This window comes from Lacrimispora indolis DSM 755, assembly GCF_000526995.1.
Lineage (GTDB): Bacteria > Bacillota > Clostridia > Lachnospirales > Lachnospiraceae > Lacrimispora > Lacrimispora indolis.
Genome location: NZ_AZUI01000001.1, coordinates 3,483,700 through 3,599,042, shown reverse-complemented (window position 1 = coordinate 3,599,042; position 115,343 = coordinate 3,483,700). Strand labels below are relative to the sequence as shown.

Annotated in this window: 112 protein-coding genes and 1 tRNA gene (2 of these 113 only partly in view); 28 read left to right on the top strand and 85 right to left on the bottom strand. The window is 45.1% G+C overall.

What is annotated here, in order from left to right; translation table 11 throughout:
- From K401_RS0117290 to K401_RS0117250, 9 genes are all read right to left on the bottom strand, one after another.
- On the bottom strand, positions 1–830 hold the 5' portion of the coding sequence (locus tag K401_RS0117290; RefSeq protein WP_027352407.1) for a glycosyltransferase family 2 protein. The gene continues 1,042 nt to the left of window position 1, outside the view; 830 of the gene's 1,872 nt are visible here — the first part of the coding sequence; its start codon is at positions 828–830; its stop codon lies beyond the left edge, outside the window.
- Positions 811–5,058 carry a polysaccharide deacetylase family protein gene (locus K401_RS0117285; RefSeq protein WP_024294127.1) on the bottom strand — a complete coding sequence of 1,416 codons (4,248 nt, stop codon included), beginning with the start codon at positions 5,056–5,058 and terminating at the stop codon, positions 811–813. The genes K401_RS0117290 and K401_RS0117285 overlap by 20 nt, the downstream gene beginning before the upstream one ends.
- A gap of 51 nt (positions 5,059–5,109) precedes the next feature.
- Complete coding sequence (locus K401_RS0117280; protein ID WP_024294126.1) at positions 5,110–6,423, bottom strand: nucleotide sugar dehydrogenase; 1,314 nt, start codon at positions 6,421–6,423, stop codon at positions 5,110–5,112.
- A gap of 535 nt (positions 6,424–6,958) precedes the next feature.
- Positions 6,959–8,275, bottom strand: coding sequence for an amidohydrolase (locus K401_RS0117275; RefSeq protein ID WP_024294125.1), 1,317 nt, complete (start codon positions 8,273–8,275; stop codon positions 6,959–6,961).
- Between the two features lie 55 nt (positions 8,276–8,330).
- Entirely contained in the window at positions 8,331–10,040 is a 1,710-nt protein-coding gene (locus tag K401_RS0117270) for an adenine deaminase C-terminal domain-containing protein (RefSeq protein WP_024294124.1), read from the bottom strand.
- Between the two features lie 13 nt (positions 10,041–10,053).
- Positions 10,054–11,124 carry an ABC transporter substrate-binding protein gene (locus K401_RS0117265; RefSeq protein WP_024294123.1) on the bottom strand — a complete coding sequence of 357 codons (1,071 nt, stop codon included), beginning with the start codon at positions 11,122–11,124 and terminating at the stop codon, positions 10,054–10,056.
- A 168-nt stretch (positions 11,125–11,292) separates the two neighbouring features.
- Positions 11,293–12,327: an ABC transporter ATP-binding protein gene (locus tag K401_RS0117260; protein WP_024294122.1), complete on the bottom strand. Its 1,035-nt coding sequence runs from the start codon at positions 12,325–12,327 to the stop codon at positions 11,293–11,295.
- Between the two features lie 11 nt (positions 12,328–12,338).
- Positions 12,339–13,121 carry an ABC transporter permease gene (locus tag K401_RS0117255; protein WP_024294121.1) on the bottom strand — a complete coding sequence of 261 codons (783 nt, stop codon included), beginning with the start codon at positions 13,119–13,121 and terminating at the stop codon, positions 12,339–12,341.
- Entirely contained in the window at positions 13,114–13,947 is an 834-nt protein-coding gene (locus K401_RS0117250; protein ID WP_024294120.1) for an ABC transporter permease, read from the bottom strand. Before K401_RS0117250 ends, K401_RS0117255 begins: the two co-directional genes overlap by 8 nt.
- Before the next feature lie 226 nt (positions 13,948–14,173).
- On the opposite strand from K401_RS0117250, the gene K401_RS0117245 reads away from it, so the two are divergent.
- From K401_RS0117245 to K401_RS0117230, 4 genes are all read left to right on the top strand, one after another.
- Entirely contained in the window at positions 14,174–15,103 is a 930-nt protein-coding gene (locus tag K401_RS0117245; protein ID WP_024294119.1) for a LysR family transcriptional regulator, read from the top strand.
- An 82-nt stretch (positions 15,104–15,185) separates the two neighbouring features.
- A complete protein-coding gene (locus K401_RS0117240; protein ID WP_024294118.1) occupies positions 15,186–15,653 on the top strand; it encodes a hypothetical protein in 468 nt (155 codons plus the stop codon).
- A 26-nt stretch (positions 15,654–15,679) separates the two neighbouring features.
- Positions 15,680–16,597, top strand: coding sequence for a ketopantoate reductase family protein (locus K401_RS0117235; RefSeq protein WP_024294117.1), 918 nt, complete (start codon positions 15,680–15,682; stop codon positions 16,595–16,597).
- A gap of 154 nt (positions 16,598–16,751) precedes the next feature.
- The gene (locus K401_RS0117230) at positions 16,752–18,425 is read left to right on the top strand and encodes a S8 family peptidase (protein WP_024294116.1); all 1,674 of its coding nucleotides are present in this window, start codon (positions 16,752–16,754) and stop codon (positions 18,423–18,425) included.
- 261 nt (positions 18,426–18,686) lie between these two features.
- Here the strand turns inward: K401_RS0117230 and K401_RS0117225 are convergent, their stop codons facing one another.
- From K401_RS0117225 to K401_RS0117120, 21 genes are all read right to left on the bottom strand, one after another.
- Positions 18,687–19,040, bottom strand: coding sequence for a hypothetical protein (locus K401_RS0117225; protein ID WP_024294115.1), 354 nt, complete (start codon positions 19,038–19,040; stop codon positions 18,687–18,689).
- On the bottom strand, positions 19,030–20,949 hold the full coding sequence (locus K401_RS0117220; RefSeq protein ID WP_024294114.1) for an OPT/YSL family transporter: 1,920 nt from the start codon (positions 20,947–20,949) through the stop codon (positions 19,030–19,032). The genes K401_RS0117225 and K401_RS0117220 overlap by 11 nt, the downstream gene beginning before the upstream one ends.
- Before the next feature lie 88 nt (positions 20,950–21,037).
- Complete coding sequence (locus K401_RS0117215; protein WP_024294113.1) at positions 21,038–22,501, bottom strand: aminoacyl-histidine dipeptidase; 1,464 nt, start codon at positions 22,499–22,501, stop codon at positions 21,038–21,040.
- 547 nt (positions 22,502–23,048) lie between these two features.
- A complete protein-coding gene (gene larE, locus K401_RS0117210; protein WP_024294112.1) occupies positions 23,049–23,885 on the bottom strand; it encodes an ATP-dependent sacrificial sulfur transferase LarE in 837 nt (278 codons plus the stop codon).
- Positions 23,885–25,234, bottom strand: coding sequence for a nickel pincer cofactor biosynthesis protein LarC (larC, locus tag K401_RS0117205; RefSeq protein ID WP_024294111.1), 1,350 nt, complete (start codon positions 25,232–25,234; stop codon positions 23,885–23,887). Before larC ends, larE begins: the two co-directional genes overlap by 1 nt.
- A gap of 1 nt (position 25,235) precedes the next feature.
- Entirely contained in the window at positions 25,236–25,979 is a 744-nt protein-coding gene (larB, locus tag K401_RS0117200) for a nickel pincer cofactor biosynthesis protein LarB (RefSeq protein WP_024294110.1), read from the bottom strand.
- Between the two features lie 28 nt (positions 25,980–26,007).
- Positions 26,008–26,616 (bottom strand): ABC transporter ATP-binding protein, encoded by a 609-nt coding sequence (locus K401_RS0117195; protein WP_024294109.1) that lies wholly within the window; start codon positions 26,614–26,616, stop codon positions 26,008–26,010.
- Between the two features lies 1 nt (position 26,617).
- Positions 26,618–27,553 (bottom strand): ABC transporter ATP-binding protein, encoded by a 936-nt coding sequence (locus tag K401_RS0117190; protein ID WP_024294108.1) that lies wholly within the window; start codon positions 27,551–27,553, stop codon positions 26,618–26,620.
- Positions 27,554–27,564: 11 nt separating this feature from the next.
- Positions 27,565–28,389, bottom strand: coding sequence for an ABC transporter permease (locus tag K401_RS0117185; RefSeq protein ID WP_024294107.1), 825 nt, complete (start codon positions 28,387–28,389; stop codon positions 27,565–27,567).
- Positions 28,386–29,396 carry an ABC transporter permease gene (locus K401_RS0117180; RefSeq protein ID WP_051464054.1) on the bottom strand — a complete coding sequence of 337 codons (1,011 nt, stop codon included), beginning with the start codon at positions 29,394–29,396 and terminating at the stop codon, positions 28,386–28,388. The genes K401_RS0117185 and K401_RS0117180 overlap by 4 nt, the downstream gene beginning before the upstream one ends.
- Entirely contained in the window at positions 29,393–31,039 is a 1,647-nt protein-coding gene (locus tag K401_RS0117175) for an ABC transporter substrate-binding protein (protein ID WP_024294105.1), read from the bottom strand. Before K401_RS0117175 ends, K401_RS0117180 begins: the two co-directional genes overlap by 4 nt.
- Before the next feature lie 244 nt (positions 31,040–31,283).
- Positions 31,284–31,802, bottom strand: a complete 519-nt coding sequence (locus K401_RS0117170) for a GNAT family N-acetyltransferase (RefSeq protein WP_024294104.1) — start codon at positions 31,800–31,802, stop codon at positions 31,284–31,286.
- A gap of 16 nt (positions 31,803–31,818) precedes the next feature.
- Positions 31,819–32,013, bottom strand: coding sequence for a hypothetical protein (locus K401_RS31315; RefSeq protein ID WP_024294103.1), 195 nt, complete (start codon positions 32,011–32,013; stop codon positions 31,819–31,821).
- Between the two features lie 77 nt (positions 32,014–32,090).
- Positions 32,091–32,759: a 3'-5' exonuclease gene (locus K401_RS0117160; RefSeq protein ID WP_024294102.1), complete on the bottom strand. Its 669-nt coding sequence runs from the start codon at positions 32,757–32,759 to the stop codon at positions 32,091–32,093.
- Between the two features lie 84 nt (positions 32,760–32,843).
- Positions 32,844–33,560, bottom strand: a complete 717-nt coding sequence (locus K401_RS0117155) for a biosynthetic peptidoglycan transglycosylase (RefSeq protein ID WP_024294101.1) — start codon at positions 33,558–33,560, stop codon at positions 32,844–32,846.
- Positions 33,561–33,885: 325 nt separating this feature from the next.
- Positions 33,886–34,854 carry a glycoside hydrolase family 43 protein gene (locus tag K401_RS0117150; protein WP_024294100.1) on the bottom strand — a complete coding sequence of 323 codons (969 nt, stop codon included), beginning with the start codon at positions 34,852–34,854 and terminating at the stop codon, positions 33,886–33,888.
- A gap of 12 nt (positions 34,855–34,866) precedes the next feature.
- Entirely contained in the window at positions 34,867–35,727 is an 861-nt protein-coding gene (locus tag K401_RS0117145; RefSeq protein WP_024294099.1) for a carbohydrate ABC transporter permease, read from the bottom strand.
- Between the two features lies 1 nt (position 35,728).
- Entirely contained in the window at positions 35,729–36,613 is an 885-nt protein-coding gene (locus K401_RS0117140) for a carbohydrate ABC transporter permease (RefSeq protein WP_024294098.1), read from the bottom strand.
- Between the two features lie 78 nt (positions 36,614–36,691).
- Positions 36,692–38,065: an ABC transporter substrate-binding protein gene (locus K401_RS0117135; protein ID WP_024294097.1), complete on the bottom strand. Its 1,374-nt coding sequence runs from the start codon at positions 38,063–38,065 to the stop codon at positions 36,692–36,694.
- 61 nt (positions 38,066–38,126) lie between these two features.
- Positions 38,127–40,076: a glycoside hydrolase family 127 protein gene (locus K401_RS0117125; protein WP_024294096.1), complete on the bottom strand. Its 1,950-nt coding sequence runs from the start codon at positions 40,074–40,076 to the stop codon at positions 38,127–38,129.
- Between the two features lie 538 nt (positions 40,077–40,614).
- Positions 40,615–41,655: a LacI family DNA-binding transcriptional regulator gene (locus tag K401_RS0117120; RefSeq protein ID WP_024294095.1), complete on the bottom strand. Its 1,041-nt coding sequence runs from the start codon at positions 41,653–41,655 to the stop codon at positions 40,615–40,617.
- 230 nt (positions 41,656–41,885) lie between these two features.
- On the opposite strand from K401_RS0117120, the gene K401_RS0117115 reads away from it, so the two are divergent.
- The gene (locus K401_RS0117115) at positions 41,886–42,773 is read left to right on the top strand and encodes an aldose 1-epimerase family protein (RefSeq protein WP_024294094.1); all 888 of its coding nucleotides are present in this window, start codon (positions 41,886–41,888) and stop codon (positions 42,771–42,773) included.
- Between the two features lie 201 nt (positions 42,774–42,974).
- Here the strand turns inward: K401_RS0117115 and K401_RS0117110 are convergent, their stop codons facing one another.
- Entirely contained in the window at positions 42,975–43,496 is a 522-nt protein-coding gene (locus K401_RS0117110) for a LytR/AlgR family response regulator transcription factor (protein WP_024294093.1), read from the bottom strand.
- 185 nt (positions 43,497–43,681) lie between these two features.
- Between K401_RS0117110 and K401_RS31310 the strand changes: the two genes are divergently transcribed.
- On the top strand, positions 43,682–43,888 hold the full coding sequence (locus K401_RS31310) for a hypothetical protein (RefSeq protein ID WP_024294092.1): 207 nt from the start codon (positions 43,682–43,684) through the stop codon (positions 43,886–43,888).
- A 61-nt stretch (positions 43,889–43,949) separates the two neighbouring features.
- Here the strand turns inward: K401_RS31310 and K401_RS0117100 are convergent, their stop codons facing one another.
- From K401_RS0117100 to uxuA, 3 genes are all read right to left on the bottom strand, one after another.
- Positions 43,950–46,040 carry a methyl-accepting chemotaxis protein gene (locus tag K401_RS0117100; protein ID WP_024294091.1) on the bottom strand — a complete coding sequence of 697 codons (2,091 nt, stop codon included), beginning with the start codon at positions 46,038–46,040 and terminating at the stop codon, positions 43,950–43,952.
- A gap of 291 nt (positions 46,041–46,331) precedes the next feature.
- Positions 46,332–47,180 (bottom strand): SDR family oxidoreductase, encoded by an 849-nt coding sequence (locus tag K401_RS0117095; protein ID WP_024294090.1) that lies wholly within the window; start codon positions 47,178–47,180, stop codon positions 46,332–46,334.
- A 16-nt stretch (positions 47,181–47,196) separates the two neighbouring features.
- A complete protein-coding gene (uxuA, locus tag K401_RS0117090; RefSeq protein WP_024294089.1) occupies positions 47,197–48,252 on the bottom strand; it encodes a mannonate dehydratase in 1,056 nt (351 codons plus the stop codon).
- 363 nt (positions 48,253–48,615) lie between these two features.
- On the opposite strand from uxuA, the gene K401_RS0117085 reads away from it, so the two are divergent.
- Complete coding sequence (locus K401_RS0117085) at positions 48,616–49,494, top strand: helix-turn-helix transcriptional regulator (protein ID WP_024294088.1); 879 nt, start codon at positions 48,616–48,618, stop codon at positions 49,492–49,494.
- Between the two features lie 17 nt (positions 49,495–49,511).
- On the opposite strand, the gene K401_RS0117080 is transcribed toward K401_RS0117085, so the two are convergent.
- Positions 49,512–49,847 (bottom strand): branched-chain amino acid transporter permease, encoded by a 336-nt coding sequence (locus tag K401_RS0117080; RefSeq protein ID WP_024294087.1) that lies wholly within the window; start codon positions 49,845–49,847, stop codon positions 49,512–49,514.
- Complete coding sequence (locus tag K401_RS0117075) at positions 49,844–50,551, bottom strand: AzlC family ABC transporter permease (RefSeq protein ID WP_024294086.1); 708 nt, start codon at positions 50,549–50,551, stop codon at positions 49,844–49,846. Before K401_RS0117075 ends, K401_RS0117080 begins: the two co-directional genes overlap by 4 nt.
- A 111-nt stretch (positions 50,552–50,662) precedes the next feature.
- Here K401_RS0117075 and K401_RS0117070 point away from each other — a divergent pair, with 111 nt between their 5' ends.
- Positions 50,663–51,571 (top strand): radical SAM protein, encoded by a 909-nt coding sequence (locus K401_RS0117070; protein ID WP_024294085.1) that lies wholly within the window; start codon positions 50,663–50,665, stop codon positions 51,569–51,571.
- Between the two features lie 760 nt (positions 51,572–52,331).
- Here K401_RS0117070 and K401_RS0117060 read toward each other — a convergent pair.
- Positions 52,332–52,793, bottom strand: coding sequence for a cyclophilin-like fold protein (locus tag K401_RS0117060; protein ID WP_242842318.1), 462 nt, complete (start codon positions 52,791–52,793; stop codon positions 52,332–52,334).
- A gap of 172 nt (positions 52,794–52,965) precedes the next feature.
- Positions 52,966–53,577, bottom strand: coding sequence for a sugar O-acetyltransferase (locus K401_RS0117055; protein WP_024294083.1), 612 nt, complete (start codon positions 53,575–53,577; stop codon positions 52,966–52,968).
- Positions 53,578–53,744: 167 nt separating this feature from the next.
- On the opposite strand from K401_RS0117055, the gene K401_RS0117050 reads away from it, so the two are divergent.
- On the top strand, positions 53,745–54,632 hold the full coding sequence (locus K401_RS0117050; RefSeq protein ID WP_024294082.1) for a LysR family transcriptional regulator: 888 nt from the start codon (positions 53,745–53,747) through the stop codon (positions 54,630–54,632).
- A 25-nt stretch (positions 54,633–54,657) separates the two neighbouring features.
- Here the strand turns inward: K401_RS0117050 and K401_RS0117045 are convergent, their stop codons facing one another.
- The 10 genes from K401_RS0117045 to K401_RS0116995 form a co-directional block, all read right to left on the bottom strand.
- A complete protein-coding gene (locus tag K401_RS0117045; protein WP_024294081.1) occupies positions 54,658–56,847 on the bottom strand; it encodes a methyl-accepting chemotaxis protein in 2,190 nt (729 codons plus the stop codon).
- Positions 56,848–56,979: 132 nt separating this feature from the next.
- Positions 56,980–58,857, bottom strand: a complete 1,878-nt coding sequence (ftsH, locus tag K401_RS0117040) for an ATP-dependent zinc metalloprotease FtsH (RefSeq protein ID WP_024294080.1) — start codon at positions 58,855–58,857, stop codon at positions 56,980–56,982.
- Positions 58,858–58,881: 24 nt separating this feature from the next.
- Positions 58,882–59,385 (bottom strand): flavodoxin family protein BilS, encoded by a 504-nt coding sequence (gene bilS / locus K401_RS0117035; protein ID WP_024294079.1) that lies wholly within the window; start codon positions 59,383–59,385, stop codon positions 58,882–58,884.
- A 295-nt stretch (positions 59,386–59,680) separates the two neighbouring features.
- A complete protein-coding gene (gene hemL, locus K401_RS0117030; protein WP_024294078.1) occupies positions 59,681–60,958 on the bottom strand; it encodes a glutamate-1-semialdehyde 2,1-aminomutase in 1,278 nt (425 codons plus the stop codon).
- Between the two features lie 59 nt (positions 60,959–61,017).
- Positions 61,018–61,815: a class I SAM-dependent methyltransferase gene (locus tag K401_RS0117025; protein WP_024294077.1), complete on the bottom strand. Its 798-nt coding sequence runs from the start codon at positions 61,813–61,815 to the stop codon at positions 61,018–61,020.
- Between the two features lie 53 nt (positions 61,816–61,868).
- The gene (gene cobA, locus K401_RS0117020; RefSeq protein WP_024294076.1) at positions 61,869–63,374 is read right to left on the bottom strand and encodes a uroporphyrinogen-III C-methyltransferase; all 1,506 of its coding nucleotides are present in this window, start codon (positions 63,372–63,374) and stop codon (positions 61,869–61,871) included.
- A 14-nt stretch (positions 63,375–63,388) separates the two neighbouring features.
- Positions 63,389–64,291: a hydroxymethylbilane synthase gene (hemC, locus tag K401_RS0117015; RefSeq protein ID WP_024294075.1), complete on the bottom strand. Its 903-nt coding sequence runs from the start codon at positions 64,289–64,291 to the stop codon at positions 63,389–63,391.
- A complete protein-coding gene (locus K401_RS0117010) occupies positions 64,281–64,919 on the bottom strand; it encodes a precorrin-2 dehydrogenase/sirohydrochlorin ferrochelatase family protein (protein ID WP_024294074.1) in 639 nt (212 codons plus the stop codon). Before K401_RS0117010 ends, hemC begins: the two co-directional genes overlap by 11 nt.
- A gap of 1 nt (position 64,920) precedes the next feature.
- On the bottom strand, positions 64,921–66,072 hold the full coding sequence (gene hemA / locus K401_RS0117005; RefSeq protein WP_242842317.1) for a glutamyl-tRNA reductase: 1,152 nt from the start codon (positions 66,070–66,072) through the stop codon (positions 64,921–64,923).
- Between the two features lie 275 nt (positions 66,073–66,347).
- The gene (locus tag K401_RS0116995; RefSeq protein WP_024294072.1) at positions 66,348–67,460 is read right to left on the bottom strand and encodes an Ldh family oxidoreductase; all 1,113 of its coding nucleotides are present in this window, start codon (positions 67,458–67,460) and stop codon (positions 66,348–66,350) included.
- 304 nt (positions 67,461–67,764) lie between these two features.
- On the opposite strand from K401_RS0116995, the gene glpK reads away from it, so the two are divergent.
- Positions 67,765–69,261 (top strand): glycerol kinase GlpK, encoded by a 1,497-nt coding sequence (glpK, locus tag K401_RS0116985; RefSeq protein ID WP_024294071.1) that lies wholly within the window; start codon positions 67,765–67,767, stop codon positions 69,259–69,261.
- Between the two features lie 32 nt (positions 69,262–69,293).
- Positions 69,294–70,007, top strand: a complete 714-nt coding sequence (locus tag K401_RS0116980) for an MIP/aquaporin family protein (RefSeq protein WP_024294070.1) — start codon at positions 69,294–69,296, stop codon at positions 70,005–70,007.
- Between the two features lie 82 nt (positions 70,008–70,089).
- Here K401_RS0116980 and K401_RS0116975 read toward each other — a convergent pair whose 3' ends face one another.
- Positions 70,090–70,782, bottom strand: coding sequence for a response regulator (locus K401_RS0116975; protein ID WP_024294069.1), 693 nt, complete (start codon positions 70,780–70,782; stop codon positions 70,090–70,092).
- Between the two features lie 291 nt (positions 70,783–71,073).
- Here K401_RS0116975 and K401_RS0116970 point away from each other — a divergent pair, with 291 nt between their 5' ends.
- Positions 71,074–71,568: a GNAT family N-acetyltransferase gene (locus K401_RS0116970; protein ID WP_024294068.1), complete on the top strand. Its 495-nt coding sequence runs from the start codon at positions 71,074–71,076 to the stop codon at positions 71,566–71,568.
- A 56-nt stretch (positions 71,569–71,624) separates the two neighbouring features.
- Here the strand turns inward: K401_RS0116970 and K401_RS0116965 are convergent, their stop codons facing one another.
- The 3 genes from K401_RS0116965 to K401_RS0116955 are packed head-to-tail and all read right to left on the bottom strand — an operon-like array spanning position 71,625 to position 73,847.
- Complete coding sequence (locus K401_RS0116965) at positions 71,625–72,359, bottom strand: amino acid ABC transporter ATP-binding protein (RefSeq protein ID WP_029694877.1); 735 nt, start codon at positions 72,357–72,359, stop codon at positions 71,625–71,627.
- Between the two features lie 4 nt (positions 72,360–72,363).
- A complete protein-coding gene (locus K401_RS0116960; protein ID WP_024294066.1) occupies positions 72,364–73,056 on the bottom strand; it encodes an amino acid ABC transporter permease in 693 nt (230 codons plus the stop codon).
- 17 nt (positions 73,057–73,073) lie between these two features.
- On the bottom strand, positions 73,074–73,847 hold the full coding sequence (locus K401_RS0116955) for a basic amino acid ABC transporter substrate-binding protein (protein WP_024294065.1): 774 nt from the start codon (positions 73,845–73,847) through the stop codon (positions 73,074–73,076).
- 210 nt (positions 73,848–74,057) lie between these two features.
- Here K401_RS0116955 and K401_RS0116950 point away from each other — a divergent pair, with 210 nt between their 5' ends.
- Both K401_RS0116950 and K401_RS0116945 read left to right on the top strand, forming a co-directional pair.
- Positions 74,058–74,834, top strand: a complete 777-nt coding sequence (locus K401_RS0116950) for a TMEM164 family acyltransferase (protein WP_024294064.1) — start codon at positions 74,058–74,060, stop codon at positions 74,832–74,834.
- Positions 74,835–74,876: 42 nt separating this feature from the next.
- Positions 74,877–75,302 carry a C-GCAxxG-C-C family protein gene (locus K401_RS0116945; RefSeq protein ID WP_024294063.1) on the top strand — a complete coding sequence of 142 codons (426 nt, stop codon included), beginning with the start codon at positions 74,877–74,879 and terminating at the stop codon, positions 75,300–75,302.
- A 58-nt stretch (positions 75,303–75,360) separates the two neighbouring features.
- Here K401_RS0116945 and K401_RS0116940 read toward each other — a convergent pair whose 3' ends face one another.
- From K401_RS0116940 to K401_RS0116930, 3 genes are all read right to left on the bottom strand, one after another.
- Positions 75,361–76,098, bottom strand: a complete 738-nt coding sequence (locus K401_RS0116940) for a peptidoglycan recognition protein family protein (protein ID WP_029694878.1) — start codon at positions 76,096–76,098, stop codon at positions 75,361–75,363.
- 87 nt (positions 76,099–76,185) lie between these two features.
- Positions 76,186–77,769 (bottom strand): ClC family H(+)/Cl(-) exchange transporter, encoded by a 1,584-nt coding sequence (locus K401_RS0116935; protein WP_024294061.1) that lies wholly within the window; start codon positions 77,767–77,769, stop codon positions 76,186–76,188.
- A gap of 189 nt (positions 77,770–77,958) precedes the next feature.
- On the bottom strand, positions 77,959–78,180 hold the full coding sequence (locus tag K401_RS0116930) for an HPr family phosphocarrier protein (protein WP_024294060.1): 222 nt from the start codon (positions 78,178–78,180) through the stop codon (positions 77,959–77,961).
- Positions 78,181–78,476: 296 nt separating this feature from the next.
- On the opposite strand from K401_RS0116930, the gene K401_RS0116925 reads away from it, so the two are divergent.
- Positions 78,477–78,562 (top strand) — tRNA-Ser (locus K401_RS0116925).
- A 165-nt stretch (positions 78,563–78,727) separates the two neighbouring features.
- Here K401_RS0116925 and vanX read toward each other — a convergent pair.
- From vanX to K401_RS0116885, 8 genes are all read right to left on the bottom strand, one after another.
- Positions 78,728–79,336 carry a D-Ala-D-Ala dipeptidase VanX gene (gene vanX / locus K401_RS0116920; RefSeq protein WP_024294059.1) on the bottom strand — a complete coding sequence of 203 codons (609 nt, stop codon included), beginning with the start codon at positions 79,334–79,336 and terminating at the stop codon, positions 78,728–78,730.
- 5 nt (positions 79,337–79,341) lie between these two features.
- A complete protein-coding gene (gene vanA / locus K401_RS0116915; RefSeq protein ID WP_024294058.1) occupies positions 79,342–80,373 on the bottom strand; it encodes a D-alanine--(R)-lactate ligase in 1,032 nt (343 codons plus the stop codon).
- Complete coding sequence (gene vanH / locus K401_RS0116910; RefSeq protein ID WP_024294057.1) at positions 80,366–81,337, bottom strand: D-lactate dehydrogenase VanH; 972 nt, start codon at positions 81,335–81,337, stop codon at positions 80,366–80,368. Before vanH ends, vanA begins: the two co-directional genes overlap by 8 nt.
- Positions 81,334–82,161 carry a glycopeptide resistance accessory protein VanW gene (gene vanW, locus K401_RS0116905; protein ID WP_034620199.1) on the bottom strand — a complete coding sequence of 276 codons (828 nt, stop codon included), beginning with the start codon at positions 82,159–82,161 and terminating at the stop codon, positions 81,334–81,336. Before vanW ends, vanH begins: the two co-directional genes overlap by 4 nt.
- Positions 82,162–82,274: 113 nt before the next feature.
- Positions 82,275–83,072, bottom strand: coding sequence for a M15 family metallopeptidase (locus K401_RS0116900; RefSeq protein ID WP_051464052.1), 798 nt, complete (start codon positions 83,070–83,072; stop codon positions 82,275–82,277).
- Positions 83,073–83,295: 223 nt separating this feature from the next.
- On the bottom strand, positions 83,296–84,630 hold the full coding sequence (locus tag K401_RS0116895) for a sensor histidine kinase (protein ID WP_024294054.1): 1,335 nt from the start codon (positions 84,628–84,630) through the stop codon (positions 83,296–83,298).
- Complete coding sequence (locus K401_RS0116890; protein ID WP_024294053.1) at positions 84,627–85,292, bottom strand: response regulator transcription factor; 666 nt, start codon at positions 85,290–85,292, stop codon at positions 84,627–84,629. The genes K401_RS0116895 and K401_RS0116890 overlap by 4 nt, the downstream gene beginning before the upstream one ends.
- Positions 85,293–85,529: 237 nt before the next feature.
- Complete coding sequence (locus K401_RS0116885) at positions 85,530–86,195, bottom strand: response regulator transcription factor (protein ID WP_024294052.1); 666 nt, start codon at positions 86,193–86,195, stop codon at positions 85,530–85,532.
- Between the two features lie 525 nt (positions 86,196–86,720).
- Between K401_RS0116885 and K401_RS34245 the strand changes: the two genes are divergently transcribed.
- Positions 86,721–87,296, top strand: a complete 576-nt coding sequence (locus K401_RS34245) for an AAA family ATPase (RefSeq protein ID WP_024294051.1) — start codon at positions 86,721–86,723, stop codon at positions 87,294–87,296.
- Entirely contained in the window at positions 87,185–87,793 is a 609-nt protein-coding gene (locus tag K401_RS32950; protein WP_156945289.1) for an AAA family ATPase, read from the top strand. The genes K401_RS34245 and K401_RS32950 overlap by 112 nt, the downstream gene beginning before the upstream one ends.
- A 587-nt stretch (positions 87,794–88,380) precedes the next feature.
- On the opposite strand, the gene K401_RS0116865 is transcribed toward K401_RS32950, so the two are convergent.
- The 12 genes from K401_RS0116865 to K401_RS0116815 form a co-directional block, all read right to left on the bottom strand.
- Entirely contained in the window at positions 88,381–88,893 is a 513-nt protein-coding gene (locus K401_RS0116865) for a hypothetical protein (protein WP_024294049.1), read from the bottom strand.
- A 35-nt stretch (positions 88,894–88,928) separates the two neighbouring features.
- Positions 88,929–90,347 (bottom strand): PQQ-dependent sugar dehydrogenase, encoded by a 1,419-nt coding sequence (locus tag K401_RS0116860; protein ID WP_024294048.1) that lies wholly within the window; start codon positions 90,345–90,347, stop codon positions 88,929–88,931.
- Between the two features lie 465 nt (positions 90,348–90,812).
- Entirely contained in the window at positions 90,813–91,397 is a 585-nt protein-coding gene (locus K401_RS0116855) for a methyltransferase family protein (protein WP_051464050.1), read from the bottom strand.
- Entirely contained in the window at positions 91,397–93,520 is a 2,124-nt protein-coding gene (locus K401_RS0116850) for a heavy metal translocating P-type ATPase (protein WP_024294046.1), read from the bottom strand. Before K401_RS0116850 ends, K401_RS0116855 begins: the two co-directional genes overlap by 1 nt.
- 66 nt (positions 93,521–93,586) lie before the next feature.
- Complete coding sequence (locus K401_RS0116845; RefSeq protein WP_024294045.1) at positions 93,587–93,946, bottom strand: ArsR/SmtB family transcription factor; 360 nt, start codon at positions 93,944–93,946, stop codon at positions 93,587–93,589.
- Between the two features lie 192 nt (positions 93,947–94,138).
- Positions 94,139–94,243 (bottom strand): hypothetical protein, encoded by a 105-nt coding sequence (locus K401_RS33630; RefSeq protein ID WP_242837805.1) that lies wholly within the window; start codon positions 94,241–94,243, stop codon positions 94,139–94,141.
- A gap of 116 nt (positions 94,244–94,359) precedes the next feature.
- Positions 94,360–94,878: a GyrI-like domain-containing protein gene (locus K401_RS0116840; protein WP_051152860.1), complete on the bottom strand. Its 519-nt coding sequence runs from the start codon at positions 94,876–94,878 to the stop codon at positions 94,360–94,362.
- Between the two features lie 52 nt (positions 94,879–94,930).
- On the bottom strand, positions 94,931–95,374 hold the full coding sequence (locus K401_RS0116835; protein ID WP_024294043.1) for a hypothetical protein: 444 nt from the start codon (positions 95,372–95,374) through the stop codon (positions 94,931–94,933).
- Between the two features lie 31 nt (positions 95,375–95,405).
- The gene (locus K401_RS0116830) at positions 95,406–95,909 is read right to left on the bottom strand and encodes a GNAT family N-acetyltransferase (protein ID WP_024294042.1); all 504 of its coding nucleotides are present in this window, start codon (positions 95,907–95,909) and stop codon (positions 95,406–95,408) included.
- A 184-nt stretch (positions 95,910–96,093) separates the two neighbouring features.
- Positions 96,094–97,680, bottom strand: coding sequence for an NAD(P)H-dependent oxidoreductase (locus K401_RS0116825; RefSeq protein ID WP_024294041.1), 1,587 nt, complete (start codon positions 97,678–97,680; stop codon positions 96,094–96,096).
- The gene (locus K401_RS0116820) at positions 97,677–98,237 is read right to left on the bottom strand and encodes a PadR family transcriptional regulator (protein WP_024294040.1); all 561 of its coding nucleotides are present in this window, start codon (positions 98,235–98,237) and stop codon (positions 97,677–97,679) included. The genes K401_RS0116825 and K401_RS0116820 overlap by 4 nt, the downstream gene beginning before the upstream one ends.
- 174 nt (positions 98,238–98,411) lie before the next feature.
- Positions 98,412–98,804: a winged helix-turn-helix transcriptional regulator gene (locus K401_RS0116815; RefSeq protein WP_024294039.1), complete on the bottom strand. Its 393-nt coding sequence runs from the start codon at positions 98,802–98,804 to the stop codon at positions 98,412–98,414.
- Between the two features lie 179 nt (positions 98,805–98,983).
- Here K401_RS0116815 and K401_RS0116810 point away from each other — a divergent pair, with 179 nt between their 5' ends.
- The 5 genes from K401_RS0116810 (at position 98,984) to K401_RS0116790 (ending at position 103,769) form a co-directional block, all read left to right on the top strand.
- Positions 98,984–100,072, top strand: coding sequence for a radical SAM protein (locus K401_RS0116810; protein WP_051464048.1), 1,089 nt, complete (start codon positions 98,984–98,986; stop codon positions 100,070–100,072).
- A 313-nt stretch (positions 100,073–100,385) separates the two neighbouring features.
- Complete coding sequence (locus tag K401_RS0116805; RefSeq protein WP_024294037.1) at positions 100,386–100,805, top strand: flavodoxin family protein; 420 nt, start codon at positions 100,386–100,388, stop codon at positions 100,803–100,805.
- A gap of 34 nt (positions 100,806–100,839) precedes the next feature.
- Positions 100,840–101,112 carry a helix-turn-helix domain-containing protein gene (locus K401_RS0116800; RefSeq protein ID WP_024294036.1) on the top strand — a complete coding sequence of 91 codons (273 nt, stop codon included), beginning with the start codon at positions 100,840–100,842 and terminating at the stop codon, positions 101,110–101,112.
- Positions 101,113–101,372: 260 nt separating this feature from the next.
- Positions 101,373–102,674 (top strand): MFS transporter, encoded by a 1,302-nt coding sequence (locus tag K401_RS0116795; protein ID WP_024294035.1) that lies wholly within the window; start codon positions 101,373–101,375, stop codon positions 102,672–102,674.
- 225 nt (positions 102,675–102,899) lie between these two features.
- Positions 102,900–103,769 (top strand): helix-turn-helix domain-containing protein, encoded by an 870-nt coding sequence (locus K401_RS0116790; RefSeq protein ID WP_024294034.1) that lies wholly within the window; start codon positions 102,900–102,902, stop codon positions 103,767–103,769.
- Between the two features lie 86 nt (positions 103,770–103,855).
- Here K401_RS0116790 and K401_RS0116785 read toward each other — a convergent pair whose 3' ends face one another.
- From K401_RS0116785 to K401_RS0116755, 6 genes are all read right to left on the bottom strand, one after another.
- Positions 103,856–104,704: a prenyltransferase/squalene oxidase repeat-containing protein gene (locus K401_RS0116785; RefSeq protein WP_024294033.1), complete on the bottom strand. Its 849-nt coding sequence runs from the start codon at positions 104,702–104,704 to the stop codon at positions 103,856–103,858.
- Positions 104,705–104,776: 72 nt separating this feature from the next.
- Positions 104,777–105,688, bottom strand: coding sequence for a helix-turn-helix transcriptional regulator (locus tag K401_RS0116780; protein WP_024294032.1), 912 nt, complete (start codon positions 105,686–105,688; stop codon positions 104,777–104,779).
- Positions 105,689–106,119: 431 nt separating this feature from the next.
- On the bottom strand, positions 106,120–107,685 hold the full coding sequence (locus K401_RS0116770; RefSeq protein WP_024294030.1) for an ABC transporter permease/substrate-binding protein: 1,566 nt from the start codon (positions 107,683–107,685) through the stop codon (positions 106,120–106,122).
- The gene (locus tag K401_RS0116765; protein WP_024294029.1) at positions 107,682–108,818 is read right to left on the bottom strand and encodes an ABC transporter ATP-binding protein; all 1,137 of its coding nucleotides are present in this window, start codon (positions 108,816–108,818) and stop codon (positions 107,682–107,684) included. The genes K401_RS0116770 and K401_RS0116765 overlap by 4 nt, the downstream gene beginning before the upstream one ends.
- A gap of 120 nt (positions 108,819–108,938) precedes the next feature.
- Positions 108,939–109,577 (bottom strand): GntR family transcriptional regulator, encoded by a 639-nt coding sequence (locus K401_RS0116760; protein WP_027352412.1) that lies wholly within the window; start codon positions 109,575–109,577, stop codon positions 108,939–108,941.
- A 110-nt stretch (positions 109,578–109,687) separates the two neighbouring features.
- The gene (locus K401_RS0116755) at positions 109,688–109,837 is read right to left on the bottom strand and encodes a cupin domain-containing protein (protein ID WP_330362243.1); all 150 of its coding nucleotides are present in this window, start codon (positions 109,835–109,837) and stop codon (positions 109,688–109,690) included.
- A gap of 230 nt (positions 109,838–110,067) precedes the next feature.
- On the opposite strand from K401_RS0116755, the gene K401_RS0116750 reads away from it, so the two are divergent.
- The 3 genes from K401_RS0116750 (at position 110,068) to K401_RS0116740 (ending at position 111,092) form a co-directional block, all read left to right on the top strand.
- Complete coding sequence (locus K401_RS0116750; RefSeq protein WP_024294027.1) at positions 110,068–110,487, top strand: YjdF family protein; 420 nt, start codon at positions 110,068–110,070, stop codon at positions 110,485–110,487.
- 157 nt (positions 110,488–110,644) lie between these two features.
- A complete protein-coding gene (locus K401_RS33230) occupies positions 110,645–110,800 on the top strand; it encodes a hypothetical protein (protein ID WP_166435279.1) in 156 nt (51 codons plus the stop codon).
- Positions 110,781–111,092 carry a YbjQ family protein gene (locus K401_RS0116740; protein WP_024294026.1) on the top strand — a complete coding sequence of 104 codons (312 nt, stop codon included), beginning with the start codon at positions 110,781–110,783 and terminating at the stop codon, positions 111,090–111,092. Before K401_RS33230 ends, K401_RS0116740 begins: the two co-directional genes overlap by 20 nt.
- An 8-nt stretch (positions 111,093–111,100) precedes the next feature.
- On the opposite strand, the gene K401_RS0116735 is transcribed toward K401_RS0116740, so the two are convergent.
- The 3 genes from K401_RS0116735 to K401_RS0116725 form a co-directional block, all read right to left on the bottom strand.
- Positions 111,101–111,688, bottom strand: a complete 588-nt coding sequence (locus K401_RS0116735) for a helix-turn-helix domain-containing protein (RefSeq protein WP_024294025.1) — start codon at positions 111,686–111,688, stop codon at positions 111,101–111,103.
- 62 nt (positions 111,689–111,750) lie between these two features.
- A complete protein-coding gene (locus K401_RS0116730) occupies positions 111,751–112,089 on the bottom strand; it encodes a GIY-YIG nuclease family protein (RefSeq protein WP_024294024.1) in 339 nt (112 codons plus the stop codon).
- A gap of 208 nt (positions 112,090–112,297) precedes the next feature.
- A complete protein-coding gene (locus K401_RS0116725) occupies positions 112,298–112,747 on the bottom strand; it encodes a GNAT family N-acetyltransferase (protein WP_024294023.1) in 450 nt (149 codons plus the stop codon).
- A 593-nt stretch (positions 112,748–113,340) separates the two neighbouring features.
- Between K401_RS0116725 and K401_RS0116720 the strand changes: the two genes are divergently transcribed.
- Positions 113,341–114,183 carry a class I SAM-dependent methyltransferase gene (locus K401_RS0116720; RefSeq protein WP_027352413.1) on the top strand — a complete coding sequence of 281 codons (843 nt, stop codon included), beginning with the start codon at positions 113,341–113,343 and terminating at the stop codon, positions 114,181–114,183.
- A 309-nt stretch (positions 114,184–114,492) separates the two neighbouring features.
- The gene (locus tag K401_RS32945; RefSeq protein ID WP_156882224.1) at positions 114,493–114,645 is read left to right on the top strand and encodes a hypothetical protein; all 153 of its coding nucleotides are present in this window, start codon (positions 114,493–114,495) and stop codon (positions 114,643–114,645) included.
- Between the two features lie 119 nt (positions 114,646–114,764).
- Here the strand turns inward: K401_RS32945 and K401_RS32940 are convergent, their stop codons facing one another.
- Positions 114,765–115,235 (bottom strand): hypothetical protein, encoded by a 471-nt coding sequence (locus K401_RS32940; protein WP_029701122.1) that lies wholly within the window; start codon positions 115,233–115,235, stop codon positions 114,765–114,767.
- Between the two features lie 76 nt (positions 115,236–115,311).
- Between K401_RS32940 and K401_RS33625 the strand changes: the two genes are divergently transcribed.
- Positions 115,312–115,343, top strand: the 5' portion of a protein-coding gene (locus K401_RS33625; protein WP_166435246.1) for a hypothetical protein. Its footprint extends 274 nt past the window's final position; only the first 32 of its 306 coding nucleotides appear in the window; its start codon is at positions 115,312–115,314; its stop codon lies beyond the right edge, outside the window.

Below are 115,343 nucleotides of genomic sequence, written 5' to 3'. Positions count from 1 at the left end.
TCATCAATGATAATAACTTCCAGCTTATCCACAGGATAATCCTGGTTGATACAACTAAGAATGGTTCTTTGAATCCACTCCTCCTCATTAAAACAGGGAATCAGCACCGTCACTCCCGGCGTAAAATCAACATCAAGGGGCACCTCCCTGTACAATGCCCCAAACAGATAACGGCTGAGTAAAAATACAGCAGCCATAATGCTGTACAAATACAGTATTTTATTAAATCTGAAATAAATTACGCTTTCCGCACGCATCAGGATCACAAAAATACTGATAAAAAACAACAGCATGCTGGATATCATCAGCATATACCTGCCCTTTTTCTTTGCGGAATAAAGGGACAGGGGAATGCAAAAGAGAAATCCACAGTGGTAAGAGGAATCCTCCATCAGCTGGGTCCTGGCAATGGAAGCCTGGATTTTAACCTTCATTTCCAGTCCTTCCGGCAAGGTTCCTGGGAGGATTTCAAATTTCAGCAGGATTTTATCCGCTTTCTTCAATACCTCCAGAGTTTCCTCAGAAGATATATTCAATAAAATCCCTGTCATGGAAATGTCCACGCCTTTGCACACCATGCTTTTCTTCTTTTTCCCGGAAACGCAGATCACTTCCACATCATAATCAACCTTGTACCTTAATCCTGACTGTTTCTGTGCAATATACTCATTAATATTGCTGCTGTCGTAAGTTTTTCCCCTCCTGTCTGCATTGGTCCTGACATTGGTCTTATCCGGAACATTGGACAGCAGCCTTCTGTCCTCTTTTAACTTCAGAAGAACATCCTCTGAAATCTGTCCTTTTCCTTTTTTATTGCGGCGAAGATTCATCTTGTTTTTCATCCCTATTCAATTCACTGGCAGTTGCTTTCCTGGTTTCTCCTACAGCGGCCTCAGCAGGTGTAGCCCTTTTCTCCAATGGTTTCGTTAAATAATTACTTATTTTGTCAAACCGGTAACCCTGATTTATCAATTCAGGGATAACAAGGTCCAACGCCTTGGCTGTAATATCCGGATCAGAGGAAGGCTCATTGGAATCATCAGACATATGCAGAACCATTACACTTCCATTTTGCAGAGGGTATCTGGATCCGTCACCTTTCCGTATTCCCTTTAACAGCTCATCGGCCAGCTCTCTGGACGTCTTCGCTTCATAATCATGACTGCTGAAGTCGCCGCTTACTATGTATTCGAATCCCATATCAAATATAGATTCCATGCCGTTTTTACTCATAGCCAGGGTCGGCGGCCGGAATATTTTTGTCAGTGCAGGCCTGCCGTCTGCTGCCATGTCTCCCACAACGGAGCAAAGCTTTCTATAGGACAGGGCTAAATCCGCCATCCTTTCTGCCTCAACCTGGCTGGTTAAAGAGTTATAAAACGGCCTCTTTTCCCGCCTGGATTTGATCTCATCGTAAACAGCATAAGGAAGATGGCCATCTGTATGGGTTCCGATATCGTGGCCTTCTGCAGCAATGGCCCTTAAGAGATTGGGGTTTTCCTCTATACGGTTGGTCCTTATGTGGAAGCTTGCCTTGACCCCATATTTTCTCAGCACATATAAAATCTGGTTGACCGGCTTATCAGACCCCCAGTCATCAATGGTCAAAAACAGCACCTTTTCGTTTGTAAACCTTCCGGTTATATCAATCAGCTTCAGTTCCCCCTGGGAAAATCCGGGAAGTACGTTCTCGTCGCTGTAATCAGGATTTCCCACATACCGCTCCTTCATGATCCCAAACTTTTCCCCTTCCGAGAACCAGGCCAAATGCCCCGGAGCAATATCCCCCACCCCGGCCGTATAATCAGCTTCTTTTACAGGGTACTGATAAAGCCCAGGGCTGTTCCTTAATTGCCCTGCACTGACAATGCGGTACTGGGATCCGTTGTTTTCTATTCCATCTTCATAGGAGTTGGTCAGAACACGGTTCTTATAAACATCCAAAAGCAGATTCCCAATGAGATCTTTGTCTTTGTAATAATCCATCCGAAAATATACTATATATCCTCTTCTTGCAGATATATTCCCGGCATTAAAGGAATTTGCCAAGACAGTTTCCAAGGTCCCATCTGGTCCTGCTTTGGAATTTGCCATAGAAAGATCCTGCCATACCAGAGTGCAGCCTGCACTTGCAATCGCTTCTGACATCTCACCGGTAATCTCTGCGTCATAAGGATATCTGGCTAAAACAGGCTGTACTCCAAATTCCTTGTTCAATTTTTCCTGCATTCCAGTAAGACTCTGGTATACAGACTTAAAGTCATTTCCGCTTCTTCCCGTAAGGCAGAGTCCGATTTCGTGCCCCCGGCCCAATATCTGTCTGATCTCTTCCTTATTTTGATCAATCTCCTCACCGGTCACAAAAAATGTACCTTTTCCCTGAATCTGGTCCATCTTGTCAAGGACATCATACAGAACCTCTGTCCGGCTGATCCCGGAAAAAGTAAAAGAAAGCTCCTGGCTGGTGCTATGTACAGTATAGACAGATTCCGCCTGTCTGCCCTGATTGTCCCGCCGGATCTTATCAAAATCAATGGAGACGGCTGCTTCCCCGGAAGGTGCCGGTGCAGGAGTATTGGATGTATATTGTGTTTTATCTATCATTTCCTGCAGAAAAGAAACCCTGTAATTCTTTTTGTCCAGATATGCCAGCACGTATTCTGCTGCTTCCTCCACATCATCACTGACATCCAGCCTTAAGTGGACAATTTCCCCCTTACTGATTCCTTTCTTGAAATATGTTTTTATCTCCTCTGCCGATCTTCCTTCTGTCATTGGGTTTTTGGAATAAGTAACCAGATCATAAGAAAGGGCTGAGGCGGCTTCCCGCACCAAATCGTTATACTTTGCGTAAACAGGCATAAAGAGCTTTGTATCAACCCCGTATTTCTCCTTTAACAGCTTGTCAGTTTTGTATATTTCAAAACATATACTGGAAAAATCCATATCAGATAAATCTTTTCCGGTCAGACCTCCGTTTCCAATCTCATGGCCCTGGGCAATGATTTCTTTTACCCTGTCTTCACATTCTTCCAGTTCCTTTCCTGTAATAAAGAACGTAGCCTTTCTATTGTTTTCTTTTAAAAGCAGCAAAATCTTTTCTAAATTTTCCTGGCTGCCTATTCCCCTGAAAGTAAGGCCTACATCGCCGTCCCGGCCGCCCATGGAATAAATCTCAGAAAGCTTCCCCCCGTTTTTCTCCCTTAACTGAGAAAAATCCATGGCAAAGTCCTCATCCTGATATTGGGGAATCTCCTGTGCAAACGCAGTTTGATACCCGGTTTCTTTCAAAGCCTTTGTAAACCAGTCTATCACCTGAATCAGGCGTTCTTTCTCTGATTTATTGTCTTTCTCTCTTTCTTCACTCTCGTTGAAAGAATGATCCCCGTCTTCCTGTGTGGAGATTTCCTCCACTTTCTTACCGTACTCCGCCTCATTGAGAATCCCTGACATCTTAATGGTAACTATGCTCCCCCACTTTAGGCCCTTCACGTAATCCAAAGCCTGCTCATAGCTGGAAAAACTCTGATAATTAAGAAATTTCCTGCTCTCAACCACATATTCATATCCACAGGCAGAGGCCGCCTCTAAAAACTCCTTTGAGCTATTAGGAAGGGTCCCCTGCAGGACCTTTGGTCTCTCTCCCGTAATCTGGTGCAGGATGTGGTTTGCTTTTGCAAGGTTTTCAATTAGTTTCTCCTGGGGCAGTTTTTCCAGTTCTTTCTCTCCTTTTAATCCGCTGCTGCCGATTTCGTTCCCTTTTTCTTTTATTTTAAGGATAAAGTCCGTATCCTCGGCAGCCGTTATTCCTGATATCATAAAAGTGGCCTTCTGACCGTTTTCAGACAGCAATTTTAAAGCTTTATCATTGGTTTTACTATCGCTTGTACCTAAAAAGTTAATGGCAACCACCTTTTTCATGGTATCCACATCCGTCGCTATTCTGGCTTCCTGATCTTCATTCTTCAATTGGTCCAAAGCACCTTTTATATCCTGGGAAGCGTCATATAAAGCCTGTCCTGTAGAAAAGCTGCCTGCCTCCATTGGCTTTAACTTTGCCCCGGCAATGGCTACGACAGAAGTAAAAGAGAGCAAAAGCGCGGTTATTTTCAAATATCCTCCATACCGGCCCAAACCGCTTATCTTCCTGGGTGTTTTTATAGAGTCCACTGGTGGAACCAGTGCTTCTTCTTCGACAGATAAAATCTCCATTAATTCTTTTGTTATGGCACTGACCTTATCCTCTTTGATCACCTCTGGAATTCCACCATGTTCCCTTGTTTTTGGAGAAACAGGTGCTTCTTCACCCTGAACGGCTTCTTCCAGAAGAACACGAATCAGCAATTGATATTCACTCACCATATCGTAATCGCCGCTGTCGCAGAGAATGGACAATTTCTCTGCATCTGAGAGCACTTCCTGCATTCTCACGTTAATATCTTCACTATGAGTATGGTAAATAAATTCATTATAATCGGCACAATCAAAATAACGCTCAAAACCGGCAAGGAGCACTTCTCCTCCATGTCTGCGGATCCATGCTACAAGATTTGAAACACAAGTATAAAGAAATTCCAGCCTGCTGAGATTTTTTATATTGGAAGCGACCATCGGTGCATCCAAAGGAATCATGCGGGAATACTTTTTTGTCAGGTTTTCCATTTCCTGAGAAAGTTCCATGACGCATTCCCTGATCAAGTCTTTCCCAGTCATAATTTCATGGGTGTGACAGCGTAAACGGAAACTGGACAATTCCTTTTCGTTCAGCAGATATTCCTCAATATCTGCTGCATGAAGAGCATAGGAAAAGCGAAGATCAAGCATGGCAGACTCAAGCAGTTCCGCATCCGCCATTCCAAGGAGTTCTTTCAAAACCAAAGCACCAACCATAACTTTTACAGATTCATTTGGGCCGGATGCCTTTCTGCCGTAAAGTGGTGAGAATATACGTTCATCAATGATGGGAAACAAGCGCTCCGCAAAATCCTTGGCCCATGACTTTTCCAATATTTCCTTTTTGCGTTCTGTCATCTTGAACTGAACATCATCAACATTCATCCTTCGCTCACCTCTTTTCATTTAATCCGATATCACAGACTGATTCTTTTTCTAAAGACTCCAATAATAATAACCTGATTCTCGCAGCTGTTTTCCATTAAAAATGCTTTTCACATCAATGACAACTTTTCCCGAATCAGGAAAATCCCCAAACAGACTTCCTAATTGTTCTGAATTGATTTCTAAAAACTCCTTATGAGAAACAGCAAATACAACCCCATCTGCTCCCTTTACTTCCTCCATCTTTACAACATGTATCCCATAATCTTTTTCTTCCTGCTCCCCAAGATAAGGATCCACCACTTTTACTGAGATCTCATAGGATTTCAACCTTTCCACAATATCCAGAACTTTCGAATTCCTGATATCCGGGCAGTTTTCCTTAAAGGTAAAACCAAAGATATATACAGAAGCATTCCTTACCAGCTTATTGGCTTTGATCAGCTGTTTTACGGTCATATCCGCTATATATTCTCCCATGCTGTCGTTGATCTTTCTTCCGGACAAAATGATCTGAGAATGATATCCAAGACTCTCAGCCTGATAAATAAAATAATAAGGGTCTATCCCGATGCAGTGACCGCCAACCAATCCCGGCGTAAATCCCAAAGCATTCCACTTCGTGTTCATGGCCTCCAGCACTTCCTTGGTGCTGATCTCCATTTTATCAAAAACAACGGCCAATTCATTCATAAAAGCAATATTGATATCTCTCTGTGCATTCTCCACTAATTTGGCAGCTTCCGCAACCTTTATGCTTCCCGCACGGTAAACACCCGCTTCAATGATCAGTTCGTAGATCCGGGCAATCTCTTCCAGGGTTTCTTCATCTATCCCTGATACAATTTTAACAATATTACTTAAAACATGCACTTTATCCCCAGGGTTAATCCGTTCCGGAGAGTATCCAACCTTAAAATCCTTGCCGCAGGTCAGCCCTGACACCTCTTCCAGTATGGGAACACAAATATCCTCTGTAACTCCTGGATAAACAGTGGATTCAAATACTACAATGCTTCCCTTTGTTAAATTTCTCCCGACAATCCGGCAAGCGCTTGATACAGGTTCTAAATCAGGCGTTTTATCCTTATGGATGGGAGTGGGAACTGCCACCACAAGAAATTTAGCTTCCTTAAGCCTTTTCTCATCTACTGTAAATTCTATATCCAGATTCTTAATGTCTTCCCCTACTTCATTTGTGACATCGATTCCCCGCAAATAGGCCTCTATCTTTTTTGAGTTGGTATCAAAGCCAATGGTTTTAACCTTTTTGGAAAATGCTGCAGCAATAGGAAGTCCCACATACCCCAGCCCAATGACTGCTATGGTTTCTTTCTTATTGATGATTCTATCGTATAGCGTCATACTGCCTCCCCTACTTAATAAAGCACCTTGCAGTAAGCTGCACAAAAGCAGATCTCAAGGGATCAAATTACTGTTCATAACAACACTCTGATAGATGTACTATATCACCCTATACCCCTTTGCGCAATAAATATTTCCCTGCTTATCCAGGCCAGGATAAACCCAAATATTCCACTTATTTCCATTATTACTTTTATTCAAGTTATTCCTATGTTTGAAGAATTCAACTTTAACAATTGGGGATAGTTACGATTACACCAGGCTATCATAATATTCATGTTCGCCTGCAAATTAAGGAAGCGTTATAGATTAATTAGAAATATTAAAAATACTTTACAAGATCAATACGATATAGAAGAAGAGAAAAATCATAAAACCATATATACCGGGCTCTTTGAAGGAAGAACGCTGGGTAATTATATTTGTGAGACTGCAATTTTATCGGCAGATCATATCAGCAGTACAGTGCAGGCCAGTCTGAATGGATGGACACCATTTAAACTGGCCTGGCTGCGAAATTCACTTATCAGGGTTTTTACATATAAATTCCAAAATCCGTTTTTTTCATCTTTTGGGAAAGATCCTTCCTGATTTCCCCCATATCCGCCTTTACAAGCGTCTTTTCTTTCACCACACATTCTCCTGCCACGTACACCTCTTCCACATTGGAAGAATTGGCGCTGTAAACAAGGGCTGAATAGGGATTATAGACAGGGAACATATTGACGGAGCGTGTTTCAACCAAAACCAGGTCCGCCTGTTTTCCCGGCTCTAAGGAGCCTGTTAAGTCATAAAGCCCAAGGGCTTTTGCTCCCTGTGCCGTGGCCATTGCCACAATGGTTTCCGCCGGAAATGCGCTCCGGTCTTTTGTCTCATTTTTATGAAAATCAGCGCAAAGCTTCATTTGTGTAAAAATATCCAGGGTGTTCCCGCTGGCAGGTCCATCCGTCCCAAGGCCAACAGGAATTCCCATGAGAAGCATAGAACTTACGGGAGCAACTCCCTTTGCTGCCTTTGTATTGGAGCCGATGCAGTGAGCCACTCTTGCCCCTCTTTCCTTAAAAAGCAGAAGGTCTTCCCCCGTCATATGGATGCAGTGAGCTGCCAGGGTCTCTTTTCCCAATACCTTAATTCTGTCTAAATACTGAACCGGAGACATATTATATTTCTTCCGGAAAAAGTCCATTTCATAATCCATCTCAGCCGTATGAAGGGTAAAGGGAACCTTTAAAGTTGAATCAAGACGGTAAGCCTCCGAAAGCAGTTCTCCCCCGCAGGTATTGGTCCCGTGGGGTGCAATGCAGGCCGATATCCGGGGATGGGATTGATATTTTTTTATCAATCCCTCTCCATAAGCCAGCGCTTCATAAGGATCGGCAAAATCACAGGCCCCCTCTTCCATCACCGTCTGTCCTGCGAATCCTCTCATCCCCATCTCATCCATGGCCTTTGCGGCTTCTGCCTCAAAGTAATACATATCAAGGGCCGTGGTCACGCCTCCAAGAAGCATCTCCCCTGCCCCATAGCGGGTAGACAGATAAACAAGCTCCTCATCCATGGCCTTTTGCTCCATGGGAAGCAGGAATACCCGGAGCCTGTCCTTACAATCATCCCCAAGCCCCCTGAAAGGGATCATCCCCATATGGGTATGGAGATTCACCATTCCAGGCATCAGAATGCCGTTCCTTCCATCCACGGTTTTTGTGTCAGAAAGCCCTGCCTCTTCCGGCAAATCCTTCATATCTCCCACTGCAGTGATGCGGTCGTTTTCAAACATCACAAAACCGGGATCATGGATTTCCCGGTGTTCATTCATTGTTAACACAGTTACATTTATGATTATCGTTTTCACACTGATCAACCTTTATCTTGTTATTGCCCATGATTTGAGGACATAAGGAATATCCCTAAGGCTCCTGCTTTTCCACCAAAGGAACCTTTTCCTTTGTCTTCACATCAAACAGGCCCTTATCACTTATCTTTAACTCCGGTGATACCAGGAGCGTCAAAGTGGAAATGGACATGATGACATTGCTGTTCACATATCCCATTGCTTCGATTTCCGCTCTCACCTCTGCCAGTTCCTCTGAAAGCTTTAAAAGGCTTCCGTCAGAGATAATCCCGCCTACGGGAAGTGCAGCAGAGGCCGTGATTTTGCCTTCCCTGGCTGTTACATATCCGCCCTGCATATGGACCACCCGGTTTTGGGCAAGCACCATGTCCTTTGCAGAATTTCCAAGGACCAGCAGATTATGGCTGTCGTGGCTCCATGTAGTTGCTATCGCTCCGGGAGACTTTAAGGCATGTTCCACAAGCCCATAGGATACATCTCCTGTCTTTCCATAACGCTCAAATACCACCGCCAGGCAAAGACCTGCCTCCTGCCAGCATATGCTTTTGTTGCGAATGGGAATTTCCCGCTTCACATGTCTGACCCTCGTTCCAAACTCCTGAATCTGCATGACATTTACAGTCGCTGTCCCTTCCCGTATCTCGCAACGGTTTAAATTAAAGTCAGAGGCCAGGGCCAGTCGGCATTTTATTGACTGGTAAAAATGATCCGGAAAAACCGCCTTTGGAAAATCCGGGCTTTTTTCGTGCTTTTTTCCGCTTTTATATACAGCAGAAGGGCAAAAGCTCACCAGATCGTCGAGTACAACGAAATCAGCCAGCTTTCCGGGGGCGATCATCCCCCTGTCATCAAGGTCCATTCTCCTGGCAGGTGTCAGAGTGGCACAGTAAATGGCCTTTTCTGCCGGCATTCCCTGCTCCACGGCCAACTTAAGGATCTGGTTTAAATGCCCCTTAACCAGATGGTCCGGCATGGTGTCATCCGTCACAAGAGCCACATTTTCATATAGAGCGTGGGACACCACCGTTTCCACCACATCAGGTGTCAGGGATTTTGCCTGCAGCTCCAGAAACATGCCCATGTCCGTCTTTTCCAGAACTGACTCCGGCGTCTGCTGGGTATGGTCCGCATCCACGCCGCCTCTGATAAAGCCTGCCAGGGCTTCTCCCGACAGGGCAGGACAATGCCCTTCAATCTTTAACCGGCGTTCTCCGCTTTGGCACAGACTGACGATCCGCTTGATCAGGGTATCATCACTTGACATTAAGTCCAGGTCATTCATCACCTCACCAAGGCAGATAACTTTTTTCTCCTTTAAAAGCTCTTTAACTTCCTCTTCCCCCATCTGTCCGCCTGAGGTTTCCAGATCAGTTCCCGTGGAAGGAACACTGGACGGGATCCCGTAATAGATGTCCAGTTCCGTTTCCTGTTCCATAAAGCTTTTTATTCCTTCCAACCCGTATACATTGGCGATCTCATGGGGATCAGCCACCACGCAGGTGACTCCCCAGGGCAGGACTGCCCTGGAAAACTCCTCCGGATACGTCATGGAGCTTTCGATATGCATATGAATATCGATCAGTCCCGGTATGATATATTTGCCTGCAGCATCTACCACACATTCCGCCTCATATTTGTCCCTATGATATGAGGAAGGGGAAATGTCGTAAAACCTTTCCCCCACAACCGCAATGTCCATTTTTTCAAAACATTGCCTGTATGTCCGGTAGACCCATCCATTTTGAATCAGTAAGTCAACCTTCATGTTTCCTCTGTCCTTAATTATTGATAATACGGTTCCACTGGTCAATCCAGTCGCTTAAATTCGGATTTACAAAAGAATAATCCAGAACTTTAGCACGTTCTGCTGTTTCTCCGTAAGTCATGTTTGCAGCATCTTCCCCGGAAACCTCCACCTGGCTGTTGGTAGGCGCTTCGTTTAATGCCTTGGTAGTCTTGCTCTGCAGCTCCTTGCTTAAGCGGTAATTGATGTATGCGTAAGCCAGTTCCTTATCCTTGCAGTTCTTGGTAATGCTGATGGTATTGAAGTTTGCATAGGTCACATCAGGTGTCACGTATACCAGATCAGGGCTTGCTTCCTTAATGGTCGGAACGCCGAAGTCGCCTACAATGGCTGCCTTGATTTCTCCTGAGGTGAACATATTGATTAAGTCGGAAGACTTTGCATAGGTCTTTACAAGGTTTGGCTTTAATTCCTCCAATGCCTCAAAAGCTGCCGCTCCTTTATCGCTTTTCACGTCAACGCCCTTGTAATCGCTTGCCATGTAAACCATGGCAGGACCAAAGGTGGTGGTGATATCCGGAATGGCAACGCTTCCTTCCAGCTCCGCTTTCCATAAATCATCAAAGCTCTTGATCTCAAATCCCACTGCCTCCGGATCATACATGATACCGATGCTGTTGATGGTATAGGCAACGCCCTGCCCGGCGTCTGCCATGGTCTTTGCCGCTTTGATCAGATATTGGCTGTTCTCGATCTTGCTTAAATCCAGAGTCTCAAACAGACCTTCTTCTATTCCTTTGGCAGTCATTGCCTGTGAAAGCTCGATCACATCAATGGAGCTTTCGGAGTTTGCAGAAAGCTTTGTGTAACGTTCATTGGTGCTTCCCGTCTCTGTTACGATCTTGCAGTTGTACTGATCCTCAAAAGGCTTGTACACCTCTTCTTCCGAGATGTCCTCGCTTAAGCCGTAGGTGGATAATACCAGTTTCTTTTCTTCTGTGCCGCTGGTTTTCTCTCCTGCAGCTGTTGTTCCTGCAGTTCCGGCACCGCCGCAGCCTGTTAATAAAATAGCCGCACACAGGGATAATGCAAATACTTTCTTCATAATCTTGATCCTCTCCTTTTTATAATTGTCCGGCTTTATCAGCCGTTGTTACCCTTTAATTTCTTTGATTCTCGCCATGCTTTTTGGCATACAGGGATACCCCTGGGTGTTTCCTTAATACTTCCCACCCTTACCGGGCACATAAGTGCACCCCCAGGCTATCCCGCATTAAGAAACAAGAATCAGCTTTGACTCCGGCAGATAAAGGCGGATCCTACTGCCCTCTTCGTAAGTCTCTTCTGCCGGCCTGTTTACCAGAAACTTTCCTGCTGCCGTAAGTACCTCATACTGATAGCCTTTTCCAAGAAATGTCCGGACGCCCACAGTTCCTTCCAGGATGTTATTGTCCTGTCCCTGATCTGCCACCCGGATATCCTCCGGCCGTATGGTACCCATGCAGGCACCTTCCCTTTGGGCAGTCTCTACGTTAAATACTGCGCCGGTCCCGGTTTTATATACGTCTCCCTCCTTCTTTAAGGGAAGAAAGTTTTCAAATCCGATAAATCTTGCAACAAATTCCGTGTTGGGTTTTTGATAAATGTTTTCCGGCGTGTCAAACTGTTCGATCACGCCCCGGTTCATGACAGCCACCTTATCGGAAATGGAAAAGCACTCCTCCTGGTCATGGGTGACGAACAAGGTGGTAATGCCCAGTTTTTTCTGGATCCTCTTGATCTCCATGCGCATGTTGATGCGCAGCTTTGCATCTAAGTTACTTAACGGCTCATCAAGGAGAAGAAGCTTTGGCTCGATCACCAGCGCTCTGGCAAGGGCCACCCTCTGTCTCTGGCCGCCTGACATCTGCTGGGGAAACCGCCCCCGGAACTCCGTAAGGCCGCAGACCTCCAGGATCTGATCCACCTTTTTATCAATGTCCGCTTTATCAAGCTTTCTCATCTTAAGCCCAAAGGCCACATTGTCATAAACACTTAAATGAGGGAACAGGGCATAGCTTTGAAATACGATCCCAAAATTCCTCTTATGGACCGGAACCTTCGTCAAGTCTGCTCCATCTAAAGTAAAAACTCCGTTCTGAGGCTCAAGAAATCCTGCCACCACCCGGAGAGTTGTGGTCTTTCCGCAGCCGCTTGGCCCTAATAAGGAAACCAGTTCCCCTTCCTGTACCTCTAAATCAAGTCCCTTTAAAATCTGCTTCTTCTTGTCATAACAGACATCAATGTTCTGCAGCGTCATATATGCCATGGTTTTTCCTCCTATTTCGCCAAAGCGGCTATTCCCAGGGTCTTGTCAACAATTACCATAATAAGGACCGTTATGGCCATTAAAAGCACGGAAACCGCTGACACAGTAGGGTCGTAATTATATTCGATGTAATTCATGAGGGTCGCAGGGAATGTGGATACCCCGGGACCTGAGAGAAACATGGAAACCGGAATGTTATTAAAGGAGTTAATAAAGGCCAGCATAAAGGCTGCGGAAATTCCTGATGTAATGTTAGGAAGCACCACCCGGAAAAATGCCCCTGTTTTTGTGCACCCTAAGCTCCAGGCCGCCTCTTCCACCGAAAAATCGAACTGGTCTAAGCTGGAGCCCACCACCCGGATCACATAGGGCAGGGTTACCATGAAATGTCCGGCCAAAAGTCCGGCAAATACCGGAATTCTTAAGGTCAGCACCAGAAACTGATAAAGAACAAAACCGATTACGATTCCAGGCACAATGGTTGGGGAAAGGAAGATGGATTTTAAAACCCCCTTTCCTTTCATGCCTGACCTTGCCAGGGCATAGGCAGCCGGGATCCCCGCAATAAGGGCGGCCACAGTGGCAAGGAGCGCAATTTCCAGACTGGTCAAAAAGGAAACCCGGAAGGATTTTAAGGCAAATACATTGATAAACCAACGGAAAGAAAAAGATTCAATGGGAAAGGTGATGGCACTGCCCTCCCCAAAAGCAGTCACAGTGATGATCACAAGAGGCAGGATCAAAAACAGGAATACCAGCACGGCAAAAGCGGTGAGCATTTTATTTTTACGCATTGTTTCCTCCTCTTCTGTCCAGCCTGGCCGCCAGGGTATTTAAGCCCTTGATGACAACCAGGGTCGTGACGATCATGATCAGGGAAATGACCGCAGCCCCATTCCAGTCTCCAACGCTCATGGCTCTCTGGTAGATGAAAGTGGCAAGGACCATATGTTTATTGCCTCCCAGAAGCTGAGGCGTTGTATAGGCGGTCAGGGTACCGGTAAACACCAGGATGCCCCCCACAATGATTCCTGGAAGGCTCATGGGAAAAACCACCTTCATAAAAGCCTTGAACTTGTCCGCGCCCAGGCTGATAGCAGCCTCCATCATGTCATCTTCTATATTTTCCATGATACCGGCCACCGTAACGATCATAAGGGGAAGAAATAAGTAAACGGAACCAATGATGATGGAGAAATCCGTGTATAACAGCTTGGCAGGCTTTTCCACAAGACCGGCTGCCAGAAGAAACCGGTTGATGATGCCGTTGCTCCCTAATATATTAATCCAGGCAAAGCTTCTGATTACAGAATTGGTCATCAGGGGAAAAATAGAAACAGACAGAAGGATCCCCCTCCATTTTTTCCTGCACCGGCTTATAAAATACGCGGTGGGAACTCCCGCAGCCATACAGACAATCGTCGTTATAAATGCGACCTTGACCGTCCTCATAAAAATCTTAAGATAATACTCATCCTGAAAAAATTCCACATAGGCGCTCAAAGGATAGTCCCCGGTAGAAAAAGACGGGACAAGTACCCTTAAGAGCGGAAGAAACAGACACACTGCCAATATTACAAGCCCTGGCACGACCATTATAAATGCACTACTTTTCTTCATCCTGACCTCCCCGCGGGTTTTACACATCATTCATTGTCAAAACTTATTATTACTTATAAGTACAGTTAATTTATATCTATACTTTTATTATAATTTATGATATACTGTACGTCAAATACATATAATCTATATTTTTTATGCAGTAAAGCTATAATAGGAGTATATGATCGGAATGAAAAACATTCTGGTAAGCCACCTCATCACCTGCACAAAAGGGGGAACACCTATGGAACTGAAAGAAGCAAGATACATTCTGGCAATTGCCAGGCAGAAAAACATCAGCAAAGCGGCAGAAAGTCTTTTCATCTCCCAGCCATCCTTAAGTAAATATTTAAAAAACTTAGAGCATCAGCTTGGAGTCAGCCTTTTTGACCGGGTTGGAAGCGGTTATTTTCCAACTTACATCGGAGAACGCTACATTCATTATGCAGAAAAAATCGTAGAATACGGCATGGAATGGGATATGGAATTTGATGACATCATGCATCAGAACCATGGACGCCTAAATATCGCCATCCCCATCATGCTTGGAAACAGCCTGATCGGCCCCACCCTGTCCAAATTTCACCGGCTGTATCCCCACGTCACGGTCAACATGATGGAGGAGGTCAATTTTGTAGCCGAACATACCCTGACCGACCACACTGTGGACTTAACCTTTTACAATGTCCATGAATTCCCCACCGGCCTGGATTACCAGGTTATAGGAAAAGAAGAAATGGTTCTGATATTATCAGGCTCAAATCCTTTGATACAGAAGGCAGAAAAAAAAGAAGGTTTCCAATATCCCTGGATCGATCTAAGCCTTCTTGCAGACGCCCCCTTTATCCTTCTCTACCCGGACCAGAATACCGGGGGCCTTGCCCTAAAGCTCTTTAAGGATTACGGGCTGCAACCAAAGGTCCTGCTTCATACCAGAAGCAGTGAAATGTCCATCCGCCTTGCCATGGAAGGCTTAGGGGCTGCCTTTGCCCCGGAAAGCTACTACCATTTTCTAAAAGACAGGGAGCCCAGCTCTTCCGTCTGCCTTTCCATTGGAAAGGAAAAGATCCAAAATACTCTTATAGCTGCTTACCAGAAAAACCGGTATTTGCCGAAATACGCCAAGGCCTATCTTGATATCCTGGCCGGCTATTATCAGACAAAACATCTATAGGGTTTAGTCCCGGCGATTCTTCCCCTATTTCTTTGCTTTTTTTTAAACTTGTGGTAATATAGATTTAAAAACGAGGTTTCCTATGGTTAGAAGAATACAAAAAACTATTTTCCTTTTTATCCTGATTTTATTATCCCTTACCTCCTGCCAGATCCAGAAAAAGGAGACAGCAAGGGACCTTACCGGAATTCCCGTTGACACAGAAAAAACTGAATCCGTTTCCATTTACTATGGTTCCATTTGTTATTCTTTTTATGATGAAAATAAAGAAACCATAGCCACAGTGGCTGATCTCTTTCACGGCTTCTCTTTAAAAGAAGTTCCAGACGGGGCCCTTGATATAGCCACCACTTATCAGATTTATTTTTCCAGCTCCGACGGTCAGACCGGTGCGGTAAATGTGGACGAAAACGGCATGTTCTATCTGCCGGATACGAAAAAATATTACCAGGTAGCTGACGGAGCCTTTCACCTGGAAGAATTGGAAAAAATATATCAGGACAGCATGAATGCAGGCGGCTTAGACAAAAGCCAATGCCTGATCCAGTAAGAAAGGCTTTATTGAAAGGAGACTTTATGAGTGATCATGAAAAAACAACTGCAATTGTAGGGATGGGCGCATTAGGTATGCTCTATGCCAGCCAGATTTCCGCCTCCCTTGGCCCTGATGCCGTTTTCTTTCTCGGGGACCGTGAGCGAATAGACCGTTACAGCCGGACGCCCTTCTCCATAAACGGCCGGCCCTTTTCCTTTAGAATTCAGGATTGTGCAAAGGCTCTGCCTGTGGATTTTCTCATTGTGGCCGTCAAGTACGGCGCTCTTCCCTCTGCTTTGGATACCATGGCGGCCAGCATCGGCCCTGATACCACCATCATATCAGTCATGAATGGAATCGACAGCGAGGAGATCATTGCAGAACGGTTCGGCCAGGAAAAAGTGCTTTATTGCATTGCACAGGGAATGGATGCCATGAGGTTCGGTTCCAAGCTCACTTTTACCCGTCCCGGAACACTTTATCTTGGAACCAGAACCAATGGACAGGAGTCCCGGCTAAAGGACTTAACCGGATACTTTGACAGAGCCGGTGTATCTTATAAGGTAGAAGACAACATTGTGAAACGCCTTTGGGGAAAATTCATGCTGAATGTAGGGATCAACCAGACCTGTATGGCCTTTGAAACCGATTACAGCGGAGTGCTTGCTCCCGGAAAAGCTTACGACGCCCTGATCGGGGCCATGGAAGAAGTGATCGCCCTTTCTCAAAAAGAAGGAGTCGGCTTATCGGAAGAAGATATGGCTTTCTACATAAATCTGATCAAAACCCTTTCACCGGAAAGCGTTCCCTCCATGCGTCAGGATGGAATCGCCCGCCGGTATTCGGAAGTGGAAATGTTTTCCGGAGTTGTCCGGCGTCTGGCGGCAAAACACGGGTTAATGGTTCCGGTCAATGATATGCTTTATGAGAAGATCAAAGAAATAGAAGCAGCTTATTAAGGAAAATCCCGATCTATCAAACTCATCTAAAAGACCAGAATGATTTTATTCAATTATTACCATTAATTGCTTTGATATGATCCATAAATTTCATAATTCCAATCTTTTTGCATAAATATAGGTGAGACACCAGAATGTAAAAAGGGGCTTGAGTTTGGAAAGAATACTTGATAATAATTATTACGATCTGTTTATTAATAATGCTCTCATTCCATTACATGAAATTAACTATGATTTGACTTACCTCAATGAAGATTTTTCTTTGGAACATGTTCCCGTAGAATCTATGAACCTTTGTGACTTAGGCCTGTATCCTTACAACAGTTTTTCATCAATCTTTACGCTGAATTCAATAGCAAGTATAGACAGATCAGGAATTACAGCAGTTCAGAGCAATCCTGATTTAAGCTTGTTTGGAAAAGACGTTTTAATAGGAATTATAGATACAGGCATTGATTACCGGCACCAGGCTTTTAGAAACAGATACGGAACCACCCGCATTCAGTCCATATGGGATCAGACCATACAAAACGGTGAACGGCCGGAAAGCTTTGCATTTGGCTCCGAATACGGCAGAGATTTAATAAACCAAGCGTTGCAGTCTGATGATCCTTTATCTATCGTTCCTTCGATTGATACCAATGGCCATGGCACGGCAATTTCCAGCATAGTGGCCGGCAGCCCAACCAATGACCAAAGGTTACGCGGTGTTGCTTCGGAAGCTGATCTGGTGGTCGTAAAACTGAAAAATGCAAAAAAAAATTTAAAAGATATCTTTTTAATACCGGACAGTGCCCTGTGTTTTCAGGAATCTGATATTATGCTTGCCGCACGTTATCTCTTTCTTGTTTCCCTGCAATTAAATAAGCCAATGGTGATCTGTATTGCCCTTGGAACAAGTCAGGGAGGACATGACGGGAACGGTCCTTTAAGCAGCTATCTGGATTACCTGGCACTGCTTCCCGGAGTTGGAGTTGCAGTCTCAGCAGGAAATGAAGGAAACAAACAAAGGCATTATTTCGGCGCCCCTGTATCCGGATTCTCTTACCATGATTTTGAATTAAATGCGGGAAATGATGACAGTATGTTCTCCTTGGAAATCTGGTCATATTCTCCGGCACAGCTCTCCATCAGCATCACTTCACCCAACAATGAATCTACCAGATTAATTCCTCCGGCTCTAAATAGCTGCTTAAATTATAATTTCAATTTAAGCGAAACAAACATCTGGATAAATAATATTATTTTTGAACAAAACACCGGAGACCAGCTTATCCTGCTGCGTTTCCAAAATACCTTTCCAGGAATCTGGCATATTCATGTAGAGAATATGAATAATGATTCCTTCTCCTTTCATGCATGGCTCCCGACAGGTGACTTGATCTCAAACGAAACATACTTTATAAACTCAGATCCAAACGTTACGATTACTTCTCCGGGAAATGCAAAAAGCCTGTTGACGGTTACCGCCTATAATCAGGACAATAACAGCATTCTGGAAGAATCAGGCAGAGGCTACACGAGAATAGGATTAATTAAACCTGATATTGCAGCTCCAGGCTATCGTATCCCATGTGCACTTCCGGAAAACACATATGGCTATGCCACAGGAACAGGAGCGGCGGCGGCTCACACAGCAGGCATTATGGCTATGGTTTTTGAATGGGCAATTGTCAAAAAGAATTATATCCAGATGACCGGCAACATTATTAACCGGCAGTTAAGTTGGAATGCAATGCGGGATGATTACAATACTTATCCAAATAACATATGGGGTTATGGCCTGGTGGATATCAATCGTTTTTTTACAACAGTTAAAAATGCTTAAACTCCAGTGTCAATCTGTTCTTCTTTCAGTGATCCGTTAATAAGGACATCTAAAAGGACTGGAATCTGTACGCCATATACGTCCGCAGTCAGTTAGTCATTCCCTTGAAATTCAAGGCATGTTCACGCTGATGCGAAAAAAAGACCGGTGCCAGGACGTAATTCCCGGCACCGGTCTACATGTATTGTGATTCCTCCGTGCTAAAGTATGTCTGCTGAAATACTCCATAGTGGCTGGAGAGTCTGCAAAGCAGACTCTTTATTACATCCTGCCGGTATTTTCGATATAGTGAAATTGCTGCTCCAGGTGACTGATGTATAACAGCAATCTTTCATACAGCGGCAAAACCTTATGGCCGTACTTTTCTTCAAGGCCTTTGCCAATTTCCCAAACAGTTCTGCTGCCGTCAATTTGAAGAAAAACCCAGCTTCCATACTCATCCATGGCAGTCTTTTTATATTCCGGAATTCTGAAACCAAGTTTTCTAAAAAAACGCTGGACCTTGTGATCCTGTTTTTCAAGTATGGTCACAATGCCGTTTTTGTCAACTTCATATTCCAGTTCATCCGAAATTTTATATATGATATTTAAAACCTCATCATTATTATTTAACATTCTTCACTTCACTCTTAAAAATCGGTATTGCGGTCGCTGCTACAAGAATAATCAGTAAGATAAATGCCATTCCATTTGTGTTCGCAAATCCGTTTGGACCGGTGCCTTTGATAATGCCCGCAACCTGCAGTATGATTCCGATCAGTCCGATGATTGATCCGCCGGCAACAAGCCCTGACGACAGGCTTACTCCGTTAGAAACCCTCACTTCACTTTCCCTCTCATTTTGGGAGTATTTCTCCGCAAAGAAACGAACCAGGGCTCCTATCAAAATGATAGAGGTTGTGGATATGGGTAAATAAAACCCTATTGCCACTGTCATTACAGGGAGTCCCAGTAAAAACAATACAATTCCCATCACAATACCGCAGATGATCATGACCCAGGGTAATTGACCCGACATGATTCCGGCGGTCAAGGTTGCCATTAAATTCGCCTGAGGCAGTGCAAACGGAACATTGTCACCGGTCATGGAAAGCTGGTTTGAAAGCAATAATATGACGCAGGTAACTACCACAACGCCTACCACTGAAGCAATGGCAAAATATTTCTGCATTTCAGTCTTATCTCCGCCAATGATAAAAGAAACTTTTTGCGATTGGCAGTAACCTCCCGCCGCAGCGATTGCAGTGACGATAAAGGAGCCGAACAGCAGCAAGGCCTTGTTATCAGCCACGCTCTTCCAACCCAATCCCACAAACAGCAGTGTGACAATAACAATAGAAGCAATTGTCATTCCGGATACCGGAAGGTTTGAAGTTCCGATGGTACCGGTTAAACGGCCGGAAACAATGACAAACATCAAGGACAGCACCATGGACAAAACAGCGCCAAGCAAAGCCATGGCAAGGTTGCCGCCTGACACCAGGAAACCGCCGATAAAGCCTATGATAATACCTGCCAGTAATATAACAGTTTCAACAGAAGACCCGGCGCCGGCGCCTTTTCCTCTGGCATTCATGGTTTCCTTTATGGAAGCGATAACCGTCGGAATCAGCTTTACCGCACCGATCAGGCCGCCGGAAAGCATCATGCCAGCACCGATATATTTTACGTAGCTCCCTGCTATATCGCTGACCCCCATGCCGTTTACACTGACAGCGGGATTATTCCATACGGCCGGGCCGCCACTGCCTAAAGAAGCAAAATAGCCAATGAGAGGAGTAACGGCAAAGTTGGATAATATGGAACCGGCAAACATGGTCACGGACACCTGCATTCCAACAATAAAGCCGATCCCCAGCAGCAGGGGATTTACTTCCAGCTGAAACTTCCATTTGTAAAAAGGCTCATTTACAAAGCTGATCACATTGTTGGTGATATTTAAGAATGAGCTGGTCAACATGGTTATCAAACCGCCTATTCCAAATCCGATCCCCATAAACTTAAGTGAATCTTTAGCGCCTTCCGAAGCAACCAGGGTTTCAGAAATAGCCATTGATTCCGGATACATTAATTTCCCATGCTCTTCCACGATCAAATAATTGTAAACAAGAGAAGCTGCCCCAATACCAAACAATGCACCGCCGACTCCGATCACAAAGCCTTCCAGAAATGTCACTTTGGAACCAATCAAAAGAATTGCCGGCAAAACAAATATCATGCCGCTGGCAATGGATTCACCGCCGCTTGCCATCCCCTGCATGAGTGTCTTTCCAAGAATCCCCTTTTCCCTGGCAAAAACAGCAATAAATACAGAACCCAATATGGAACCCGGTATCCCGGCGGCAACTGTAAGACCAGCTTTCATCCCCGAGTAAGCAGTCGATGCGGCGAACAATGCTGACAGAAGAATACCAATGATTAATACTGTAATATTTCCGCCCAATCCTGAGCTTTTGGAAACGTATGGGACGTAGTCTTTTCCGGACACACCGCCATATGCTCCTTTAGATAATTTTTGATTCATACACAGTACTCCCTTATATTATATAGTCATTGCTTGATTCAATAATTGCCATAAATTGAAACCCAATAAATGGTCCACCTCTATGCCGCTATTTGAGAGCTTTCAGCGCTTCTGTCAAATACTTCCATGTCCTCTGGGTAGACGGAATGCTTAGATGCTCCTCTGCAGTATGTACTCCAGACATGGTAGGTCCAATGGAAATCATATCCAGGTTTCCATTAAACTTTTTATCAAAAATCGCACATTCAAGTCCGGCATGAATTGCACTTATCAGAGGTTTTTCACCAAATAAATTCTCATATAAGTCTATAAAAAGCTGTCTTACTTTTGAATCGGGATTATATTTCCATTCCGGGTAATCCGATTCAGCAGACACCTTTCCATTGGTAAGGCCGGCAATGGCGGCAACGGTATTATAAATATTATCCTTTATACTTCCAACAGAGCTTCTTATAGAACTGATGATCTCAACGCTGTCCTCCTTTATCTGAACTACTCCCAGATTCAATGAACTTTCTACCAACCCCTCAATATCCATGCTTACACTTTGTATTCCGTTTGGAATCAGATACATAAAATTAATGATGTTTTCCTTTGTATCCTTTGACATGATTCGTTCCGGCATATTTTCAGCAGGTTTTAGCTCAATTTTTATATCCGGATCTGCTGTTTTGAATTCATCCTTAAATATTTCCTCCAAACGGGAAACCTGCTCTTTCAGTTCTGAGACATTGTCAATATTAACACACACCACAGCCTGTGCATCGCGGGCAATGGCGTTATGCTTTGAACCTCCACTTACGGAGCATAAATTTAAATCCATCTCCGAGCTCAAGCTTTTCAAAAGGCGGGCCATCAATTTATTGGCATTTGCTCTGCCCTTATGTATTTCCACTCCGGAATGACCGCCCTGCAGACCTGAAATATCAATTGCATAAGCCGCCCGGCTGGGATCCGGGCTTTCCCATATTATGGGAATACTGATCCTGGAGGTACAGCCGCCTGCACAGCTTACCGTCAGGATTCCCTCTTCCTCTGAGTCAATATTAATAAGCGTTTTACCCGATACATTTTTGGGATCCAGCACATGGGCGCCATCCATTCCAGTCTCTTCAGAAGTGGTAACCACCAATTCCACGGGCGGGTGCTCCAGCGTATCCGATGCCAAAACCGCTAATCCCATAGCAACGGCAATACCGTCGTCTCCTCCGAGAGTTGTTCCGTCTGCGTAAAGCATATCTCCAACGATTTTCAATTGAATCGGATCTGTCATAAAATCATGGGTTACATCAGGTCTCTTTTCACATACCATGTCCATATGTCCCTGGATCACAACGCCGGGGCTTTCTTCATACCCCCTGGTCCCTGGCTTCTTGATGATTACATTCAGTGCTTTATCCTGTATGACCTCCAGCTTGTGTTCTTTGGCAAAAGAAACTAAATAATCGCTGATTCTTCTTTCATCTCCCGAACCTCTCGGAATACTGCTGATTTCCTCAAAATACTGAAACACTTCAACCGGTTCCACGTTTACCAATGCTTTGTTACCCACGGTATATGATCTCCTTTACTAAAAAATTAGCCCTCTATGTGTTTAAAAACAGGTTTATGGGCAAAAAACCCAATAACATATTAACACAATTAAGTCCAAAATACAATAGACTTATTTGTGCATTTTAACATAAACTTTATTCAACACTTTCTCTTGTAATGTTCAAAAATACCATTATATTTTCAATTATAACCTAATATTTAGGTAATAATTAATAAATATACATTTTATAAACCTTTCATCCCTGCCCGTGATTCGTATATCCCTTGATATAAGCAGGTATTGATTAAAATTCACAATGAATAATGTACACAATTTTATATTATAATTAGTAATCATCCTCTTACGGATCCTATCATTAATATCAATGTCAATGGAACAGCTTCCCGAAATTGGGGCTGAAATCACAGCTGGAAGTGATCCAGCCGGATAAGTAAATACGAAAAATACGAAAAAAGTGCATTTCCCCATGGAAACGCACTCTTTCCGTATCAGCCTGAAATGAAAAACTAACATAGCAATCTCTGTAACTGCACAAGAAACACAATCAATTCTGCACGATGGGTTCTATCCCCACATCCATGCTTCCGGACCGGAATCCCTCCAAATCCATGGTGATATATGTAAATCCCAATTCCTTTAAGTAAGAGATGATTTCCCCGCTCTTTTCCATCAGCTCTCCCATTGCTTCCCGGTCCACCTCCATCCGGACGATGTCTTTATGAAGCCTTAAGCGCACATTTCCTTTCACAAGAGAGCTTACAAACTCTTCGCCCCTTCCGACAAGGCTCAGGACATCGTAATTGATTTCCGTATTGTAAGGAAGCCGGGTCGCCATACATGGAGCAGAAGGCCTGGATGCTACGGAGATTCCGTACCACGCGGCCAGCTCCTTTACCTGGGCCTTGGTGATGTGAAGCTCTGCCAGAAGGCTGATGATTCCTAATTCCCTTAAGGCCGTGATCCCGGGACGGTAAACATGAAGGTCATCCTCATTGGTCCCATCCATGATATAAGGAATGTTCTGTTCCTGGGCAAAATCCTTTAAAGACTGGAACAGTTTCTTTTTACACAGATAGCACCGGTTTACAGGATTAAAGCGTATTTCCTCCTGCTCCAGTTCATTGACGGAGACTACCTTATGGATTCCTCCCAGCTCCTTTGCCACTCTGGCGGCGATCTCCAGATCACAGGAAGGGTGAAGGCGGCTGTCAAAGGTTACCGCATAAACGTTTTTCCCCGTCTTTCCTGCCGCATCTGCGGCCACCTTCAGCAGCAGGCTGGAATCCACTCCCCCGGAAAAAGCCAGACAAATGTCTTCTTTGGCATACTCCGCCATCGTCTGTTCCAGACGTTTTTTTATTTCTGATATATTCTGCTCCATTATTTTTCCGCCTCCTTGCGTATGATACCGTATACGGTCTGGTAATCCAGTCCGCTTTGCCTGCAAATACTTCTTACACTTTCAAATTCCGGATAACAGAACGTCCTGTCCTTGTAGGTACAGATTTTTACCTCAGCTCCTCCCCATTCGGTCATAACTGTTCTTTTCTTCCTGTCCAGAATGGTCCTGGAAACCGGATATCTCCTGACTCCAATGGTGGTGGTCTGAATGAACAGAATATCCTCCATTCTGCTGATCTCCCCTTCCCGGCAGATCAGGCTGAGCATATAGGCAGGACGATTCTTCTTCATAAAGACAGGCGTATACCAGACATCCGCCGCTCCCGCTTCTAATAAAGATTCCATGGCAAAACCAAAGGCTTCCCCGGTGCAGTCATCAATATTGGCTTCCAAAACCCACATGGTTTCTCCTGCCTCTTTTTCCTCTTCCTGCAGAATCATGGCCCTCAGGATATTTGCCTGCTTAAAGTCCTTTTTCCCTGCTCCGATTCCTGTTTTTAAGATCCGGAAGGAGGATGGCAGGCCCTTTCTTGTCCTAAGGGCTGCTGCAATAGCTGCTCCGGTGGGAGTCACCATTTCTCCTTCATTGTCAGTAAGCCGAAGCGTCAGCCCATGAGCCGATGCAATTGTTACTGTTGCCGGAACAGGAACCGGGATGACCCCATGCTGGCAGCGGACGCTGCCATATCCCTCCGACAGAGGAGACACCACGATTTCATCCACTCCCAGGCTGTCCACACAGACTGCCACACCGATAATATCCACAATGGAATCAATGGCTCCCACCTCATGAAAATGGACTTCTTCCACAGGGATGCCGTGGGCCTTTGACTCCGCCTCTGCCACGATTTCAAACATCCGCCTTGCCATTGCCTTTACCCTGCTGTTGGAGTCCAGGCGGTCAATGATGGCGTAAATATCCTGGAGATTCCGGTGGACATGGAGCTGATCATGACCGCTGATATGGTTGTGGTCACGGTTGTGATCATTTTCATGGTCATGGCAGTGACTATGGCCGTGATCATTCTCGTGGTCATGACCGTGACTATGGTTGTAATCATTTTCGTGGCTGCCGTCATGCTCATGGCTATGCCTGTGAGCAGTCCCGTGTCCATGATCATGCTCTTTATCCTCCAGGATAACATCAAAATCATAAGCATCCAGCCCGCATTTCCTGGTCCTGCCAAAATGAAGATGATAGCCATCCACTCCCAGGCTCTGCAAGGCCTTAGTGAGTGCCTCCCTGTCCGCTCCCAGGTCCAAAAGAGCGCCTACGGTCATATCACCGCTGATCCCTGAATTGCATTCCAAGTACAGTATTTTTCCCATTTTATCTCACCGCCAGTCGATTGATTTGTGTTGCTATATATCCGGCTCCATATCCATTATCAATGTTTACAACGGAAATTCCATTTGCGCAGGAATTCAGCATTGTAAGAAGAGCTGACAGCCCATGGAAGCTGGCTCCGTAACCTACGGAGGTTGGAACTGCAATGACCGGGCATTCCGCCAGCCCGGCAATCACCGTCCCAAGAGCCCCTTCCATTCCTGCCACAGCAATAATACAGCTGGCATTCCTGATCCTGTCCCTTTGGGAAAGAAGGCGGTGGATTCCTGCCACCCCCACATCAAAGATCCGGTCCACCTGGCAGCCGAAATATTCTGCGGTCTGCGCCGCCTCCTCTGCTACCGGAATATCAGCCGTACCGCCGGTACAGACTGCCACACAGCCTTTCCTTTCCTTTCCCGGGCGCTCCACCTTCAGGATCCTGGATATGGGGTCATAACAGACTTCAGGCACAACGGCCTTAACCAGATCAAACTGTTCCACTGACGCCCTGGTTCCCAGCACCTCACCATCCCTTTCATAGAATTTCCTGTAAATCTCCACCAGATATGGATCCGGCTTTCCCTGACAAAAGACTGTCTCTCCAAAGCCGGAACGAAGCGCTCTGTGGTGGTCCAGCTTTGCATAGCCCAGATCTTCATAAGGAAGATCCTTTAACAGCTGCTCTGCTTCCCTGATTTCCATTTCTCCTGATTTCACCAGGTTAAGCATATCTCTAATCTCCATGATCCCGACTCCCTCCTCTTACGTTGTCTTATTGTTCGTGCAAATCAAGCCTTCTTGTGCATATGCGCTTTAAAAGGCCCTCGGAATGGCTGACCACCAAAAGGCCGATTCCCCGTTTCTTCACTTCCGATATGAGAAAATTCCAGATCTGACTCTGGGTGATCAAATCCAGCATGGTACTGATCTCATCCGCAAGGAGAAACTTAGTTCCCCCGCCCAGCGCCCGGGCTATGCAGAAACGCTGGAGCTCACCTCCCGAAACCTCGGCAGGATACCGGTTTAACCATTCCGCTTCAATGCCAAGTCCTTCTATGATCCGTTTTTCCACCCCATCCCCCTCTTTTAAAACCTCCCTAAGCTTAAGCCTTGGGTTTACAGAGCTTTCCGGATGCTGCCAGATCATCTGGACAGGGCAATAGCCCTTATAAGAAGAAAGGGGCTTTCCGTCTAAAATCACCTCTCCCTTGTCCGGTCTTTCATACCCTGCAAGAATCTTGCAGCAGGTGGTCTTTCCAAAGCCGCTGGGAGCAATCAGCCCCAAACGGTCCCCGCTGTCCATGTGCATGGTCAAATCGTTTAATATCTGTCTATTCCCATTATCATACCGGAATGATATGTTTTTAGCTTCCAGTCTCACCTTATCCCTCCTTTACCTTTACACACCGGACCATTCCTCCCCGCAGGCCAACGTATTCCACTTCCCCGGAACACCTTGCTTCCCGATGCTCACATCTGGGACTATAAGGGCAGCCTTTAGGACGGTCCTTTAAGTAAGGCTGGGTTCCCGGCGCAGCCCAAAATCCATGGTCAGGCATGGCCCTGTAAAGGGCCTTTGAATATGGATGGCGCAGGCATTTTTCCTCCCTGAAATCAGAGGCAGATGCTTCCTCAACGCTGGTTCCGGCATAGAATACCACAATGCGGTCCGCAATTTCAAGCGCCAGTTCCAGATCATGGGTGATGAGAAGCACCCCCGCCCCTTCATCGGCCATTTCCCGAAAATGGGACAACACCCTCCTTGCGGCCTCCGCATGGAGTCCCGGCGTAGGCTCATCTGCAATGACCAGTCTTGGTTTTTCCATGACAGCAGTGGAAATCAGGATTCTTCTGGTCATTCCCCCTGACAATTCATAGGGATACAATCGTTCCACGCTCTCATCAAGTCCGTACCGTTTCAGCGTTTTTAAGCTCTCCCCCCTGCTTTCCTTATCCTTCCTCCCTTTCCTGATCTGAGGTCCGGCTTTCATTAAGGGATCTAAATAGGAAACACTTTGGGGAACCAGAACGATCTCCTTTCCCCGCAGCTTTTTTCTCCGCTCTTCCGTCAGCTTCTCTCCATAATAGGAGATATCTCCGGTCCAGGCCGCATTATAAGGCAGAATCCCCAGAACACCATGTGCCAGCAGGCTTTTGCCTGATCCGCTGGAGCCGACCACTGCCACCAGCTCCCCTTCTTTCACAGTCAGGCTCACGTCCTTGACAGCCAAAAGAGTGGTCCTTTGTATCCAACGCTCATATTGGGTGAATGACACCGATAAGTGCTCTACCGACAGAACTGTTTTCTTCTCTTCCAATCCATTCCCTCCTACTGATGTACAAAGCCGGGATCCATAAGCCTGCTCATCATTTCCCCTGTTAAATGAAACAGCAGAACTACAACCACCAGAAACGCTCCCGGAAACAGGGCAAGCCACCATTTCCCCATTGCCAGGTACTTCATGCTCTCCGACAAAATCACGCCAATGGCCGGCTGCTCCGGAGAAAGCCCGAAGCCCAGAAACGTGATGCTGGCCTCATGAAGGATTGCATGAGGAAATAACAGCACAAGCCCCACAAAAAGCTGCGGAAGCAAATGAGGGGTCATATGCTTAAGGGCTGTTTCAAATCCGCCATGACCAAGCTTACGGGAAATCTTTATGTACTGGCTCTCCTTAAGCTGAAGAACCTCTCCCCGGATCAGCCTTGCAAGGGAGGTCCAGTGAGTCAGGGATATGCCTATCACCACTCCCTTAAAGCCCTTTCCCATGGCAAAGGAGATCAGAACCAGCAAAAGGATGTGAGGGATCCCCATGACAAGGTCAATGAGTCCGATCACAAGCCCATCAGCCACCTTTCCCATGGATGCCGCAAAAAGCCCCAGAAAAAATGCCATAACCGTGCTGACAGCCGCAGTGAGAAGACCGATCCGGATGCTCATGGAAAGGCCTGTCACGGTCCGGGCGAACATGTCCCGGCCCAGCCAGTCCGTACCAAAGGGATAAGAAAGACAGGGCGGCATATTTTTCCTGGAAAAATCAGTGACCAAAGCCTCTGTCCTGTAAAACTGCCCGGCAACGGCCACAGCCGTCAAAAGTGCAATAAAAACTATGAGGAGACAGACCATGGTTTTCCGGCCGTTCCATTGTTTCATGCGCCTTCCCTCCCTTTTCTCATTCTCGGATCCACTGTGCCGTAAAGCACGTTTGCCGTAAAATTCCCTGTAAATACAATGGCTGCGCTGATGACAGTGATCCCCAGAAGCAGAGGCACATCACCTCCAAGTCCGGCTGTCACAGCCGCCTGGCCAAGGCCTGGATAAGAGAATACCTGCTCCACCAGGACCGAGCCTCCGAAGATTTCGCTGACAGAAGCAAGCTGGAGGGTCATGGCGGGCAGAAGGACGTTCCTGATCCCGTGGCGAAAAACGATCTGGCTTTTGGATTCTCCCCTGGCCCTTGCAAAAAGAACGTAATCGCTTTCCAGGACCTGAATCATTTTCCCTCTTGTATGAAGGAGGATGGCAGACATCCCGGAAACAGAAAGGGTCAGGCAGGGAAGAATCCCATGGATCACCCGGTCCTTTAACGTGACCTCCGCCGCTTCCATGCCAATGGGAACGCTGAGCCCGATGGGAAGAATGTGGAGCCGTACGGCAAACACCATCAAAAACACCAGGGCCAGCCAAAAAGCCGGGGTGCTGGCAGTCACCAGGGCATAAGCGGAAATCACTTTATCCACCGTCTTTCCTCTGTTTGCACCTGCCAGGACCCCCAGGGCAAAACCGGCTCCTCCGGAAACCACCCAGGAAACAGTCATAAGCCACAGGGAATTTGACAGCTTCACGCCGATTACATGAGAAACAGGCTGCCGGTACAAAAGTGAAGTTCCCATATCCCCTTTTATAAAATCGCCGGCCCAGGAAAGGAAGCGTTCCACAGGCGGCAGCCCGGTCCCCCAATACAGGGAAAGCTTTGCGATCTGCTCCTGGCTCATGGAGCCAAGGGCTGCCTGGCCCACATTGACCTTTAAAGGATCAATGGGCGAAATCGATACCAGAAAAAAAGCCGCTGCATTTACCAGAAAAAGAAGGACTGCCATCCGCCCAAACTGTTTAAATAAAAACCAAATGATCTTCCTTCCTTTCCAGCTGTTTTTCATGATCCCCATCTCCACTGATCTACATTATTTACGATGGACCAGCCATGTCCATGGGGATGAAGCTTCTGGTCCGCAACCTTTAATCCATCCCTTACCCAGTATAAATGATCGATATTTACAAGCCAGATCCAAGGAATATCCCCATTCTGGGTAATGCCGGTTTCCCCATCCCACTGGGCCTTTTTCCACAGCTCATAGGATTTTTCCAGATCATTTTGTGCCAGGGCTTCATCCATGTACTGATCCACCTTTTCATTGGCATAAGGGGAATAGGCCGCAAGCCCTGTTTCCTCCATGGTATGGTAAATATTATAAAGCTCCATGGGCGTGTGGGCTCCCCAGCCCCAGATCAAAGGCTGTGACTGGGCTCTGTCGTAGGCCGTGTCCCAGCCAACTCCTTCCATCTGCCCGTCAATTCCAATCTTTTTCAGCTGATTGACAGTGTCCGCGGCAAGGGCCTGCCTTACGGAATCGCTGGCAGGATAGAGGAAATGAAGCTCTGCCCGTTTCCCATCCTTTTCACGAATCCCGTCCCCGCCCTTTTTCCAGCCTGCCGCTTCAAGCAGAGCCTCTGCCCCTTCCGGGTCATACTCTGTTTTTGCTGAAGGCTCATACCACGGCATTTTGTCACAGACGCTGTAGGCAGGACTGCCGTATCCGTTCAGCACGTGATCGATCATTTCCTCCCGGTTGATTCCCATATTGACGGCCCTTCTGACCATTACATCACTGGTAAAATCATTTCCCATGGGCACCCCTTCTTCCGATACGCTTCCGGAAGGAATGACAGGAAGGTTAAAGCCCCGGTTATCCACTGTTTTGCAGTCCAAAAGCCCAAACCCCGGTACTGTTAAATCCGAATAGGACGCTGCCGTATAGGCAACATCAGCCTGCCCGGACTGGACTGCCGCCAAAGCCGCATCTTCCTCCATAAAAAGGACCGTGACCCGTTTCATCTTTGGAGCCTCTCCATAATAATCGGGATTGGCTTCCAGGATCACCTGCTGCCCCCTGTCCCACTGCTTTAATATGTACCGGCCGGACCCGATGGGATGTTCCCCGTAATCCGCACCATATGCATGTTCCGGCACGATCCCGACGATTGCCATGGTATAAGGCCAGATGGAATACGGATGCTTCATATAAAATACCACCGTCGTATCATCCAGGGCTTCGGCCCGGTCCAGCATGGTAAAATCATTGACCGAGCTGGTATCCCTCAGGGTATTATAAGTAAAGGCCACATCCTGTGCGGTCAGCTTCTCCCCATCAGTAAAGGAAACGTCATTCCGGATCTTAACGGTCCAGGTCATACCATCGCTGCCTGCCTCCATATCCGTTGCCAGATCGTAACCAATGTTCAAATCCTTATCCGTAACCGTGAGTGTGCTCTGAATCAAAGGCTCATGGACATGTTCCCCGGCTCCCCAGCCATAAGCCGGATCAAATCCTGCTTCAGGCTCCGAGGTGACTCCCATTACCACTACAACTCCGTCTTTTTCCCCGGCGGCCTCTGTTTCAGAAGCTTCCGTAACCGTCTGGGCCTGCCCTGCAGCCTGGGTCCCGCCTGTCTTTCCACATCCGCTCATGACCACGGCAGACATCATAAAAGCCGCGGCAATCCCCCATTTACACTTTATCATCGTTTTTCCTCCTCCATAAACGGCCATACCAGCTCCGGTATTTTCCGCAACAAAAACAGATACCAGAAACAGTCATACGTATTCCTTGGGAATACCCATACCTTCCTGGTATCTGTTTTTGTTTATTGTTATATTTTATACATTCTGTCAGTGGTGACTTCTGTCAGCCGTTATAAAAAAGTATACGTAAAAACAATTCATACGTCAACGGCTTTTTATGCAAACGTTTGCAAACCCCGGCGTCTTAAGATATTTCTTTTAGTAAAATATCCCTTAAATATCCGCCGTATTTTTCCTTAGTCAGGACAACCCGGTACCCCTGCTTTATCATATTGTTCCTGCTGTATTTATTTTCCGGATGGACCGTGCACATCAGATGCCGGAAGCCCTGTTTCCTGAGTTCTTCCTCTGCAGTCTTCATCAGAATATACTGAAGGCCGTTTCCCCGGTATTCCGGAAGAATAGCCACTGACTCCATATGGGCCACCTTTCCCAGCTCTTCCTGGGAGAGGCCAATGTCCCGGCCAAGGTTTTCTTCCCTGTCTCCCGGCAGTGCAGCAATAAATACACCGGCCAGGGTCCCGGATTCCGCTTCAAAGGCCTTGTAACCGATTCCGTTTCCCTCTGTCAGGGTATGGCGGGTGTATTCTGAATCATCGGCAACAAACCAGTCCTTCTGCTCAATCTGCTGCCACACCGACTGGATCACATCAGCCATGATCAGATAATCCGAGGGATCTGCCCTTTCAATCAAAAATTCCATGCTTCGGTCCTTCCTCCTAGATTACAGACTCCGAAAGCCCCGCTGGCTCCCAAAACTCCTGTTGAAGGACCTGGACCTTTTCCCGGGGTACTTCCAGATCCGGAACTGCATTCCCGCCATGAAACCAGCTGTACATACCGGCGCAAAGCAAAATCATGATCAGGCAAAACGCGATCAGCATGATCTTATTATATAAGTTCTTATCCTCCACACCGTTTCCCCTTTCTTTCATTATGTAATCAGTCTATGCTTCCGGTACAGTACAAAATAACACCGGTAAGCTGTTTCTTAAACATTCCTTGTAAAACGGCACTGGGGAAAATTGGAACAGCCGTAAAATTGTCCAAATTTTCCGCTGCGAAGCTTAAGCACCCCGCCGCATTGAGGGCAAACTTCAGCTTCCACTTTATTGTCCAGTTTTCCCATCTCCTCATAGCACTTCTGGTTCATGATACAATCAGAAAGTGCCCGGTGAGCTCCATCCGTATCAATATGGAAATACGCAGATATATCCGTCAAACGGTGGCGTCCAAGCTGGGGAAGGCAGGCCTTTGCCATAAAAAGAGTATCCACATAATCATTGGGCACCCCTATTCCAAGAAGCTCTTCTGCAGCCCGGTAAAGGAAAAGCAAGTCAAAGGACTGGATATTGTGTCCTACCAGGATCTCCCCTTCGATAAAGGTAAGGAAATCCGGCAGGGCTTCTCTTAATCCGGGAGCTTCCCTTACCATGTCATCTGTGATTCCATTTACGTTGGTAGCCCCGGCCGGAATATGAGTCCCAGGATTGATCAGTGTATCAAATTCGGCTACAGGTTCATGTCCCTTCACCTTGATCGCGGATATCTCAATAATGGAATCCTCTTCAGGACTGATGCCTGTTGTCTCCAAGTCAAATACTACGTAATTTTCTGCGTATTGGTTCAAACGTCTGCCTGCAAACTGTCTGACAGCCATAGGTTCCTCCATTCTTTTGTATGTAAACAGGATACTTGTAACACCTCCATTATACCCCCTATCCTTTCATACATCAAGTAAAAGTCAATGAAGGGCAACCATCTGTTCCGCCACTGTCTCCGCTTCTTCCGCTGAAAAGTATCCGCATGCCTCCATTCTCTGAAGAACTTTCATCTGCCGTTTCTCTGCAAGAACCGGGTTTTTGGTCGGAGCATATTTGGATGGGGCATTAGGAACACCGGCTAAAAGAGTGCTTTCATACTCCGTCATTTCCTCCGGCGTTTTCTTAAAGTAGCCCTCACTGGCATCACCTACGCTGTAATATCCGTCCCCAAAATAAATGCAGTTCACATACAGCTCAAAAATTTCCTCCTTGGAATAATTTTTCTCAATATCAAAGGCCATGAACACCTCGGCCGCTTTCCTGGCAATGTCCTTATCCTGGTCAAAATATAAGTTCTTTGCAAGCTGCTGGGTTATGGTGCTGCCGCCTTCCACAAGCTTTCCGGCCCTGATATCGTTTGTCACTGCCCTGGCAATGGCAATTAAGTCGATCCCATTATGGCGGTAAAAACGGTGATCCTCCACCGATATGACTGCGTTCACATAAATCTGGGGCAGGTTATCATATTCCGTATAGCCTTCTTTATCCCGAACAGACTCCACACGTTCCTGGAGTCCGGTTCCATTAAGAGCCTCCCGGTACATCTCATACCCCTTATATGCCACAGTGAATCCGGCTAAAAGACACACTGTCATCAGCAAAAATACCATTCTTCTTATAAATGTTCCAATTCTCATAGATCCACTGTCTCCTTTCCTCTTTTTCGCCCATGTTTTTTGGGCATATAAGTATACCCGAAGGGTATTTCCTCTTAAATCCTCCCACGGTCTTTGAACATATAGATATCCCTGGAAGGGCATTTGTTATATGATATGCTATGGTTATGACTAAATTGTACCATAGAGTTCCTCTGAAAACAGGAATAATTCCTTATATTTCCCTAAAGTTTTCGGACAAGTTCTGACAAAACTCTTACCAGTTCTTACAAATTATTGAAAGGATGGAAAAAATCAGCATTTCACAGGCAACAAACCGCCTGTAACACGCTGATTTCCTTTTTTGTTATCTTATATAATTCTTCCAGTCAAATACCGGGCCATGCTCTCCCCAGCCAACCTTTATCGCATAAGCATGCCGGTTGGGATCGTAGAGAGGATCTCCGGAGATCTCATCGTACTGCCTTGCATGATATACCATAATATCCTGAAGCCCGTCTTCGCTTTTTACAAAACAATTATGTCCCGGACCAAAAATTCCTGCTTCCGCTACTGTCTTAAATACAGGCTCCCGCTCCTTTTTCCATGCATTCCGATCCAGCAAATCTCCATCTCCATCAATGCTTAAAAGTCCCATGCAGTAACACGCCCCTGTGGCGCTGGCAGAATAAGTGACATAAATCTTATTCCCATGCTTTAAAACCGCCGGTCCTTCATTGACCCAAAAACCTACCCGTTCCCAATCATAATCAGGAGCAGAAAGAGTCACCTGCTCCGATGAAAGCTTCCAGGGTGTCTCCATTCTGGCTATGTATAAATTGGAAATCTTCTTTCCTACGCTGACCTTTTCTGCCCAGATACAATACCGGCTCCCGCCATGGTCAAAAACTGTCATGTCCAGGGAAAAATCCTGAAACGTATAATCATCAAAGGGCTGTACCATGCCCAGCTCTCTCCAGGTACCTGTCATCGGGTCTTGTTCCCTGCATTCCAGCACATAAGGGCGGATAGCCCAGACGTCCTCCACATCCCCTGCTGCAAAATAAATGTACCACCTGCCGTCCATATAATGAAGCTCCGGAGCCCAGATATGTGCGCTCATGATCCCTTTCCGGTGTTTATCCCAGATAGTCACTTCCTTTTCATCCTTTAATCCCTGGATTGTTTCGGAACGCCGAAGAATGATCCTGTCGTATTCCGGCACCGATGCGGTAAAATAATAGCTTCCATCTTCATGGCGGTATAGATAGGGGTCTGCCCTTTGAGGGATAAAGGGTTCATTATAAGGGGTTTTCTTAAAATTACGGCTGTCCATCCTCTGCCACCTCTATCCTTTCACAGCCCCTGCCATCATTCCTTCAATGAAGTATTTCTGGAATGCCACAAACAGGAGGAATATGGGGATCACTGAGAAAACAGAGCCTACGATCAGAAGGCTGTAATTATCCCCATATGGGTTGATGAGGGTATTTAAGCCCAGGGTCAGGGGATATTTTTCAGAAGACCGGATCACCAAAAGAGGCCATAAATAATTGTTCCACGCATTCATTCCATTGAGAATGGCCATGGCGGAAAACGCAGGCTTCATCAGAGGAACGATCAGCCTGTAAAAAATCCCGTACTCGGTGGCGCCGTCAATTCTTCCGGCTTCTAAAAGAGATCCTGGAATGCTCATCAGGTACTGCCTGAAGAAAAAGATCGTGGAAGCATGGGCAACAAAGGGGAGAATGACTGCTGCATAGCTGTCCATCATCTTCCAGCCGGACATCTGCTTATACAGGGGAAGCATAACCACCTCCAAAGGTATGGAAAGGATCAGAAGAACGATGACAAACAGCACCTTTTTTCCCTTAAATTCATAAGCTGCAAATCCATATCCCACAAAGGAGCTTACAAACAGGGTGCTTACCACCGTAACAACGGTAAGGGAGATGCTGTTAAAGAACCATTTCCAGTATTCATGCTGCCCTGCAAACAGCAGAACATAGTTGTCCAGACTCATCCTGGAAACACGAATGTCCAGGTTAAGGCCGTATTGCAGCAAATCACTGCCAGGCTTAAAGCTGGCCACAAACAACACCCAAATGGGAAGGATGATCAATATGGCAAGAATGGAAAACAAAACGATCAGTGCTGCCGCTGCCGCCGTTCGTTTGACCTGCAGATTTGATGTATTTCTTTCCTTCATTTCATTCCCTCCCTTCTTCAAAGGTACCTGTGATTTTCAGCTGAAGGAGGTTTACCAACATGACAACCAGCAGAAGGATCAGGCCAACAGCACACGCATAACCCAGGGCCCTCTTTTCAACTCCCTGCCGGTAAAGGTATCCCACAATGGTAAGGCCGATGTTATTGGGAGAATTATTTCCCTTAAACAGCATATTGCTTTCAAGAAACATGGACAGGCCTGCATAAATGCTGATCGTAAGGACATAAACCGTGGTAGGCTTGACCAGGGGTACGGATATTTTGGAAAACTGCTGCCACTTGGAAGCTCCGTCAATGGCCGCCGCCTCATAAAGGTCGGAAGGAATGCTCTGAAGTCCTGAAAGAAAGTACAGAATATTCACTCCAGTCCATCTCCAGCAGGCCAGAAGCAAAAGGGCAAAATAACTGGTTCCTGCACCTTTCAGCCATTTTATGGGGGCTGCTCCGAAAAACCCCAGAACCTGATTAAAAAGAGAGGTAGATGACTCCCCGAACATAAGGCGGAAAATAGTGCCTGCCACCACAACAGAAGTCAGCGCCGGTATGAAATAGACGGATTTAAAAAAATCTGCCTTTTTCATCAGCCTGCTGTTTAACAGGGTCGCAAACAGCATTGGAAAAGGAATCAGAAGAATCAGCGTTCCTGCCATATATTTAAAGCTGTTCCACAATGCCTTCATAAATATTTTATCAGACAGCAGCCGCGTATAGTTGTCAAATCCCACCCATTGCTCTTTCAATACATCCTGAAAGCTTAACAGAACCCCGTTGCAGATGGGTACAAGCCAGAATAACAGTACCGTGATCACAAACGGGCAGATAAATACATAAGGAGCTATCTTTTTCGAGTAAAAGAATTTCTTCATTTTGTTTACCCCTTTTCCCATAGGAACTTAACTTTGGGCTGCAGGAGACAACCGGCCTCCTGCAGCCAACAGCCTTTCCTATTCTTTAAATTCATTATTCAGGGTTTCCTGGGAGGACTGAAGGGCCTCTGCCACATCCACCCCGTCTTCAAAAATACTGTTTAAGGTCACATTGCAGAATTCATTGTTAATGGAGGGATATTTTTCATCGGTATAAGCCCGCAAGGAGCCGATACCATCCTTTGATTTAAGCAGAGTATCAAAGGGGTAATTGGTAAAATACTGAACAAACTGGTTATCCGGGTTTTGTGTCAGGGAGGAGTCTGTCCATACTGCAGTATTGACCGGATCAAAGCCCAATACATTCCATACTTCCTTGTTGGCATCCTCGGAAAGCTTGATATAGGCCATGACTTCCGCGGCAAGCTGTGCGTGTTCACTGGATTTAACAATGGCAGTGCCAGTACCGCCTCCGCCGATGGTGGCTGCTTCTTTGTCATTTTCATTCCATACCGGTACCGGGGCAATGGCTACCTGCTTTTTTAAATCCTTCATATAATTCACATATCTGGAGGTCTGCCAGAACGGCATGATCTGCACGGCATAATCTCCTGAGTTATAGAATGGGTAGGCTTCCTCATTATCCGGCTGCCCGCCTGGGACCGTTGCAAATGCGCCGGTTTCCTGCATTCCCTTTATGTATTCCAGAACCTCCGCCATTTCCTTGCTGGTCAGGTTGAGCTTCCCGTTTTCATCAATATAATCCCCGCCCTTTTGAGCCAGCATTAAGTTGACCATCCACTGGGCAGAGGTCTCCACGCAGGCGAAATATTTCCCGGTGGCTTCATGGTACTTCACGCCTGCTTCCTTAAACTGATCCCAGGTCTTAATATCTGCATAGTTAATTCCTGCATCACTTAACAGCTTTTCATTATAAAATGCCACCGTTGTTCCTACATGGGTGGGAAGCCCGTACTCCTTCCCGTCCTTTGTGTAAATATCCAGTCTGGATTTTACAATGTTCTCCCTGTATGGTTCGATCGCATCGTTAAGCTCCATCAGACCGATCTTTCCCGTCATAAATGCAGGAAACTTGCCAAGCTCAATATCCACAACATCCGGCGCTCCCTCCCCTGATTCCAGCGCCAGGGACAGCTTGTTGTGCATGTCGTCATAGGGCATATTGCTCAGCACCAGCTTCACTTTTTTATCCGGATGGGCTTCGTTCCATTTCTCTGCCATTGCCACATAAAAATTCTGGTGCAGTTCAATAAAAGTCCAAACATTTAATGTGGTCACGTCACTTCCCCCCACATCCATTTCCTTTTTCCCAGCAGAAGCCGCGCCTTTGGTGGTTTCCTGGGAATCTCCCTTGGTACTGCTGCTGCATCCAGTGATCATGGATGCTGCCAATGCTGCACACAGCAGCCCTGCTAATACCCGTTTTTTCATGATAAATCCTCCTTTTTATATTCCTGCTTTATCAAATCAGATGATATCATCTGTATGATTCCTACCGGATAAGTTCCTTTATCCATACCGTCATCTCTCCTGTTTTCCTGTTCCCCCAGCTGCTGTATGGCACTGCTTTCAGATCAATATTTAAAAGCCCGATCTTCCTTTCTCCGTACAGCTGGTTTTCCTCCCACTGATCCTCACAGATCTTTTTCCCCTTAAGCCGGACAGTCAATGTCCCTCCCATGAGATCAGGCTCAAAGATTTCTTCCAGCTCCTGGTCTGCCTCCACGTAAACAGCGGCCAGATTATCCCCATTATCAGCCTCTTCCAGGCAATAAACCACCGGTCCCTTTACAATGGCCACTTTTCCTGCATCAGCCCTTACCTTTGGATTGGCCCGGATCAACAGGGCCGGCTGCCTGAAGGTGACAGTCAGTGAGGTCTTTGAAAAATGGCCGGAAAAACAGGCGTATCCCTTTCTGATCTCTGTCTGGATCAGCCTTCCTTCTCCGTCATGGATCTTAAAATCCTGGGCATAAGAGGGAATCCGGAATGCTATAGTTTTTTCAGCAATTCCCTCACTTTGTATTTCAATGAGGATTTTCCCAGCTCCGGGAGTCTCCGTTATCATGCGAAAATATGTCTTTTCTCCGGAAAGCTCTGTTTCCACCTGGCTGCCCACATATAAATTCACATACAGGGTATGGTCGTCTTTAAAATAAATATATTGTCCAAAGGATGCAAGGGTCCTGGCAATGTTAGGCGGGCAGCAGGCAACACCAAACCATTTCTGCCTCTTAGGTCTTACGTGTTCCTTTGATGTGCGGGGAATGCAGCTATCCGGCCATACCTCCAGGGGATTTACATAAAAGAAGCTCTTTCCGTCAAGGGCGATCCCTGATAATACTGTGTTATACAGGGAACGCTCCACCCCATCCATGTATGAAGCATCCTTTGTTATCTCTGCCATCCGCCTTCCAAACAATGCCAGCCCAATGGAGGCACAGGTTTCCGAATAATTGCAGTCATTGGGCAGGTCATAATCCGCCGTAAAGCGTTCCAGAACTCCGGAGGAGCCTATCCCTCCGGTTATGTACATCCGTTTTGTCACAATATTCTGCCAAAGCTCTTCGCACACATGAAGCAGTTCTTCATCCTCATATTCATGTGCAAGATCAGCCATGGCGCAGTACATATATACTGCCCTGACCGCATGTCCCTCCGCCGTTTTTTGCTGCCTGACCGGGATATGGGACTGGGAATACTTTGGATCATATCCTCTGAATTCCGGAAAAATATACCGGTCTTCCCTGCGTCTGGCCTCGGCTAGAAAATAATTCTCTCCCACTCCCCGCTGATCAATAAAATACTTTGCCAGATCCAGATATCTCTTTTCCCCTGTAACACGGTATAATTTCACAAGAGCCAGCTCTATTTCCTGATGACCGGGATAGCCATGGCACTGCCCCTCCCCTGGTCCGAAAACCTTACAGATTAAATCCGCCAGCCTTGAAACGATCGTCAGGAACTTCCCCTTTCCCGTTGCTTTAAAATAGGCCACTGCCCCTTCGATCATATGGCCTGCAGTATAAAGCTCGTGGCCCTCCATAAGGTTTGTCCACTTATTTTCAGGCTCCCTAATAATAAAATATGTATCAAGGTAGCCATCTTCCTGCTGCGCCCTTCCGATCAGTTGGATGGTCTCGTCGGCAATCCTCTCCAGCTCTTCATCCGGATGGCATTCCAGGGTATAGGCCACTGCTTCCAGCCACTTCGCCACATCCGTATCCTGAAATACCGCTCCCTTAAATTCTCCTTCTTCCTCACCGGCGGCAATTTTAAAATTGTGAATGCAATGGCTTGGTTCTCCATCATCTGTTAAATCGTTTAATATACTCCATTGATAAGGTATAATCACTTCCTTCACAAGTCCAATGTACCTGTCCCATGATCTATCATTGATTTGAATCATTTTCAGTGGAATATTCGTCGATTTTTTATCCATTATGGTCACCTCATCCTCTGCTTTTTATATTAAACGTTTAATATGAGAAATAATATTAAAGGTGATTTTATCAGTTGATAATCACCTTTAATTTCTATAATTGCATACTACCACATGGAATTTATTCTGTAAAGTATTTTTGCACAATTTAATAAATTTATTAATCGTTTAACCATGTAATTTTTACTTAATTTTTGTTGTAAATTGTAGAACTACATTACTTGTCCTGGTTTTGGATCACAATTATCAAAAAAACTCCTTACTCTTCTGTTTATTTTTATTGTTCGTTTTTTCTGCTATTTTATAACTTCTCACTCTTTACCACTCATTCTTTGCCCTACAGCTTCCTTAAACCACTACAAAAAGACAGAAATAGTTGGAAGCCTTAATGATTTTGTACCGCTTTTAGCGGCATTCTCAGCGAAAAAAAGAACGTTTTACATGGCTGATCCCATGTAAAACGTTCTTTTTTGTAAGTCAATCCCGGATATTTGCAATCCGCTTCGCTGCTTGATGAGGTTAAACCATGAAGCAGCCTCTATACAATGCACTTTACCGATTTCCGGACCAGCAGCTTGCAGCCCACGGAACAGACATTCTCGGAGTCGGTTTCCAGCTCCTGCCCGTTTAAAAGTCCGATGACCAGCTCACTGGCCTTGTGTCCGATATCGTGAAGAGGAAGCCTTATAGTGGTAAGGGGCGGCCGGTAATACCCTGATAATTCCCGGTCATCGTATCCTGCCACTGATAAGTCCGCACCCACGTTCATGTCCAATTCCTCCAGGCGGTCATACACTCCCCCTGCCATTAAGTCGTTCATGCAGAAAATGGCTGTCACTTCCTTTTCAAGGAGCAGGCCTGCACACCGGTAGCCGGACTCCCTGGTCCAGTCCCCTTCCACCACAAGGCTTGGATCATATAATATCCCATTTTGAAAAAGGACCTGCTGATAGCCTACCAGCCTGGCCTGTGCATGAAGGCTGTCAGGCTTTCCTGTAATCACCCCAACTCTCTTATGACCGTGTTCCAGTAAATGCTGCATGATTTCAGCAGCACCATGGACATCGTCCACCACAACAGAAGGCACTTTCATGCTTTTGGAGTACCCGTAGGCCATTACGGCAGGTATTGGCAGCGTATCGGGAATACAGCGGATGACCCTCTCATGGGCAGCCACATAGATGATCCCCTCCACCTGTTTTTCCATCAGTTTCTTTATCTCAAGCCTTACCAGCCCATAATAATCATCCCGGTTATAATAGGTGTCATCGTATTTTTTAAACAGCCTTAAATTCGTTAAAAGTATCTGATAATCCAGCTCCTGGCAATAGTCCGTAATGCCGTCAATGATGTCAGGGATGCTGAATATGGTCATGTCCTCCGCAATGACCCCGATACTTCTCGTCTTTTGCAGCTTTAAATTCTTTGCAACAACATTGGGAGTATAATTCAGTTTTTCAGCCATCTCTAAAACAAGTTTCCTGGTTTTTTCACTTGCGCCTGGTTTGTTGTTTAAGATATTTGATACCGTGGCCACTGATACACCACAGCATTTTGCCAATTCCTTTATGGTTGCCATCTCCTGCCTCCAGAACCTTTTGCTTTAATTAACTCAGATTTTCATGGAATTGTCAATAGGACAGGAAAAAATATTAAACGTTTTAGTTACTGATTTTTTGCCAATCCCCATGGAATTTTCCTTTTTAATTTAGTATACTTATCATAGAACAAGCCTGAACGCTTCCATGCACTGACTGGAAGGACCATTCAAAGGGCAAAAAATCGTACAAAGAAACGAGGTAAATTAAAATGCTGGTTACACTTCACGATTCCAAAGCAACGGCTGTCATCGATTCCATCGGTGCCCAGCTCATTTCATTCAAGGATTCTGCCGGCACAGAATACATATGGCAGAGAGATCCTCAATTCTGGGGCAAATGCTCTCCTCTGCTTTTCCCCATTGTAGGAAACTGCCGAAACGACAGGACCCGCATAGAAGGCCAGGTATGGGAAATCCCCAAGCATGGTTTTTGCCGGGAAATGGATTTTACTGTAACTCATCAGTCAGAAACTTCCGCTTCCTTTGAGATCCGGGATACCGATGAAACGAAAAAGATTTATCCCTACTCTTTCCTCTTAAGCCTTTCCTATACCCTTACGGATGGAAGCCTGTTCATGGAATACCGGGTCGTAAATACCGATGACAGAACCATATATTACTGTCTGGGCGCACATCCGGGCTTTAACTGCCCCATGGAGTCTGAGGCCGCATTTGAAGATTATGATCTGGTATTTGAAAAAGAAGAAACCACATCCAGCATGGTATACGACTGTAAGAACCTGGAATTTAATCCGGCTAACAGGATCAGCCGTCTGAAGGAAAGCCGCACACTCTCTTTGAACAGGGAATTATTTAAGGACGATGCCGTTTATTTTGACGACCTCCAGTCCAGAGCGGTTTCAATTATAAACAGGAATACTGGCCGGGGCGTGGAGGTTTCCTTTCCGGGCTTTGAAACCGTAGCCTTCTGGACTCCTTATCCCGGAGATGCGCCTTTTGTCTGCGTGGAGCCCTGGAATGGTTCCGGAATCTACGCAACGGAGGATGACGAATTCATCCATAAGAATCATGTACAGTCCTTAAATCCTGGAAACGCAAAAAGCTACGGCCTTTCCATAAGGGTTCTTAACCAATAAGAAAACAGGCAGCGAAATCGGCTGAAGTTTCGCTGCCTGTCCTGATTTATTAAAATATGAAGAATTTTTCAGATGTGATCTGCCGACTTTTGAAATAGAATTTTTATCTCGTTTGATAGGGATAACAATACCATGGTCTCCTTCTCAAAACAAGCAGGTTTGCGTTTTTTAATTGAATTGCTGCGCTTTTTTAAAATATTACTACAATATCATACAATTCCTTTTTAAAAAATCCATGTATCTTTTTTCAAATTTCTTTTTTCTCCCTTCATTTACATACAAAACCTCACCATTGTGCATCTCCACTTTCTCTCCCTTTACGCTCCTTACATACAGCATGTTAATGATATTATGCCTGTTGATTCTCACAAACCGGTCTTTTGGAAGCCTTTTTTCCTCTTCATCTAGCTTTGCCCTGATCCGCATCCGGTCATTTATTGTTACCACGCTGGTTTTTCTGTAATAGGATTCCAAATAAAGAATATCCCAGATATCCAGAATGCAGGACTGGCCGTTAAAGAATACAGAATATTTTGTTTGATGCAGGTTTATGTTCCCTTTTGGATAAATTACAATTATATCATACGCGGAACACTCCAACGTCAGAAAACATCCCTCCTTTATGGTGAAATAATCAGCCTTTGGCAGGCTGTTCCAGGCGCCGGAACAGACTTTTTCCGGCACCGGCGTCTGTTTTTCATTTGTAAAAAAGGCAATCCTCATTTCCAGTTCCCCCATATCCACTCATTCACTCATGGACCATAATGTCCCGCACCTTATAGAACGATTTCCAATAAAGCTTATAACGCAAAAACAAAAGAGATCGTATGGACAGCGAATAATTACGCTGTTTTTCCTCAAACTAAAAGAAGAGATTGCTAAAAAGACTGCCGGAAGGAGAATGTGAAATGAAATCAGAAAAAAAGGAAAGCAAAAAGAAGGCGGAATCAACCACCTCAAAGAACAATTATGACATCGACATTCAGGCCTGCTCTACCATGGACTGCACAGGACTTATTCCCTCGGCTCCCCAGTCAGAGGCCGAACTGGAATCATATGAAGATCTTTATCCCTACATGCCCCATGCAAAGAGCAAGAACGCAGATAAGGGCTGAGAAAATGAAATGAAAATAAGAAGGCCCTTCAAATGAGGCCTTCTTATTTACTGTTCTTACCTTAACGAAGCCGGAATTTACTCATTAATTCCCGCAGGCTTTCCGACTGGCTGGAAAGTTCCTCGCTGGCCGCAGCGCTCTGCTCTGCGGTAGCGGAGTTGTTCTGAACTACGGAAGATATCTGCTCGATTCCAAAAGTCACCTGGGTAACCTTGTCGCTTTGCTCCTTTAATTCCTCAGCGGACTCTCTGATTGCGGAAACCATTCCCTTGGTTTCAGAAAGAACTCCATTCAAGGTTTCCCCTGTGGACGCCGCAATGCCGGTTCCCTTATTAACTGCTGCAATGGTGTCTGCAACCAGGCTGGAGGTATCCTTTGCCGCATTGGCGCTCTTGCCTGCAAGATTGCGGACCTCATCTGCAACAACTGCAAAGCCTTTTCCCGCTTCACCTGCCCTGGCCGCTTCTACGGCAGCATTCAGAGCAAGAATATTGGTCTGGAAGGCAATGTCTTCAATGAGCTTATTGACCTTTTCGATCTCCTTGGACTTTTTATTGATCTGATCCATGGACTGCATCATTTCGTGCATTTGGGCATTGCCGCTCTCCATGGCCTGTCCGACACGTCCTGCCTGCTTATTCACATCTTCCACGGCCTTTGCAGTGCTCATAAGGCTGTTTGATATCTCATTTACTGAGGAAGATAATTCCTCTACAGAAGCCGCCTGTTCCACAGCGCCCTGGCTTAAGTTCTGTGCTCCCTGGGATACCTGTGCACTGCCCTTTGCCACTTCATCTGCAGAGATACTTATGGTTTCCATAGTCTTAGAAAGTAAATCTTCCGCTCTGTCAATGGAATCCTGGATCACCTTAAAATCTCCCTGGAATTCCATTCCAACGGACCGGCTGAAATCTCCTGCTGCGATATTTCCCAATACGGAGGCAATCTCAGTGATATAGGACTTCACACTGTGCACGGAGCTGGTGATCTCATCAGCAAGCTGGCCGATCTCATCCCTCCGTTTTACCACAGGTACCTCACTGGACAAATCTCCTTCTGTAAACAATTTCATTCTTGCTGCAATGGCTGATACCGGCCCTGCAATGGATCCTGCAAACCAAAATGCCAGGAAGCAGCCCACAACCACTGACACAAGAGCAAACACGCTCATGGCAAAAACTACAAGATAGATGGAAGAGGTGGTTTCCTTTACTGGGGCTACCACTCCCAGAGCCCAGCCGTCGCTGCCTGTTACCGGACTGTAATAGCAAAAACGGTCATCTCCCATGTATTCATATTTGCCGATCCCCGCTTTCCCATTCAGCATGGTCTGATACATGCCACCGACAGAAGCATAGGATTTATCGGTCTTTGCAAGCTCAATATAGTTCTGGCGGTCAAGAACCTGTTCCGGTGTTCTGCTGGCGATTTTGGTTCCTGTATTGTCGATGATAAAGGCATTGCCGCTTTCTGCAATCCGCAGGTCACCGATGAGGCCGCTTAAAATTAAACCGTCATAAGTTCCCAGAAGAACCCCATATTCATAAGGAGCTGCAACGCGGATCACCAGTTCATTGTTGGCATCATATTCCGTGGTGGAAATGGTGGTCTCGCCATTCATGGCTCTTGTTAAGTAATCAGAATCCGGATATTTCTCTCCGATGTTCTCTCCGCTTGCGCTGCGGGTGATGGTACCGTCTTTGTTGATTACTTCAAGATCTTTGTACCCGTAAAGCTTACACTGATTGGAAAGGTATTCCGTCACAACTCGGGAATTGATGGATTTTAAGCTTCCACCCTGAGAGCTGGCTTCAATGCTCAGCTTCATCTGATTCAAATTCTGCACGACCAGACTGTTTACAAGCTTACCCGTTGATTCAAGATCACTTTTCACAACATCTGTAATTCCTTTGTAACTGACTGAAATACTGATCACCATATTGGTCACAGCCAATCCCAAAATAATTGCGATGATGAATACCAGCATTTTCATCTTCAGTGATTTCAGAAATGTACTTTTACTTCCTTTTTTCTCCAGCTTTACTTTTTTCGTCGTCAGTAACGCCTTCAGGTTTCGTTTCTTTTCCCCCGATGTCTTCATTGCCTTATGCTCCTCGTCTTTGGTAAATGTAAACCATAACACTTTGCTCATGGTTTTTCTCATTATACAATATTTTGTAACCATTTGTCAACGCATCCAGAAAATGACAGAGATTTTTGTCGAATTTTCGTAAAAAAGAAATTGTAATTCGGTATATTTTCTTTTTTCTTCTATCAGAAATTCACAAACAAAAAGAAAAACAGCCTCTTCCTGATCTGCAGCTGCCCACTGCAAGCCGAAGGAAGGGGCTGATATTTTTTAAGCTCTGTGTCTCTTTATTGTTTTATTTTATTTTAAACCTGTTTTTATTATATGATGAACCTGCGGTTCATCATATCCTGATTACACGCCGGAATAAGCAGAGAATCCGCCGTCAATGGGCAGTACCACGCCGGTAATAAAGCCAGCTGCTTCATTATTTAAGAAAAATAATAAGGCACCGTTTAATTCCTCCGCTTCCCCAAAACGTCCCATTGGAGTTGCAGACAAGATTTTGTTGGTTCTTGGCGTAGGGGTACCGTCTTCATCAAACAAAAGCTTCTCATTCTGCTTGGTTACAAAAAAGCCCGGTGCGATTGCATTTACGCGGATGCCCACCTTGGAAAAATGAACAGCCAGCCACTGAGTGAAGTTGCTGATGGCAGCCTTTGCTCCGCTGTATGCCGGAATCTTGGTAAGAGGAGTAAATGCATTCATGGAAGAAATATTCAAAATGCTGCAGCCTTCTCTTCCAATCATATCCTTTGCAAAGATCTGGCATGGAAGCAAAGTTCCGAGGAAGTTCAAGTTGAAAACGAATTCAACGCCGGACTGATCTAAGTCAAAAAAGGATTTTGTATCCGCCTCAATGTCTCCCATTTCAAAGTATTCCTTATCCGTATTAGCTCTTGCGTTGTTGCCGCCTGCTCCGTTGATCAGGATATCACAGGGGCCAAGCTCAGCCAAAACCTTTGCATGGACTTCCTCAAGGCTTGTGCGCTCCAGAACATTAACCTTATAAGCCTTTGCCTTGCCGCCTGCTTCATTAATAGATACAGCAACTTCTTCTGCCGCGCTTTCGTTCAAATCCAGAACAGCCACCTTTGCGCCTGCTTGTGCGAGAGTTTTTGCGAACATGCCGCACAATACTCCGCCTGCTCCTGTTACAACTGCTACCTTGCCGCTTAAATCCGTTCCAAATGATAATGCCATATGATTTCCCTCTTTCCTATTTGCTCATTTTTTCAATGGCTTCCCAAAGACCATTTAAATAGGTTGCTCCAAGAGCCCTGTCATAAAGCCCGTAACCGGCCCGGCCTGTTTCTCCCCAGATCATTCGGCCGTGGTCCGGACGCATATAGCCATCAAAGCCATTGTCATGAAGAGCCTTTAAAATAGCAAACATATCAAGAGAACCGCATGATGACAAATGAGCCCTCTCTTCAAAGCCCTGATTGTCCTCCAAAACGGCCACGTTTCTTGCATGGACAAAATGAATGCGTCCCATAGCCGCATATTTGGCAGCCATTTTCACCACGTCGTTTTGATTGGAGCAGCCTAAGGAACCGGTACAAAGGGTGATTCCATTGTGCTTATCATCCACCAGCTTTAAGAAACGGTCTAAGTTCTCTTCGCAGGTAATAATTCTTGGAAGACCGAAAATGCTCCAGCAGGGATCATCCTCATGAATCGCCATATATACGCCGCATTCTGATGCCACAGGAATAATTGCTTCTAAGAAATATTTTAAATTATCCCAAAGGTCATCCTCTGACATGGCATTGTACTGGCTGACCACCTGCTTTAACTCATCCCTTGTGTAGCTGGAATCCCAGCCCGGAAGGGTCAAGTCGCTTTCGCTTTCCAGAGGATTTACCTTGTCCACCTGATCCTGGTAATAAACCAAAGAAGTAGAACCATCCTCCAATACATGATCCAGCTGGGTCCTGGTCCAGTCAAACACCGGCATAAAGTTATAGCAGATGCACTTGATCCCTGCTTCCGCCACCCGCCTGATGTTCTCGCAATAATTTTCAATGTATTTGTCCCTGGATGGCTTTCCTAATTTAATATCCTCATGAACCGGAATGCTTTCAATCACTTCAAACGCCAGCCCGGCTGCTTCTGTTTCCTCTTTCAAGTGGGCAATGCTTTCCCGGCTCCACACCTCTCCGACTGGAACATCGTAAACAGCCGTTACGATGGAATACATGCCTGGAATCTGGCGGATGTTCTGTAAGGTTACCTTGTCATCGTCTCCATACCATCTGAATGATAATTTCATAAAATGCCTCCTTTGCAATTCAATAATAGGGGTTTTCTTTTCCTGACTTATGATTCCAGTATATACAAAACAAAGGAGTATTACCATGGATTTATTTGCCGTTCACATTGCAAAACTTGCGGTTATATTCTATAATGTAACTTATCTGAACTTGCTACGCAAGTGAGGATAAAAGGGGCGTTCTTTGCCCCGTCCATCCGATTATGAAAACAGCCTTTTGTTTTCATAATATAGTTATCTGATCTTGCTACGCAAGTGAGGATAAAAGGGGCGTTCTTTGCCCCGTCCATCCGATTATGAAAACAGCCTTTTGTTTTCATAATATCATTGAGGCATTAGAATAACGGGAAAGAGGATTTTCAAATGAAAAAGGAATTGTCTACCGGCTTTAATGAGCGGCAGTATATGAATTCAGGAGAATTTGAAGTGTTTTTTTACAAGGATCTGGACCTGGATCATGTGGTCGACCACAGCCATTCTTATTATGAAGTGTATTTTTTCTTAAACGGGGACGTGTCCTATGAGGTAGAAGGGACCCAGTACCTTTTGCAGTACGGGGATTATCTGCTGATTCCACCTGAGGTGAAGCACCATCCCATTTTTCATTCCACTGGGAAAACCTATCAGCGAATTGTTCTATGGATCAGCCGGTACTATTATGAAACCATGTGTTCCTGGTCAGAAGATTTCTCTTACAGCTTCCGCTATGTGTCGGAAAGTAAGCACTACCACTTCCGCACAGATTTTGTCACATTCCAGAACATCCAGGGGCGCCTTCTGGATTTGCTGGAGGAGATCCACGGAAATAAGGCATTCCATCAGCTGAATGCACAGCTGCAGATTCATTCCTTTATGCTGCTGTTAAACCGGATCACTTACGACATGCTCCATCAGGTCCCCGCTGCCTATGAAAATGTGCTTTATCTGAATATTTGTGATTATATTAACAACCATTTGGAGGAAAATCTCTCTCTTGACCATCTGGCATCCTTTTTCTATGCCAGCAAATATCACATTTCCCACGTGTTTAAGGACAATATGGGAATTTCCCTTCACCAGTACATCTTAAAAAAACGGCTTCAGGCAAGTAAAAACGGGATCCTCTCCGGCCTCCCCTTTGGGGAATTGTACCATCAATACGGTTTTTCGGATTATACCAGCTTTTACAGGGCCTTTAAAAAAGAATTCGGCCTTTCTCCCAAAGAATTCCGGGAGCAGGCCGTACTTCCAAAAGGATACTGATTCCGCCTCTTTTTGTTTTAGCGGAAGACTCCCTGAATGAGAACCATGTAGAGAGCCGTTCCCACGCCAATACTTAACAGGGAATTTCCCTTCCACAAATGAAGGGCAGCAATAGCCACGATGGCAAGAAGCTCCGGAAGTCCATGAGGATAGGAAAGAAATTGAAGCCCTCTTAAGCAGTAAACCACCAAAAGACCAATGGTGGCATATGGAAGGGTTTTTCCCAGATAAAGGATGTATTTCGGTGTCTTTTTCCCTGCCGGAAACAATAAGAAGGGAAGAAAACGGGTGATCACGGTAGCCAGCACCATGACCGCTGCAAGAAGGCCGTTGGCTGCTATATTCTGGTTCAAGACTGTTCCTCCTTTTTCTTTTCCATAAAATATCCGGCTGTAATGATTGTCAGAATGAGGATCATGGCCGGAACGATGAAAACACTCTGTCCAAGGACCGCCACACAAAGGGCTGAGGCACATACGCCCACACAGGCGGACGGGCGCCCCTTTCCTGATTTCCACTGGTCAATAAAGATCACCACAAAAAGAGCTGTCAGGGCAAAGTCCATTCCTGCCGTATTAAAGCTTATCATGGTCCCTGCAAAAGCGCCTGCCACTGCTCCTGTCACCCAGTACAGCTGATCCAGGATGGATACGAAAAAATAAACCCAGTATTTTGAAATGCCCTCAGGCACCTCCTCATTACACAGGACGGAAAACGTTTCATCCGTTAAAGCAAATATGAGATATGGCTTCAGTTTTCCCGCATCCTTATATTTGTCCAGCATGGAAAGCCCATAAAATAAATGCCTGGCATTGAGCATTAAGGACATAAAAAAAGCGTACCACGGATTCACTGCCGCCACAAAAAATGTGATTCCAAGATACTGCAGGCTTCCCGCATAGACAAACACGCTGATAACCAGCGCCCACCAGATCCCATATCCGTTGACATTCATTAGTATTCCATATGCTGCCCCTAAAACCAGATAACCGGCCAGCACAGGCATTGTTTTGGGAAATGCATATCGAAGGGCAGCCAGTTTTTTTGTTTCACTCATCCTAATCGTTCCTTTGTACGTCATCTTTGTCTTGCATTTTTTAAGTATATTGTTTACTATATTAATGCACAAAAGTGACTTTGTCAACGATGAGAAACAGGAGTTAAGCACATGAATCTTGATCATATATATGAATCCTGCTGCCTCTGCCCCAGAAACTGCAGGGTAAACCGCCATATAAACACCGGCTTTTGCGGATGCGGTGCTACCATAAAGGCGGCCCGTGCCGCACTCCATCACTGGGAGGAGCCCTGTATCAGCGGAAGCAGGGGAAGCGGCACCGTATTTTTTTCCGGCTGTACTCTTGGCTGCTGTTTTTGCCAGAATTATTCCATCAGTCAGGAGAATTTCGGAAAAGAAATTACAAACGAAGAGCTTTCCCATATCTTTTTACGGCTTCAGGAGGAAGGCGCCCACAATATTAACCTGGTCACTGCCACCCAGTATCTTCCCTCCATTTTAAAAGCCCTGGATCTTGTAAAGTCCAAACTTACCATACCGGTGGTCTATAACTGCGGCGGCTATGAGTCGGAAGAGATCGTAAAAGAACTGGCTTCCTATGTGGATGTTTGGCTTCCTGATTTAAAATATTTCAGCTCTGAGCTTTCCTCCCGCTACAGCAAGGCTCCCGATTATTTTGCTGCGGCTTCAAAGGCTGTAAAGCAGATGATCCGACAGACTGGAGCTCCCCGTTTTGATACCCACGGAAACATTATGAAAAAGGGAGTCATCATACGCCATATGGTGCTTCCAGGCGCAAAGGATGATTCCATCCGCCTTCTTCAATGGATGAAGGAGGAACTGCCGGAGGGAATGTATTACATCAGTCTTATGAGCCAATATACCCCATTCTATCAAAGTGGAAGCTTTCCGGAAATCAACCGGAGAATCACTTCTTATGAATACGGAAAAGTGGTGGATGAAGCCATCAGACTTGGACTGGATCAGGGATTTATGCAGGAAAAAAGCAGCGCAAAAGAAGAATACACGCCGCCATTTGATTTAGAAGGAATTCATTAATAAAAACACAGATAGAAACGGATACCGATTTTCATTTACCTGCCATCGATACCCGTTTCTATATTATCTCATCCATTGGTCTTGATACCTCATTTCTCTCTCATGTCTGTTCCTTGTACATGGTACACGTCTTTAACATGATCTATATTAATTTTTCCGCTCTCCGTTGCTATACACCAGATCCATGGACTACTTTCCATCTCTTAACTGTTATCTCTCTTGCCGTGTCCCAAAATTTACTTTGTTCGACCTCTGGAATCTCATACAGTTTTTCCTTGCCATGAATTCAATCTTTTTCGTTAATCATTCTTTATGATCATGCTTTATAGATTGGCTTTTAACATCGGCAGATTGGTTTTCCTTTTGCTTCATCTATTATTTATATAAATGAAGCGAAACTGCTCTTTCTGGTGGAGTGTACCTCCTTTCGTTAAATTTTGTTACCTTTTGTATTTCTCTTTGTTATGGCTTCATTATAGCGTACAAGCTTTGTTTTGTCAATACTATTTTTCATTATTTTACATATTAATTGTTAATTTTCAAATTGTATATAATTAATTAGAATATATATTTATTTTTCCAGCGTTGTTTTAAAATATTTTTTTGCTTTTATTCGAAAATTATATACTTTTGATGTGTTTTTGTAAAAAAAAACAGAACCATTTTTATAAGACCCATTGTAAATTCCGGCATAAAATGCCATGGAATTTAACTACATGGTATCTGATTCAAGGCCAGCTCCATAAGCAGATTGCCCTCATCAGTCCGGCCGAAAGACCACCTGCACGCTGCCGCTTCCAAGTGCATCAACCAAGCCTGTTATATCTTCAGTACAGCCAATCCTTGTATAGCTATAGGAAGTAGGGAAACTTTCATAGAACAGAACCAGGCAGTCAGGACCGTACAGCATGATATCACCTGCTTTGATATCTTCCACACGCTCTTCCGAAACAGGGAATTCTTCCGAAAAATAATAGTATTTTTCATTTCCATTCAGTTCATCCATGGTTAAGGAAAGGGGCAGCCTTTCCAGCAATGCATGAGCTGAGGCATTGTCATAAAGATCAGCTGTAAAACTTTTATCTCCAATTTGAATGGTTATCTCCGGCCCTTCCCGGAAATCTTTACTTTGCAGGGAAGGACCTTCCGGAAGGGTGTAAAAACCTCCGGCAAAAATGATCATGCAGACTGCCGACAGCAATACAAAAATTGTTTTTTGCATTTTGTTCTCCCTTTCATCTCTGAATTTAAAGGGCCTTTCCCATCTCATAGGCTTCCCCAAGTGCAGGATTATCCTGTATGTCCCCGGTATAAGTCACGTTTAAGCCACGCACCACGCCCTTTAGTTTTGCTTTATCAAAGCAGTTGATCCAGCCCTCAAGACCCCTGTCCGCTCATTTCGTAAAAATAAATCGGCGTTGCAAACGCGACTCCTCCTTTATGTCAATATTCCTGAGAACCTTTGCAGGAACACCTCCCACAATGGTATTTGCAGGAACATCCTTTGTCACTACCGCTCCGGCGGCAATGACCGCTCCGTCTCCGATCGTCACTCCGGGAAGGACCGTTGCGTTGGAGCCGATCCACACATTTTCTCCAATTACAATGGGCGCCGGATGCAGGGTGCTCCGCTTCTTGGGCGCAAGATCGTGATTAAGGGTTGCCATCACCACATTATGCCCGATCAGTGCACCGTCTCCAATGGAAATGCCTCCCTGATCCTGAAACCTGCAGCCAGAATTGATAAAGACATTTTTTCCTATGGTGATGTTCTTCCCGCAATCAGAGGTAAAGGGAGGGAACATGGTAAAAGATTCGTCCACCGGCTTTCCGGTCAGTCTTGATATTAAGCTGCGGATTTCCTCCGGCGTGCGGTAGGCGCTGTTTAGCTCCGCCGTAATTTTCATCGCTTCATTGCTCACATGATGCATATAAAGATGGGCCTCCGATCCGCCGGCAACGGGACGTCCGCAATTCATATGTTCTAAAAATTCATGTAATTCCATTTGATATCTCCCTTCTCCTCTCAAGTCTGCTTTGGGTTTTATTATAAAATGAAATATATGGAATAGCAAATACTTATAAAGAATACGCTTCCATAGTTTACAGGAATACTTAAAAGGATTATACTATTACCATACTATTATTAAAATGCACTGGGAGGAAGGAATTGATGGAGCTACGGGTTTTACGTTATTTTCTGACAGTAGTAAGAGAAAAAAACATTACAGGAGCGGCGAAAGCCCTGAATGTCACACAGCCCACCCTTTCAAAACAACTGATGGAATTGGAAGAGAGCCTGGGTAAGAAACTGTTCGTCCGGGGTAATCGTACGATCACATTAACAGAAGAAGGAATGCTGCTTTACAGACGGGCACAGGAGATCATTGATTTAGCAGATAAAACAGAATCAGAATTCAGGGGAAGTGATGAAGTCATCAGCGGGGATATCTGCATCGGCGGCGCTGAAACAGATGCCATGCGTCTCACAGCCAAAACAATAAAAAAACTGCAGAACGAATATCCCCATATCCAGTATCATCTGTTCAGTGGAAATGCCGATGATGTAACGGAACGCCTTGATAAAGGCTTACTGGACTTCGGCATTCTCATCGAACCGGCTGATATTAAAAAATATGATTATCTCCGGCTCCCGGCAACGGACACATGGGGCTTGCTGATGAAAAAGGACAGTCCTCTGGCTGCCTTAGAAATGATCAGGCCTGAAAATCTGCGGAACATCCCACTGCTCTGCTCCAAACAGACCCTTGTGAAAAATGAAATATCAGGATGGCTTCGGGATGATTATGATAAGCTGAATATTGTTGCGACCTATAATCTGATTTACAATGCCTCACTCATGGTAGAGGAAGGGGTGGGATATGCCCTGTGCCTGGACAAGCTGGTAAACACAACCGGCTCCAGCAGCCTTTGTTTCAGGCCATTGGAGCCGGGATTGGAAGCCAATCTGGACATCGTATGGAAAAAATATCAGGTATTTTCAAAAGCTGCTGAAAAATTCTTAGAAAAACTCCAAGAGGAAATTAACGCCGTCTCTTAGTATGTACACTTTATTTACGCGTCTTTCAGTCCTCTCTCAAACGGAAGCCTTGTACCAGTTCACGCAAAAGCTGCGCCTGCTGGGATAATTCCTCACTGGAAGCCGCACTCTCTTCTGCGGCGGCAGCATTGTTCTGGACTACGGATGAAATCCTTCCAAGCTCCATTGTCACCTCTTCTACGGATTTTGCTTCCTGAGATGCGATGGAGGAGATGGAGTCCACCGAATCCACTGCCAGAGCAGAATCCTCCAAAACCTTCATCATGGACTGAACAGTTTCATCTAATATCTCATTGCCCTTTTCCACGGCATTTATGGAGTCCCTGATCAGTGCCGTGGTATTCTTTGCTGCCTCTGAGCTTTTCGCAGCCAGATTCCGGACTTCACCGGCAACCACTGCGAATCCTCTTCCGGACTCTCCTGCCCTTGCAGCCTCAATTGCCGCATTTAAAGCCAGGATATTGGTCTGGAATGCAATATCTTCAATTACCTTAATGATTTTTCCGATCTCCCCGGAGGAAGCATGAATCTCATTCATGGCACTGGAAAGATTCTGCATGGACATGTCGCAGCTTACCACCTCAGTTCCGGTTTGCTGGACCTGTAAGGAAACTTCTCCCGCCTTTTCAGCCAGACGCCTGACCTTTTCCGCAACCTGGCTGATGGAGCCGGCCAGCATTTCAACGGTCTTTTCCTGCTCCTCCGCACCGTTTGCCAGCAGCTGGGAGCCGCTTGCAACCTGTCCGGAGCTTACCGCCACCTGGGCGGCAGCCTGATTGACTTCATTCATTACGGAATTCAAATTCATGACAATCTGCTTTACTGCTGTTTCAAGCTGGGAAAAGTCTCCCTTAAGGCCCAGCTCCACATTAAAGTCCAGATGGTTGTCCGCAACCTCCCTAAGAGCAAAGGATATGCGGTCGATTACCTCTTTTAAGTTTACTGTCATCCGTTCAAAGGAAGCGGCCACAAGACCGATTTCATCGTTGGATTCCACGTCAACTAAAACACCTAAATCTCCTTCTGCGATCTTGCCGGCAGCTGCCACGATCTTATGGATGGGTTTTAACTGCCTGCTTATGACAAATGTTATAATGAAAAGAATAATGATCATGGCAATGATGGAAATAACGGTCATTAAGGTGGACATCCGGTCTGCTTCATGGTTCATATCACCGGCTTCCACCGCTGTAACGGAATACCAGCTGGAACCGTTCAGATGAATGGGCTCAAAGAAATAATATGTATCCCCTTTCCTGGCTGAATCAACGGTATAAAAATCGGAACCGGAAGCAATTCCCTCCTCTATCCCCTCCTTGCACGCTCCGCTTTCCACAAAATCAGAAACATTGGTGCCCACAAGCCCGCTGCCTGTGCTTTCAGAAATAATGGTTCCCGATTCATTTAAAATAAAGGTCTGCATGCTTGGATAAGAGGAACCTGCCGTCTTCATCTGGCTGAAACGGTCCAGACTTACATCAACTGCCACCACGCACAAAACCCTGTCATTAACAATCACGGGCATTGCCATGGTAATGATCTTCATTCCATTGGATTCGTAGGGCAGCGTAATGACCTGGGCCTTTTGCTCCATCACCTTTACAAAATAATCCGTGGCAGAATAATCCTCATACAGTCCGCAGTCCTTGACCGCCCCATCCTTGCCTGCATACAGGCCATAGCTCCGGGCCGCAGAGCTCATGGCATACTGTTCGAACAGGATGCCCACTCCTACAATATCTTCGGAGTAGAGAACAGAGGACTTGATGGTCGTCAGCATATAGTCCTCCATCTTCATACCGTAGCTGTCCATTGTAACATTATCAAATACCTGGCTCTTATAAAGCGGCTCGGCCGAAGGGCCTGACTTGATCCGCAGCCCCTGGAGAACCTTTCTGTTTGCTGCTGAATTCTCAAGATAATACGTAATATTGTCCGATACCTGACTTGCTTCGTCCAGCGTCTGCTGGATCACCTTTCCGTTCTCCGATGCCAGGGTCTTTAACTCCCTGAAAGCGGACTGTTTCATTGCATTCCTTGTCATCCTTGAGGTCGTCCCGATCAAAGCAGCGAAAACCACCACCAGCATAACTCCTGCAATACATGCGATCTTAGTTGAAAGATGATGTTTTCCTATCCCCTTCTTCTTTAACCAAGATTTTCCTTTGTCCCCTGAACCACGAATCCTCCATTTTCTGAAAAACTGTTCCTTCATAGCATAATCCCCCTCCGTAAGTTACAAGCTTTATGGGAATTATACCATATTTTACCAAAATGTAAAACATCATTTGTATTTTTTTTGGAACATATTTACAATTTTTAAATCTGTAACCAACAAACCTCCAATTTAGCCTTTCTGGACCGCAGCAGAATCAAATCCTGCGATCTTCATGAACTCTTCTCCCGTTATAGTTTCCCGTTCCAGAAGATATTCGGCGATCTCATGAAGCCGCTTCTCATGATCCTTAAGAATCTTTAAGGCCTTCTGATGCTGCTCTTTTACGATTGTAATTACGGCCTCATCGATCCGTTTCGCGGTTTCAGGGGAACAGGCAAGAGCGGTGTCTCCGCCCAGATACTGATTGGTTACAGTTTCAAGGGCAACCATATCAAATTCATCGCTCATGCCGTAACGTGTAACCATGGCTCTGGCTATCCTGGTGGCCTGCTCAATGTCATTGGCAGCCCCGCTGGTGACTGTGTTAAATACCAGTTCTTCAGCCGCCCTTCCACCGGTAAAGGTGGCGATCTTACTTAAGGCAGCCTCTTTTGTTAAAAGGTAACGTTCTTCCTCATCTACCTGCATGGTATATCCGAGAGCGCCTGAGGTCCTTGGAATAATGGTGATCTTGTGGACCGGTGCGGAATTATTCTGACAGGCAGCGACCAGCGCATGCCCCACCTCATGATAAGCAATGATCTTTCTTTCCCTGCCGCTTACAGAAGAGTCCTTTTTCTGGTATCCGGCGATCACCACCTCTACGCTTTCCTCTAAATCTCTCTGGGTCACGGTCTTTCTGCCCAGACGGACTGCCCGAAGGGCTGCTTCATTGACGATATTGGCAAGCTCTGCACCGCTGGACCCGGCAGTAGCAAGGGCCACCCCGCGAAAATCCACATCATCAGAGAGTTTTACATTTTTTCCGTGTACCTTTAATATGGCCTCCCGTCCGTTTAAGTCGGGAAGCTCCACAGGAATCCTGCGGTCAAAACGACCCGGTCTTAACAGAGCCTTATCCAGGGAATCCGGACGGTTGGTGGCTGCCAATATAACGACGCCTTTTCTTCCGTCAAATCCATCCATTTCAGCCAAAAGCTGATTTAAGGTCTGTTCCCGCTCGTCGTTTCCTGTAAAGCCGCCTCCGTCACGTTTCTTGCCTATGGTATCAATTTCATCGATGAATACGATACAGGGCGCTTTTTCACTGGCCTGCTTAAATAAATCCCTGACCTTTGCAGCTCCCATGCCCACAAACATTTCCACAAATTCCGAACCTGATATGGAAAAGAACGGTACATGAGCTTCTCCTGCCACTGCCCTGGCGAGCAGTGTCTTACCGGTTCCGGGAGGGCCTACCAACAAGGCTCCCTTTGGAAGGGAGGCCCCGATATCCGCATATTTCTGAGGATTATGAAGAAAATCCACGATCTCCTTTAAAGCTTCTTTTGCTTCCTCCTGTCCGGCCACATCCCGGAAGGTCTTTCCTGTTTCAGATTCCGCATAGATTTTGGGGCTGGATTTTCCAAAGGTCATGGCATTGCCGCCGCCCATCCTCTTTTGCATCTGTCCTGATAAAAAATTTCCCAGGAACACAAAGATCAAAATGGGAATGATCCAGGTGAGCAAAAAGGAAAACACAGGGGACATTTGTTCCACAATGGTCTTTTCAAAAGAAACGTCATGGGCAATGAGCCTTTCAGTCAATGTATCATCGGGCCATAAACCGGTCTTATACACATCGTATACAGGCTTGCCTTCCCAATCCTTTTTTCCGGTATCAGATTTAAACTGAATCTCTGTTTCCGTCTTTGCCACTGCCTGGACCTTCCCCTGGTCCACCATTTCCAGAAACGTGCTGTAAGGGACCTCTGTCACGGTTTTTGACTGAAGCCAGGGAACCGTCATAGCATTAAATATTATCATGACCAACAGGACAATGACATAATAATAAATAAATGATTTTTTTGGATTCTTTTGCGAATTACTGTCATCTTTCAAACCCATATTACTCCTCCTTTTATTCTTCCGTTACTCCCTGAGAATTGATTTTACAAATTCCTCTGCGTCCTTAAAATCCTGCTCGTTGGGATGCAGCATCCCATCTTCATATGCGGCTATTAAGGTCCTGATCTGGGGAGTATCATGAATCGCCTGCATCTGCCTGTACTTTTCAAGAATCTGGGGAGCCATCTTTCCTCCGCACATAAAGCAGCCAAGATACTCATTATCATCTGGCAGAAAAACAGCCACCTGTTTTTCCACTTGTTTATAATATTCTTTATTTCCGGAAAGCCCGCAGGTTCCAAACAGAGCCACCCGTTTGCCATGTAAATCGGAAAGAAAGTCCAGCACTTCTGTCTTGCAGGTTCCACGATTGTTCCAGAACCCTACAAAATACGTATCCGCTTCCTCTCCATGAAGCTCCTCCAGGCTGACAATATCCTTGGATTTTCCGGGAAGTGTTTCAAAAATTTTCATAGCTACCTTCTGGGTATTTCCAGTTTTGCTTGTATACACAACTAAATAGTCCATACATTCAGCCTCCTATGAGATTAAAATATACCAAACTCGGTTATTTATCAATAGATTCCGTAAAATGTTAATACAATTTATGTAACTTTTAGAATCTATATGGCAAAGTTTATGAACATCAGGCATAAATTTGAGATGGAATTATTTTTCAATTTTAGTTTGTAAACACCGCGCTCCGCTTCATGGAACACCAATTAGATGTGCAGGCATATCCGCTTGCTTTGCCTGTATACGAAAATGAAAAAGCTTTGGAACCACTGTTTTTCAGTCATTCCAAAGCCTTATTTTTGTTGTTTTAAAAAAGAATCCCAGCCCCTTCTTTTATGATGCCGCAGGTTTTTTCAATATCTTCATCTTTATGAGCCGCAGACAGAAACAGGATTTCAAACTGGGATGGAGCCGTATAAATGCCATGCTCTAACAGATAATGAAAAAATTTGCCATATTTGACCGTATCAGAAGCCAGGGCAGTATCATAATCAACTACCGGATTTTTTGTAAAAAATACGCTGAAAAGAGAGCCTGCCTGATTCACCCAGGTTTCCGGAAGGGCTTCCCTCAAGGCTTTTACAAGTCTTCCCGCCTTTTCTTCCAGGGAAGGATAAATTTCCGGCCGCTCCATCAGGGTCCTGATGGTGGCAATTCCGGCAGCTGTTGCAATGGGATTGCCGGAAAGAGTACCGGCCTGGTAAACCTTTCCCAAAGGAGAAACCACTTCCATGATCTCCTTTTTCCCTCCGTACACTCCCATGGGCATACCGCCTCCTGCAATCTTTCCCAAAGTTGTCAAGTCGGGAACAACGCCATAATATCCTTGTGCTCCTCCCAGCCCCAATCGAAAACCGGTAATGACCTCGTCAAAAATGAGAAGCGCTCCGTATTTTAATGTGATTTCCCTTAAAAATTCCAGGAAACCTGGTTTTGGCGGTACAAGTCCCATATTGGCTGCAACCGGCTCCACCACCAGTGCCCCAATGTCATCTGGAAATTCCGCAAACAGTTTTTTTACGGAATCTTCATCATTATATTGGGCAAGCAGGGTGTGTTCTGTATAGGAGGCCGGTACTCCGGCACTGTCCGGTGCGGAACCTGTCAAAGCCCCGGAACCGGCCTTTACCAAAAGGCCGTCGGAATGGCCATGGTAGCAGCCCTTGAATTTGATGATCTTATCCTTTCCCGTATATCCTCTTGCCGCACGGATTGCACTCATAACAGCCTCTGTTCCTGAGCTGACCATCCGCATCATTTCCATCGAAGGGATACACTCCCTGATAAGGGTTCCAAGCAACAGCTCTTTTCTGGTAGGCGCTCCAAAGGATAAGCCGTCAAGGCAGGCCTCTCTCACCGCTTCCACTACTGGCCCGCAGCCATGTCCAAGAATGCAGGGCCCCCAGGAATTCACATAATCAATGTATTCGTTTCCATCCTCATCATAAATACGGGAGCCTGACGCCCGCTTTACAAAGACCGGGGTTCCTCCAACGGAACCAAACCCACGTACCGGACTGTTGACTCCGCCCGGAAAATACTCCCTTGATTTTACAAATAATGCCTTGGATTCTTCTATTTTCATTTTGACTGACTCCTTTTCTCTTTCCAATCCACTTCGCTGCCTGATTCGGTTAAATATAATTATTTAATGCCCAGACGCATACGGTAACAAAAGTCCGCCTCCATCACCTCACCGGCAAACAAACATTGTATTGTCTCAACATATTCATCCAGGGCACTCTCAATCAGATATGGTTTATGCTGGATGATACTCTGGAGTCCGCTTTGGCTTAATGTCATATTAATAAATCGTTTTGCATCACACAGCTCCCTGTTTGCAAAAACAATTTCTCTTTGATGCCGAAAGTAACCGCTGTCTTTTATATGGGAAAGATGTTTATTTTTATCCCATCTTATAAAACGATCTTTCAAATCCACATATTCTTCCTCCAGGCAGCTGACTTTATAAAACAACTGCTTGTGGGCAACCTCTGCTTCCCATTTGCAGACCGGCGGCCAGTCGTAATCGACAGCAGCAAATATGCCGCCGGTCTTTAAAATTCGGTTTACTTCTGAAAGAGTTAATTCAGGATTCATCCAATGAAAAGACTGGGAACATATAACAACATCGGCGCAATTTCCGCTCAGTCCTGTCTCATGGGCAAAAGCCTTTTTAAACGAAATTCCACTATCCGCTTTTTTACTGGCAGCCAGGAACATCTCATCGCCTGGTTCAATACCGATAACAGCGTTGCAATGGTTTTTCCATACAATAGTTGACAGGCCCGAACCGCAGCCTAAATCAACTACAACATCTGCTCTTTTATTTAAATATTTTGTTATGATTTCGATCGGATATTCTGGCATTCCCGGTCTTGCCTGATCATAGACATCCACAAATCCTAAAAAGCGATTTTTATTCTTTATTGATGCATCCAATCGATCACCTCCTTTTTATATAAACAATTACCACTTCAATCAGCCATAATTTCCTATTTCCAATCCCGGCAGATGGCTTCCGCTATTCCCTGGATGCTGCAGACCCCGGCAATGATATCCGCCTTCCTCCCATGATCCATAAGAGCTTTTGCTGTAATGTCCCCGATACAGACCACTTTGAGGCCTGCCAGGGCTTCCCTTGTTTCCTCATCTGCCTCCCGGAAAAAAGCTTCCACACCGGAAGCGCTTGAAAAGGTCAGATAGTCCAAATTCTTTAAGGCTTCGGTCCTGTTTTCCGCCTTTAAGCCTGCCAGGGCCACATCATAGAGCACGATGTCATCATAAGAGCCCCCGGTTTCATCAAGAATCTCATTCAATTCCTTAGAGCCTCTAAAGGATCTGGGGATGAGAAGCCTGTCCTCCCCGGAAATTAAGCCTTTTAAACCAACGGCCAGATCCTGCACCTGATATTTCTCCGGTATGTAATCCGCAGAAAAACCGTACCGCAGCAATTCATCGGCTGTTCCCTTTCCAACCGCGGCAAATTTCACATGCCCAACCGCCCGGAAATCATACCCCCATTCCAGAAGCCCCCGGAAAAATTCCCGCACTCCATTGGCACTGGTAAATACGATCCAGGTATAGGATTGCAGCTTTTCATATGCTTCCTTCATTTTCTCTCCCTTCCGGCGGGACTGGATCAAAAGGCCGAGAATACATTCCGATACCCCTCCAAGGGATTCCAGCTGTTTTCTCAGCCTGACCGTAAAGGAACCTGTTCCTGTCACTCCGATCCGGCACCCCTCCAGGGGCTGTTTTAACGTAGAAGAAAAATCAAGGGAAGCCACCTCTCCCACCACAATAATCGCAGGACTTTCTATTCCGGCCGCCAGCGCCCTTTCCTCAATATTCTTTAAAGTCCCGCGAAGGACCCTTTGTCCGGGAAGGGTTCCGCTTTCAATGACTGCAGCCGGGGTTTCCGACCCTTTCCCCTGCTTTAAAAGTCCTTTGACGATGAGAGACAGATTTCCAAGGCCCATGAGAAAAACCAAGGTACCGGAAAGCCTGGCAAACTCAGCAAAATCAGCAGGAAGCTCCCCTTCTTCTGAAAGGGTGTGTCCGGTCATAACATGAAAGCTCCTGCTGACCGCCCGGTGGGTCACCGGGATCCCGGCGCTTGCAAGGGCCGCCACCGCAGAGGTGACTCCCGATACCACCTCATAGGGGATCCCGGCTTTAGAAAGGGCTATAATCTCCTCTCCACCCCGTCCAAACACAAAGGGATCACCGCCCTTTAGCCTTACAACAGAAAGGCCCTCCCTTGCCAGCTCCACCAGAAGCCGGTTGATCTCCTCCTGCTTCATGGAATGATGTCCGGCGCGTTTTCCTACATGGATTTTCCGGCATTGATCCGGCACCTCATCAAGAAGGCGGGGAGAAGCAAGGGAATCATAAACCACTGCATCGCATATCCGCAGCCTTGACAATCCCTTTTCCGTAATAAACCCCGGATCTCCGGGACCGGCCCCTACCAGATAGACGGCTCCTGTTTTCTTCATAGCATCCTCCTTTTTTACGAAAGGCCTTCGGCTGCCAGCCGCGCCAGCTCATCCAGTTCCCCTGATCCTCCCCGCAGATGGATCCGCTTTATCTCTTCCCCTCTCCTGCTGATTCCTAAGACTTCCACTTCTTTGCCTTTGACCCTGGAATACACGCCGATAGGCTCATGGCATCCGGCATTCAGCAGCTTTAAGATCTTCCGTTCCAAGGCAAGGCACATCCTGGCTTCCTCATCTTCAAGAGGCTTTACCACTGCCTCAAGGCCCGATTCCAGCCGTCCTTCCACAGCAAGTATTCCCTGGCCCCCGGCCGGAATAAAGGACTCACAGTCAAAGCAGTGGTAATCGTAACGGCTGTCCTCCCAAAGCCCCAGCCGTTTTAATCCGGCAGCAGCCAGAATGATGCCGTCAAAAGAGCCTTCCATGAGCTTTGAAAGCCTGGTGGTCACATTACCCCTTAAATTTTCGCAGCGCACCAAAGCTTCCGGCCACATGGTCTTTCCCATTTCCTCTATCTGGAGCTTTCTTCTTAAGCTGGAAGTGCCGATGACGATTTCCTTTTTCCCAGAAAGGCCGCTGGAAGCAGGTGTCACCAGTACATCTCTGGGATCTCCTCTTTCCAATACAGCCACAATCCCCAGGCCCTCCTCCAGCTCCATGGGAAGATCCTTGGCGCTGTGGACCGCAAAATCGATTTCTCCCTGCAGAAGGGCCTGCTCAAATTCCGCCACAAACACGCCTTTTCCTCCAAATTCCAGAAGGGGCTTATCAAGGATCCTGTCCCCTTCCGTCTGCTTTAGCACCAGTTCTGCCGGAAGGCCGGTACCTGCTTTTGCAAGGGCCTCCACCACCAGGTTTGCCTGGGCCACAGCTAAAGCGCTTCTTCTTGTTCCGATGCGAATAATCTTATTTTTCATGCTCCGCCAGCTTCCTTTCTATCAGTTCTTCTGCCTGTTCTCTGGTAAAGCCTCCCTGACGGATTCCTTCTTCTGCCATGGCTTTGAATATTGACCTTCTGACAGGCTGGGAATCGACCCTTTCCCTGACCATGTCCCGGTATGAGCCAAGCTGCTTTGCCAGGCAGCCAGATCCTTTGGGAATGACGTTTTTAAACTTATTTTTTAAATACCGGGCAAGGACCGGAGAATTTCCTCCCGTGGATATTCCCACCGTGATATCCTCATCCTTAATGAGTGCCGGGAAAATAAAACTGCATTCTTCCTGCACATCCGCCACATTGACCGGAATCTTCCGCTCCCTGCACCAGATGGATATCTGCCTGTTTAACTCTGCATCTGAGGTTCCGGCTATCACAAAATCCGAATCATCCAAATCTGATTCTTCAAATTTCCGGCATTTCCATGTGAGCCTTCCCCCGCTTTTCTTTGCAAGCTCCTCCATCTTAAGACTTACCCGGGGAGCCACGACCACTATATCCGGGCCATACTCCATCAATGCCGCGGCCTTCCGGAAAGCGACCGCTCCTCCCCCTGCTATGAGGCATTTTTTTCCTTCAATATCAACAAAAAACGGGAAATAGGCCACGTCATCCCTCCTTAATCCAGTGTTCCAGGCCATCCAGAGTTTTAAGCACCACCTTCAGCTCCTCGCTGGAAACGTGGTCCCTGACCTCATACAAAAGCGTGTCCAGAGGTTTTCCGGAAAATACTTCCCGAAGCTCTTTCATTCTCCGGATATATGGATGGAATAACACTTCTTTAATGGCCCCATCCAGTTCCTCTTCCATGATCACCTTTGCCCTGTCCAGTTCCTTTAGCTTTATTTCCGTGTTATTCTTTGAAAGTGTTTCAAAATAATCAATATCGTAAAGGGTCAGCCCTTCCATTTCCCCGATCTCCGGGTCCATATCCACAGGAACTGCCACATCTATGAACAGCCGTTTTTTTCCCGGATTCACCTGTTCCGACAATTCTTTACATGTTACGGTATAATGAGGCCCCAGGGTGGCACTGATGACAATATCCATTTCATCCATGTACTGATAGCGGTCCTTGTAATCCACGACCCGCACCCGGTCCTCTTTCACCTCCAGCATCAAACCGGAATTATGGCTTCTGACCGTGCCGGTGACCTGGATGCCAGGCTTGCTTAAAATATTTTTTGTTATGGTATTGCCCATCTTGCCGGTCATACCGATCACCATCACATGCTTATCCCCGTCTTCTTTTTCAAAGCGGAATACCTCATTGGCCACAAGGGTCGCAACGGAAAGAGGTGTTCTGGATAAATTGGTATCCGTCTTGATCCGTTTGGCACAGGTCACCGCCCTTTGGAACAGCACATTCATTTCATAATCCGCCGATCCCTGATCCTTAGAAGCCTGATAAGCCTCCTTTACCTGCCCTAAAATCTCATCCTCTCCCAAAACCATGGAATCAAATCCGCAGGCTACCTTAAACAGATGTCCGATGGCGCTTTCCCCGCTGTAAATATTTAAGTATTTCAGCAGCTCCTCCAGGCGGATCCCCTTAAAATCAGCCGCCTCCCGCTGCAGTTCTCCCATGGCCTGCTTTGTTCCTGAAACGTAAATCTCACTGCGGTTGCAGGTACAAAGTACGACCACACCGGTCACCGCTTCCTTCTTCATCAGCCGTTTCATAAATTCTGTCTTTTCTTTTTCACTGAAGGCAAACCGTTCCCGGATATTCACAGAGGCCTTTTTATGGCTTACACTCATACAATACATCTTTATTCCAGCTTTCTTATGGTAAAATCAGTTATTAAAAACTCCTACTTATTCTAACATTCCATAAAGAAAAGAGCAACCAGTCATTCCAGGATATATGAGATTAAACACTTACCATTTCCAAAACTTTTCTTAAATCACATGTTAAAGCCCGTTGAATTTATGGCATGGAAAATGCTCCCTCCCAGGCAAACAAGCTTTATTATTTCACTTGTCAGCCTGGAAAGGAGCATATCAGAATCCGGCAATAACATCATTTCTGCTTCTTATTCAAAAGGGAAACGATACTGGGTGAGTCCCAATTCATCCCTGATTTTAATAAGCTCTTTCTGTACTGCCTCATTGATCGGCACTCCGCTGTTTTTACGCTCCAGCCATACCAGGTATTCCTTCTCACCTGCCGTATAAATGCGGTCTTCTCCAGGTGCTTTGACAGAGCCGCGAAGATCCCGGAGAATATCGCCGCAGGTCTTTTTAAAGGAATCCAGGCCCATAAAGGCTTCCGTATCAATGGCAATAAAGAAGTGGCCTAAGTGGAAGGGAACCTTTTCTCCTTCTTCTCCAATGCCGGTTAAGGCTCTTAAGAAATTTCCCTGCTGCAAAGCAGCGGAAAGAATTTCAACCACAGTGGCATAGCCGTATCCCTTGTAGCCTGCCAGTTCTTCACCGATTCCGCCCAGAGGTGCAAGGGCCGCTTTACCTGTATTCAAGTCAGCGAGGATCTGGTCTGAATCCGTCTGGGGCTGCCCGTCCCGCCCGATTACCATACCGGAAGGAGTGGATTTGCCGATACGGGAATAGTATTCGATTTTGCCTCTTTGGGTAATGGAAGTAGCACAGTCCAGCACAAAGGGGAATTCCTCATCAGTAGGCATTCCAAAGGTAAGAGGATTGGTTCCCAGCATGTTTTCCACACCAAAGGTAGGAGCAATGGAAGGCCTTGCGTTGGTTCCTGTAATACCGATACACCCTGCCTGGGAAGCCATGGTCGCATAGTAGCCTGCAATGCCGTAGTGGGTGGAATTGCGGGCAACCACCATGCCCATGCCGTATTCTTTGGCCTTCTCAATGGCCATATTCATGGATTTTACACCGATTACCTGACCCATGCCGTCGTGTCCGTCCACAACCGCCGTAGTTTTTGTTTCCTTTACTACTTCAAAATTTGTGACCGGATTCTGGATTCCCGCTTTGATGCGGTCCAGATATATGGGCTTAAAACGATTGACTCCATGAGATTCAATTCCCCGCTTGTCAGACTCCAGCAATACATCTGCACAGATTTTCGCGTCTTCTTCCGGAATCCCATACCCCTTGAACGCCTCCACCACAAAATCTGTAATTGTCTTCCAATCCACAATGTTTGTTTTGCTTCCCATAAAATACCTCCTGTATTTTTAATATTTATTTAAAGCATTGGCTCCCGTAAGACAAAAACCTCTGCCCCCGACCTTTTATATTTATAATTTATCATAAAACAGAGAAGAGTGGAATCATTGACAAATATTAAACACATTTTGTAAGTAAAAAAAACGGACCGGTATTTCTTACTTTCATAATTCATTCTTTACTTTCCTATTCTTCTTTTTTCGATTGGATTTTCCTATAATGAGTCAAGCGGATATTGGCAATCCGCTTGACACTTGATTTGGCTAAAAAATAAAAAGGAGAAGGAGATTTTTTATGGCAAACTATGTAATGGCATTGGATGCGGGCACAACAAGTAACCGGTGTATTCTGTTCAATGAAAAAGGGGAAATCTGCAGTGTTGCTCAAAAGGAATTCACCCAGTATTTTCCAAAACCAGGCTGGGTAGAGCACGATGCAAATGAGATTTGGTCCACGCAATTGGGGGTTGCAGTGGAAGCCATGTCCAAAATAGGAGCTTCTGCAGAAGATATTTCTGCAATCGGCATTACCAACCAGAGGGAAACCACGATTGTATGGGATAAAGAAACAGGTGATCCCGTCTATCACGCAATCGTATGGCAATGCCGCAGAACTTCTGAATACTGTGACTCCTTAAAAGAAAAGGGGTTGGTCGGCACCTTCCGTTCCAAAACCGGCCTGGTCATTGACGCTTATTTTTCCGCTACAAAATTAAAATGGATCCTGGACAACGTAGAGGGAGTAAGAGAACGGGCCGAAAGAGGAGAACTCCTATTCGGAACCGTAGAAACATGGCTGATCTGGAAGCTGACAAAAGGACGGGTTCACGTAACCGATTACTCCAACGCTTCCCGGACCATGATGTTTAATATCAATACCTTAGAGTGGGACAATGACATCCTTTCAGAACTTGACATTCCAGGTTCCCTGCTTCCCCAGGTAAAGCCTTCAAGCTGTATATACGGAGAATCGGAATCTCAATTCTTTGGCGGCCCTATTCCGGTCAGCGGCGCTGCTGGGGACCAGCAGGCAGCACTTTTCGGGCAGACCTGCTTTACCCCCGGTGAAGCTAAAAATACATATGGAACCGGATGCTTCTTGCTGATGAATACAGGAGAAAAGCCTGTTTTCTCCAGCAACGGCCTGGTGACTACCATTGCCTGGGGGCTGGATGGAAAAGTTGAATATGCCCTGGAGGGCTCCATCTTTGTAGCAGGAGCCGCAGTCCAGTGGCTTCGGGATGAACTGAAATTCATTGATTCCGCTCAGGATTCCGAATATATGGCCCGCAAGGTAAAGGACACCAACGGATGTTACGTCGTTCCTGCTTTTACAGGACTGGGAGCTCCCCACTGGGATCAGTACGCCAGAGGCACTGTGGTGGGAATTACCCGGGGAGTAAACAAGTACCACATCATCCGAGCCACCTTAGATTCCCTGGCCTATCAGGTAAATGACGTGCTCCAGGCAATGAGGTCGGATTCCGGAATCAAGCTGGCATCACTTAAGGTTGACGGAGGCGCCAGTGCCAACAATTATCTCATGCAGACACAGGCAGATATCATAAACGCACCTGTAAACCGTCCTCAATGCGTGGAGACTACTGCTATGGGAGCTGCCTATCTGGCAGGTCTGGCAGTGGGATATTGGGCAAATAAGGAAGAGGTCATAAAGAACTGGGCCATTGACAGAACCTTTGAACCTGGTATCAGCGGGGAAGAACGGGCAAAAAGAATCAGCGGCTGGAACAGGGCTGTGAAATATTCCTTTGATTGGGCAAAAGAAAATTAAAAAATGAATTAAAAGATTTGGGGAGGAAATGTATGTTAATATATTTAGCAGAATTCTTAGGAACTATGATTATGATTTTGCTTGGAGAAGGCGTGGTCGCCAATGTTAACCTGGATAAGACCGGTATGAAGGGAGCTGGCCCCGTCCAGATCACCATTGCATGGGGGCTGGCTGTTATGATTCCCGCATTTATCTTTGGAGCAGCTTCCGGTTCTCATTTTAATCCGGCTATTACCATTGCCCTGGCTGCAGACGGAAGCCTTCCATGGGACCTTGTTCCGGGATATGTGACCGCACAGTTTGCGGGAGCATTTGCCGGTGCTGTCCTGGTTTATTTACTGTTTAAAGATCAGTTTGACGCAACGGAAAACCAGGCCACTAAATTGGGAGTGTTCTGCACTTCGCCTGCGATTCCCAACAAAGCCCGCAACCTTTTAAGCGAAACCATCGGGACCTTTGTCCTGGTATTTGCCATTAAAGGCATCGGACAGGCAGGAGATGTTCCTGCGGGAGTCAATAACCTTCTGGTGTTTGGAATCATCGTTTCCATCGGTATGTCCCTTGGAGGCTTAACCGGATACGCCATCAATCCTGCCAGAGACTTAGGCCCCCGCCTTGCTCACGCAGTTCTTCCCATCAAGGATAAAGGCAGTTCCAACTGGAGCTATGCTCCTATTGTGATTTTCGGCCCCCTGGCCGGCGCCCTTGCTGCAGTTCTTCTCTACAGCGCAATCCCCTGGGCATAACTTTTCCTTACAATCCTGCAAAAGTGACCATTAAAAAACAGGAAAGCGCCGGAACACTTACACAGTGTTTCCGGCGCTTTTCTCACTCTGCCAGGCTGTCTTCTTCCATTATGTAGTGATAGACAACACCAGGCCTTCCTCCTGTATTATAATCAATGTCACTGACTACCCTCTGTTTTTCCAGCAGATAGTTCATGTACCTTCTGACCGTCACACTGGACAGCTGGACAGCTTTGGCGATTTTTTCGCTTGTCATTGGATTTGGCTGGTGCATTTTCATATAATCCAATATGCTGTTTAAAGTAGCTTCCTGGATTCCCTTGCTGCCTTCTTCTGCCTGGAGCAGAGAAGAAAAGTGAAAAAGCTTATCCAGCTGGGACTGGGAGAAATTGCGGGGCTTCAGCAGTTCCTGGTTTTTTGTGAACTTTTCCAAAGCATGGTTAAATCTGGTATATTCAAATGGTTTTATCAGATAATCAATAATTCCAAGAGAAAGAAACTTCTTCACATGCTTCACATCATTGACGGAACTTACTACTATGACATCCAGATCCTTCTCCTGTCTCCGAATCTCCCGTAAAAGTTCCATTCCATCCATTTTCGGCATATACAGTTCCGTAATGGCCAAATCCACGGAATGCCCCTCCAGATAGTTAAGAGCATCCTGTCCGTTGGAAAAACAACCACACACTTCCATATCTTTGTTTAATTCCACATAGTGGCGATTAATAGAAGCAACGATAGGGTCATCTTCTATGATGATTGTTTGATACATGATTTTTAACCCCCCTGTAAAATAATGGTATCAAATAAGATCCCTTTTTTCTGCCCACAAAAAAAAGCGCACCCAAAAGACAACCTTTTAGTTGTCCCACTGTGCTCTCTCTTTCTCTCCGGACCGATATAAAACTATTATAACATACCATTTCCGCTATTTCAATAACCAATCCGGCCGAAGATCATATCCTGCAATCCCTTTGGTATTTACTCCCGGCTGTATTTGCATATCCTTCATTCATCCTATATAATGGAATGCACTGGCAAAACATAAACAGGAGGCCAAACAATGACTATAAGACCGGTAAGAACAGACGATTCCCGAAATTTTTTAGATATGCTGAAACAACTTGATAAGGAAACAAGCTTTATGATGCTTGAGCCAGGTGAACGGACCACCACGGTTGAGGACATGGAAGCAAATATCAGAAGCACAGTCACTTCCGGCTCCCTGACATTGATCCTTGAGGATGAGGAACGCATTGCAGGCTTTTTATCCGCCTCAAGAGGTTCTGCGGCCAGAATCAGGCACAGGGCTTATATTGTGATCGGGATATTAAAGGATTACAGAGGAATGGGATTGGGAGAAAAGCTTTTTGAAGAGCTGGAAAAATGGGCGCAGGAACATCATGTCACAAGACTGGAATTAACGGTAATGACCCATAATGAAGCAGCAATACACTTATATGAGAAAATGGGATTTCAGATCGAAGGGACAAAGAAAAAATCCCTGCTGGTAAACGGGATCTATGTTGATGAATACTATATGGGCAGAATCCTTTAAATGCCCATAAATATACAGCGCCCTGGTCACTATAAAGTCACCGGGGCGCTGTAGTGTTAAAGCACCTTGCTTAAAAACAGCTTCAGTCTGTCATTTTGAGGGTTGGTAAAGAATTCATTCGGTTCGTTTTCCTCCAGGAAATAACCGCCGTCCATAAACATGACCCGGGTCGCCACTTCTTTGGCAAAGCCCATTTCATGAGTGACCACCACCATGGTCATCCGTTCCTCGGCCAGTCCCCGCATAACATTCAACACCTCTCCTACCATCTCAGGATCAAGAGCTGAAGTTGGTTCGTCAAACAGCATCACATCCGGATTCATGCACAGGGCACGGACAATGGCAATTCGCTGCTTCTGACCTCCGGAAAGCTGATTTGGATAGGATTCCGCCCGGTCGGCAAGACCTACTTTATGAAGCAGTTCCAAGGCCTGGGTCTCCGCCTCCTGCTTACTGCGCCCCTGAAGCTTCATGGGAGCAAGGGTTAAATTCTTCAAAATGGTCATGTGGGGAAATAAATTAAACTGCTGGAATACCATACCCATTTTCTGACGGTGCTTATCAATGTCTGTCTTCCTGTCCACAATGTCCACGCCTTCAAACAGGATATGTCCCCCTGTAGGCTCCTCCAGACGGTTTAAGCAGCGGAGAAACGTACTTTTTCCGGAACCGGAAGGCCCGATGACACATACCACATCTCCTTTATAAATATCAACGGATATGTCCTTAAGCACTTCTGTGTCGCCAAATTTCTTACCCAGATTCTGTACCTGAATCAGGGGATCTTCCATTCTATTAATGCTCACTTCTGTGCAGCCTCCTCTCCAGCAATTTTACGAGATATGAAAATACCATAACCATAACCAGATAAATAACGGCCACTGCAATCAGAGGCATGAACGCAGAATAGGTACGGCTTTTGATGATATCGCCGCCCTTTGTCAAATCCTGCAGCCCTATGTATCCTGCCACAGAGGTCTCTTTTAACAGAACAATGAACTCATTGGCAAGAGTAGGAACTACATTTTTAAAGGCCTGAGGCATGATGATGAACCACATGGTCTGGGCGTAATTAAAGCCCAGGCTGCGGCCCGCCTCAAACTGCCCTTTTTCTATGGAACTGATTCCGCTCCGGAAGATTTCCGCCACATAGGCGCCAGAGTTGATTCCAAATGCCAGGATGGCCGTAGGCACCTGACCCGGATCAGTGGATGCAAAAATGACAAAATACATGATCATAAGCTGCACCACCACCGGCGTACCGCGGATCACCGTCAGGTAAACGCTGCAAACCCCATTTAATATTTTCAGCTTGCCGGTATTTTCATAGGTTGAACGTATGATCGCAACCAGAAATCCCAGTAAAATACCGATCAAAACTGCAAAAAATGTGATCTTCAACGTGTTTTGCAAACCGCCGGTAATGTATTTCCAACGGTCATCCACGATAAAATTCTGATAAAAATCATCTCTTAGCTTTTCCAACATGGCACTCATCCTTTTTCTTATTCCGCGGTGATGTATTTATCTACGATCTTCTTTAATTCACCGGATTCCTTTAATTCCTTGATGGCTCCGTTCATCTTCTCTAACAGCTCTGCGTTGCCTTTTTTAATAGCAATGGCATACTCTTCTTCAGTAAATGCCTCATCAAGGATCACTAAGCCTGTATTTTCCTTAACAAACACCTTTGCAGGCTCACGGTCAATGATAACCGCATCAATCTTACCCTGGGTAAGCGCCATAACTGCTTCCATTCCTTTATTAAAACGCTGGATGTCCGCACTCTCAATATCCTCCGCATAAATATCTCCGGTAGTACCGGTCTGTACGCCGATCTTCTTTCCGGTCAAATCATCCGGTGTCTTGATCTCGCTGCCTTCTTTTACAATGATGACCTGGGCTGCTTCTGCATAGGTATCGGTAAAATCAACGTTTTTCTTACGGTCTTCATTGACGGTCATACCGGCTGCAGCAAAGTCTGCTTTACCGGACTGAACAGCCGGGATCAGGGAATCAAAGGCCATGTCCTGAATTTCCAGCTCCACACCCATCTTGTCAGCGATTGCCTTTGCAATATCCGCATCAATTCCAACGATCTGGTTATTATCATGATATTCATAGGGCGGAAATTCCGCGTTGGTCACCATGACCAGCTTTCCGGCAGCTTCATCCTGGCCTGCTGCAGTTGTCTCTGTCTTTGTTCCGGAACCGGCACAGGCAGTTAATAACGCTGCCATACATACAACCCCCGCGATTGCGATTACATTCTTTTTCATAATGATTCCTCCTCTTATATACACAAACATGCATAATTATTGAATAAAGTATCAGTTATACATTATATAGCATTTTCGGAATTAATCAAGTACTTAATAAGAAGAAGATTCTTATTTTTCCCAAGTATTTTCATTTATCTTGCATGTTTTCAGGCAATCCTATATAATATGGCTTAATTGGAAGCATGAAAGAAAGGTCAGTATTGATTTATGAAGGATTTCATTGTAAAAACAGCGTGGCCCATGAATCCGCCGGCCCCTTATTCTCTGTTCCACATCATATTTATTGCCATAGGACTTGCCGCTGTGGTTTTTCTGGCTTATTACACCACCAGAAAAATAAACAGTTCCAGGCTTCCCCGGCTGCTTTTCTTCTGCGGCCTCCTTCTTGCTGCCACCGAATGCTGGAAACAGCTTTTTTTATATTATGTGGTAAACGAACAGACCTACAACTGGTGGTATTTTCCATTTCAGCTGTGCAGCCTTCCCATGTATTTCTGCCTAATCCTGCCTCTGGTCCCTTCTAGGGACGGCCAAAGAGTTCTCTGCACCTTTATGCAGGATTTTAACCTTTTAGGAGGCGTCATGGCGCTGGCAGAACCTTCAGGACTGTTTCATCCTTACTGGTTTTTAACCCTTCACGGCCTGGTCTGGCACCTGCTTTTGATTTATATAGGGCTGGCGATTGCATTCTCCCGGCTTTCCGATACTTCGCTTTTTGGATTTGTGCGGACGCTTCCCCTGTTTTTCGTCTGCTGTATCATTGCTTCTATTATTAACCGGACAGCAAAGCCTTTGGGTCAGGCGGATATGTTCTATATTTCGCCTTATTACCCGTCGGCCCAGATCGTTTTTCATGAAATTGCGTTAAAGTACGGAATATCCGCAGGAAATGCAGTCTATCTGTTTGCAACCTGTCTGGGAGGATTCCTGTTTCACATAATATTCAGTAAATTTCGCTTACTCTCCGCCAGGACCGAAGCTTAGGCAGCAATTCAATCAATACCATGATTTCAGGAGGAACATAGCATGTCAGATACAACATCGAAAAGAGTGGAAGAAGCATTTAACAAACATGCAAAAGGATATAATTGTGCACAGGCTGTCTCCTGTGTTTTCTGTGATAAAACAGGAATTGACGAAGAAACCATGTTTCGCTTTACGGAGGGCATGGGCCTTGGTATGGGCGGCATGGAAGGTACCTGCGGTGCCATCGGGGCTGCTGCCGTGCTTTCCGGGCTAAAGAACAGCTCTGCCCGCCTTCATAAGCCGGATTCCAAACGGACCTCCTATGAATCGTCTAAAAAATGCCTGTCAGATTTTAAGGAACAGAACGGAAGCGTGATCTGCAAGGATTTAAAGGGTGTGGAAACCGGAAATATCCTCCGCTCCTGCGATGACTGCATCGCAGATGCCGTAAGGATCATTGAACGGGAATTATTTAATGAAGAATAAGCTGACCATGGAGAAATCTCCAATAAGCTTAACAGAGCCTATTGGAGATTTTTATTTTTTATTTTTCTTCTTCAATTGGCTGCTTTCTGGCAGTCTTTACATCTGAAAGGAATGTCTTCCATGCATCCTCGTGAGCCACAAAATACCTTGGACAGTCCTTTCCCGTGGCATCGTAATGCCTGATCACATCTTTTTCCGTCAGGCCCAGGTTCCTGCACAGCCAGGCAGTCAGGTTTACCAGAGAATCATAGGTAGCATCGTTAAATTTTCCTGTCTCATCGGGATGGCAGCATTCAATGGAAACCGTATCCACATTTTTTTCCTTTGATGTGGAATAGGCCATTTCATAAATGGGTATCCCCTGAAGAACCTCCCCCTCCAGCCCTATGATAAAATGGCTGCTGGCGGAGATTTTCTTAATCCCTTTCTGATCCTGGAGGCTGTTGAAATAATTCATGTTCTGTTTGGCTGTGGTCCCTGGATTGGCCACATAATGAATCACTATTTCATTGACCCGGTTCATTTCCGTTGTTGGTCTTGAAAAAGGATTGGGGTCAAGAAAATCCTGTTGGACCCATTCCGGCATGGAAATCTTCTTTAAATCCACATAATTTCTTGCAAACAACAGGCTCATGATCCATATGATCCCCGCTAAAACAACGGACAGCGCAAGAACCCAGGCCCCTATGTAAAGCATCCGCTTTCTTTTCTGCTTCTTTTTCAGCTTCCTCCGCCGGTCTCTGGCACGGCGGCGGCGTTCCAGTTCGTCACGGCTTTCCATTCCCTGATTTTTCATGTCTTAACTCCTGATTTTCCATTTCCTTAAGTTTACGTCTTTTTTTATGGAAAAGTCAACCTAAAACATGGTATTTATCTCATGCGTTTAAGCCTTATGACCCATTTTCACAGTCTCACACACATCCCGGAGCACCCGGTGAAGCTCCCCCTGTACCGTTTCATCGCACAGGACTACGATTTTATCTCCTGCAGTAAACTTTGTCTCCCCTCTTGGAACAAACTCAGCCTCTCCCCGCATTAACGATATCAGCAGGCAGGTCCTGGGCCACCTGATTTCAGAAACCTTACGGCCCTCAGCCTCGCTTCCATGAAAAATCATGCCTTCCACCAGAACCTTTTCTCCTGTAAGGGATGACTCTTTCCCCGGGTTCAGCCTTGAAAGAAGGCGGTGAAGAAGCTGGTCGTATACCGGTGCACAATGAACCAGATCCGGAACCACATAGGCTGCCAGGGACACCATGGACAAGGTCAGCAAATGGGAAAAGGAGCCGGTCATCTCACTGATCAGAATAATGCCGGTAATAGGCGCCCGGACTATAGCAGAAAAATATCCGGCCATTCCTAAAATAATAAAGTTATCCAAAAGCCCGTCTAACGAATGGGACACCATTCCGACCGCAGTGAAATAAATGCTTCCGATCACAGCTCCAAGCACCAAAAGCGGAAGAAAGATTCCTCCCGGAGCGCCCGAACCAAAGCTTATCATGGAAAAACCGAATTTCAAAACCAGGAGCAGGCATAGAGACCCAAACATCATCTCCCCTGAAGTCAAAACCTCCACCAGGGAATGACCGCCGCCCAATACATAGGGATAGATAAGACCGAACACTCCGGCTGATAAAAACGGAATCATAAGCCTTGTGTTCTGACTGGGGATCTTCCGGTATAAATCCTGTGTCCCTGAAAGGCAGGTGTTATATACCACGCCCATCCCTCCCATGATCAGGCCTAAAAGGATGACATGGCCATAAGTATGCAATGGCATCATCCGTGTGATCTGGAAGTCAAAAACAGGCTGCATTCCAAAGACATTTTTGGATACAAAATCGGCAGTGATGGAGGAAGCCATGGTGGACAGCAGCACCTCTGGTGAGAAATGTTTATGAACCTCTTCCAGGGAAAAGAGAACTCCTGCAATAGGGGCATTAAAAGCAGCCGAAAGCCCTGCGCTGGCTCCGCAGGTGATAAGCAGCTTTTCCTCTGTCTTGGCCCTTTTTGTCAGCCGTGAGAATCCCTTGGCAGCCATGGAGCCCAGCTGAATGCTTGGGCCTTCCCTTCCCAGGGAAAGGCCGCACCCCAATGACAGCAAACCGCCGCCCAGCTTGGCTGCAAGAACCTTCCACCAGCAGGGATCCAGTTCCCCGATCATCTCCCCTTCCACCTGGGGAATTCCGCTTCCTGATATAAAAGCCTCCCATTTAAGCAAAAGGGCCACAGCAAATGCCGCGGCTGCCAAAAAAATAAACCATACCGGTATAAACCAGATATGATCCTTTCCGTAATCCAAAACAGAGTTCAGAATTTTATCCGCATAGCTTAACAGATACCGGAAAAGCACAACAACCGCTCCTGATATGGCCCCTATGACAATGCCTTCCAGTATTAATGCATAGCGAAAACTGCGGTAACGGTTTATGGTTTTCTTTACCGTGTGGCCTTCAGTCTCCATAATATTACCTCCTTTAAGTCAAATACCATGTTATTCATTTACAAGTAATCCCTTGCAAACAATATAAGATTATATTCCCTTAAAATCCTGTTTGCAAGGAAAAACCGCATTTTTTATAAAATAAACCGGTCCCCGCTTTCTATTTTAAGAAGCTGGGACCGGTTTATTGATTTTATTTGTATCTGGTTTTCAAGCTGCATGGCCCACTAGTTCTTCAGGAGAAACAGCCGTATTATAGCAAATAATTTCTACCTGTTTTCCAATGCCGATAATCATAATACCCATCAGTGACTTTCCGTCAATAACCAGTTGATTATAAACAACTTTAACATCACAGTTACACTTTTCTGCCCTTACCACAAATGCAACCAATTCTTCTACTGTAGAAAACGTGTGTTTTAAGTGTCTCACCTTAAGCACCCCTTTGCCATGATCCTAATTATTTTATCTCTTTTTTTAACAAAAAACAAACGAGCATTCCAGAAAAAATAAGTACTTTTTCATATACATTCCTATTATTTCCATAGTACAAAAGCTTATACGGGAAAAAACAAAAATTTTACTAAAAGTACTACCCAAAACTGTACTTTTCGTGTATAATTGTATCGTTCGTCTTTTCTTAAGAGCGAAGTATCAGATAAATTGGTGCAAAGGCTGGATTTCTGTGGTTTTTATGCGTTTGCTCCGAAACTGAATAATTATTAAATGGAAGCGTATCGAAGTGGTCATAACGAGCCGCACTCGAAATGCGGTTGTCCGCAAGGGCACGTGGGTTCGAATCCCACCGCTTCCGCTATGAGCCTGTTTGCGGTCAATGTTCGCAGCAGGCTCTTTTCTTTTTCTGCGCCCCTTTGGGGCATTTTTAGTATGCCTGTAAAAACGCCTGGCCCTGAGTCTTAGCCTCTTGTTCTTTAATTACTAATAGGTTCAGCCGTACTATATCAATCAGAACTTTTCTCTACGCAACATGAAAATCAAAATAGGTATTCGGGTACGGTTCGTTAATCAGTACATAATGCCACCATTCAAAGCGATATGCTTTAAACCCGCTGCTTTCCATGATGCAGCGCAGGCGCTCACGGTTCCGGGCCTCCATATCCCCAATTCCTTTTGCCGCATGGTGGGAACGCTCGTCCATAAAGTCGAAGCTGCTTCCCATGGGAACAAGGGTATCCGTATCCAGGTGGTAAAGGGTAAGATCCACCGCACTTCCGCGGCTATGGCTGGAATGTGATGCCACATATCCCTTTGCAATCATCTCGCCTCGCTTAATATTCGGATAATATCTTTCTTTTGTGAGGTGATCCTCCGGCTGTGCGGCCCAGTGAAGAAAACAGTCCACCGCACATTTTGGCCGGTACCCATCCCATAACAGCAAACCGTACCCAAGCGCCGCCGCCCGGCTTTTGGCTTCCCGCAGCGCCTGTCCTACGGCCTGAGTTACTACGATGCGGTTTACTTCATATCCGTCTACCGGTTTTCCTGTGAAATTATCCCATGTGGCATACTTGGCATCCCAGCGGACGCCCTGCAGAATTTCATCCAAAAAAACAAATCCCTTTTCCATGGTAGTCACCTCTTTTGCGCCAATTCGATCAGGCGGTCAATCAATTGGGGAAGCGTGATGCCTGCGGCAGCCATCATACGGGGATAGCGGCTGTAGGATGTGAATCCTGGCAGGGTATTGACCTCGTTCAGCACAATGCGGCCATCCTCCTGTAAAAACAGATCAACACGGGCAAGACCTCTGCAGCCCAGTGCCCCATATATTTTTTTCGCAGTTTCCCGTATCCGTTCCCGAACCTCTGGCGGAAGGTCTGCGGGTACGGTGAGCATCGCGTTTTCAGAACCTTTTTCCGGCTGAGCTTCCTGATGAATGCGAAAAATACCGTGCCGCAGCCTGATTTGATCCACCTCGCCGACAATCAGCCGGGAACCCTCTCCCAATACGGCACAGCCGGCCTCACAGCCCAAAACAGCCTGCTCAACTAAGATTTTTGTGTCATATTGTCCCGCCGCTTCAATTGCAGCATCCAATTCCTCTGCATTATTAACTTTATTCACGCCAAATGATGACCCTGACCGCGCGGGCTTCACAAAAACCGGATAGGAAAACTTATCTGCTGCCGGCCTGTCGTTTTTACGAATCATCTGGAATTCAGGAACAGGGATTCCCGCGTTTTTCACAAGGATGTACGCCAGTGATTTGTCCATACAAACCGCGGAGCTTTGAATATCACAGCCCACATAGGGGAGGCCGGATAATTCAAACAGGCCCTGTATTGACCCATCCTCCCCCCACTTGCCGTGCAAAACCGGAAATACCACATCAACAGGTTGAATTTCATATTTATGGTTTCTGTTCACTATCAGCCCATGCATTTCTTTATCCGGTGAGAGTATGGCACTGCAGCAGCTGAGTTCTTCCCATTCTGTGCACGGTTTTTCGCACAGCTTCCATGCACCGGATTTTGTAATTCCAATGTATATGGGCTGGTATTTTTCAGTGTCAATGTTTGCGGCAATCTCCATTGCGGATTTTACCGACACATCATGTTCCTCGGAGCAGCCACCAAACAGGATTGCAACTTTTATTTTATTCATCTTTCAGGCTCCTTTCAAAACTTAAACAGTTCTTCATTGTATTGTCAACCGTTTCACGCAGCATCCCTTGGGTATAGTAAGCCGTGTGAGGTGTGATTATTACATTTGGCATCCTTTGCAGCTGCTGCAAAAATGGATGATTGATTGGTTTTAGTGAGCAATCGGAGTAAAAGATTTCCTCCTCTCCCTCCAATACATCCAAGGCCGCCCCTCCCAGCATTCCGCTTTTCAATGCCTCCACCAGCGCACCGGTATCTATAAGCGCGCCACGCCCCGTGTTGATCAGAACCGCGCCCCGCTTCATTTTCCTAATTTGATCACGACCGATAATATGGCGCGTATCCTCGCCCAGCGGTACATGAAGTGTGACAATATCGCTGCTGCTCAGCAGCTCATAAAGTGAAACATAGTTTCCCTCTGTTCTTTGGTTGGAATCATAAGCCAGCACATAACAGCCAAAGCCCTGCAGCCGTTCCATCACCGCTTTCCCAATACGGCCCGTCCCAAGAACACCTACGGTCATGTCCCGCAGCTCCTTTCCCCGAATGCTGTTCAGGCTGAAATCCTGTTTTTCCACAGAATGTATGGTGGATTTTGCGTTCCGTGCTGCCATCAGCATCAGCATCAAGGTATAATCCGCAACGCTGTCCGGCGAATACGCCACGGTGCCCACAGAGATGCCCATTCTCCCGGCGGCCTTTATGTCAATATGATTGCAGCCGATGCTTCGGGTTGAAATATACTTCACTCCTGCGTCTCTCAGCGCAAGAATAACGGATTCGGAAACCTCGGACTTGTGTCCCACGCTGACGCATTGATTGCCGGCAGCTAATCTTGCGTTGGTTTCTGATACCGCATCACTTACCATGGTGGGGGTGATACAGAGAGCAGGCGACAGCCGGCGGAACATCTCCGCTTCATCCGGCTCGCAGCCATAAACAGTTATGCCAAAATTTTCAGTCATCTTTTTGCCTCCTGAATTTCCACGTTTTCCGGAAGGGGGTAGCAGATTTTACATTTGTTTGTATAAAGCAGCTTTTGGCCTGTTACTTTCCCGGTATCCGCGTCAATTTCTGCTCTTTCAACTTTTGCGTATTCATAAATCCCTCCGCTTTCACGGCAATACTGGGTGCTGCCGTTTACAACTCGGTACAGCACTTGGGGCCGCTTATCAACAAGCACCATGCCGACGATATTTTCATCATCAAACGTCACTGAAATTTGATAGGTGCATTTGGTATCATTCCTTGCCTTAAGATCAAGCCATCCCTCAGAGATCGTTGCGTCCACCCCTTTGATTTCGTCACTGTTGGGTTCCGGAAACTCCTTGACCTTATGTCCGCTCCGCTCAACGACCGTCAGAGGCGTGTGAAGAAACATCCAAAACAACAAATTGCTCATTTGACACATTCCACCGCCCGGCCTGGTGGTGAGCTTGCCGTTTATCACCGTAAGTCCGTCTTTATAGGGAATATGCTTGTCCCCATTGCGTACAAGCCTCCAAAAAGAAAAAGTGTCACCCGGCCGGATCAAAATGCCGTTTAATGTATTTGCCGCCAGCTTTAGGTTAAATACCTTGTTTTCTTGAAATACCATATCAAATCCGGTATTGCTGTTGTATAATGCACAACCTGCTTTAAAGAGTACATAAGGAAGCTGATTGTTATCAATGATTTCCGTATAATGACAGTTGTCATATTGCATTCTGGCATAAAAGCACATCTTTCGCTGCATCTCCCTGACAGGCAACAGGAAAGGAAATATTTGCGTCACTCTTTTTCTGCTCACAAGAGCACCTCCTTGCTTAATTCATAAATCCCACCGCTCTCATAGGATCACTCAACACTGCTGTTTGTAACTCTGTGCAGCACTCAGGCCTTTTGTCCATGGCAAATCGCCTTTCAGTCTTGGGTATTCAAGTATTCTTCAAGGCAAAGGTTTTGCTCATACATTTCTGTGGCGGCCGCAATACCAACATAACGGTAATGCCACGGCTCGTTGCTGACTCCAGTGAGTTCCGTTTTATCGGGCGGATAGCGGCGGATAAAGCCGAAACGATAGGCGTTTTCGTTCAGCCACCCGTAAACTTCATTTCCAGAAGAATGAATACCGTCTGCATTAATGTCCACCGCAATTCCGAGCTGATGTTCGCTCGTCCCAGGAACAGCCACCCAGGCCTCCGCCTCCTTTTGGGCCTTTGCAGGGGAATAACCCTCCGCCTCATAAACGGCGATTTTTTCATTCATGATTTTTTGCTGTTTTTCCGTTGTTCTGTATCCGGATGCGACAATGGGATAAACTCCATCTGCCCTTGCGGCATCAAACATTTTTTGGAGTGCAGGGTAAATCCGGATATCAACGGATTCCCCATTCCACAGCCGCTTTAGTTCTACGTCGTATCCGGCGGGGATGGGATTCCACTTGTTTACCAGAATAAGGCTCCACTCCGCTTCATCTAAAACTTCTTTTGCTGTACCGCCGGACATTTCATCCGGCTTCACATTCGCACTGCTCTCGATTAACAGAGGGGGGTCAAGCAAGGAATTTGTATCACGTGCAGGAAGTTGTCTGTTCCATAGCAAACCAGCGGCAGCTGCCAGAACGATAAGGAACCCACATGAGACAAACGGCCTTTTATGATACCGCTTCGCCCGACGTTTATGACGACTCAGCTTACGTTCATCTGCTTTTTTTCCCATTTGCAAAAAAGCCTCCTTTCAAAGATACAAATACCTATGTGTGCCACGATTGCTATTATGGCAAACCCATCTGTATTTCCCCTGTAGCCAGCCTGTAATTTGTCTGTAGCGGTGAGAAAAAAGACCGGCAGGGATAACCCTGCCGGTCTAAGCGATGGATTGTTTTATTTGGTAAGAGTGTCTTGCTTTTCTGTCCTCAAATTCATTTTCTCCTTATGGCAGCTCATGCTTTTGGCAAGTCCATCCAAAACAGAACTCCATCCGGGGTATTTTCTAAAGCAAAATTGATGTTCATGGCTTCCAGTGTTTTCCGCACAATGGTCAGTCCCAGGCCGCTCCGTCCAATTTCCCGGCTCCGCGCCTTATCCACGCGGTAGAACGGGTCAAACAGCTTCGGCAGAACCCCATCGTCAATCCTCGCTCCAGTATTCATTACGCAAAGGCGGAATTGCTCTGCTGCCTGTTCGCCCCATATCCGAACCTCGCCCCCTTTGGGCGTATTCTGCACCGCATTCAATATGATATTGGAAATTGCCTTTTGAAACATTTTAGGATCTATAAGGCAGTTAATTCCGGCAGGAATATCCGTAATGATACGCAAGTCGTTTGCTTCCGATATAAGCTGATAGTCAGGCAGCATACCCAAAACCGTATCTCCGATATTCAGTTTTTCAGGAACAGGCGCAATTTTCCCATTGTTCAGACTTACGATTTCAAGTATTTCTGAAATCGTTTTGCCCTGTACGTCCATCATTCTCACACACTCGCGAAGATATTTGGGGCGGTCTTTGTAATCGCCTATATTTTCAAGCATCCCCTCTAACAAGACACTTGTAGCCGCGATAGGCGTTTTCAGCTCATGAGAAGCTGCCGAAAAGAAATACCGCTGCGTTTCTTCCAACTCACGTACACGCAAGATTTCATTTTCCAATTGGGATATGGTCTCTTTCAGTTTTTCGTACATGAAATAAATGTCATGAGCCAATACACCAAGTTCGTCTTTACGCTCTACCGGCGGCGGGACTTCTTCAAGATTTGCCATTCTCCCGGCGCTGTTTACAAGCTGCCTGATTGGTTTGGTAATTTGCTTCGCAAAAACGTATGCGCAAAAAAGGCTGAGCGCAAGCATCACAGCAAATACAGCAAATACTCTAATAGCTAAATCACGATAAAGAGATTCTAATCCCGTCCTGTTTTGTGCAATAACGGAGAAGTCCGTATCCTTATGCACAACAAAGAAAAAGTCGCCGCGAAAATTGTCTGATGTATTAGCGTTTGGTGTGGCATATATGGGATCGCCTTTATTATCCACAACGAGGAATACAAACGACTGGTTGTTTTCATGAAAGCGTTGTCCCATTGAAGCAATGTCATTGGTATTGCCTGTCTGAATCCGTTTTACCAAAGGTTGATATGAAGCTACTATTTGACGGTTCTGCAATGTTCTGTAGAACAACATAAATTGCCCCGAAAACAGTACTGCCATCACGCTGACAAGCAGCAATACGGCAATTACCGTGTAGGTAAATACTTTAATGAAAATCCCATGCTTTATCATTCAGACTTCCCCTCCAACCGGTACCCCACGCCACGAACTGTTTTGATAATATTCTCCGGCAGCTTTGCCCGCAGATTTTTGATATGAGTGTGCACGGTACTGCCGTCACCATCAAAGTCATATCCCCACACGCGGGATAATATGATTTCGTGAGACAGAGTTCGGCCCTTGTTCTGAATCAGCAGCAAAAGAAGTTCAAATTCTTTGCGTGTCAATGGCAGTTCCTGACCATCATAGCTTGCCCCAAAATTCTCCGGAAGGAGAATCAGATTACCATAGCGGACTTCTTTTTCCAGCGCACCGCTGCGCCGGAGCAGAGACTCCACCCGTTTGAGCAAAAGCTGAATTTTGAACGGTTTCGTCACATAGTCATCCGCTTCTGCGTCAAAAGCCATAATTTGATTTTCGTCATCAGAAAGCGCAGTCATCATCAGAACGGGCGTATTACTTAGCTTGCGCAGCTCCCGCAAAAGCTCATGCCCATCCATACCGGGCAGCATAATGTCGAGAATAACAAGCTGATATATATTGTCATAGAATTTCCCATACGCTTCGTTCCCATCTGAGCAGGCGTCTACTTTATATCCGGCTTCGGATAAAAAGGTTTTGACGGTATTGCATATATGCTCGTCATCCTCGACAAGCAGGATTCGTATAGACATAAATACATTCCTCCGCAAAAAGGATAACACAGCAATCTGTATTTTTCCTGTAGTTTTAAGATTTTGTCCGTTCAGATTTCATTCGTCCGTCAGAAGCACTCCCGGCAATTTGGGGAACAGCCCATATGGACATCTCCATTGCTGACATTATTATATACGCTCAAACAAATAATATCAAATCGTCAAAGCTATTATTAATAACCTGTTATCATCGTGGAGAATGGGTGGCTGCATCTTTCATTCCGTTTTGTCCTTCACCCTATACCCCACCTTGCGAACTGTTTTGATAATATTCTCAGGCAGCTTTGACCGCAGGTTTCTGATGTGGGAATGCAAAGTGCTTCTGTCACCGTTAAAATCATAGCCCCACACTCGGGACAGGATAATTTCATGAGATACGGTCCTGCCTCTGTTCTGTACCAAAAGCAAAAGAATTTCAAATTCTTTGTAAGTGAAGATCAGCTCTTGGTTATCGTAGAATGCTTTAAAGTCCTCCGGCAGAAGCGTCAGTCTGCCGCAGCGAACTTCTTTTGCCAATGTGCCGCTTCGCCGGAGCAAGGCTTCCACACGTTTCAGCAGAAGCTGAATCTTAAACGGTTTTGTCACATAATCATCCGCCTCCCCGTCAAACGCCTTGATTTGATTCTCATCATCAGAAAGCCCAGTCATCATCAGAATAGGGGTATTGTTAATCTTGCGAAACTCTCTTAAAAGCACATGCCCGTTTATTCCCGGCAGCATGATATCGAGAATGACAAGCTGATAGGTGTTGTCATAAAACCTGGCGTACGCTTCGTCACCGTCCAGGCAGGCGTCCACTTGATATCCCGCTTCATATAAAAAAGCTTTGACAATGCTGCAGATATGCTCATCGTCCTCGACAAGCAGAATTCGTATCGACATAAATGTATCCTCCCCTAACAAGATAACACAGCAATCTGTAGTTCCTCTGTAGTTTCTAAATTATTTCCATTCATATTTTAACCGAATCAAGCAAATAGAGGAGCGGATTGCGAATATCCGCTTGACTTTTTTGTCCCGGACTTTCGGCCGCAGTCCTTGGACGGGGATCTCAAATAAAAACCATTATATTATCTATTTTCATATCCGTTAAAACTGCTCGTCCCTTCATTAATCCTGCTGATTTAAGCTCACTTTAATCATACTCAAACGATTTATTAACAATATATAAATAATAAAAAATTAAGATTTCCTTACGGTAAAATTATATGAATTTATCAGTATGATTCATATATCAATATATTCCCCAAAAATATATCTGACCGATAGTATTGGCAGTAAAAATCAATGCTGTCTGGAATAAGCATTTGAAATATTGTTCTGGTATATATGGTAATGGATCTTTTTCAATGTGTCATAATTTGAATTTATTTCTTATTATCAGTTGCATAATGGAGGTACAATATAATGATTATTTCTTTTCGCTTTAAAAACTTCCGTTCCTTTTATGACGAGACATTTATTGATATGAAGACGGATTGCTGTAAAGACTTTACAAATCATTTAGCCCCTTTTGAAAACAAATATTTACTCAAAACCTTAGCTGTCTACGGGAATGATGCAAGCGGAAAAACGAATTTGCTTCTTGCATTTTCCGGTTTCCAGGCTCTTATCTTCAAACAGCTTTTTCCCCTGAAAACAATTCCGGGCATTTATCTTGTTCCGCATTTAAGGTCAAACAGCAGGACTAAGATTATTCCATATCAAATAACTGAGACTGATCCACAGCCTACAGAAATGGAACTTTCCTTTCTTAGCAACCGGCATATTTATGAATATGGATTCACTATCAAGGACCAGAATATTCTCGCAGAACATCTAATTGTGGATCATCATATGGTATATACAAGAACTGACAGAGAGATTTTCATATGGTTTATTATTTTAATACTTTTGAATCATTCCAATCTCTTAGGGATATGGAAACAGAAAGAAATATATACCAAATTTTTGAGAATTCTGATGCGCTCAATTACAGTCTGAACCAACTTCAAAAACTTGGATTTCCAATAGAAGATTTTATCATTGAACATGGTGTTCCCAAACTTGGATTTCGTATTAAATCCCGGGATACAGGCAAGTTTATAATATACCATACGGACTATACAAGCGTATCTATGAATACAATAAAATATCTATGTTTTTTTATAAAAGTATATGAGTTATCTCAAACAGGGGGGATATTAATAATTGACAATATCACCAATGAGTTTCAATCAACTGTTATTAAATTTATAGTAGATTCCTTCTATCAGGAAGACAACAAGAATATTCAGCTTATTTTCACAACCAATGATAGCTTTATATTAAATAATAAACAGTTACAGTACGATAAGGTCGCTGTCGTTGATATGAATGAATATCAAGAATCCCGGTTCTACACTTTGACTGATATATTGGTTCAGCCTGATTCAAGCCTTTTAAAGGAATATCTTTTGAAAAAATATGGAACGATGACTCTATTAAAAGATCCTATATGAATCCCTACCAGGCCTAAGAGATGCATATCAGACTATGAACCGCGGTTTCATAAAATAGAAAAAGCAGCAGAAGCCTGTTTGTGAGGCGGTTCTGCTGCTTTTTAATATTCATAAATAACTACCGTTTCCGGTAACCCTCTTACCTCGGTAAGAAAGTGGTTTATTGTTTTTTCTGTAATTTAATTTCTTAGAGTGAGAGGTTGTTGCAGGTATTGCTCCCATTATATCAAGAACCCGCATTATACAAACAAGCACCATCTGATGCCATATTTATCAATAAACTCCGCCATCAGAGGACTAAATTCACATGAAGCAAGCGACGTAAGGATTTTAGCATCTGTTTTCAATACTTCATATGCCCTTCTTATCATTCCTTCCTCTTCGACATGTTTATTCCTGAAACAATTCTATTTTACCATTAAGTATATGCAGTATCCAGACTTTTTAAGGAATTCTCCTATGAAGTCAATCGGATATTCTCAATCCGCTCCGCTACTTGCCCACAGGTGTCTCGCTCCACGGTGCATAACTTCTTAGCTGCTATCGCAGCTAGTTAAAAGGGGCTTGAGCCGGAAGACGGATCCATGCTAAGTAATTGGCTTTATTTTAATCAGATAACCCATAAATTTTTTAAAGCAAATATTCCAGATGGTTGCGTAAACAAGCGAAAATATATAAAAAATCAAAAAAGTCAACGGGATTGATAAAGAACCTGTTAAGTCCGTGAAGGCTGAAATATGTATTATGTAAGTTAAGCACATCATCCCTAGAGATAAGGCTATGCTTGAAATGAATATAGAAATAAATATTCCTTTCCTGTAAAGCAATGTTCCTATTACCATGCCTAATGCCCCTGTTGTAAAGAAAAGAATGACAGCTTCTTGTATATTGAATACAACAAGAATCAGTGAAGATGAAAAAAGTACGGCAAAACCAAGAGAAACGTGAAATACTGCGGCTATTGCAACAGGCAGTGTACTAAATGGACTCAAAGCTAATCCAATGGCAGGTAAAAATACAGGTGCTGATTGGAACAGCACCGTTATTGTTGTTAATAAGCCTCCAATACAAATAAGCCAGACCATATTTATTTTTTTCACTTTAAATACTCCATTTATATGAAATTGGTCTCAAATCAAGGAAGAATTTCAAAAACAGTGCCTTGATTGAAATCTGTTACATTGGAAGAACCATAAGCCCCCAAATATAATTTGGTCTGATCCAGGTTCGTTCCCAGACTGACATAAAAGGAGGACTGAGATCCAAAGTCATAATTGGTTTGAATCACACTAAAATCGTTTGGTCTGAAATCTGTCCTTATTCTGGTATAGGCCAGCGTGCCTCTGGCCGGAAAACGGGGCTCTTCATTTCGGGCAAAGTCAGTAAACAAGAGGCTTCCCCTTAAGTCAGGGATTTCACTCCCCATATACGGCTGGACCCCTGTAAGTGCTGTTCCTCTAAACTTGTCAGGACGTGGGTCTTCATGAAAATAACTGGTTATCGGGTGAATACGAAATACTGCAGTTTTTATTGCTTCATCGTAATAAGCTATGGTTTTCTCATCTAATGCAGGGTTTGCAGAACAGTTATTGATCATCGAAGTAGGAAAAGATCCTTCCCACCCCCGCCAGCCTAGGTTAATATATGCTTTTTCCTGGCTGGAACCGGATCCCGTTAAAGCTGATTGAACAAGCTGTGTGACCGGCATTGGTCTATAGAAAATAAAAGAAAAAATGGATTCTTCCAGGTCCTGTCCCACATTTCCTACATATTTAATGTATTGACCATTGGATCGCTGATAGGAAATTCCTGTAGGATTGCGAACCCCTTTGGCAATTACCGTAAGCGTATCCTGAACAGGCACTGGGATCTCGTCAAAGCGTGTGACTGGGGAAGGATTATCGATGGATGGATTCTTACTTACATCAATTTCAATTATTTTGCCGGCTATTTCCATATCATTCTGACTTAAATTAAACGGATCATATCCTGAGCCGCCATCTCCGGTTGTTAAAACGAGTTTTCCTGTTTCAGGTGAAAAATTCAAACTATTAACGCCATTATGATTCATAAACGGCCTTCTCAAATTAAGTAATGTCCGTTGTTTTTGAGATTGACCATTAGCTTGTAACCCCCACTCTTCAACAGTATCGATATGGTCAAATTCCGTTTCTCTGTTTATCCACTGTAGATTTAAAGTTTCAGGATCACAGGGATCAGGCTGAAATGATCCAGGAAGGGCACCCGGTCCTTGTGTCCCTGCTACTGAATAATGCAGATAAAACAAGCCATTATAATAAAACTCTGGATGAAACGCCAGTCCCAGCAGCCCCCGTTCATCATATCCGCCGCTGGAAACGCCCAGATTTATTATTTGCGGACGAATATCTAAAAAAGTCCTTATATTTTCGTTTGTTACATATAAGATTTCTCCTACCTGAGTTGCTATAAATAAACTCTCTGTGAGATCGCCCGGAAGTATTGCTGTTTTCAAAACAGTGGGTAAATTAATATTACTGGTAATGGGACGTAAATTGACATTAACCTTTATCAAATTTTTATCTCCTTTTTTTATTAGAATATGATTAATTCTGTTCTATTAGTACTGTTTGCCAAAAGGGGAGTTCACTGACAATGCTGCTTCATAAGTTTGGTTCTTTATAAGTACACCCCCGGATAACCTGCCGGAAAATACAGGAAATCACACTCCTTTGTCTAGATGAATTTCATGCCAGACTAACGATTTTCACTGCTTACCTGTTCGTACGCTTTATCAGACAAGTGGCGGGTTTTATCCAATCGGCCATCTGGCTTTCTGGCCTGAGTAAAAACTTCTCCGGAATTTTTTCCTGTCACTGCAATCTCGTTGTGCAGTGTTTTTATTGAACCAACTGCTTTTACCTGAATGTTTTATCGCTTGTTCAAACACAATAGGAGGGTGCCTCAAAGCCATACGAAACGGCTTTTAAGACACCCTCCTGAAGCATAAGCGGTCGCTGTCAAACCACGGCATATATTTCTACAGGTACCGCCTGACCTTTGTCCGGTAACGTAGATACTCCTCTCCAAAAGCACCTGCCAGATATCTTTCTTCACCAATAATCTGAACGTGGAATAAGACAACCGCCAAAACAGATGCTAAGATATTGATCCAGTTGGGGCAGGCCAGAACACAGCCGATATAGATCAGATCAAACCCTACAAAAGCCGGATTGCGGCTAAAACGATAGATGCCCCATGTCACAAGGCTTGTGTTCTGATTGCTGCTGAATCCGGCACGCCAGTTATTCTTCATCACAGTGATTGCCGGCAAAAAGAAAGTGCAGCCTAAAGCCATAATAATCAATCCCATAATGGAAAGAGGCGGCCCTGCCGGCAAAGCAGGTAAGTGTCTGGGGAAAAGCACACTGGCAAACTGCACCACAGCACCGGTCCCTGTTGCTGCTCTTAAAAGCAGTTCAATCACTCTCGCCTTTGCCGGCTTATCTCCTTTGCCAAGGAGGTTCCCGGAGATACCGTGACGCCGGAGCAGCATCATTTTAATCAAATAAACAGCGTAAAACAGGCAGAGCAGTGATAATGCAATCCGCTGAATCATACTCATCACTTCCTCCTTATCACCCGCGTGGCATTTAAGACAGCTAACAGTGTAACACCTACGTCAGCAAACACAGCCTCCCACATGCCTGCAACACCAGCTGCTCCAAGGAGAAGAAAAATTCCCTTGATTCCAAGGGCAAAAACAATGTTCTGCCACACAATGCGCTTTGTAAACCTTGCAATATCAATCGCATCGGCAAGTTTGGAAGGTTCATCCGTCATGAGCACAACATCTGCGGCTTCAATCGCTGCATCAGAACCGAGCCCGCCCATTGCAATACCCACATCTGCCCGGGCCAGTACCGGGGCATCATTGATCCCATCGCCCACAAAAGCCAGCTTGCCTTTTCCTTGTTTGCGGCTTTCCAGCATTTCCACCTTTTCCACCTTGCCCTCAGGCAGCAATCCGCCGTAAACCTCATCCAAAGCAAGTTCTTTTGAGATTGCCTCAGCAATTTGGGGATCATCGCCTGTGAGCATAATTGTTTTGCGGATGCCACGGGATTTTAACGCGGCAATGGCAGCCCTGCTGTCCTCTTTTATTTCGTCGGAAATCACCACACACCCGGCGTACACATTATCAACTGCAACATAGACCTTTGTTCCTATTTCAGCCGATTCTTCAAAGGAAATACCATTTGAGTTCATCAGCCTGTGATTGCCCGCAAGAATAACTCTTTCATCCATACAAACACGGATGCCGTGCCCGGATATTTCATTATAGTCTGTAAGGCGCTTTTTATCGATCTGCTTCCCGTATTCCTTCGTAATGGAAAGGCCAATGGGGTGATTGGAAAATGCCTCAGCGTTTGCGGCAAGCTCTAAAAGCTGTTGGCCTGTAAACCCGTCTGCAGGAAGCAGTTTTGTGACCTTGAACACACCTTTGGTCAATGTTCCTGTTTTATCAAACACAACGATTTCCAAATTCCCCAATACTTCTAAATAGTTGCTGCCCTTGACCAGAACGCCGCGTTTGGATGCGCCCCCGATGCCTCCGAAGAAACCAAGAGGAATAGAGACAACCAGAGCACAGGGGCAGGATATGACGAGGAAAATCAGCCCGCGATGAACCCAGTCACCCCAGGCACCGTAAAAGAACAGAGGCGGAATAACCGCAATGAGTGCCGCCAAAGCGACCACCACCGGTGTATAGTAACGTGAAAATGTGGTCATAAAATTCTCAGTGGGTGCTTTGTTGCTGGATGCATTCTCCACGAGATCAATGATCCTTGCCACTGTAGACTGTCCAAATGTTTTTGTTACCTGAATGGTCAGCACGCCATTTTGATTGATACAGCCGGACAGCACTTCGTCAGATACCTTTGCCTTGCGGGGAACCGATTCCCCTGTAAGCGCCTTTGTATCCAGCATGGCTTCGCCTTCGACGACAATGCCGTCAAGGGGAATCTTCTCGCCAGGCTTTACAACGATAATGTCCCCGGATAAAACTGTTTCAGGCGATACCTTGATCACATCGCCGTTCCGTCTGACATTGGCGAAATCCGGGCGGATATCCATCAGATCAGTGATGGATTCTTTGGAACGCCGTACAGCAAGGCCTTGAACGTATTCACCGATCTGAAAAAACAGCATGACTCCCACCGCCTCAGCAGCATCCCCGATCAGAAATGCGCCGATGGTAGCTATGGTCATAAGGAAATTTTCGTCGAATATCTGTCCCCGCAAAATATTCTTAAACGCTTTCAATACAATTTCACCGCCTAAAATAATGTATCCTGTTACAAAGACAGCAAGCAATACATAACTGTTGATGCGGAAGGCATACTGCAAAACCATCCCTGCGACAAAGATGGCAGCACCGATTATAAGCGCTGTTATTCCGTTCCCGTCATGGTCGTGGTCATGATCGTGATCATGGCCGTGTCCGCCGCCCGTGCTGTGTCTCTTCTCTTTTTCTGTCACAACAATGCCCGGTTCCAACCGCTCTGCTGTTTCACGGATCCTTTGCAGCATGTCTGCATGTTCATCTGTAAACTCCACTTTTAACGTGGCAGTCATCAAAGTGACGGAGGCATCGGCCACGCCTTCCAGCCTCTTCACCGCAGTTTCAATTTTGGCTGCACAGTTTGCACAGTCCAATCCCTTTAGTGTGTATTCTTTTTTCATAAATCATCCCTCCATTCATTTAATAGTTGAGCAATCATTCAACTTTTTGAGTAAAAAAAGAGCTTGTTATTCATGGATATGTTCAAACCCTTTTTCAAATATGTCTTTTACGTGGTCATCGGCAAGTGAATAATATACTTCCCTGCCTCTTTTTTCAAAACACACCAGATTTGTCAACCGGAGGGATTTAAGATGATGAGAAATTGCGGACTTCGTCATATTCAAAAGCACGGCAAGATCACAAACGCACATCTCATGGCAGGATAAAGCCCATAAAATTTTAATACGGGTGTTATCTGAGAACATTTTATACAGATCAGATAAATCCCGAAAATCTTTGCCATCGGGCATGGCACTTTTCACCATGTGAATTACATCTTCATGTATGGCATCACAATCGCAGGTGAAATTCGTATCCTTTTTCATTCTATACCTCCTAATAGTTGAGCATTCATTCAACTATTATCATTATATGCCGGCTGATTCAATTTGTCAACCGCTGATTTCAGGATATATGACAAATATAAAAACGTCTTATTCCGGTAAGTACAACGGCATTTTTATAGACTAATATCTCCCTTCCAACGGCCGGGCCTTCCTTTTCTTGATAAACACCATCTATGGAATCAAATTTCGTTTTGCCTCTCCCCCGCCAATATCATGGAGAATTGCAGCTATTGAGATCAATTCCCTTTCCTTACTGCTTACGTGTTCTCCATCCATGATATCTTCGGCATTTTTAAGTACCTTAAAGGTATGATCTACTCCGAAAGGAATTTCTTCAAATATTTCTTTGGCACTGTGTCAGGTGTTTTTTATGGAATTATATCTAAAAAAGACTATTTCTTAATAACAGGCAAAATGTAATCCAGTGTTATTCTTTCGCCTTTTTCCTGCGGTTCACAATATCGTTTATAAGTATAGATATCACACCAATAAAAATGCCGGAAGTCAATTTCATATCCGGTCTTTTCAATGGCTTCCTTACAAAGCATGTAGGCACACGCAATAATATTATCCAGGGTATCCGACTCGATCCATATTCTTGCAACGGTGCCGGCCGGAATGTTCTCACTGTAGAGGCCATCCGGTACGGATGCAGCTGTTTTTACAAATTTTCCAATGATATATTGAAAATTATTTTGTCCTTCAAATTTGCTCATATGCCCAAGACCAATATACGGATCCTGGTCCGGACATACCCATTCATCGATTTCCTTCAGTTTGTCAAATGTTCCATTTTGAAAAGCAGCTCCCCAGCATTCCTGGCCGGCTTTTTCAAAGGTGGTTCTCTTCATCATTCCTACAACCATACGTTCATCATATTCTGCATACTCGATTCTCGTCATTTCAGCCATAATCTGTTTTTCTCCTGTCAGGCGGATATTAGTAAAGGATAGGCGGATATATCTATTGCATTTCAATTAACTCCACAAGGTTTTTAATGTCCTTTTCTATCAATGGACGCATAGTATCTTTAAATTGTGAACAATCCATGGAAAGTACGGCTTCTTTGATCCGGCTGTTCAGCTCTTTTTTATATGGAACAATATAGTGCAGATACTGTAACGCCTGTCTCACTGCCGTTGGTTTTTCATCATATACAGAGGCTAATATATCTTCAATCACTTCGTTGATTTTATTGTGTTCATCCCATTTTGCCTGTTTACACAGCAGCCGGAATCCCCTCACCCGGACAACATACCTGTCACTCTTTAACATGGATAAAAATTCATCCAAATAAGGGACGAGAATATTTTCCTGCTCAGAAAGCTCCTCTAATTCCCGTAAGATTACATATGAATCCTTTGTATCTTTCTCATAAAGGTATTTAATTCTATCATCTATTACCATTCTCTCATACCTCCGATTAAAATAAACCATTCTACCTGACGATTGAATACATTTTCATGTCCAGAACCACACCGTTTTTTACTGCATTTTTTCTCAAAGTACCCTCATATTCAAATCCCGCTTTTTCCAGTATGCGGCAAGACGCCGTATTATAGGAAAAGGGCTGGGCAAAAATACGAATAATATCTGTATTTTCAAGAATATATTTGCAGACCTGTTTTACAGCACTTGTTCCAATTCCTTTTCCCCAGTACTTTTCCGAAATATAATATCCCATCTCCGCAGTTTTTGAATGAATATTGTCTTTACGAAATACGCCAATGCTGCCAACCGCCATATCTTCCACTGTAATGGCAAATGCATAAGTTGTTTTCTTATCGGCATTAAGCATAGCTGTAATAAACTCTTTTGCATCTTCTGTCCGATAGGGATAAGGCAATCCATCTCTTAAATTATCAAGAATTTTTTTGTTATTTAATGCTTGCGCAAGGTCGGATGCATCCTCCGGCCTCCAGCAGCGGATGTTACATTCCATGTACTGTTCTCCCTTCCCAGTTAAGCGAATATTCCCAATCCGCTTTGTTACACAATTCGGTTAACTAATTGAATGAAAAATGTATACTTAATTCCTTTTTACACTGCATTTATTCTACCATACAAACCAAAGTCTATAAAGACATACGCAAAAATTCGCTATCATATGATCTTTTTTCCTCAGCTTATCCCTGCCTGCCGGCCCAATACGCCGGATACCATTTTTGAAACCACAGAGTAAACACACCCATAAGCGCAGGACAGACTGAATTAATGAGGCCTGTATAGGGAGATAAGCTCGTTCCCATAAGTAAATATGTCCAAATCGTTGTTATGAGATATAAAACCCCCCAGGCAGCGGTCAATATCCGGTTCGTCCGCATAAACAGCGGATTGTCAAATGCTTTTTCATTGCCGTAGCTGTTTGCACTGTAATAGGAGGTCAGGGGTTTTTTAGTAAACGCACCCACAAGCCACATGAACCCAAAAGCGCCGTAGCTTATGGGCAGGATGACCCGCGGGTCGGCCCCCAGCAAAAGGGAAAGTGACAGTGCAACAACAACAGGCACGGTGATCTGCTCAAACAAAACAGGCTGAAAAATGAGCCAGAGCAAAGGCAGAGCCGCTGCGGCCAGGACACCTGCTATACCGCCTGCCACCCCATTGATCGCAACGGTTATCCAAATGACGAGCCACGGCGCCAGGAGAACAGACATATTTGTTTTGCGGCATTGGGTTTCAACCGCCGCTTTAGGACGCGCCGAAGAGCCAAACAACTTATCCCATTTAAGCATCAGTTCAAAATCACCCAAAACCCTGTACTGCCGTTTAAACATGGCCTCCTGCCCGCTGATCTCCCCTCTGGCAATGGAACGCCAGACAGAAAACGGTGTCTCAATTTTCGTTGTAAAGGGCCTGAAGTTTTCAGAAATAACTTCTGAGCCACTTGGGGTAAGTAATATCTGATAGGTTTTATCAATATCGGTGTAATAAAACTCCAAAACCCGTTCTATGCCGTCAGGTATGTACAAAGCAGCCATCTGTTTGGTAAAACTTAAGCTTTCTTCCAGAGGCTGTTGGAAATCCGCACTGACGCCCCAGGAGGCGTCCGCCATCTTTTCAAACACAGCTCGTGGATATAAGGGCCCGGAAAGCTCTGCCATTGTCTCCTCTCCGATTCCTCCGCCCACATATTCTGCCCCCGCTTTCCGGACACCTTCCAAATAAGCGTCTGTCCTGCCTCTTAATTCCGGAACACGAAACAATTCTCCCTGACCACAAAAAATGGCCGTGTACTTTTCCGGACCGCAGAAATGGTCAAACATTGCAGCAACGCCGTCATAATTGCCCTTGGCCGTCCAGAATCCGCATGTGGATATTACAATATGATGCTGCTGCGTCAAATCATAGCGGGAGGGATGTCCCACGCTTTCACTCCCTTTTACCATAAACGGCTGGTTGAGGGGCAGCTGCCGGTCAATGAGATTTTTAAGGCTGCCGGGAACGCTGAAATAATACAATGGAAAAGACCATATGATCACATCAGCCCCAACAATTTTAGGAAGAATTTCGATCATCTTATCGTTTATAACACATTTTCCAGGCGTTTTATCCCAACAGGAAAAGCAGCCCAGGCAGGGTTTTACATGGGCTTTCCATACATCCAGAATTTCCGCTTTCTCCCAGCCTGCACCTTCTAAAAATGCCCGGGTAAGCTTTAACGTATTGCTGTTTTCGCCTTTTGGCGAACCATTAATAACGAGTATGTTCATTTTTCTTCCCCCTCCAAAATGGCAATCGCTTTTTCCACCCACTCAAGCCCTGCTTGAAAAGATAATTCTCCATACAGGGCAACGATACTCCAATACTTCGTCCTCTCCTTATTATCTACAACCTCCCCATACCGGGCAATTGACTCGGGTACCGTGCTAAACTCCAAACCATACTTTAAGCATGATTCCCGGTACGCACGAAGCATGGTCAATGCCTGTGCGTCTCCCATTTCTCCGGCAAAAAACATACGCATGAGAAATGCATTTTTTATGCGCATTGTGGCGGCAATATCTGATTGGGGTGATAAAAGCCAATTATTAAGTTCTTTTTTCCCCGTATCTGTTATGGAATAGACTCTTTTATTTGGTTTATCTTTTTGAATGACATACTCACTGCTCAGCCAGCCATTTTGCTCCATTGCGTCAAGCTCCCTATATATCTGGCTGGTTTGTGCCTGCCAAAAAAATGACAGGGATTCCTTAAATGCTTTATCCAGTTCATACCCGGTCATAGGACCATAGTTTAAAAGCCCAAGCATACCATGTTTCAGCGACATGAATAGCCTCCTTGTTCTATATTCTATTTGTTGAGTATATAATAAAAGGAATATCACTGTCAACCCCCAATTACCGCAGAAGATAAATGAATATAAGTTAGGCAAAGCATTTTAAATTTATCGTGCCTCAAAAAAAAGCAACCGTCGCGCATAACGGTTGCTTTTCCCCTATAATCAAATCATTGCCTGGCATTTCGTGCACAAAACACCACAAGATGTTACGTTTTGCATATCTTCTATTGCCCATCCTGCGAGCTGTACAAGGATCGGCAGAACACTCTTTCCTTTTTCCGTTAATGTATACTCCACTCTCGGCGGCACTTCGTTATATTGCTCTCTGTGAATGATTCCGGCTGCTTCCAGTTCTTTTAAGGACTGTGCCAGCATCACATTTGTAATATCACCTAATTTTCTTTTGATCGTGCTATACCTTAAAGGCGTTTCGCTTGAAAGAATGCATACGATGGGCAGCTTCCATTTGCCGTTAAATATATTCATCAGATGGCGGATAGGACAGAGCAATTCTTCGGTTGACTGCATGGTTTCCTGCTGTTTTTTGGCGCACATATTATATCCCTCAATTCCAATAGTATGTTTTTTATTACTTAGTAAGTTTTTACTGCGTTATTGAAAAAAACTTATTTAATAATATAATTATATTACAGGGTAAATTTTAACACAAGTTTTTTGAGCGGTAATCTCCATAAGCCGGCAATTTAATAATATCGAAAAGGAGCATGTGTACCATGTTAAACTTAAATCATTTCATGAACAATGGAATAAAAAATATTTCTGATACTGCCGGGCGGTTTTATTTCGGCAATCGCCGGGGGCAGGCATTCATGCTGCACATGGCATCTGATCTGCATAAAAGTGCAAAGATAAGATCACAGCATGAACAGAACGGCACGCATATCCCTCCTTTTCTGATTGCCAGCATAGCAGCTGATTGTAATCTGCGGTGCTCAGGTTGTTACGCATGGGCTAACGGCAGCTGCGGTGACGGACGGGAGCCGGAACAGTTGACCGGCGGCGATTGGCGGCGAATATTTCAGGAAGCGTCAGACATTGGAATATCTTTTATTTTAATAGCCGGTGGCGAACCTCTTTTACGTCATGATGTGATCCAATTGGCCGCGGAATTTGAACATATCATTTTTCCTATATTTACCAACGGAACCATGATTGACGCAGATTATCTCAGCCTTTTTGATAAGCATCGCAATCTCATCCCGGTGCTTAGCCTTGAGGGCGACGCTGAAAAAACGGATGCCCGTCGGGGGAAGGGTGTCTCAAATAAAATTGAGCAAGCCGCTGAACGCCTCAAAGAACGGGGAATCCTTTTCGGGGCTTCCATAACGGTAACAACGGAAAATCATAATGATGTAACAGAATCGGACTTTGCCGAGACTTTGCGGGAAAAAGGGTACGGGCTTGTTTTTTATGTTGAATACGTCCCAGTGGAAAAAAATACAGACCATTTGATTTTAAATGAAAATGACTTGCACATCCTTGCAGCACGGATTGACGGCCTGCGGGAAAATAAGAAAAACAAGGGCATGATATTCCTCTCTTTCCCAGGTGATGAGGAAGCAATGGGCGGGTGCTTAGCCGCAGGACGGGGCTTCTTTCACATCAATGCCGCAGGAGGAACCGAACCTTGCCCCTTTTCCCCTTATTCGGTAATGAATCTGAAAGAACAGTCGCTTTTGACCGTATTACAATCACCGTTTTTTGAAAAGGTGCGCGAAATAGGCGCGGCGGAAGCCTTGAACCATAAAGGAGGCTGTAGATTATTTCAATACGAAGATGAGGTTGAACAGGTGATCCTATAGACTTTGTTTATTTAGGAAAGGAGGAAACCGTTTGGGAAATCAGCCTGGGCAAAAGCATAAGCCGGATTTTAGGTGACACATTTACGATTAAGTTCCTTGAGAAAGGTGAAAACTTTGGAGTAAGAGAGTTTCAGGCAATTGAAAAGGAATTTCCCGAAGCATATGGTATTGTTCAGGAAGAAGATGAACATGGAAACCGTCTGATGGCTATGGTGTCTCCTTTATGATTGGATTGCATGCAAAGTCATTGCTTGGCACTGATGTATAGGGAAATCGATAAACTGAAAAATATTATAATTAAGGAGGTTTATACATGAATACTGCTGTACGTTACTTTACCCGTGGAGGCAATACAAAAAAAGTGGCTGACGCAATTGCCAATGCGGCAGGCGTTGAAGCAAAAAACTGCTCTGCGCCCCTTACTGAACCGGTTGATTTACTGTTTTTAGGCGGTTCCGTATATTGGGGAGGCATAGACAAAAATCTGAAACAATTTATCGAGCAGCTTGACCCGGCCATGGTGAAAAGCGTTGCTGTGTTTGGCACATCAGCCCTGAAAAAGGAGCCGGACCGAGAAATAGAAAAGCTTATAGGAAATAAGGGCATCCCCGTGTCCAGCCGCAGCTTTCATTGCCGCGGAGAGTTTTCCGCTGTTCACAAGGGCCATCCTGATGGTGATGATTTAAAAAAGGCGGCAGCCTTTGCACGAACTGCATTAGAAGCAATAAAATAATTCCGAACAGCAGGTTTGAAAGAAGGTATCCGCCATGTTGAAGCTAAGCCATTCAGAAAAAGATTATATGGAAGCAATCTACATTCTGACCAGACGTTTTGATCCGGTCCGTTCAGGCATCGGCATGCTGCTCACCCGAAGCCGGGCCGGAAAAGCGGCTGGCCATGCCGGTTCCGATCTTCATGCTCTTGCACATGCATACGGCTTCTCGTTCCGGTGGGTGATCGGCTTCTCCGCAGCAGCGGTCAGCCCTACGCTGTTCCTGGCTGTTCATAAAAAGACGAAACCGGAAGCTGAGACCGCATAATGCTTCATATCTTCCAAATTTGGCTTTGTGCGGTTGTTTTTCTATTTTAACTGTAGTAAAATCATATACAATACACGTTTAAGCCATTTGTTTTTATTCAGAAACAAAATTGTTGAGGGACAATAAAAATGAAGTTATGTATTGGCACAGCTCCGTGCAAGGTCTGAAGCGGACGAAACTGCACGGAGCGGATCAAATTCGTCCGTTGGGCTTTGCACTTTCATTGAATTTTATGAAATTTATGAAAGAGGAGCAAAGTCATGATAAAAAATTTAAAAACAAATATGGGAGAACTTCGGTCCTTCCTGATTTTATGGATCACGCAGTCCCTTTCGTCGCTGGGCAGCGCTATGACGAATTTTGCAGTGGTAATCTGGTCTTATCAGCAGCAGGGTTCGGCCCTTGCCACAGCGCTTTTAATGGTCTGCTCTTATGCGCCTTACGTATTGCTGAGCATGTTTGCCGGAGCTTTAAGTGACCGGTGGAACAAAAAGGTGACCATGCTTGCCAGCGACAGCTTTGCAGCACTTTGTACCGTTTTGGTACTGCTTCTGCTGGTTACAGGCAAGCTTCAGGTCTGGCACTTATACCTGCTGAACACATTCAACGGATTGATGAACACCGTCCAGCAGCCGGCTTCGGATGTTTCCATAACTCTGCTTACACCTAAAAAGTATTATCAGAAGGTAAGCGGAATGCGCTCCTTTTCCCAATCCCTGGTCACTGTGCTGACGCCTGTACTCGCTACCGCGATCCTTTCCTTTACAAGTATCCATTTCGTTATTTTTTTTGATCTGGCTACATTTTTCGTTGCATTCATCGGGCTTCTGTGCTTTGTTAAAATTCCGAAAATAAGGGAACAGACAACTGCAAGGCAGGAAACCATATTACAGTCCGTAAAAAGCGGTCTGCAATATCTAACGGATAACAGGGGAATTCTGGATTTGATTCTGTTTCTGGCGGTGATCAACTTTACTGCGTCCATATTCAGCGCCGCTTTACCGGCGATGCTGCTTTCACGGACAGGAGGGGGGGAATTTGCTCTTGGCATGGTCAACACGGCTACAGGAATTGCCACCATGTTTGGAAGTCTTATGGTCACTATCCTGCCGCCGCCCAAAAGCAGAGTCAATGTCATCTGCAACTGCCTGCTATTTTCCATGAGTACGGAGAACTTTATTCTTGCATTTGGCCGGAACACGCCCATATGGTGTTTGGGATCAGTCCTTGGGTGGATCTTCATTCCTGTTATGAATGCCAACATGGATGTGCTTTTCCGCTCAAAAATACCGGTCAACATGCAGGGACGTGTTTATTCTGCAAGGAATACACTGCAGTTTTTCACAATTCCCTTAGGGTATTTGTGGGGAGGAATTCTTGTTGACAGGGTGTTTGAGCCATTTATGGCTGCTCAACAATCTTTAAGCAGTCCGTGGATCTCACTGTTTGGAACCGGGAAAGGTTCAGGCGCTGCCATGCTGTTTTTCGTAATCGGCGTTTTTGGCGCTTTATCCTGTCTGCCGTTTCGGGCTGACAAACACATCTGGAAATTGGAGGAATAGCGGATTCCTTCATCAGGGAATTATGATACGTGATATCAAACAGCACAGAGCAGTTCTCACTGCTTTCTGTGCTGTTTTTGCATGCTCAGGATATTAAGAACATGCCTTCTGTAAGAACAGTGGATTTGAATGGATTTCTATGGTAAGCTGGAAATAGATCAGCAAAAATAGTCGAGAGGGTTTTCTTCGATGAATGTAAGATAGTATCTGCAAGGAGGTGAAGGAATGAAGGAACAAATTGAAGCGGTTCAGCGAATGCAGGATTATATAGAGGTTCGCATTTCAGACAGCATTACTCTTGCCGACTTATCAGAGGTATCGTTTTTCTCTCCCTGGTATTCCTACCGGCTGTTTGTGCAGCACACCAACATGACGCCGGCCGACTACATCAGACGGCTCAGGCTCTCTAAATCTGCCATTAAGCTTCGGGATGAGGACTGCAAAGTCATTGATGTTGCCTTAGACCTTGGTTTTGGCAGCGTGGACGGCTATCAGCGGGCATTTTTCCGCGAGTTTGGATATAACCCTAAGGAATACGCTAAAAGCCCTGTTCCTCTTTATCTTTTCACGCCTTATGGAGTCAAATATCGAACGGTCAGAAAGGAGAAAGCCATGAAAACAGTAAAAAATGTGTTTGTACAAGTAATTGAAAAACCGGATCGAAAGGTTCTGATCAAAAGAGGGGTAAAGGCCTCAGACTATTTTGCTTATTGCGAAGAAGTCGGCTGCGATGTTTGGGGACTGCTGCAAAGTATCAGGTCCATCAGCGGTGAGCCTGTGTGTATGTGGCTGACAGCAAATCACATCAGCCCCGGCACCTCTCAGTATGTGCAGGGCGTCGAAGTGCCCACCACCTATGACGGAGTTATTCCCCAGGGATTTGATGTAATCCAACTGCCTGCGGCAAAATACCTGATGTTTAAGGGGGAGCCTTTTGCTGAAGAGGATTATTGTGAGGCTATTGAGGAAGTACAGTATGCCATAAAGAAATATGATCCTGCTGTCATAAATGCAAAATGGGATAAAACAAATCCCCGTATCCAACTGGAACCCATAGGACCAAGAGGTTATATTGAGCTTTTGCCGATTCAGTAATTCCGTACAGGGCAGCCATAACAGGCTGCCCTTCCAGTTTCCCAGTCAGCATAATCTTCTGAAACAAATACAAGGATTTCTTTTTTTCATGTTCCTACCCTCCCCTTTTCTAAATTCTCTAAAATTTCATTATATCGTTTTGTGGCTAACCCACTGGGTTTCCCCTTTTTACAGAACAAAAGCTTTCCTAATTTGGGTACCACCCGTTCCACAAGGATCTGACCGTCAACGGTTTTTGACTTCAAGGCTTCCAGTGCTTCCAAAAAGCGGCTGTCCTTCCTTGCCCGGCCATAAAAGGATAAAACATAGACATATTGAAACAGGTTATAATTGCGGAATGGATATTCTACCTGCATGAACAGGGTCCCCATTCCATAATGGCAGGGACCGATGGGCTTCCTGATCAGCCAGTGTTCAAGCAAAAAATCCACCGCCTTATCAAGTGCCGGTTCCTTATTCAGATATCCGCTGAAACGAAATGCGTTGAGAATATTCAGGGTAGGCATGGGATTGGAATACTCTGTTTCCGGCCCATGGCCAAAGGAAAATTTATTGCAGCGCCAGCCGCCGTCAGAATACTGGGTATCTAAAAAATGCTGAAATGTCTTTTCCATTCTGTTGTCAAAGGCATATCCCATGTGGCAGAGCACGTTGGCCGCAATCGCCGTTTGACACGGATAAATGCCGCCTTTGGGATATATTTTAAAACGCCCGTCCTTCAGCCACGTGCTGAAAATCAAATCAGCACAATCCTTTAAAACCGGTTCGTCAGGGGACATTCCCAGCTCCAGCAGATAAAGAACACTGTCAAATGTTGAAAACGGGGAGCCTTTTAACAATCGTTTGTCAGCAGTTGCCCAAAGATCAGCCCCATTGTCATGCCTGTGTGATAAAACCACTTCAACATCAGCTAAATATTGCTTTTCCACCGCCATCTTATATCCCTCCATAAAATTAATGCACATCCTGTATCCCCAATTATAAAGCCAAAATAAGACAACAGTGTGTCATGTTTCGTACTGTTTTTGTGCTTCTCTCAAAAATATTTTCATCTCATCACGCAAAGTATCCGGCGAAATGATTTCCGCCCTGCTCCCAAAGCCAGCAAATGTGCTGACGACCCAATCAGGGCGTTCCGTTTGAAAAGAAACAAATATATCGTTGTTTTCCTTCCGGATGTTCTCTGTTCCAAAAAAATCAACGGCAAGAAACTCCAGAGATTTGTCCATTCTGACGGTGACAGCCATTCCCCCGTCATTTGAAAAATCGCTTTTCAGGGGCGGAATGGTATAATCCTCCCGTTCGTCAAAGGTTTCTTCGCTTAGATGTAAGCTTGTCATCCTGTTTACCTTGAATATGCGGAAATCTTCCTTGTATTTACAATATCCGAAAAGATACCAGTTTTCCTGTTTAAAAATCAGTTTATAAGGTTCAATGACCCTGGGGTGATAACCACTTCCTCCGTAGTATTCCATTTCAAGGAGGCGATGACCTGCAATGGCTGTCCGGATCGTCCTGATTTTCTCCGTGATGGTGCTGTTATGGTTCCATGATGTAAAGTCAATGATGATGTCATGTTCCAACAGCATTTTATCCTCATGGCTGAAACGCAGTTTTGCAAGCAGAGTTTTTATCTTTGCACTGTCATCAATACTTGCCAATCCCTGTATCCCTGCAAGAATTGCACTCATGTCCTCCTTATTAAGCGCGGTTTTGCTGTATTTAAAATCCGGCAGCAAGGACACTCCACCACCAATCCCCTGCCGGGAAACCACAGGAAATCCCGCACTTGATATGTCTAATAAATCACGATGGATGGTACGGACAGATACTTCAAAGTAATCCGCTAATTCCTTTGCCGTAACCTTTTCTTTTTCTAAAAGAATACACAATATCCCAAACATACGATTGCTTTTCATGCTTTTCACCTCCAGTATATTATAAATAAACAAGACATTTCATGTCAAGTTTACATACCTTTTCATCAAAATCTTTAAACCATAGTCCCAGATCTGAAGTTCAGATCAAAAAAAGAAGATTTGCGGGAGCAAATCTTCTAAAACAACATATATAATTTATTCTTTAATTAAAACCCGGGCCATCTGAATGAGAAATACCAGGGTGCGCAGTAAAAATACACCCCCGGCTATCAAATGAATCCAGGGAAAGTTTATTGCCCCCAACACCCATAAAAGTAACATCACAATGGCAGCATCCCCCATATACCGCCCAAACAAAAAACCTATTTTTTCTTCCTTTGGCGACAGGGATGGCTCAGGACTTATAAGCCAGCGCCGCCTGGGAGAAGAAAAAACAAAAGAAAGAAAAGCCAAAAGCACAATTCCGAAAATCATGAGATCAATCCGTTTTCTTTCAGAAAATCTCTGGCTACATCAGCGGGGGACTGCTGCAGTTCATCTACTTTATAATTAAGTTCAATCATAACATCATTGGTTAAAACCGGTGCCAGTTCTTCCATAATACCGGTAATTTCCGGATATTTTTCCAGAGCATCCGCCCGAATAACGGGAATTGCGTAATAAGGCGGGAAAAATTCCTTATCATCCTCCAGTGTTTTTAAGTTGAACTTTTTAAGAAGTCCGTCGGTGGAAAAGGCATCAATCACATTGATCTCACCGTTTTTTAAAGCCGTGTAGCGGGGGGCAGCATCTAATGTAAGGCTTTTTCCCATTTGAAAGCCATATGTTTTCAGAAGCCCGGAAAGCCCATCCTCCCGGTTGGAGAATTCAAATGTAGTACCTGAGATCAGGGTCCCGGCTATTCCGGCAAGATCACTGATCTTATCTAAGTTATATTCTTCTGCCATTTCCTGGGTCACAGCCAGTGTAAAAGTATTATTAAAGCTCATCTGTTTAAGCACTTCCAGATCAAACTGCTCTTTATACTCTTTTACCACAGTCTCGTACACCTGCTCCATGTCACTGATAGGCGGATGCTTGAGGATATCACTGTAGGAGGTTCCGCTGTAATCAATATAGAAATCAATGTCTCCTGTCTTTATCGCAGAGAAACATACCTGTGAACCGCCCAGGCTCAGTTTTCTGTTTACGGTGATATCGGTTCTGTCTTCTATTAAATCGGCTAACATATTCCCAAGGATCTCCTGTTCCGTAAAATCCTTGGAACCTACTGAGACAGTACGTGCATTGCCTGATACATTGCCCACGGATGTAAAAAGGAATACAACCGCAATGACTCCTGAGGCTGCTGCAAGCATTGCCTTTTGCGCCTTCCGTCTTTTTTTCTTAACTGAGTTATCTCCCTTTTGAAGGCTGACCGGGGTTACCAGCTTCTCAACCAGTCCGATCAGAAAGTCTACCATAAGTGCCAGTAAACAGGCAGGAATGGCGCCCGCCAGGATCTGGTTGTTGTTCACCGTACGTATTCCGGAGAAGACCAGATATCCCAAACCGCCTGCACCGATAAACGCAGCCATGGTCATCAGCCCGACTGCCGTTACAGAAGCGATCCGCACTCCGGCCATGATGACAGGAAGGGCAAGGGGAATCTGCACCTTTGTCAGCACCTGAAACGGCGTAAGGCCGATTCCTTTGGCAGCCTCCAGGGTTTGAGGATTGATATTTTCAATTCCTGTATAGGTATTCTTAATGATGGGAAGCAGAGAATAAAGAACCACTGCAACAATGGCAGGAATCACACCGATACCCAATATTGGGATCATGAAACCAAGGAGCGCCATGCTGGGAATTGCCTGGATCACATTTGCAACCGACAAAACCGGCTTGCTTGCTTTGGCCGCGTAAGAAATAAAAATACCAAGGGGTACTCCGATCAGGATAGCCAGACCCACCGATACGGCGGTCAGCTTCAGATGTTCAATCAATAATGATAAGATCTGCGGATAATTGCTTATTATATAATTCCAAAAGTTCATTCTGTCTCTCCTCCTTCATAGTCAAAATATTGCTGACTTAAAGTGGTTACCAGACTGCTTCGTGTTATAAGGCCCATAAGACGCCTCTGGTCATCCACGACCGGAACCGTGGACACATGGTTTTCAGTCACTACTTTCAGAGCATCCAGAATGCACTGCTCCGGTAAAAGAGTAGGAAAGTCCTCATACATATACTGCTCTGCCAACTGGGTCCTGTCTTCAATTCCTCTCAGCCTGCCTGCCTTTACAATTCCCACCAGCCGCTTGCTGTCCCGTTCCACCATGAGCAGGCTGTCAACCTTATTCTGGCGCATCTTGTCAATACACTTCAGGACCGATAAATCCTTGGTGGCGGTGACCGGATGATCGATCATGATATCGGATACCTTGATATATTCCGGTGATAACCATATCCTGTTTTTTCCTACGAAGTTGGAAACAAAATCATCCACCGGATTGTTTAAGATATGTTCCGGTGTATCATATTGCAGAATATCGCCATCCTTCATAATACAGATCATATCTGCAATCTTAATGGCTTCATCCATATCGTGAGTCACAAAAACGATGGTCTTTTTCAGCTTCGCCTGGAGCTGCACCAGCTCATCCTGGAGATCCGATCTTGTCATGGGATCCAGAGCCGAAAATGGCTCATCCATCAGGATAATATCCGGATCAGTGGCAAAGGCTCTTGCCACCCCCACACGCTGCTGCTGCCCACCGCTAAGCTCCGTTGGGTAGCGGTGCAAAAACTCCTCGCAGTCCAGTCCTACCATCTGCATCAGTTTCCTTGTGTTGTCCTCAATGTCTTTTGAAGACATTTTTTCAAGCTTCGGAATCAGTTCAATATTTTCTTTAACCGTCATGTGAGGAAACAGCCCCGTCTGCTGGATCACATATCCGATTTTCCTCCGTAAAGCCACTTCATCCATGCTTCCGATACTTTTATCGTCAATATAAATCGTACCTGATGTGGGCTTAATCAGCCGGTTGATCATTTTTAAGAGCGTGGTCTTTCCACAGCCGCTCTCACCAATGATAGCTACTAAGCTTCCGCTTTTTATCGAAAATGTAACTTGATTCAAAACCTTATTTGTCTTATAGGATTTTGAAATCTGTTCAAATTGTATCATAATTTATCCCTCCTTTTTAGCAAAGTAACAACTTAATTATATTGCAAAGTTGTTACTTTGTCAAATTTCAAAAAAAATAACGCCTGAAGCCAATGGGCTTAAAGCGTTATAAAAGAGCGGTTATTTAGAAGAATATAAGAATTCTTTTACTCTGTCAGCGGTGTCATCCTGGGTCACAAAATATATGGTATCATTTTCAGAAAGGGCAACATACGGTCCGGGAGATTTTATAACAGTATCGTTCCTGCTGACCGCAATTACAGTCGCTCCGGTACGCTGCCAGAACTGAATTTCCGTTACCGTCTTATTTAAATAATTGCATTCCCTGGTAATCCGTATTTCAAACGGCATAAAGGGATTCATTGACCGGAAATGAACCGAGGCCTCAATCAGATCTTTCAGGCAGTCATTTAAATATTCCATTTCCAGTTTTTGACGGCTGACACTTTTTAAAAGGTTCTCCTTAATGGTATCAATAGTCTGGCGTTTGCCGTTTTGCCGGATGTACTCCGCTGCTTTTTTCTGGGACTTAATGATAATCCCGTTGCCTTTCTCAGTGGATACGATCCCCAGATCACTAAGTATGCAGATCGCCCGCCGTGCGGTCTCCGGTGATACGCTGTACTGGCTGGCAAGAGATGAACGGGCGTAAATTTTTTCGCCTTCCTGATATTCCCCGTTGGCAATCCGGGCCGCCACTTCTACCGCAATTTGCTGATAACGGGGAATTGCTGTTTTATGTTTTGTATCTATGTTCATGTAATTCTCATTTCCTTTGCCTGTTATAATATAAAACAACATCAGTATAGCCTAAAACCCATTACAGTGCAAGGTGGGAACCGTAAAATATCGTACCAGTCGGTTTTCTTTTATTTCAGCCTGCCATAATCTTCATCAGATACCACTTCCAGCCATTCATTGGATCCCCCATCTGCCGGAACCTTAACCGCAAGATAAGAAGACCAACTGTCAGGAGCTGCGCCGTGCCAATGCTTCATCTCCTGAGGAATGTTCACCACATCATCGGACTGCAGCTCCTGTGCGGGCTTTCCCCACTCCTGATTGCAATAGTAAATTCATGTTTACATAGGCAAAAAATTAATCCATTTCATATTTATTTGTGTTAAAATATACAGTGCAAAGATAAAAACACAGTTCCGGTCGGTAGTCCGGACGCAGCGCAAGCTGTCAGTAACCTGCCTCCTTGGTTGTCCGTTCTTTGCAAGGCACATAAAAGGAGGATTTTATTATGAGAAAGACTGGTTCCAGGCTGACCGTATTATTTGAAGAGCCCTTTTGGGTAGGGATCTGTGAGCGTGAATTTGAGGGCAGATATGAAGTCAGCAAAATCACCTTTGGGGCGGAACCCAAGGACTATGAAATCTATGATTTCATACTCAAAAATTATCACAAGCTTCGGTTTAGTCCATCTCTGGAAGCATCTGCAATGACTGAAAGGCGCTTGAATCCCAAGAGAATGCAGAGGGAAATCGACAAACTGCTGCAAAATACCGGGATCGGAACAAAAGCGCAGCAGGCTTTGAAGCTTCAGCAAGAGCAGGTAAAATCGGAACGAAAATCCCGTTCCCGTAAACAGCGGGAAGCTGAGAAGCAGCGCCAGTTTGAACTGCGTCAGGAAAAACGCAAGGAAAAGCACAGAGGGCATTGATCTCTCTGTACTTTTTCTTTCTCCTGCGATCCACACAAAAAAGGCAGACCACTGCCGGGAAATCAGGTCTGCAATAAATAAGGATACATACTTTTTACGATTTATGCAAAAACTTTTTATGCTATCAAAAATTACATGAAAACCTGAGGTTGAAACCATGAAGCTGCACAGAAAAAAGATCATTGCACCTCTTGTGATAACCATACTCCTTGTTATCTATTACATGGGGTTTTTGGCCGCATGCATCTATGTGCTTTTGGAACGAATCAGGGAAATAAGGAGCGGTGAAGAAGATGATCTTAGTAACTACTGATTATATTACTGGAAAAGAACTGGAAATGCTGGGAATGGTAAAGGGCAGCACCATTCAGTCGAAAAATATCGGCAGGGATATTACCCAGGGGCTAAAGTCCCTGGTAGGCGGCGAGCTGAAATCCTATGCTGAAATGATGAACCAGGCCAGAGCGCTTGCGACAAAACGCATGGCAGAAGAAGCCGAGGCATTGCATGCTGACGGAATTGTGGCTGTCCGGTATGCCTCTTCCTCCGTGATGCAGGGCGCCGCGGAAGTAATCGCCTATGGAACCGCCGTAAGGTTTCGGTGAAAAAGAACTTACTTTAATAATTGGTATTGCAAACCATGATCCGTACTGTACCATATCAGCATCCCATGCCCTCTTTTTGGAATGCGCACATTTAAATTCCATTCCGGATATTGCTTGATGATCTGGATGCGGTCGCCTGAAGCCAAGGCCAAAAAGGAAATGTAATGCTCTTTATCCATGAGGTGTTCACTGGAGATATACCAGTCATCTTCTACCACCTGGACGGACAGCTTTTCTCCCTCTTCTGCTTTTTTTAACGTCTGTGCCTCCAGTTTCTTGCCGCAGCATGAGACCTCAGCCTCTCCCGTGCAAAGAGTGATATTCTGGCATGTGGGACAAACGAAATACTTCGTATTTTTCATATTACCTCCTACAAAATCGTTAGGTGTCATATCGCCGGACAATAAACTCATGATATCAATTCCCAGAAGTCCGGAAAGTTCCGGAATAAGAGAAATATCAGGCATGCCCAGGCCCCGTTCCCATTTGGAAACAGTTTTGTCACTAAGATTCATTTTATCCGCAAGCTGCTTTTGCGTCATATGATGTTCCAGGCGCAGGGCGCGGATTATGCTTCCTACTTTGCTGTTTTGCATGTTTTACCTCCATATCCGGAATCTGAAGATAAGACTTCCGATCCTTCTGTTTTCATTTATTTTTATTTTTTCTCCTGCTGCTTTTCCAGCCATAATTCCAGCAGCGTATTTACATCGTCAAAAAATTCACGTTCCGTCTGAGTTTCTTTTTTTTGTATTTCTTCAATTATTTCAAAGGAAAACTTGGAGGCCCCGAATTCCTTCCATGTATCTGCCATGCAGATTTCAGGGCATAAGTCCGTTGACAGGGAGAACAGGAACCTGTTTTTTGCGCCCTGCATATCCGTAGTTGACCGAAACCAGACATCGTCACTGCCGCTGCATTTAATGCAATATACTCCTCCAACTACTTTTCTGTTTTGATACTGCTCTTTCAGAGCTTTTCTTGAAGGCTTATCCATTTTTTCACCATCTTTCTAAAATTCAGGATTTCATCGATTGTTACAGGCTGGATCCGCTGCCGCTTGCTCCACTTTCCCGGCTTCTCCTCCATATAGCATTGTAATTGTTTGTTGTAGGCTTTTCAATCTACGCTCCGTAGAGTTTTCTCCTGAGATCATATCCGTGGCAGGGAAAACGTTGTTTAAGCGGAACCGCCTTCTCCCTGAACTAATATTTTCTCATTACATAATTTGTCAAAATAACGCCCTTACGCTGTACCTGCTGTTCAATAAAGACACGGTATCCCCTGGCTTCAAAAAACGGCCTTGCCGTTATGGAAGCATGTGTTGTGAACGGACCCTTGGGTAATCCTGCTTCCAGCCTGTCACAGAGGGCCGTTGCGATTCCCTGTCCCTGACAGTCCTTATGAACATAAAGGCGGTCAAGATAACCGGTATCATCCATGTCACCGAACCCGACGATCCGGCCATTTTTCACAGCAACAAGGGTATTATGTTCCAAAAATGAACGGTTCCAGGCCGACTTATCCAAATCTTTTGCTGCCCACGCGTTCAGCTGCTCCTTTGTGTAATCCCCGGCACATGTTTCATGGACCGTACCGTAAAACAGTTCTGCTATTTCTTTAATATCCCCAGGATCGTATTCCCTTATTATCATGCTTTCCACCATTTATCCAATTCTTTTTACAAGCTTATGGGTATTTTACCATAATTGATTTCCCTCTGCCACAGGTTCAGCAGATCCGGGCCATCTTCCGCGGTAAAAAGACTATTTAAACGCCCCGGGCAGGAGAAGAGAATCAACTGCGAAAAATATACGGTTAGGAAGATCTATTTCAATGCCCAATCCACATCAGTATGCCGGGTTTGGAGACTCTATCCCTGCCTGCGGTTTATCATATGGCAGAAAGCCCATCCCAGTAATACAAATGGGGTTATTGTATTAAAAAAAGAATTCCCTTGAAAAAATACGGCTAAATGGTGTATGATCTTATTAAGATTTTGGCAAAGGAGTTGGTTCAGTCCGGCGCACTTGATATTACATAATCAGTAATATAAGTGAAACGTGGAAACCTGAATAATCATTAACATCATAAAGACAAAAAAGCCTGTCGTTTCCCTCAGGTCTTGTTTTTATGGCTAAAAATGACTATTCCAGGTTTTCCACACAGTAACTGTTTTTAAGCTGTGGAAAACAAATTCCACAGCTTTTTGCTGTGGAAAATCAGAAAAGAAAGGAAAGAAACAGCAATGCTTCAAGCAATAAGAACATACCTAAAAAAACCTGATCTTTTTGAAAAGAGTCAAACGAAATTTTGGGATGACCCGCACATCTCACAAAGTATGCTAAAAGCGCATTTGGATCCCAGCTTGGAATCTGCGACACGTAAATTGGATTTTGTAAAACAATCAGTCGATTGGATTTCAGACATATTACCCCCATGGCAATATAAAAGGCTTTTAGATTTAGGCTGTGGGCCAGGTATCTATGCTGAATTATTTAATGCAAGAGGCTATCAGGTAACAGGGGTGGATATTTCAAGAAATTCAATTCAATATGCAAAGAATGCTGCAAAAGACAACAGGTCAAATATTCGATACCAAAACATTGATTATATCCAGTCTCCTATTATGGGCGAATATGATCTGGCAACAATGATTTATTGCGATTTTGGGGTTCTGTCAGGCAAAGAACGTGAGATGCTATTGCGTAAAGTCTATCATGCATTGTCACCAAAGGGCTGTTTTTTATTTGATGTCTTTACTCCTTTTGAGTATGAAAACCGCAAAGAGTATAAGATCTGGAACTATGAAGAAAGTGGATTTTGGCGTAAAACTCCATATCTTCTGCTGCAATCACTTTACCGCTATGATGATGACAATACATTCCTTAATCAATATATTGTTGCAGCTGATGGTGAAATCGCCTGTTATAACAATTGGGAGCATACTTTCGAGATTAAGGAATTAGAAACAGCTTTACTGGAAGCGGGCTTCAATGATTTACAGTTTTTTAGAAATGTAACCGGTGCGAAATATGAATATGGCAATAACACCATATGTGCGATAGCAAAAAAGAGTAATATACATTAACTGTGATTGGTATTGACGGCCGGGGAAGTGCCAACCTGGAAGCAATGATTGCCATTGCTGTCATTTTAGCGGTTCCAGCCGTATTAGAGGAAAAATTATTCCGGCAAATAATAACCGGCAGATGCCATAAAACGCCATACCTTTTTTTACAATTTCCGCGTCCGCAAGGATGCAGTGATTTTAGAATCAACGGCCCAAATCATTAATTGCAACTGTCATTAAGGTGAAAACTCCCCTGGAAATTCCAGAAAAGTCCAGGATTACCGTAAATCCGACAGAAAAGTCATCAAACTGCAGGATATGCTGATTATGATTATGCCGTCATTCTTAAACCTGCTGGTTAAGGTGACCGATCACCGCATTCTGAAGAAAACAAAGAGGAATTACCCGCCCCTTCTTATTCTCAGCATTATGGTCCTGACCAATATTTCCAAATACTTAAGCATCCTAATAAATGCATAGATAAAAAAGTCCGTGTTTTCCCTCTGCTGAAAGAAAACACGAACTTTTAAGCAAATCACCAAAGGTATCCCAAAAGACAATCATTGACTTTTGGGATACTCTCATTTCTATGTCTGTAATTAGCTGAAATACTGCATGAATTGCTGTACGATTCCTCGTGTCATGACATCAGCCATTTCCAGAGCTTCTCTTTCAAGATCCCCAAATACTTCGATGGCATCCCCGAAATTCTGTGAAAGTATATAATTTGCTTGCGTCTTTATCATATCCATGTGGTCATCAAGCATATCCTGCCAGTCGTCGGCAGACCAATTAGGATTGATATTTGCAAGGAATGCTGCGATCTGAGCCGCATTTTCGTACCAGCGTCTTTCCGCATCAGAGGCAGCATCCACATTGCCCTGCTTCAGCGCCGTAACAAACTCATTTGCGATAGTAATGTGGGTTCTCATCATCTCCCCGAATCCTGCAGCATTATCCTGCCCATAGAACGTAACCAATACATCCTCGAAATCCATGGGATTTTGCAGAAGACGATTTGTTACAAACTGCACATCCGGAAGATCAAAAGCCACACTCTCAATAACCATTCTCGTCCAGTATACATGCTGTAACCATAAGAGCCGCAGATAGTTATTTAAATTTTGCTCCGCCTCAGTGATACATGTGGAAACAGGTGGTTGCGGCTGCGGCTGGGG

Coding starts and splice junctions, on each gene's coding strand:
- K401_RS0117285 (WP_024294127.1), bottom strand. CDS start 5,058: ATGAATGTTGATGATGTTCAGTTCAAGATGACAGAACGCAAAAAGGAA.
- K401_RS0117280 (WP_024294126.1), bottom strand. CDS start 6,423: ATGACGCTATACGATAGAATCATCAATAAGAAAGAAACCATAGCAGTC.
- K401_RS0117270 (WP_024294124.1), bottom strand. CDS start 10,040: ATGAAGGTTGACTTACTGATTCAAAATGGATGGGTCTACCGGACATAC.
- K401_RS0117265 (WP_024294123.1), bottom strand. CDS start 11,124: ATGAAGAAAGTATTTGCATTATCCCTGTGTGCGGCTATTTTATTAACA.
- K401_RS0117260 (WP_024294122.1), bottom strand. CDS start 12,327: ATGGCATATATGACGCTGCAGAACATTGATGTCTGTTATGACAAGAAG.
- K401_RS0117255 (WP_024294121.1), bottom strand. CDS start 13,121: ATGCGTAAAAATAAAATGCTCACCGCTTTTGCCGTGCTGGTATTCCTG.
- K401_RS0117250 (WP_024294120.1), bottom strand. CDS start 13,947: ATGAAGAAAAGTAGTGCATTTATAATGGTCGTGCCAGGGCTTGTAATA.
- K401_RS0117245 (WP_024294119.1), top strand. CDS start 14,174: ATGGAACTGAAAGAAGCAAGATACATTCTGGCAATTGCCAGGCAGAAA.
- K401_RS0117240 (WP_024294118.1), top strand. CDS start 15,186: ATGGTTAGAAGAATACAAAAAACTATTTTCCTTTTTATCCTGATTTTA.
- K401_RS0117235 (WP_024294117.1), top strand. CDS start 15,680: ATGAGTGATCATGAAAAAACAACTGCAATTGTAGGGATGGGCGCATTA.
- K401_RS0117225 (WP_024294115.1), bottom strand. CDS start 19,040: ATGTTAAATAATAATGATGAGGTTTTAAATATCATATATAAAATTTCG.
- K401_RS0117220 (WP_024294114.1), bottom strand. CDS start 20,949: ATGAATCAAAAATTATCTAAAGGAGCATATGGCGGTGTGTCCGGAAAA.
- larE (WP_024294112.1), bottom strand. CDS start 23,885: ATGGAGCAGAATATATCAGAAATAAAAAAACGTCTGGAACAGACGATG.
- larC (WP_024294111.1), bottom strand. CDS start 25,234: ATGGGAAAAATACTGTACTTGGAATGCAATTCAGGGATCAGCGGTGAT.
- larB (WP_024294110.1), bottom strand. CDS start 25,979: ATGGAGATTAGAGATATGCTTAACCTGGTGAAATCAGGAGAAATGGAA.
- K401_RS0117185 (WP_024294107.1), bottom strand. CDS start 28,389: ATGAAACAATGGAACGGCCGGAAAACCATGGTCTGTCTCCTCATAGTT.
- K401_RS0117180 (WP_051464054.1), bottom strand. CDS start 29,396: ATGAAAAACAGCTGGAAAGGAAGGAAGATCATTTGGTTTTTATTTAAA.
- K401_RS0117175 (WP_024294105.1), bottom strand. CDS start 31,039: ATGATAAAGTGTAAATGGGGGATTGCCGCGGCTTTTATGATGTCTGCC.
- K401_RS0117170 (WP_024294104.1), bottom strand. CDS start 31,802: ATGGAATTTTTGATTGAAAGGGCAGATCCCTCGGATTATCTGATCATG.
- K401_RS0117160 (WP_024294102.1), bottom strand. CDS start 32,759: ATGGCTGTCAGACAGTTTGCAGGCAGACGTTTGAACCAATACGCAGAA.
- K401_RS0117155 (WP_024294101.1), bottom strand. CDS start 33,560: ATGAGAATTGGAACATTTATAAGAAGAATGGTATTTTTGCTGATGACA.
- K401_RS0117150 (WP_024294100.1), bottom strand. CDS start 34,854: ATGGACAGCCGTAATTTTAAGAAAACCCCTTATAATGAACCCTTTATC.
- K401_RS0117145 (WP_024294099.1), bottom strand. CDS start 35,727: ATGAAGGAAAGAAATACATCAAATCTGCAGGTCAAACGAACGGCGGCA.
- K401_RS0117140 (WP_024294098.1), bottom strand. CDS start 36,613: ATGAAGAAATTCTTTTACTCGAAAAAGATAGCTCCTTATGTATTTATC.
- K401_RS0117135 (WP_024294097.1), bottom strand. CDS start 38,065: ATGAAAAAACGGGTATTAGCAGGGCTGCTGTGTGCAGCATTGGCAGCA.
- K401_RS0117125 (WP_024294096.1), bottom strand. CDS start 40,076: ATGGATAAAAAATCGACGAATATTCCACTGAAAATGATTCAAATCAAT.
- K401_RS0117120 (WP_024294095.1), bottom strand. CDS start 41,655: ATGGCAACCATAAAGGAATTGGCAAAATGCTGTGGTGTATCAGTGGCC.
- K401_RS0117115 (WP_024294094.1), top strand. CDS start 41,886: ATGCTGGTTACACTTCACGATTCCAAAGCAACGGCTGTCATCGATTCC.
- K401_RS0117110 (WP_024294093.1), bottom strand. CDS start 43,496: ATGAGGATTGCCTTTTTTACAAATGAAAAACAGACGCCGGTGCCGGAA.
- K401_RS31310 (WP_024294092.1), top strand. CDS start 43,682: ATGAAATCAGAAAAAAAGGAAAGCAAAAAGAAGGCGGAATCAACCACC.
- K401_RS0117100 (WP_024294091.1), bottom strand. CDS start 46,040: ATGAGCAAAGTGTTATGGTTTACATTTACCAAAGACGAGGAGCATAAG.
- K401_RS0117095 (WP_024294090.1), bottom strand. CDS start 47,180: ATGGCATTATCATTTGGAACGGATTTAAGCGGCAAGGTAGCAGTTGTA.
- uxuA (WP_024294089.1), bottom strand. CDS start 48,252: ATGAAATTATCATTCAGATGGTATGGAGACGATGACAAGGTAACCTTA.
- K401_RS0117085 (WP_024294088.1), top strand. CDS start 48,616: ATGAAAAAGGAATTGTCTACCGGCTTTAATGAGCGGCAGTATATGAAT.
- K401_RS0117075 (WP_024294086.1), bottom strand. CDS start 50,551: ATGAGTGAAACAAAAAAACTGGCTGCCCTTCGATATGCATTTCCCAAA.
- K401_RS0117070 (WP_024294085.1), top strand. CDS start 50,663: ATGAATCTTGATCATATATATGAATCCTGCTGCCTCTGCCCCAGAAAC.
- K401_RS0117060 (WP_242842318.1), bottom strand. CDS start 52,793: ATGCAAAAAACAATTTTTGTATTGCTGTCGGCAGTCTGCATGATCATT.
- K401_RS0117055 (WP_024294083.1), bottom strand. CDS start 53,577: ATGGAATTACATGAATTTTTAGAACATATGAATTGCGGACGTCCCGTT.
- K401_RS0117050 (WP_024294082.1), top strand. CDS start 53,745: ATGGAGCTACGGGTTTTACGTTATTTTCTGACAGTAGTAAGAGAAAAA.
- K401_RS0117045 (WP_024294081.1), bottom strand. CDS start 56,847: ATGAAGGAACAGTTTTTCAGAAAATGGAGGATTCGTGGTTCAGGGGAC.
- ftsH (WP_024294080.1), bottom strand. CDS start 58,857: ATGGGTTTGAAAGATGACAGTAATTCGCAAAAGAATCCAAAAAAATCA.
- bilS (WP_024294079.1), bottom strand. CDS start 59,385: ATGGACTATTTAGTTGTGTATACAAGCAAAACTGGAAATACCCAGAAG.
- hemL (WP_024294078.1), bottom strand. CDS start 60,958: ATGAAAATAGAAGAATCCAAGGCATTATTTGTAAAATCAAGGGAGTAT.
- cobA (WP_024294076.1), bottom strand. CDS start 63,374: ATGAAGAAAACAGGAGCCGTCTATCTGGTAGGGGCCGGTCCCGGAGAT.
- hemC (WP_024294075.1), bottom strand. CDS start 64,291: ATGAAAAATAAGATTATTCGCATCGGAACAAGAAGAAGCGCTTTAGCT.
- hemA (WP_242842317.1), bottom strand. CDS start 66,072: ATGAGTGTAAGCCATAAAAAGGCCTCTGTGAATATCCGGGAACGGTTT.
- K401_RS0116995 (WP_024294072.1), bottom strand. CDS start 67,460: ATGGGAAGCAAAACAAACATTGTGGATTGGAAGACAATTACAGATTTT.
- glpK (WP_024294071.1), top strand. CDS start 67,765: ATGGCAAACTATGTAATGGCATTGGATGCGGGCACAACAAGTAACCGG.
- K401_RS0116980 (WP_024294070.1), top strand. CDS start 69,294: ATGTTAATATATTTAGCAGAATTCTTAGGAACTATGATTATGATTTTG.
- K401_RS0116975 (WP_024294069.1), bottom strand. CDS start 70,782: ATGTATCAAACAATCATCATAGAAGATGACCCTATCGTTGCTTCTATT.
- K401_RS0116970 (WP_024294068.1), top strand. CDS start 71,074: ATGACTATAAGACCGGTAAGAACAGACGATTCCCGAAATTTTTTAGAT.
- K401_RS0116965 (WP_029694877.1), bottom strand. CDS start 72,359: ATGGAAGATCCCCTGATTCAGGTACAGAATCTGGGTAAGAAATTTGGC.
- K401_RS0116960 (WP_024294066.1), bottom strand. CDS start 73,056: ATGTTGGAAAAGCTAAGAGATGATTTTTATCAGAATTTTATCGTGGAT.
- K401_RS0116955 (WP_024294065.1), bottom strand. CDS start 73,847: ATGAAAAAGAATGTAATCGCAATCGCGGGGGTTGTATGTATGGCAGCG.
- K401_RS0116950 (WP_024294064.1), top strand. CDS start 74,058: ATGAAGGATTTCATTGTAAAAACAGCGTGGCCCATGAATCCGCCGGCC.
- K401_RS0116945 (WP_024294063.1), top strand. CDS start 74,877: ATGTCAGATACAACATCGAAAAGAGTGGAAGAAGCATTTAACAAACAT.
- K401_RS0116940 (WP_029694878.1), bottom strand. CDS start 76,098: ATGAAAAATCAGGGAATGGAAAGCCGTGACGAACTGGAACGCCGCCGC.
- K401_RS0116935 (WP_024294061.1), bottom strand. CDS start 77,769: ATGGAGACTGAAGGCCACACGGTAAAGAAAACCATAAACCGTTACCGC.
- vanX (WP_024294059.1), bottom strand. CDS start 79,336: ATGGAAAAGGGATTTGTTTTTTTGGATGAAATTCTGCAGGGCGTCCGC.
- vanA (WP_024294058.1), bottom strand. CDS start 80,373: ATGAATAAAATAAAAGTTGCAATCCTGTTTGGTGGCTGCTCCGAGGAA.
- vanH (WP_024294057.1), bottom strand. CDS start 81,337: ATGACTGAAAATTTTGGCATAACTGTTTATGGCTGCGAGCCGGATGAA.
- K401_RS0116900 (WP_051464052.1), bottom strand. CDS start 83,072: ATGGGAAAAAAAGCAGATGAACGTAAGCTGAGTCGTCATAAACGTCGG.
- K401_RS0116895 (WP_024294054.1), bottom strand. CDS start 84,630: ATGATAAAGCATGGGATTTTCATTAAAGTATTTACCTACACGGTAATT.
- K401_RS0116890 (WP_024294053.1), bottom strand. CDS start 85,292: ATGTCTATACGAATCCTGCTTGTCGAGGATGACGAGCATATATGCAAT.
- K401_RS0116885 (WP_024294052.1), bottom strand. CDS start 86,195: ATGTCGATACGAATTCTGCTTGTCGAGGACGATGAGCATATCTGCAGC.
- K401_RS34245 (WP_024294051.1), top strand. CDS start 86,721: ATGATTATTTCTTTTCGCTTTAAAAACTTCCGTTCCTTTTATGACGAG.
- K401_RS32950 (WP_156945289.1), top strand. CDS start 87,185: ATGGTTTATTATTTTAATACTTTTGAATCATTCCAATCTCTTAGGGAT.
- K401_RS0116855 (WP_051464050.1), bottom strand. CDS start 91,397: ATGAGTATGATTCAGCGGATTGCATTATCACTGCTCTGCCTGTTTTAC.
- K401_RS0116850 (WP_024294046.1), bottom strand. CDS start 93,520: ATGAAAAAAGAATACACACTAAAGGGATTGGACTGTGCAAACTGTGCA.
- K401_RS0116845 (WP_024294045.1), bottom strand. CDS start 93,946: ATGAAAAAGGATACGAATTTCACCTGCGATTGTGATGCCATACATGAA.
- K401_RS33630 (WP_242837805.1), bottom strand. CDS start 94,243: ATGGATGGAGAACACGTAAGCAGTAAGGAAAGGGAATTGATCTCAATA.
- K401_RS0116840 (WP_051152860.1), bottom strand. CDS start 94,878: ATGGCTGAAATGACGAGAATCGAGTATGCAGAATATGATGAACGTATG.
- K401_RS0116835 (WP_024294043.1), bottom strand. CDS start 95,374: ATGGTAATAGATGATAGAATTAAATACCTTTATGAGAAAGATACAAAG.
- K401_RS0116830 (WP_024294042.1), bottom strand. CDS start 95,909: ATGGAATGTAACATCCGCTGCTGGAGGCCGGAGGATGCATCCGACCTT.
- K401_RS0116825 (WP_024294041.1), bottom strand. CDS start 97,680: ATGAACATACTCGTTATTAATGGTTCGCCAAAAGGCGAAAACAGCAAT.
- K401_RS0116820 (WP_024294040.1), bottom strand. CDS start 98,237: ATGTCGCTGAAACATGGTATGCTTGGGCTTTTAAACTATGGTCCTATG.
- K401_RS0116815 (WP_024294039.1), bottom strand. CDS start 98,804: ATGTGCGCCAAAAAACAGCAGGAAACCATGCAGTCAACCGAAGAATTG.
- K401_RS0116810 (WP_051464048.1), top strand. CDS start 98,984: ATGTTAAACTTAAATCATTTCATGAACAATGGAATAAAAAATATTTCT.
- K401_RS0116805 (WP_024294037.1), top strand. CDS start 100,386: ATGAATACTGCTGTACGTTACTTTACCCGTGGAGGCAATACAAAAAAA.
- K401_RS0116800 (WP_024294036.1), top strand. CDS start 100,840: ATGTTGAAGCTAAGCCATTCAGAAAAAGATTATATGGAAGCAATCTAC.
- K401_RS0116795 (WP_024294035.1), top strand. CDS start 101,373: ATGATAAAAAATTTAAAAACAAATATGGGAGAACTTCGGTCCTTCCTG.
- K401_RS0116790 (WP_024294034.1), top strand. CDS start 102,900: ATGAAGGAACAAATTGAAGCGGTTCAGCGAATGCAGGATTATATAGAG.
- K401_RS0116785 (WP_024294033.1), bottom strand. CDS start 104,704: ATGGCGGTGGAAAAGCAATATTTAGCTGATGTTGAAGTGGTTTTATCA.
- K401_RS0116780 (WP_024294032.1), bottom strand. CDS start 105,688: ATGAAAAGCAATCGTATGTTTGGGATATTGTGTATTCTTTTAGAAAAA.
- K401_RS0116770 (WP_024294030.1), bottom strand. CDS start 107,685: ATGAACTTTTGGAATTATATAATAAGCAATTATCCGCAGATCTTATCA.
- K401_RS0116765 (WP_024294029.1), bottom strand. CDS start 108,818: ATGATACAATTTGAACAGATTTCAAAATCCTATAAGACAAATAAGGTT.
- K401_RS0116760 (WP_027352412.1), bottom strand. CDS start 109,577: ATGAACATAGATACAAAACATAAAACAGCAATTCCCCGTTATCAGCAA.
- K401_RS0116750 (WP_024294027.1), top strand. CDS start 110,068: ATGAGAAAGACTGGTTCCAGGCTGACCGTATTATTTGAAGAGCCCTTT.
- K401_RS33230 (WP_166435279.1), top strand. CDS start 110,645: ATGAAGCTGCACAGAAAAAAGATCATTGCACCTCTTGTGATAACCATA.
- K401_RS0116740 (WP_024294026.1), top strand. CDS start 110,781: ATGATCTTAGTAACTACTGATTATATTACTGGAAAAGAACTGGAAATG.
- K401_RS0116735 (WP_024294025.1), bottom strand. CDS start 111,688: ATGCAAAACAGCAAAGTAGGAAGCATAATCCGCGCCCTGCGCCTGGAA.
- K401_RS0116730 (WP_024294024.1), bottom strand. CDS start 112,089: ATGGATAAGCCTTCAAGAAAAGCTCTGAAAGAGCAGTATCAAAACAGA.
- K401_RS0116725 (WP_024294023.1), bottom strand. CDS start 112,747: ATGATAATAAGGGAATACGATCCTGGGGATATTAAAGAAATAGCAGAA.
- K401_RS0116720 (WP_027352413.1), top strand. CDS start 113,341: ATGCTTCAAGCAATAAGAACATACCTAAAAAAACCTGATCTTTTTGAA.
- K401_RS32945 (WP_156882224.1), top strand. CDS start 114,493: ATGATTATGCCGTCATTCTTAAACCTGCTGGTTAAGGTGACCGATCAC.
- K401_RS32940 (WP_029701122.1), bottom strand. CDS start 115,235: ATGGTTATTGAGAGTGTGGCTTTTGATCTTCCGGATGTGCAGTTTGTA.